Raw genomic sequence first — 115343 nt, 5'->3', positions numbered from 1 at the left:
GCAGCGCGTACAGCTCCGCCGCGGACTCCTGCACGGTCTGACGGTGCGACTCGATCCGCAGATCCGGCGACTCGGGCGCCTCGTAGGGGTCGTCGACCCCGGTGAGCCCGCTGATCTCGCCCGCCGCCTGCTTGGCGTAGAGGCCCTTCACATCACGTGCGGAGCACACCTCGACCGGGGTCGCGACATGCACCTCCAGGTACGCGGTCCCCTCGGCCCGGTGCCGCTTGCGGACCGCGTCCCGGCTGTCCGCGTACGGGGCGATGACCGGGACCAGCACCTTCACGCCGTTGGCCGCCAGCAGCTCGGCGACGAAGCCGATCCGCTGGACGTTGGTGTGGCGGTCCTCGCGGGAGAAGCCGAGACCCGCGGAGAGGAACTCGCGGATCTCGTCGCCGTCGAGCACCTCCACGCGATGGCCCTCGCCACGCAGCCGCCCGGCGAGTTCGTACGCGATGGTGGTCTTGCCCGCGCTCGGCAGACCGGTCAGCCAGATGGTGGCTCCCGTCTCCGTCACGCTCATCGAGGTCTCCTGATCAGTCGTCATCAGTCGTGCAGCCCGCACTCGGTCTTGCCCCGGCCGGCCCAGCGCCCGGCACGTGCGTCCTCGCCCTCCAGCACCCGGCGGGTGCAGGGCGCGCAGCCCACGGAGGCGTATCCGTCCATCAGCAGCGGGTTGGTGAGAACACCGTGCTCCGCCACGTACGCGTCGACGTCGTCCTGCGTCCAGCGGGCGATCGGCGAGATCTTGACCTTCTGCCGCTTCTCGTCCCAGCCGACGACCGGAGTGTTCGCGCGGGTGGGGGACTCGTCGCGGCGCAGCCCGGTCGCCCAGGCCGTGTACGAACTCAGGCCTTCCTCAAGGGGCTTGACCTTCCGCAGCTTGCAGCACAGGTCGGGGTCGCGGTCGTGCAGCCCCGGTCCGTGCTCGGCGTCCTGCTCGGCCACGGACTGCCGCGGGGTCAGGGTGATGACGTTGACGTCCATCACCGCCTCCACCGCGTCGCGGGTGCCGATCGTCTCGGGGAAGTGATAGCCGGTGTCGAGGAAGACCACGTCGACGCCCGGGAGGGCGCGCGAGGCGAGGTGCGCGACGACCGCGTCCTCCATGGAGGAGGTGACGCAGAACCGCTTGCCGAAGGTGTCGGCGGCCCACCGCAGGATCTCCGGAGCGGAGGCGTGCTCCAGCTCCCGGCCCGCCCGGCCCGCCAGCTCCTCGAGTTCCCCGGCGGTGCGCTCCTCGGTACGAGTGTCCGTCATATCCCGTCCCTCTTCCCCTCGTCGTGCCGCAGCCCGCGGGCCAGCAGGCCCAGGAACTTCAGCTGGAACGCGCGGTTGCAGGAGGCACATTCCCAGGCGCCGTGCCCGGTCTCGTGCGGGCGCAGGTCCTCGTCGCCGCAGTAGGGGCAGTGGAACGGCGCGGCACGTTCGCTCATGACAGCGACTCCGCACTGGCCCGCGCCGCCCAGGTGGCGAACCGCTCGCCGTCCTCGCGCTCCTCCTGGAAGCGGCCCAGGACCCGCTCGACGTAGTCGGGCAGCTCGGCCGAAGTGACCTTCAGGCCACGGACCTTACGGCCGAAGCCTGCCTCCAGGCCCAGGGCGCCGCCCAGGTGCACCTGATAGCCCTCGACCTGATTGCCGTCGGCGTCCAGGACGAGCTGGCCCTTGAGGCCGATGTCGGCGGTCTGGATGCGGGCGCAGGCGTTGGGGCAGCCGTTGATGTTGATGGTGAGCGGTTCGTCGAAGTCCGGCAGGCGCCGCTCCAGTTCGTCGATCAGCGAGGCGCCGCGCGCCTTCGTCTCGACGATCGCCAGTTTGCAGAACTCGATGCCGGTGCAGGCCATCGTGCCACGCCGGAACGGGGAGGGCTTCACCTGGAAGTCGAGCGCCTCCAGTCCGGCGACCAGGGAGTCCACCTGGTCCTGTGCCACGTCGAGGACGAGCATCTTCTGCTCGACGGTGGTCCGCAGCCGGTCCGAGCCGTGTGCCGCGGCGAGATCGGCGATCTTGGCGAGGGTGGATCCGTCCACGCGGCCGACCCGGGGTGCGAAGCCGACGTAGAAGCGGCCGTCCTGCTGCCGGTGCACCCCCACGTGGTCGCGCCAGCGGCTGCTGGGCTGCTCGGGCGCGGGTCCGTCGGTCAGCGGACGCTTCAGATATTCGTCCTCCAGCACCTGGCGGAACTTCGCGGGGCCCCAGTCGGCCATCAGGAACTTCAGACGGGCGCGGGTGCGCAGCCGCCGGTATCCGTAGTCGCGGAAGATGCCGACGACTCCGGCCCAGACGTCCGGAACCTCGTCGAGCGGCACCCAGGCGCCCAGCCGCTCGGCCAGCCTCGGGTTGGTGGAGAGCCCGCCACCGACCCAGACGTCGAAGCCCGGACCGTGTTCGGGGTGGACCACACCGACGAACGCGATGTCGTTGATCTCGTGCACCACGTCCTGCACGGGCGAACCGGAGATCGCGGTCTTGAACTTGCGCGGCAGGTTGGAGAACTCCTTGTTGCCGATGTAGCGGTCGTGGATCTCGTCGACGGCGGGTGTGCCGTCGATGATCTCGTCGGCGGCGATACCCGCCACGGGGGAGCCGATGATCACGCGGGGGCAGTCGCCGCACGCCTCGGTGGTGGAGAGACCGACGGCCTCCAGCTTCTCCCAGATGGCCGGGACGTCCTCGATGCGGATCCAGTGCAACTGGATGTTCTGCCGGTCGGTGATGTCCGCGGTGCCGCGCGCGTACTCCTGCGAGATCTCGCCGATGACCCGCAGCTGCGCGGTGGTCAGCCGGCCGCCGTCGATCCGTACCCGCAGCATGAAGTACGTGTCGTCCAGCTCCTCCGGCTCCAGGATCGCGGTCTTGCCGCCGTCGATCCCGGGCTTGCGCTGGGTGTACAGACCCCACCAGCGCATGCGCCCGCGGAGATCGTTGGGGTCGATCGAGTCGAATCCCCGCTTGGAGTAGATCGTCTCAATGCGTGTCCGCACATTGAGACCGTCGTCGTCCTTCTTGAACTGCTCATTGCCGTTGAGCGGAGTGTGGTGCCCCACGGCCCACTGGCCTTCGCCACGGTGGCGTCCGGCCTTGCGGCGGGGCGTGGTGGTCGCAGGCTGTTCCGGGGTAGCGGCCATGACGGTACGTCCTTCGGGACTGCAGGAGGGCGGCTCTGAACTGCACACTCGCGCTGAGGCGCGGCGGTGCGCAGGAGTTTGCGGAGAAAAGGGGATCGCGGCGGTGCTGGGACTCTCAGCTCGCCGGACAGATGGCGCTGGACACGCGGCCGAGGTCGACGTGGCGTCGACTCACCAAGGCAATTCCAGTTCCAGGCATGACGGAAGCGTGTCACGCGCATCTCCGAGCAGTCCACCACTATCCATGATGTGGACGAGAGTGTCCCGTCATGCGAGACGTGTGGTGTCTGTCACTGCATTCGTCCGGGTCGGGCCGCCCGTAATGGCCGTAATCACCCCGATCGGCGCCGGAGCCGTTCTCCTGGCACTACCGCCCCGACCCCGGCCACGGTCCCGGCGTCGCCACCTCGGGCTCCAGCTCCACCTTCGTGTCGAAGAGCCGGAAGCCGCGCCGCAGGTAGTTGTCCATGGCGTGCGGGCCGTCCTTGGAACAGGTGTGCAGCCAGACCCGCTTGGTCGGCGTCCGCTCCGGCCGGCGCTCGGCCAGGTCCCAGGCGCGGGCGACCCCGTACGAGAGCAGATGGCCGCCGATCCGGCGCCCCCGGAAGGCCGGTATCAGCCCGAAGTACATGATCTCGACCACGCCGTCGTCCTGCGGGTCCAGTTCGACGTATCCGGCCGGGGTGCCGTCGACGTACGCCACCCAGGTCTCCGCGCCGGGCCGGTCCAGGACCTCCTGCCACTGCGCGTACGTCATCGAGAGCCGGTCCGTCCACCGGATGTCGCCGCCGACCGCCGTGTAGAGGAACCGGCTGAACTCGGGGAGCGGTACCCGCGAGCGCACGATCCGCACGTCGCCCTCCGGGACCGCGGCGGGGCGCAGATCGTCGGGGGAGGTCTGTTCCAGGGACCAGATGGTCACCTCGGCGGTGGTGGCAGCGGTGCGCGCGGGGTTGTTCATGGCTGCCAGGGAACCATGCCGCGCGGCCCCGGCCCAAGCCGGTCCCGCCGCTCGGGACGGCCGGGCGCCTTCGGCACCGGGCCTAGCCGGCCGTACGCGCCCTGACCACCACCGGCGCGGTCGAGCGCGGCAGCAGATCGGCCGGGTGCTCCGGGTGGATCACCTCCACCTCGACCCCCTCGCCGAAGCGGTACGGGCGGTGCGCCAGCACCTCGGCCAGATGGCGCCTGATCCGTGAGATCTCCGCCCGCACCGTCACCGTCCGGGTCGCATCACCGAAGATGTCCTGCGCCAGCTCCGACGCCGTACGCCCCTCGCGGTGCAGCGCCAGGGCGTACAGCAGCTCCGCGTGGCGCGGCGAGAGCCGCTGTGTCCAGGTGCTGACCGCACTTGCCACCTTGACCGTGAGACCGCGCGGCCGGCTCAGATCCAGCACCACCCGGCGCCGCGACTCGTCCGAGGGCCCGTCCGTGACCTGCACCAACCAGCCGCCGGACAACGGCTCGACCCGGCACATGCCGAGCGACGGCAGCCACACCCGGCCCGGCCGCAACGACTTGGGCAGCGGCAGCCGGTCGACCGGCGGCATCCCGGTGACCCCGGCGAGCCAGCCGTGGGTGTCCACCGCCAGGGCCCGGCCGCCCAGCCTGCACAGCAGCGGCGCCGCCACCGAACGCAGCCGGTCGATCGCCTGCAGATGACGGTTCTTGATCTCGCTCTCGGCGAGCCGGGCGACCGAACCGACCAGGGCGAGCGAGGCCGGATGGAAGGTGGACGCCGGACCGCTGAGGTCGACGATGCCGATCAGCCGGTTGTCCCGCGGATCACGCACCGGGGACGCCGCACACGTCCAGTTGTGCAGATGCCGCACGAAGTGCTCCGACGAATGGACCTGGACCGGTGTGCGCGAGACGAGCGCCGTACCGATCGCGTTCGTCCCCATGCTCGCCTCGGCCCAGGCCGCGCCCTCCGCCAGACAGATGTCGTCCGCCCGGCGCAGCACCCCCGTATTGCCCTGGCGCCACAGCACCCGGCCCTCCACGTCGGTGATCACCACGATCTGCTGGGCGGCGTCCGCGAGGGAGACCAGGCTCTCGTTCAGCAGCGGCATCACCTCGCCCAGCGCCGACGTCCGGCGCCGGCGCTCGATCTCGTCCATCTCCAGCAGCACGCTGTCGGTGGACTGATCCGGATCGACACCGCTGCGCAGCACCCGGTCCCACGAGGCGACGATCTCCGCCCGCGGAGCGGCCGGAGAACGCCCGCCGGAGAGCCTGGCCTCCCTGGCCCGGTGGATCACGCGCAGGGCCTCGACGGACTGCGGTACGGCCGATCGCGCCACCACGGCAGGGCTTGTCTCCACGCTCGTTCCCCCAGATGCCAGGGCCGGCTCGACGGCCCGCGGGCCCATCCTGCCCGCTGTGAGGGGACCGATACTGCGCACTCCACACAATGGTTGCAACCCTTTGCAACTCTGGCGAGCGGGTGCGGGTCCGTACGAGAGTGGCGGAACACCGTACGGCGGGGCCTGCGCTCCCTGTTCGGTGTGCACAGCATGGAGGGTGGTGCCGTGTCGGCGCAGCACCACCCTCCGTTGCTGTACGTGCGCCTCAGGGACGCTCGTTCGACTCGCACCGGGCGCGCCCCGCCCCCGGGATCCGGCCCGAGCCGAACGGAAGGGCCTATCGCTCGACGGGCCGGGCCCGTTCCACGACCGAGGCCAGACCGAGGCTGTGCGGCAGCGTTCCGAACGCCGCGCCCCGGTCCCCGCCCAGCCGTGACGCGCAGAACGCGTCGGCCACCTCCGGCGGCGCCCAGCGCACCAGCAGCGAGCCCTGCAGTACGAGAGCCATCCGCTCGGCCAACCGACGGGCCCGCGCCTCGATCCCGTCCAGATCGGCCAGCTCCGTCAGCATGTCCTTGATCGCCCCGTCCAGCCGGTGATCGGCACCCCGTGCCCTGCCGACCTCCTGGAGGAACGCGTTCAGCGCCGACGGCTCGCGCTGCAGCGCCCGCAGCACGTCCAGGGCCTGCACGTTCCCCGAGCCCTCCCAGATCGAGTTGAGCGGCGCCTCGCGCAGCAGCCGGGGCATTCCGGACTCCTCGACGTAGCCGTTGCCGCCGAGACACTCCAGTGCCTCGGCCACCATCGGTGTGCACCGCTTCGTCACCCAGTACTTCGCGGCGGGCACGGCGATCCGCAGGAAGGCCCGCTCGCTCTCCGAGTCGGCGTCGTACGCGGCCGCCAGCCGCAGCGCCAGCACCGTCGCGGCCTCCGACTCCAGCGCCAGATCGGCCAGCACGTTGCGCATCAGCGGCTTGTCGATCAGCACCCCGCCGAAGACGCTGCGGTACGTGCAGTGGTGGATCGCCTGTGCCACCGCCTGCCGCATCAGCGCCGCCGAACCGACCACACAGTCCAGCCGGGTCGCCGCCACCATCTCGATGACGGTGCGCACCCCCCGCCCCTCGTCACCGACCCGGCGCGCCCACGTCCCGTCGAACTCGACCTCGCTCGACGCATTGGACCGGTTGCCCAGCTTGTCCTTCAGCCGCTGGATCGCGAACGTGTTGCGGGTGCCGTCGGGCAGCACCCGGGGCAGCAGGAAACACGTCAGGCCCTCCGGCGCCTGCGCGAGGACCAGGAAGCCGTCGGACATCGGGGCCGAACAGAACCACTTGTGGCCGGTGAGCAGGTACTCACCCGGGGCCGCCAGCGGCTCGGCCCGCGTCGTGTTGGACCGTACGTCCGTGCCGCCCTGCTTCTCCGTCATGCCCATCCCGAAGAGCACACCGGCCTTCTGCGCGGCGGGCCGCAGCTCCTGCTCGTACACCGTCGAGGTCAGCAGTGGTTCCCACTCGGCGGCCAGTGCCGGGTCGGTCCGCAGCGCGGGCACCGCCGCGTGCGTCATCGACAACGGACAGCCGTGTCCCGCCTCCGCCTGCGTCCACACCAGGAAGCCGGCCGCCCGCCGCACATGACCGGCGGGCCTGCCCCAGGCGTCGGTCAGACCCGCGGAGACCGCATGGCCCAGCAGCCGGTGCCAGGCCGGATGGAACTCCACCTCGTCGATGCGGTTGCCGTACCGGTCGTGGGAGCGCAGCACCGGCGGATTCCCGTTCGCCTGCGCCCCCCACTCCTGCGCCTGCGCGGAGCCGGCGGCCCTGCCCAGCTCGCCGAGCTCGACCCGCGCCGTGGCCAGAAGTTCGGGTGGCATGTGACGTTGCACGGCCTCGGTGAGCGCGAGGTCGGCGGCGAAGACGTCGTAGCCGTTCAGCGGCGGTACCTGGTTGGACACTGTGTGGGTGGTGGCTGCCATGCCGATACGGTAAGGACGTGCAGGCAGCAAATGAAACACCCGAGCGGCCACCGGGGCGGCTCCACCGCGCCCGAGTCCTCTACCGCAACGTATCCAAGCGGCAGATGATCTGGCAGTTGCTCAAGGACACCATCAACTCGTGCATGGAGTACCGCATTCTGGGACTCGCCGCCGAGGCGGCGTTCTTCACCCTGCTGTCCCTGCCGCCGCTGCTGCTCGGTCTGATCGGGCTGCTCGGTTATGTCGACGAGTGGACCAACACCACCACGGTCGCCTCCATCGAGCGGAACATCCTCAACGCCGCGCAGACGGTGCTCAGCGAGCGGGGCGTGAACGACTTCGCCAAACCGCTCCTGGCGGACGTCACCACCGGCGCGCGGCCCGACGTCATCTCCATCGGCTTCGCGATCGCGCTCTGGTCCGGCTCCCGCGCCGTCAACGTCTTCATCGACACGATCACGGTGATGTACGGCCTCGACGGCCAGCGCGGCATCGTCAAGACGCGGCTGCTCTCCTTCCTGTTGTACGTCGTCGCGCTGCTGCTCGGCGCCGTCGTGCTCCCGCTGCTCGTGGTCGGCCCGGACAGGGTCGTGGAGTTCATCCCCTGGGGCACCGAGCTCATAAGCGTGCTGTACTGGCCGCTGGTGATATTGCTGTCGATCGCGTTCCTGACGACGCTCTACCACGTGTCCGTGCCGGTCCGTTCGCCGTGGATCGAGGACGTGCCGGGGGCGCTGGTGGCGCTCGCGATGTGGGTGCTCGGCAGTTTCCTGCTGCGGATCTACCTCACCAGTACGGTCGAGGGGCCCACGATCTACGGTTCGTTGGCCGCGCCGATCGCCGTCCTGCTGTGGATCGGGATCTCCGCGTTCGCGGTGCTGGTGGGGGCGGCGGTCAATGCTGCCATCGACCGGGTGTGGCCCTCCCTGGCGACGGCCGCAGCGCGCGCGGCCAACGACCGGGTACGGGCGGCCCAGGCCGCGGAGTTCGTGGCCCGGACGCAGGCGGAGAACCAGGACGGCGACCTGGACGACGACGGGGAGGACGACGGCGGCGGCAGCCCCTACATGCCGTCCGAGTTCCCGGAACGCTGGTCGAGATTCCTGCCGCCGGACGACGTGAAGTCCCGGCTGCAGCCGAGCCGCGACAAGGAGCCGGACCGGCCGGACCGGCCGGACGGCTCGTCCGGCGGGTGAGGATGTCCGCCGACTGGTCGGCGGATGCGGGTGGCGCGGTCGGTGAGGGTGCTGCGGCCGGTGAGGGCGCTGTGGCCGGGATCATGGGCGCCGGAATCCCCGGGGGTGCAGGGGTGTTGTCGTCGCGCAGAGCGACGAGGTGCGCGCCGGGCGTACGGCGGTCGACCTCGACCGTGGCCGTCGCGCCGCTGTCGGCGATGAACTCCATCGGTGCCGTGATGACCGCGCCCGGGAAGCCGATCCCGTCCGCCGACGAGATGAGCGTGTGAGGCATGGGCGACAGGTACGAAGAGTGGGCGTCGAGGTTCGACGGCGCGACCCTGTGGACGCTGGGCGTGCCGGACGGATCGGCCCATGCGGTGCTGCCGGACGGCTGCATGGACCTGCTCTGGATCGACGGACGGCTGCTCGTCGCGGGACCCGACACCCGTGCGACGACGGCAGCCGTCGGGCCCGGCGGGCGGTACACCGGAATCCGCTTCGCACCCGGCACGGCCCCCGCGCTGCTGGGTGCGCCGGCGCACGAACTGCGCGACCGCCGGGTCGATCTCGCGGACCTGTGGCCGGGCGCGCTGGTCCGGGAACTCACCGAGCGTCTGGCACAGGCCCCCGACCCCGCTGCCGGGCTGGAGACCGTCGCGCTGCGTCGAGCGGTCGACACGGCCGCGCCGGACCCGCTGATGCGGTCCGTCGCCACGCAGCTCGGTGACGGCTGGTCCGTCGCCGACATCGCGCGGACGGTGGGCCTCGGCGCACGGCAGCTGCACCGTCGGTCACTCGCGGCCTTCGGCTACGGGCCCAAGACGCTTGGCCGGATCCTGCGGCTGCAGCGTGCGCTCGCCCTCGCCCGGTCCGGAACGCCCTACGCCGAGGCGGCGGTCGCGGCGGGCTGCACCGACCAGGCCCATCTCGCACGGGAGATGCGCGACCTGGCCGGGACCACCCTGACCGCCCACCTGGCGCCCTCGTGAGGCGCCCGGACGGGCACCGGGCTCAGCCGTTCGAGGCGAACAGCGACACCGCGCAGCCGTCCGGGTCGAGGACCGTCGCGTAGCGCTGCCCCCACACCGCGTCCCACGGCTTCAGATGCCCTCGGTACCCGGCGCCGGTCAGGTCGTCGTACACCGAGTCCACCTCCGCCGGGCTGTCGCAGAGGAAGGCGAGTGAGAGGCGTTCCCCGCCGTGCGGCGGGGACCATTCGGGATCGAACGAGCGGGTGACCTCCTCGGTGTCCCACAACAGACGCTGTCCGCCCGGGAGCGTCACTTCGACATGGGGTGCGGATTCCGCGTCGGCGGGGATGTCGAGTCCGAGCCGTCGGTAGAAGGTGAGCGATGCGGCCAGATCCGCGGTGATGATGCCGATCGCGTCCATGCGTGGAGTCATGCTCCGACCCTAGGGCGGCCACCGTCACGGGTCTTGTAGAAAACGGACATGGACGGTGGACCGTGGGACCGCAGGACGTTCGGGGACGCGGGAGCTGCGGGGCCTTCGTCGGCGTGGGCGGTCCGCGGGCGGGCCTGCCGGGACCATGATTCCCCGGCGGGCCCGCCCTGCCTCTCACCCCGCCCCGCCGTCGTGGCGGGCGGCACGGACCCGCGTCGTGGCGGGCGGCACCGCCCCGCCGTCACTGCGACGGGGTGCTCGCCGCGCAGTCGGCGGGCGATGCGCCCGGGTCGGTCAGCGCCAGACCGAGCTGGGCGCGTTCGGTCACCCAGCGGCTCGGGCGGTGACGCGGGTCGCCCGTCGTGCGGTGCAGTGCCCGGTGCAGCTCCAGCATCCGCCCGGCACCGATCCGGTCGCCCCAGGCCAGCGGGCCGACGGGGTAGCCGAGCCCGGCCGTCACGGCCAGGTCGATGTCGGCAGGGGTGGCGATGGAGCGCTCCGCGATCGATGCCGCGACCGAGACGATCGAGGCGAGCAGCCGCTGAGCGACCGAGCCCGCCGTGTCCCGCACCACCGAGACCGCGTACGCGGCGTCGCCGTCCGCGGCGCGGGACAGCACGGCGCGGGCGTCGCGCGCGGCGGACGGCTCCGCTGCCGGGGTCACGGCCAGCACCCGGCGCCGGCCGGCCGCGGGCAGCGGATCCACGCCGAAGGTGCGCCCCGCGGGCAGCCGGTGCGCGGCGACCGCGGAGGCCACCGTGGTGCCCCAGACCGGAACGAGTACGAGGGCGTCGGCGGACGGCTCCGTGCCCGTTTCGACGACGGCGCCCGCCGCGGTCAGCGCCGCGCGCAGCGCGGTCGCGTCCTGGTCCTGCGGTGCGGCGCCGTGGACGAACACCGGGCGGTAGGCGTTGCCCGTGACGGGCGGCTCCGGGGCCGGGCCGGGTGCCTCGGGGCCGTGCGCGTACCAGCCGCGCCCGGTCTTGCGGCCGTGCAGCCCGGCGGCCACCCGGTTCGGGGTGAGGTAGGAGGGGCGGAGCCGGTCCGCGTACCGGAACCCCGTCCAGATCGAATCGATCACCGTGGCCGTCACGTCCAGACCCGTGAGGTCCATCAGCTCGAACGGGCCCATCCGCAGCCCGAGCACCTCGCGGGCGATCCGGTCGATGCCCGCCGGGTCGGAGACGGTCTCCTCCAGGAGTGCGAGGGCCTCGGTCACCAGGCCGCGGCCCGCGTGATTGACCAGGAAGCCGGGGGTGTCGGCGACCGTGACCGCACGGTGTCCACAGCTCTCGACGAGGGCGGTGAGGGCGGGCGGGATCTCCGGGCGGGTGGCCGCGCCGGGCACCACCTCGACGATCCTCATCAGCGGCACCGGATTGAAGAAGTGCAGCCCGGCCAGGCGCGTCGGGTCCTTCAGCGCCGCGGCGATCCGGGTGACCGACAGGGAGGAGGTGTTGGTCGCGAAGACGGCCGTCGTGGGCAGGGCCCGCTCCAGCCGGCCGAAGACCTCCGTCTTGGTGTCGAGGTCCTCCCGCACGGCCTCGACGACCAGTTCCACGTCCGGGCCCGCCACCCACGGGTCGTCCAGCGGGATCAGCCGCTCCAGGGCGGCTGCGGAGGCCTCGGCGGACATCCGGCCCTTCTGTACGGCTCGTTCGAGCATGGACCGTACGAAGTCCACGGCGGCCGTCACCGCCTCCGTCCGTACGTCGCACAGCTCGACGGTGTGTCCGGCGGTCGCCGCCCACTGGGCGATGCCGCGGCCCATGGCCCCGGCGCCGACGATCCTGATACGCATGGCGGTTGCGGTCCTCTCGGGGTGTGACATGTGATCCGTCCCCAGCGAAGATAGACGCGGTCCGGGCCCATGTCCTCGCGCGGCAGCCGCAGTTCGGCCACGGTCGGCGGCGGCACCGTGTCAGCGGCCATTGATCGCCGTCCGATATCGAATTAGGGTCCGATCAAGACGTCTGATCAATGAAACCCATCGGTGGGGCCGGTGACCGAAGGGGCGGACATGGAATTGCGTCATCCGTCCGCGTTCGTCGCCGTGGCGGAGGAACTGCGCTTCGGGCGGGTCACCATCGGCTTCGCGGACGCCTCCAGCCACGAGACCCTGCCGCTCCTCACCCGGGCCGTACGCGCCGCCCACCCCGCCCTCGAACGGGTCATGAAGGGGCGGACAGACGCCGACGTCGCGCTCGACCGGGTCGCGGACGGCTCGCTCGACCTGGGGTTCGTCCGGCGGCCGGCGACCCGGCCGGGAGTGACGTACCGGATATCGGACCGACTCGGTCGCCGGGTGCGAGGGTCGGCGACATGCGCCACACGTCATCGAAAGGGCGAAGACGCCCCTCATCACCGAAAGGTCACGCCGTGCCCGACCAGCAGCTCGATGTCGTCATCTGTGAACCGCTGCGCACCCCCATCGGCCGTTTCGGCGGAGTGTTCGCCCAGCAGACCCCGGCCGCGCTCGCGGCTCGCGTCATCGCCGAGGTGGTCGCCCGCACCGGGATCGACCCGGCGGCGGTCGACGAGGTCGTCCTCGGGCACTCCTACCCGTCCGCCGAGGCCCCCGCCATCGGCCGGGTCGCGGCCCTCGACGCCGGGCTGCCCGAGACCGTCACCGGCTCCCAGGTCGACCGCCGTTGCGGCTCCGGCCTCCAGGCCGTCCTCGACGCCGCGATGCAGATCCGGGCGGGCTTCAGCGATGTCGTCATCGCGGGCGGTGTCGACGTGATGAGCGCCGCCCCGTACTACACGCACGAAGGACGCTGGGGCATCAAGGGCCCCGGCCTCCAGCTCCACGACGCGCTGGCCAGGGGCCGGGTGACCGCGGGCGGCGTCAACCACCCCGTGCCCGGCGGGATGATCGAGACCGCCGAGAACGTCCGCCGCGCCTACGGCATCAGCCGCGCCGACCAGGACGCGCTCGCGCTGCGCTCGCAACAGCGCGCCGGCCGGGCCGCCGCGGAGGGGTGGTACGACGCGGAGACCGTCCCCGTCACCGTACGGACCCGCAAGGGCGAGACGCTCGTGACCGCGGACGAGCATCCCCGCCCCGACACCACCGCCGAGCAACTCGCCGCGCTGCGCCCGATCATGGCGAAGTCCGACCCCGGGGCGACCGTCACCGCGGGCAACGCCAGCGGGCAGAACGACGCGGCCGCCGCCTGCCTGGTGACCAGCGCGGCCACCGCCGAACGGCTCGGCCTCGACCCGCTGGTCCGACTGGTCTCCTTCGCCCGCGCCGGGGTACCCGCCGCGACCATGGGCATCGGTCCCGTCCCGGCGGCCCGAGCCGCCCTCGACCGTGCCGGACTCACCCTCGCCGACCTCGACCTGATCGAGCTCAACGAGGCATTCGCCGCCCAAGTGATCGCCTGTACCCGTGAGTTGGGTCTCGGTGACATCGACCACGAGCAGCGCATCAACGTCAACGGCTCCGGCGTCTCCCTCGGCCATCCGGTCGGTGCCACCGGCGCCCGCATCCTCGCCACGCTCACCCGTGAACTGCATCGCCGCGAGGCCCGTTACGGCCTGGAGACCATGTGCATCGGCGGCGGGCAGGGCCTTGCCGCGGTCTTCGAACGCATCGCCGCCTGAGGTGGGCCGTCCGCAGAGGGACGCATGGCGTCCCACTGCGGCCGCGATTCAGTGTCCGCGAAGCCGCGGTGAGTGGTGGAGTCGTTGACGCACTTCCATGCCTGAGGGCTGCGGCGGGGGTGCGTCCGGCGTCCGCGGCGAGGGGCACGGTGTGCCTCGGCCGACGTCGGTCCGGGCGTACGCGCCCCGCTCTGCTTCCACCGGTGCCGCGAGGTGGTCCCTCTCCGCCTCCGGGTCGGTCAGCTGGTTGAGCCGGGCCGGCACATCGAACCCGACCAGCAGCACCACGATCACCGTGCCGGCGAACGTGAGCACGGCCAGCGCCTGTCCCGGATCCATCCCGGACGCCAGGTGCGCGCCCAGGACCGGGGCCACGGCACCACCCAGTGCTCCCACGTTGTAAGTGAAGCCGAGCGCGGCGCCCCGGCTCGCGGTCGGGAAGTGCCCGCCGATGTACCGGGGCAGCAGTCCGGAGATGCCGAAACTGGTCGCCTGGAGCAGGAAGAGCAGGATGCCGAGCAGCAGCAGATCGTCGTGAACGGCGAAGACCGGACAGACGAAGGCCAGCGAGGCCAGCAGCGTCAGCGCGTACGCCTTCTTCGCACCGATCCGGTCGCCCAGGAAGCCCGCGGTCCAGCAGCCGACCATGGTGCCGAAGCCCGCGAAGTACAGCACATCGGTGACCTGGCCGGTGGTGTAGCCGAGTTCGGTCTTCGGATACGTGGGCAGCAGCGCCTGGATCGGCCACGAGTACAGGAACGCGAAGAACAGCGTCACGATCATCGACAGATACAGCACCCAGCCCCGTTTGCCGCCGAGCTGTACGGCGAACGCGGCGAGCGCGAGTCCGGCGACCACCGAGAGCACCGGAATCATTCCGGCACCGCCACCGGGAGCCCGGTACGGTCCGCGAGGCCGGCGCCCAGCGCGGTGCCCGCCCAGCCGCGGATGGAATCGGTGGCGCTGGTGATCACGGCGGTACGGGGATCGACGACCCCGGCCGCCGCGATCCCGAGCGCCGTTGCCAGCCGCCCGGGATCGACGGTGGCGGCGGCCCCGGCGAGCGCGTCCAGTACGGCGGTCGCGCCCTCCAGGGCCGGGGTGGGCCTGGTGTGCCGGGCCAGCACCGCGCCGTCCGCGCCGAAGAGCGCGGCGGCGATCTTCGTGCCGCCCAGGTCGAGGCCGATCACGGGGGCGCCGGTGCCGCCGGGCGAGGTGGCGGAACTCATCGGACCGGCGGCAGACCGGCGGCGCGCAGGCGCTGGGCGACCAGGCCGACCGACTCGGCGCTCAGCCGGATCTGGGGGAAGGCGGTGTCGCCGCACTCGATGATGCCGAGCAGGTGGAGCGCCGCCTTGAACGAGCCGAGCGCCGAGGAACTGCGGCCCATGTCCGCCTCCGGCCCGACGTCGACCATGCCGAACAGCTCGACGAGCCGCTCCTGCTCCTTCGCGGCGAGTGCCCAGTTCCCGGCCCGTGCGGCGTCGTACAGCCGCACGTAGCCGGCCGGATCGACGTTGCCGATGCCCGGTACGACACCGTCGACCCCGGCCAGCAGGGCGGCGTCCACGGTGAGCTCGGAGCCGGTGAGCACACTGAATCGCGGCGCCGGGCCCTCCTTGCGCCCGCCCCGTCCGCCCAGTTCGACGAGCAGCCGGCGCAGTCCGCCCTCGTCGCCGCTGCTGTCCTTCAGGCCGGCCAGCGTGCCGTCCTCGGCGAGCTCGCGCACGAGCGCGGCGGAGAGCTTGCTGTGCACGGCGACCGGGATGTCGTACGCGAACAGCGGCAGATCGACCGCCGCGCGCAGCCGCCGGAAGTGCTGGGCGATCTCCTTGCCATAGGTGCGGGTGTAGAACGGTGCGGTCGCGACCAGGGCGTCCGCGCCCAGTTCCGCGGCGGACCTGGCGTGCTCGACGACGCGCGCGGTGGTGGTGTCGATGACACCGGCGAGCACCGGAACGCGGCCGTCGGCCACGTCGACCACGGTCTCCAGTGCCGTGGCGCGCTGCTCATCGGTGAGGTAGGCGACCTCGCTGGTGGAGCCGAGCGCGAACAGCCCGTGCACCCCACCGGCGACGAGATGCTCGACGAGCCGGGCGAGGGACGAGGTGTCGACCTCCCCCCGGGAGTCGAGCGGGGTGCAGACCGGCGGGACGACGCCGTGCAGCGGTGCGGTCAGAGGCATGTGAGGGCTCTCCAGCTCGGTGGAAACGCCGATCCGTGGCCCGGAGCGGCTACAGGATCGAGACATGAGACGTAAGATGTCCTATGTCTGGCCTCACCTTAAACAGATGCTCCCGCGACCGGTCAAGGGGCAATCGCACCTCAGGAGGACGTTGTGGTCCGCCCCACCATGGCTCAGGACATGGAGCGCCGGCTCAAGGAACTGATCCTGGAGCGCAGACTCGCCCCCGGCGACGCCCTGCCCACCGAGGCGGAGCTGATGGGACTCTTCGGCGTCGGGCGGGTGTCGGTGCGGGAAGCCCTCAAGGCGCTCCAGGCCGTCAACGTCGTGGAGATCCGCCGAGGCACCGGCACCTTCGTCGGCTCGCTCTCCCTGTCACCCTTCGCCGAGGGGCTCGCCTTCCGTGCGGCCGTGCGTCACCGGCAGGGCGAACCGGGCCTCCACGAGCTGATGAAGGTGCGGGAGGCCCTGGAGGCGGGCCTGATCGGGTCCGTCTCGGCCGGTGTCCCCGACGAGGACCTCGAAGTGCTGCGTGGCCTGGTCGCGCGGATGGAGGAGGAGGCGCGCGACGGCGGCCGGGTGGCGCGCGACACCGACCGCGCCTTCCATCTCGCGCTCTACGCCTCGCTCGACAACCATCTGCTCAGTGAGGTGCTGGACGCCTTCTGGGCGGCCATGGACCGGGTCCGCGAAGACCTCGACGACGGCCATCAGGACCCTGCCACCACCTGTGCGCAGCACCGGGAGATCGTCGCGGCGGTCGCGGCGGCCGACGGAGAACGCGCGGTGCGTGCCATGCGCACCCACTTCGACGGCATCCGCACCCGGCTGGAGCCGGTGGCCGACCGGTAACGGGTGACCCGGGGCCGGTCGCCCAGGACCCGCGGAAGTCCGGTGGCCGGACGTCGTCACGCCCTGGACCGCCCGGCCGTCGGGCGCCGGCCTCCTGGAACCGGCATCGGTCCGGTGGGGGTGGCCGGTGAGGGGGCGACCCGAGGTCGCCCCCGTCACCGCCGCGCGCCGGCCCCCGTGATCGCGGTGACCGCCATCCGTACCGCCCGCTCCGTCACCGCCGCATGGTCGTCGCCCGACTCGATCGCCGTCGTGGCGGCGTTGACGATCCCCTGCAGCAGCAGCGCCGTGCGCCGTGGATCCTCCTCGCCCAGGTCGGTGAGCGCGTCGATCAGCGGGGTGAGCAGCTCCCGGTGGGCCCGCACCGCGCTCTCCCGCACCACCGTCGCGTCCCGGACCCCGGCCAGCGCCTGGGCGATCCGGTGTTCACCGCTGCGCACCAGCTCCAGCTGGGACGACACATAGGCGGCGATCTTCTCCTCGGGCGTACCGGCCGCCGACATTCCGGCCCGGATGGCGTCCGTCCAGCGCGGCATCGCGTCCTCCACGACGGCCGCGAGCAGCTCGGGGCGGCCGGGGAAGTACTTGTACAGGCTGTTGCGGGCCAGGCCGGTGGCCCTGGCGACCGCCGTGAAGGTCACGTTCTCGGCGTCGCCGCCCTCCAGCAGTTCGCGCGCCGCCCGCACCAGGGCCAGCCGCTGCTGGGCGTGGTGCTCGACGACCGTGGCGGCTCTGATCCTGGGCACGGGCCCAGTCTAGAAGCCCCGGCGCCCTGTCGACCCCCACTTGGCGACGCCGCGTCCCCATCATCTATGTTGGCGACACATCGTCCCTGACGTCCATCGAAGGGAACCGCTGTGTTCCTCGCTCTGCTGGAGCTGCGCGCCGCCCGAGGGCGCTTTCTGCTCATGGGGTCCGTCGTGGTGCTGGTCGCCGCACTCGTGGGCATCGTCTCCGGCTTCACCACCGGCCTCGGCGACGACACCATCTCCGCGCTGCGCCGGCTTCCGGTCTCGCAGCTGGTGTTCTCCTCCGACGCCCGGTCCGACCAGTTCGCCCGCAGCCTCCTCGACGAAAGGACGGCCGCCGCCTGGCGCAAGGACGCGAACACCGACGCGACCCCGCTGGGCGTCTCCATCGCCCGCGGTACGACGAACCGGGGCACCGAGGTCGATCTCGCCGCCTTCGGAGTCGAGCCCGACTCCTTCCTCAGCCCCTCCGTCACCCGGGGCCAGGGCCTCGCGCACGCGGCGGCGGACAGCCTCGTGATGTCCGCCAAGCTCGCCGACGAGGGCGTACGCGTCGGAGACACCCTGGTCATCGACCGGCTCGGCATCAGGCTGCACGTCGTCGGAGCGACCGAACGCTCCAGCTACGGCCATGTGGCCGTCGCCTACGTGCCGTTGAAGACCTGGCAGCGCATCCGCTTCAGCACTCCGGGTGCGCCGGCCTCGTCCGCCGTCGCGATCCCCGACCAGTTCAGCGCCCTGGCCCTGCGTACTCCGGCCAAGGCCCCGACCGCCGAACTCGACGCGCGGCATTCCACCACCACGCTCACCAAGGAGAAGGCGTACGAGGCCGCGCCCGGCTACACCGGTGAACGCGTCACCATGAACTCGATCCAGGTCTTCCTCCACCTGATCGCACCCCTGGTGGTCGGCGCCTTCTTCGCCGTATGGACCGTGCAGCGCCAGCCCGAACTCGCCCTGCTGCGTGCGCTGGGCGCCTCGCGCCGACGGCTGCTCGCCCACACCGTGCTCCAGGCGGCCCTCGTCGTCGTCCTCGGCACCGCCGCGGGCGCCGTACTGGCCGGAGCGGTCGGGCTGCTGGTCGGTGAACAGGTGCCGTTCAGCCTGCCCGCCGCCACCCTCGCCGCCACCATGTGCACCGTCGCGGCCGTCGGCCTCGCGGGCACCGCCCTGACCCTGCGCCGGGTCACGAGAGCCGACCCGCTGACCATGCTGGGAGCCAACCGATGAGCCTCGAACTGAGCGGCGTCACCGTCGCGTTCGGCCGTGCCGATGCCCGTACGACCGTCTTCGACGGCCTCGACGCCACCTTCGAGCCGGGCCGCATGACCGCCCTCGTCGGCCCGTCGGGCTCCGGCAAGTCCACGCTGCTCGCCGTCGGGGGCGCCCTGCTGCGGCCCACCGCCGGGCAGGTCCTGCTGGACGGTGAGGACCTCGCCGTGCTCTCCGACGCCCAGCGTGCCAAGGTGCGCCGGGAGCGCGTCGGCTACATGTTCCAGAGCGGCAATCTGCTCTCCGGCCTGGCCGCCGTCGAACAGCTCCTGGCCGCCGCCCACATCAATGGCGAACGGCCCCGCGCACACCGCTCGCGCGCCGAAGAGGCGTTGACCGGGGTGGGCCTCGGCCATCGACTGCGCCACCGTCCCGAACAGCTCTCCGGCGGCGAACGCCAGCGCGTCGCACTGGCCCGTGCGCTCTTCCTCTCCCCGAAACTGCTGCTGGTCGACGAACCGACCGCGGCTGTCGACCGCTCGCAGGCCGGCGAGCTGGCCGAACTGCTCGCCGAACGCACCCGGCAGGATCACTGCGTCACGGTCGTGGCCACGCACGACCCGGCCGTGGCGGGCGCCGCCGACCGGGTCGTGGACATGGCCGAGCTGACCGCCGCCGCGGCGGCGTCCGCACGGTCCGTGCGCTGAACACCCGAAGGGCGCTTCGGGCCTTACGGCCTGGAGCACTCTCCATCGTGCACCAGGCCGTTACGGGGGCACGGTCGCCGTTGCGCCGGCTGACGCCTGGAGCCCGCCCGTGCGGTAGGTCGCGGTGAGGGCGGCGCTGCCCGAGGCTCCGGCCGCCACGGTGACCGGAACCTTGATGTTCGCGCCCTGGCCCGGGTTCAGGGCGGGCACGGTCGTCTGCTTCGCCGTCCAGCCGGACGGCACGGTCAGATCGACGGTGCCCGCCCCGCGCCGCACGTCCATCCGGTTGACGAGACGGACCGTCACCGTCGCGTCCGTGCCCGCCTTCAGGGGCGTGGGCCGGGTGATCGTGATGTCCGCGCAGGTGCCGCCCAGCCACTTCAGATCGAACGAGGCGTAGGTGATGTGCGTGTAGTCGGCGCGCTGCCGGAGGCCGCGGACATGCCCGCCCAGGCAGGGTTCTTGATCTGCTTGGTGATTCGGCGATGGGTCCACGTCAGCCCGTCGTCGTCGGAGTAGTTGTAGTCGGCCTGGATGATGTTCGGGTCGTTCTCGTCGTTGCCGGTGCCCGCGCCGAAGAAGCCCTGGTTCACCGAGGCCGCGTAGAAGAGGAAGATCCGGCCGGTGGTGCGGTCGACGAGCAGGCTCGGGTCGCCGTAGCCCTGGGGGGCGGCATCCTTGCGGACCACCTGCTGCGGCTGCCAGGTCGCACCGCCGTCGGTGCTGCGGCGCAGCACGACGGAGATGTTGCTCGGCAGGTCGCCGAGGGTGGGGCGGGCGTCGAAGGCCGCGAGGACCGTGCCCTTCGTCGAGGTGGTGAGCGCCGGGATGCGGTAGTGGGGCGAGCCCACCCGGTCGACGGTCAGGTCCTGGGAGGTCAGTGCACCGGGGGCGGGCACTGCGCCGTGGGCGGTGCCGGCCGCGGGGGCCACCAGCATGGCGGCGCTGAGCAGGGCGACGGAGACGTTCCGCTGCATGGACGATCTCGCTTCTCGGAAGGAGTGGTGCTTCTCGGAAGGGCGGAGACTCGGTGGAACGCCCCGCGAGGCGGGGAGGGGCCCGCCGGGCGGGGCGCGGGGAACAGCCGGTGCCGCGCTACGGGATGCGCAGCGAGCAGACCCGGCTGCCGACGTCGAAGACCCGCAGATCTTTGATCATTTTCAGGGCGAGACGGTGGTGGCCCCGCTCGTTGGGGTGGAGGCCGTCGTTGAGCGGGGAGAGCGGGACCTGCCCGCCGTTGTTGCTCAGCCAGTCGGTGTAGTGGTCGACGAACACGACGCTCTCCTGCGCCGCGACCTCGCCCATGACCTGCGCGTACTGCGGAAGTCCCACCCTGCCGGGCCACTTCGCCGGATCGACCGGGTTCGGCGGCTGGAGCACCGGAAAGGGTCCGCCGGGCAGTGTGCGCACCGAGCGCACCAGCGAGACGAGGTTCGCCCGGTAGACCTCCGGGCCGAGGCCGGCCGTCGCGATGTCATTCGTACCGATCATGATGGAGACGACCTTCGGGGAGAACGCGGTGACCTGTTCCCCGAGCCGGGCGACGAGTTCGGCACTGGTGCCGCCGCTCACGCCGGCCCGGAGGCATGGCCGAAGAAGGAGTGCCAGGACGTCTCGAACACCGTGCGCCCGCCGGCGTGGAGCCGGGTGCCCGAGGCGTCGACGGTGACGGCGACGGTGTGGCGCAGACCGTCGTCGTACCGTGTCCTGGTCATGACATTGATGAGTGCGGCGCCCTGGTCGCGCACGGAGAACTGCAGGGCACCGCCGGACAGGTTGAGCGTGATGTTGGAAGAGGGGGCGGTCGGGTCGGAGGCGCTGAGCAATGTCATCGCCTCGTTGTGGCTGGTGGTGCGGAAGGTGGCGACGATGGTTCCCGGTGGTGAGCGGGGCGAGTGCACCGAGCCGGTCCGACAGGTCGACGTACCCGCTGCCGTCCAGGTCCACCGGAGTGTCGTGGTCCAGGAGCGGGCCGCTGCGCGCGGCGGCGAAGGCGCTGCTGCCGAGCTGGGTGCCCAGGGCCGCCGCCCCGGTGGTGAGAAGCATGGATCGTCTGCGCACGGAAGAACCTCCGGTCAGGAATGACGGACCCGCCCCGACGGCGGGCCCGCGAACAGAGCGCGCACCCAGGCCGGTTGCTCCCGCTGGTGATGTGCCGCGCCGCCCTCGTGCCCGTTGAACTCGTAGACCCGGACGTCCTTCGGTCCCGCGTAGTGGTTGTAGGCGGTGAAGCAGGTGGAAGGCGGGCAGATCTCGTCCATCATCGCGATCGAGAACAGGGCGGGAGCGGTGGCACGGGTGGCGAGCAGTGCGGCATCGAAATGCGCCAGGGTGGTGAACACCGTCCCGGCGCGGTCGCGGTGGAGCTTCGGATACTCGGCGATCTCGGTGTACGGCGACCGGCCCGAAATCTCCGCGGCCCGCCGGAAGTCGCAGAGGAACGGCACATCCGGCATCACTCCGGCCAGCCCCGGCACAAGACCCGACACGGCCAGGGCGATGCCGCCGCCCTGGCTGACCCCGGTGACGACGATCCGGTCGGGATCGACCTCGGGGTGGGTGCGCATCGCCTCGACGCAACGCACCGCGTCGGTGAACACCCGCCGGTAGTAGTACGTTTCGGGGCTCTCGATGCCGCGGGTGACGAAGCCGGGTACGGTGCCTGCGGCGCCGGCGTCCGTGTCGGCGGTGGAGCCGGACGCGGCCGACCAGCCCTGACCGCGGGTGTCCATGATCAGATGCGCGTATCCGGCGGACACCCAGAGCAGATTCTCGTGGGCGAAGCCGCGTCCGCGACCGTAGCCGAGGAACTCGACGATGCAGCCGAGCGGCCCGGTGGATCCGGCGGGCAGGTGCAGCCAGCCATGGACCGGTCGCCCGGCGAAGCCGGGCAATGTCACATCGTACGTACGGATCCGGTCGAGCCCGGTGTCGACGGGTGAGAACACCGGCTTTCCCGCCGGACCGGTTCCGTCGACCGCGGGTGTCGCGCCCAGGGTGCTCGACCAGAAGGCGTCGAAACCGGCGGGAACAGGCAGTTCGGGCCGGTGATCGAGGCAGTCGGCGAGTGAGAGGTCCGTCAACGGCATGGAGGTGCCCTCCTGGGGTGCGACCGCGGTGCTGAACGCTGGACATCGAGACAGAAGACGTCAGATGTCCTATCGGCACACGGACCCTAGGCAGCCCTCGCGGCGGCCGTCAAGGGCCCCACCCCGCCCGGATCCGCCCCGGTGGGGCCCTGGAGCTGCATCGCTCCGGGAGGAGCGGCGGTCGGGTCAGCCGGAGGTGTTGTCGCGGGCGCGGGCTTCCGAGATCCGGCGTCTGACCGGGGCGTAGTGCTCGCCCAGCGCCTTGAGGAAGCCGCCGATGTCCCCGGCCCGCGCGGCGTCCACGATGTTCTGGTGCGCCGCGATCGTCGCCGTCTCGTCGGCGTGCGTGAATCCGTCGAGGTGGGGCGCGACGATCGTGTACACGTCCCAGAACGCCATCGAGAGCTGGCCGATGAGGTCATTGCCGAGCGGGGCGACGAGCAGGGCGTGGAAGGCCCGGTCCGCCGCCACGAAGCCGTGCCCGTCCTGCGCGCCGGTCTCGCGCATGGTGGCGACCAGTGCGTCCAGCGCGTCGAGCTGCTCCGGGCTGAGCAGCGAGACGATCCGGTCGGCCATCCCGCGCTCGAAGAGCTCGCGCACGTCGACGAGGTCGGCCATCACCTGGAAGTCGTCGTCGGGGGAGAGCAGGCCACGGAAGGTCAGGCTCTCCACCAGCGCGGACAGGCTCAGCCTGCCCACGTAGGTGCCGTGCCCGTGCCGTACCTCCACGATGTCCAGTGCGTTGAGGATCTTGACCGCTTCACGGACGCTGGAACGGCTCGCGCCGAGGGCCTCGCACAGGGCCGGCTCGGTAGGCAGCGGATCTCCGGGGCGGAGTCGCTTCTCAAGGATGTAGCGCTTGATGCCCTCGACGACTTCCTGCCGAAGCAGCTGCCGGCCGGTCCTCGTACCGGACATATGTGAACTCCCCACCTCTTGACCCCTCTCGATTGTCAAGCCACGTTCCCACGCTATCAAGGCATCAGACATCTGACGTCTGATGCCTTAGCTTCCTGGTCTTCGTGATCCCCGCGTTCCCACGCCTGTTCCCACCCCTACGTTCCACGTTCCTGGAGGACCCGTGCCCGAGCTGAGACCAGCCGGTGTCGAGCACCGCACCTTCCTGCGTTGCACCAGCGTCGTCGGTGCGGCAGCCGCCATCACGGCGAGCCTTTCCGCCTGTGGCGGACCGTCATCGACCGCCGACGGCACGGCGGGCCAGGGCAGTGGCAACGGCCTCATCGAGGCCGGTCTCTCGTACCCCCTGTCGACCGGCTTCGACCCGAAGATCACCTCGGGCGCGACTCCGTACGCCGCCAATATGCACATCTTCGAAGGCCTCGTGGATCTCGATCCCGCAACGCTCGTGGCCCGTCCCGCGCTCGCCACCGAGATGCCGAAGAAGATCAACGCCACCACCTACCGGGCCACACTCCGCAAGGGCGCGACCTTCCATGACGGGTCGGCCGTCACGGCCGACGACGTGGTGTTCAGCTTCGAACGCATCCTGGACCCGAAGAACGCCTCGCTGATGGCGCAGTTCGTGCCCTTCATCGACACGGTGAAGGCCGTCGACGCCGGTACCGTCGAGTTCAAGCTCAAGTACCCTTTCGCGCTCTTCCCGTCCCGCATAGCCGTGGCCCGGATCGTCCCGAAGAAGATCGTCGAGCCCGATCCCAAGGCCTTCGACGCCAAGCCGGTCGGTTCGGGGCCGTACAGGTTCGTCGAGGCGACCCGAGAGGACAAGATCGTCTTCGAGGCGTACGACAAGTACAACGGCCCCCACCAGGCCAAGGCCAAGAAGATGATCTGGCGCCTGATGTCGGACCAGTCGGCGCGGGTCAGCGCCATGGAGTCCGGACGGGTCCAGGCCATCGAGGACGTCCCCTACATCGACGTCAAGCGCCTCGCAGGCTCCTCGAAGACCGAGTCCGTGCAGTCCTTCGGCCTGCTCTTCCTGATGTTCAACACCGCCGACAAGCGGTTCGCCGACAAGCGCGTGCGCCAGGCGCTGCACCACGCCCTGGACACGGAGAAGATCATCTCCACCGCCATGGCCGGCAATGCCGCCCCGGCCACCGGATACGTCCCCGCCACCCATCCCGACCAGGACCGCTGGCCCGACCAGCTGTTCCGGGTGCTCTCCATGGCCGGGGTCGCCATCCCGTCGTTCTGGCTCGGTGTGCCGCTCATCCAGCAGTTCGCACTCAACACCCGGATCTTCCCGACCGGTGGATACACCAGCCCCGCCGACTCGGTCAGCGGCTGGCTCACCACCATGGCGCTGCCCGCGATCTCGCTCGCACTCCCGGTCTCCGCCTCCCTCGCCCGACTCGTACGGACCTCGATGGTCGCCGAACTCGACCGCGACTACGTCCGGACCGCCCGCGGCAACGGCCTCCCGCCGCTGCTGGTGATCCGCTCGGTGCTGCGCAACGCACTCGTCACCCCGCTGACCGTGCTCGGCATCAAGGTCGGATACATGCTCAGCGGCGCGGTCGTCATCGAAGCGATCTTCGACCTGCCCGGCATGGGCAAACTCATCCTCGAAGGTGTCACCGGAGGCGACGTCGCCCTGGTCCAGGGCACCGTACTGACCATCGCCATCGCCTTCCTGATGGTCAACGTCATCGTCGACCTGCTTTATCTGCTGGTCAACCCGCGCATCAGGACGGTGTGACATGTTCGCCACCGGCCGTCTGGCCAACAAACTGTCCCGACCGGGCATCGCGTTCCGCGCCCTCCCGGTCACCTCCCGCATCGCCCTCGGTGTACTGATCGTCGTCGTCCTCGGCGCCGTCCTCGCCCCGCTGTTCACCCAGGACCCACTGACCACCGGTACCCCGGTCCAGGCCCCCGACGCAGCCCACTGGTTCGGCACCGACCGGGCCGGCCGGGACGTCTTCGCCCGGGTCGTGCACGGCTCGCGCTACTCGCTGATCATGGGCCTCGGCGCGACCGCCTGCGCCCTGCTCGGCTCGATCGCCGCCACCTCGCGCAGACTCGGCGACGAGTCCGTGATGCGCACGTTCGACGTGGTGATGTCGTTCCCGCCGATCGCGCTGGCCGCCGTCCTCGTCGCGGTCTTCGGCACCAGCATCCCGGTGATCATCTTCACCATCGCCTTCGTCTGCACCTCCTCGTTGGCCCGCGTGGTCCGCGCCAACGTGCTGTCCCAGTACGGCGAGGACTACGTCGCCGCCGAGAAGGTCATCGGTGCCCGACGCGGCCACATCGTGCTCCGCCACGTCGCCGTCAACTGCATGGCCCCGGTCATGGTGTTCGCGACCGTCATGGTCGCCGAGGCGATCATCTTCGAGGCCGGCCTGTCTCCACGAGGCCGCGGTACGGGGCGACTGGGCCGCTGCCGCGGCGGAGCAGGACCGCCTCGTCGCGCTCTTCGGCGTCGTCCGCGCGGCCCGTCCCGGCACGGCCTCGGCCACCGCCGCAGGCCTCGGCGCGTTCAAGACGGCCCTCATGCTGCGCGGAATCATCGCCACCCACGTGATGAGCCCGCCGATGCGTCCACTGGACGTGGCCGAGACCGCCACGATCGCCGCCTGTCCGGACCGCGCGGGGCTCTCCCGGGCCTGACAGGTTCCGAAGAACGCACAAGGGTGCGTGGGTACAGCCCCGGCTGTACCCACGCACCTGTCTGTTCCCGCCCGCTACCCAGGGCCTCTCGGCCGGATCACGCCGGGCTCGTGTGCCTTAGTTCCGCGTGGCGCGGGCGCGGGTGCGACGGAGCAGCAGGGCTCCGCCGAGCACCATCGCGGCGCTCGCCCCGCCGGCCAGGCCCAGGTTGGTGTCGGCACCCGTGTGCGCCAGCTGCGCGGTGGTGACCCCGCCCCCGGAGGTCGCCGTGGGGTCATTGCCAGGCCGCGCTTCATCGGTGACGGGCGTGACCGGCGGCGTGACCACCGGGGGCGTCACGACCGGAGGCGTGACCGGGGGCGTCACGACCGGAGGCGTGACCGGAGGCGTCACGACCGGGGGAGTGACCGGAGGCGTGACCACGGGGGGAGTGACCGGAGGCGTGACCACGGGGGGAGTGACCGGGGGTGTCACGACCGGAGGTGTGACCGGGGGCGTGACCACCGGCGGCTCGGTGCCCGGCCCGCTCTCGTTCGTGCACTCGTTGCCGACGGCAGGGTTCAGCACTCCGACGACATCGACGGAGTTGCCGCACGCATTGACCGGCACGTCCACGGGAACCTGGGCGAGGTTGCCGGACAGCACACCGGGAGATTGGGTCGCGGCGCCTTCGGCGCTCGCCCCCTGGCCCTGACCGCCGTTCCCGCTACCGGACCCGTTCCCGCACTTGTTGCCGAACGCGGGGTTGAGCAGCCCGATCACATTCACCGTGTTGCCGCACACATTGACCGGAACGTGCACCGGCACCTGCACGGCGTTGCCCGAGCCGACGCCTGGCGAACCGACGGCGGCGCCATCGGCGGAGGCGTCCGCGAACGCGTATCCGCCGGCCGTGGTCAGAATGCCTGACGCCGCAGCCATCACCAGCACGCTCTTACTCAAGGCTTTTCGCATTGATTGCCCTTTCTTAGGGACACCTCGCGCGAGCGGATCGCTCGCGCTTCATTCACCGGACAATGGGGCTCATACCGGGGACATCACCCCGAGGGCTCCCAAGCCACACGCCTGATGACACCCATAACGAGGAGGTGGTGTCGAAGAAACGCGTAATTCGTGGAAGTCTTGTGATCACTCGGACGGATTACGCACAGGTGTTCACTCCGATTACGGGTCCCCGTATTTCAGGTGCCCGACTCGACATGCTTGAGCGAGTCGTTGACGCCATCACAATATTTCGGCACACGCATGCTCGGGCGGTAGCTGGGACACCCATTCGTACTGTTGTCCGTGCGATCTCGGCATTCGAGTGAAAGGAGAGAACCAAACATCCGGTCACGAGTTGGGCAGGGGGCTCCGGTGCTACGGGGTATCCAGTACGAGAAGGGTTAATCGTGATCAAGAAGGTTCTGGCTACGAGTGCGGTGGCCGCCTCCGTCCTCGGTCTGGGCGCGACGCAGGCCATGGCGATCGGTGACGACGGCGGTACGACCTCGGTCAATGGCAACGGAGCCTCGCAGTCCTTCGGCAACGCCGAGACGCACGGTGACGCAAGCCCGCAGTTCGGCCTGGTCCAGGGCAGCCTGAACAAGCCCTGCGTCGGCCTGCCGGCCAAGGTCAACGCCGGTTCGCTCGTCGGCCTGGTGCCGGTCGCGGTCCAGGACGCCAACGTGCTGGCCTCGCCGCAGAACCAGCAGTGCACGGAGAACTCCACCCAGGCCAAGGGTGACGAACCGTTCTCGCACATTCTGAGCGGCATCCCGGTGCTCTCCGGCAACGGTGTCGGCAACAGTTGATCCAGCCGCAGTGACAGGCCCGGGTCGCCGACGTTCCTCCTCTGCGCGGCCCGGGCCCGCTGCTGTCGTTTCCCGCTATGGACGTATCGGATTCTCCGATGAACTCATCCACGGCGGCGATCGATCGATGTTACGTCATTCGGGCGATTTTTCGAGAAATTTCTTCTCGGAGCGTTTCGCCTACGGTCTTAAATCGTTACGAATTGCAGCGGCGGAGCTACGAGTGATCAGGACCGCGCTCGTGCGGCACGAAAGACGTGGCCGCTCCGGACTCCGTCAAAGAAAGGGATCAAAGTGAAGTACACCAAGGTTGCCGCCATCGCCGCCGGAACCCTGATGGCGATGGGTGCCGCCGCGCCCGCATTCGCCGACTCCGGTGCCGATGGCAGTGCCACCAACTCCCCGGGCGTTCTGTCCGGAAACACCGTCCAGGTCCCGGTCCACATTCCGCTGAACGTCTGCGGGAACACGGTCGACGTCATCGGCCTGCTCAACCCCGCGTTCGGCAGCACCTGCGCCAACAGCTGATCTCTGGTCGGTCGCGCCGAACGCTCGACCGGAAGGCCCCGGCACGCATCCGATGCGATCCGGGGCCTTCCCCGTTTCCGGCGATCGTTCGAGTGGTGGCCGAGAAAATGCGATCCCGTCCAGTTGCCGTGTCGCAACCGCATCGTTACCCAAGATGAAAGCGGCAGAAGTCACAGCTAAAGAAGGCTGGTGCGGCGTGGAGAAGCGACCGAAACGAATGCCGCTGCAGAAGGGATCCTGAAAGTGAAGTACGCGAAGTCCGCTGCGTTCGTTGCCGGTTCCGTGGTCGCTCTCGGAACGGCTGTTCCCGCCTTCGCCGTTACCGCCGCCACGGCCCCCGGTTTCAGCCTCAACGGCGGCATCAACCAGGTGGTGGAAAGTGCGCCGCAGGCTGTCGACCCGGTCGTCGACCCGGTCGGCGGCGCCGCCGACGCGATGCAGGAGAACGGCGGCGTCACCAAGCTGACCGGCCAGGCCACCGCTGCGGCCAAGGGGGCGGCCCCGCTGATGGGCGGTCTGCCGCTCGGCGGTTGATCCGTCGCGCCACGGTGTTCCCGGCTCGTCCGGGGCATCGGTATTGCTCCGGCGCCGGACATTCGGCGAACCGTCCGCCGGCAGAAGAATCGTTCGAGTGAATTGGCACAACCGTTCCTCTCGCCGTGAGTTGATCAGTGCGCTCCGGACAGGCGAGCGAGAGAAGAACCAGAAGGGCTATTTCGTGATCAAGAAGATTATGGCCTCGGCAGTCGTCGCTGCTTCGGTCGTCGGTGTCTCCGCCGCGATCGCCCCGCAGGCCATGGCCGTCGGCAACGACGGTGGTACGACATCGGTCAACGGCAACGAAGCCGTCCAGTCGTACGGCAACTCCGCCACCCACGGTGACTGGAGCCCGCAGTTCGCCCTCATCCAGGGCTCGCTCAACAAGCCCTGCGTCGCCCTGCCGGCCAAGGCCAACGTCGGTTCGGTCCTCGGTGCCGTTCCGGTCTCGGTCCAGGACATCAACGTCCTGGCCTCGCCGCAGAACCAGCAGTGCACGGAGAACTCCACCCAGGCGAAGGGTGACGAGGCCCTGTCGCACATCCTGAGCGACATTCCGATCCTGTCCGGCAACGGCACCGGCAACAACTAGGGTCGTTCGTTCGGATCGAGTCCGGCATGATCCGAACGAGAGGCCCTGGGACCGTGAGGCTCCGGCCGCTCGGCGCTGATTGCTCGGACCTGCCGAGAACGGCGCGACGCGCGGCTTCGAGCCTGCCTGCCCGCGGGGCGTGATACACCCGTGGGGTCGGCACATCCACGAGGCAGCCGTTCTTCGGCGGCTCGGATGCGCCGGCCCCACGCCGTGCGTCCGGGATGCCGTCGGCCCCTCGAAGGGGCGGGCGGACTGGGCCGGTTGCCGTAGTGATGGCGGGCGTCACCCGTCACACCGGGTAGGGGCCCTGCATGGACGAGTACGACAGCCAGCGGCCCCGCGGCCGGCAACGGCCCGCACAGGACGCCACACCCATCTACGACCGACTGCTCGCCGAATGGCAGGCGGCCCACGGCGGCCCGGAGCAGAGCCCTTCAGCACGGTCGGACCTCCCCTGTGCGGGGAGCCGTGTCCCCGCCGCCCGTACCTCCGACGAAACCGTCGACGGGTGAGAAGGGGGTGCCGAACTCACGCCGGACCGAACCCATTTGGGTGGCACTGCGGCACTCGCGCTTCGGTGGTGGGTTGATCAGTACGTTCCACAACGGGACGCTCCGAAAGGTGAAGCGTGATGAAGAAGACGATGGCCGGGGCGGCGGTGGCCGTGTCCCTGGTGGGCCTGTCCGCCGCCGTGGCCCCCGCGGCCATGGCGGTCGGCAACGACGAGGGCACCACGTCGGTCAACGGCAACGACGCCGTGGACTCGTTCGGCAACAGTGTGACCCGCGGCGGCGGCAGCCCGCAGGTCCAGCTCGTCCAGGGCTCGCTGAACAAGGCCTGCGTCGGCGTTCCGCTCAAGGCCAACGCCGGTTCTCCGGTCGGTCTGCTCGTGCCGGTCGCGGTCCAGGACGTCAACGTCCTCCACTCGCCGCAGAACCAGCAGTGCGCCGACAACTCCACCCAGGCCAAGGGCGACGAGGCGCTGTCGCACCTCGTCGACGACATCCCGGTGCTCTCGGGCAACGGGACCGGCAACAACTGACATCCGGTCCAGTGCGGTGATCGCGGGCGGACGCCCTCCGTGATCACCGGCACGCCGGTGTGCGGCGGCACGGCCGCGTGGTGTCCGGGGCGCAGTGCCCGGGGCCCGCACACGGCGATGCCCACCGCTCCACGGGGGGCGGTGGGCATCGCCGTGTGCGGTGGCGGATCAGCCCAGGCTGCGCACCGGGAGGACGCAGTGCGCGGAGGTCATGACGACCTCTTCGTCGGCTGCGAACGACCGCAGCAGTTCCTCACTGACCGGCCGGCCGGGCGCGCCCTTTGGCCAGGGACGCGTGGCGAACATCGCGTTCACCTCGCCCCGTTCCTCGGCCGCGGCCAGCCATTCGGGCGGCACGGGGTACTGGGCGGTGAAGTGAGGCAGCGTCAGGACCGCCTGGCCGGCCTGGACGAGCAGCTTCACCGGAAGGCCGGGGGTCTCGGCCGCGTACACCGGACCGGCGCCGACCGGCAGTCCGCTGCGGTCCAGGGCCACGCGCATGGCAGCCTCACCGGCGGCCGGGCCGTCCGTCCCGTCGCCGAGCGAGTAGACGAGAAGGAAGGCGGCATCGGGGCCGCCGTCGGGGTGTCGGCCGCTCCACCCGATCAGTGCGATCGTGCCCAACCGGGCTTGTGTGAACGTGCCGGTGGCGGTCTGGGGTGAGGTCATGCTCGGCACCCTAACGGCCTGGGACCGGTCGTTGTGCATGTGTATCACCTGATCGAGGGAGATCTACGGATATCTCGGAGAAGTGCGGTCGAGGTGCTCTCCTCGTCGCAGCCTGAGAGCGCCGTGAATCAAATGTGTTGACGTCACCTGTGGGCCGGGGGCTAAGGTGTGACGCGTTCCGGACGGCGGACAGGAGCCGTCGGCCGGTGTCGACCCGCGCTTGAACCAGGAGGTGAGGACATTGATGACTGTCGTTGCGATGGGCGCTGCCCACAACCGGAAGAGCATCGTTCCCACCCCTGTGGCCGTCGGCTGACCTTCACTCAACTTCTCGCGCCCGAAGGCGCGTTGCCGGGGCCACCCTTTGAAGGGTTTCCCTTGTCTTTCCCGACCTCCTGGTCCTCTCCGTCCTTCTCCTCCTCTCTTCAGGGCCTCTCCGCGTCGCATTCGCTGTCCCCGTACGGCTGGGACGACGACTGGGCCGCCGCATTCGCTCCGTACGCCGAACAGGGGCTGCTGCCCGGACGCGTGGTGCGGGTGGACCGCGGCCAGTGCGATGTCGTCACCGCGCACGGCACGCTCCGCGCCGACACCGCGTTCGTCGTTCCGCGCGATCCGATGCGGATCGTGTGCACGGGCGACTGGGTCGCCGTCGATCCCGACGGTGATCCGCAGTTCGTACGGGCGCTGCTGCCGCGGCGTACGGCCTTCGTCCGCTCGACCTCGTCGCAGCGCTCCGAAGGGCAGGTGCTCGCCACCAATGTCGACCACATCGCCATCTGTGTCTCGCTCGCCGTGGAACTGGACCTGGGGCGGGTGGAGCGCTTCCTCGCGCTCGCCATGTCCAGTGCCGGCGGCGATGCGCTGCTGCGGGACGGGACGTCCGCCGCCGACGGCGCCGCCCAGCCGATCGTGGTGCTCACCAAGGCCGATCTGGTGCCGGACACCGCCACGCTGTCGTACCTCGTCCAGGACATCGAGGCCATCGCCCCCGGGGTGCAGGTGCTGCCCGTCAGTTCTGCCTCGGGGGAGGGTCTCGATGTGTTCGCCGCCATCGTCTCCGGCGGTACGAGCGTGCTGCTCGGGGCGTCCGGCGCGGGCAAGTCGACCCTCGCCAACACCCTGCTCGGCCGCGACGTGATGGAGGTGCAGGCCGCCCGTGATGTCGACGGCAAGGGCCGGCACACCACCACGACCCGTAATCTGCTGGTGCTGCCCTCCGGAGGCGTGCTGATCGACACCCCCGGCCTGCGCGGGGTCGGCCTCTGGGACGCGGAGACCGGCGTCGGCCAGGTCTTCTCCGAGATCGAGGAGCTGGCCGAGCAGTGCAGGTTCCACGACTGCGGCCACCGGTCGGAGCCCGGCTGCGCGGTGCTCGCCGCGATCGAGGACGGTTCGCTGCCCGAGCGGCGCCTCGACAGCTTCCGCAAGCTTCTCCGTGAGAACCAGCGCATCGTCGCCAAGACGGATGCCCGGGTGCGGTCCGAAATACTGCGTGAATGGAAGCGCAAGGGGGCCGAGGGCCGGGCTGCCATGGACGCGAAGCGGGGCCGGGTCCGGTAGGGCGCAGCCGCCCGGTCGATGTCCGAAAGCCGCCAGTGTGCTGTCCGGGGGTGCCGCACACTGGACGGTGTGATGGACGAACGGACCAGATACGAGGCGGTGAGCAGCCGCGACGCCCGTTTCGACGGGGAGTTCTTCTTCGCCGTCGAAACGACCGGCATCTACTGCCGGCCGAGCTGCCCCGCCGTCACTCCCAAGCGGAAGAACGTCCGCTTCTTCCCGACCGCGGCCGCCGCCCAGGGCAACGGCTTCCGGGCGTGCAGGCGCTGCCGACCGGATGCCGTGCCCGGCTCGGCCGACTGGAACGTGCGGGCCGATGTCGTCGGCCGCGCCATGCGGATGATCGGCGACGGCGTGGTCGACCGGGAGGGTGTGCCCGGTCTCGCCCACCGGCTCGGATACAGCTCACGCCAGGTGCAGCGGCAGCTCAACGCGGAGCTGGGCGCCGGACCCGTCGCGCTCGCCCGCGCCCAGCGGGCCCACACCGCGCGGGTCCTGCTCCAGACGACCGTGCTGCCCGTGACCGAGATCGCCTTCGCGTCCGGCTTCTCCAGCGTGCGCCAGTTCAACGACACGATCCGGCAGATCTACGCCCGTACGCCGAGTGCGCTGCGGACCGAGGGCGGAACGGGGCTGGGAGCCGGGGTACGGGAGGCCCGCACCACCGGGATCCCGCTACGGCTCGCGCACCGGCGGCCGTACGCCGTCCGCGAGGTCTTCGACCTCCTGGCCGGTGAGGTGCTCGCCCGGATCGAGGAGGTCAGCGGGGAGCCCGGGGCCCGAACCTACCGGCGCACTCTGCGACTGCCTTACGGCACCGGCATCGTGGCGGTGGACGAGCGGTCCGCCGGGTCCTGGCTGGAAGCCCGGATCCACCTCACGGACCTGCGGGATCTGACGACGGCCGTGCAGCGGCTGCGGCGGCTCTTCGACCTGGACGCCGACCCCTGCGCCGTCGACGAGCGGCTCGCCGCCGATCCGGCACTCGCACCGGGCGTCGCCGCCCGCCCCGGGCTGCGCTCACCGGGAGCCGCGGACCCCGAGGAGTTCGCCGTACGGACGCTGGTGGGCAGGGCCGGGGCGGAGCGGCTGGTCGAGACGTACGGAAAGGTCCTCGACATCCCCTGCGGCGGGCTCACGCATGTGTTCCCCGAGCCCGGGGCGCTGGCCGGCGCGGTGGACGAGCCGGTGCTGCGGGCACTGGCGGCCGCGCTCGCCGACGGGGACGTACGGCTCGACGCGGGCGCGGACCGGGAGGAGGCCGAGCAGGCCCTGCTGCGGCTGGGGATCGGTCCGGTCGCAGCAGCGCTCATCAGGATGCGGGCGCTCGGTGACCCCGACGTGGATCCGGACGGGAGGCCGGAGTCGGAGCGGTGGCGGCCCTGGCGCTCGTACGCCGTACGCCACCTGAGTCGCTGAGATCTGCCCACGGAGCCGGGAGCCAGGGAAGGTGCCGGGCTCCCGGGCCGGGCTCAGCCCGGCAGGCCCCAGCGTGGCGCGGGCGCGTTCGCCGTGACCGGGCGGATGGTCAGGTCCGGGCGGTCGCCCCGGGCCGTGATCAGCGCGGAGTCGCCCTTGCGGAGATGGATACGTACCGTTTCGTCGGCCGTCTCCTCGTGACGCAGCGGGCGTCCGTGCCGGTCCCGGATCTCGATCGGACCCTCGATGCCATGGCGCACGACGCAGGGCGCGCCCGCCTCGCTGGTCAGCCGCACCCAGCGGGTCCGGCCCTCTTCGCGTACCGCACTGAGCAGGAACGCGCCCTGGGTACGGAAGTCGTGGACGGTCATGTCCCGCCAGGCGGCGGGCAGGGCCGGGAAGACCCTGATCGTGCCGCCCCATGACTGGCAGACCATGTCGTGCAGCGACTGGGCCGCCGAGAGCGGGGTTTCGATGACCGGACCGGACTCCTTGTACATGGTGTTCGCCTGGATGAACCGGCTCATCAGCTGGCCGAGATACTTCAGCGCGTCCTCGCCCTTGCCGAGCAGTGCGGACATCGACGCGGCCCCGGTGAACGTGTAGCCCTGCAGGGCGCCTTCGAAGCCCACCCAGTGGGCGAGGGACTTCTCGATCAACACGCGTTCGTCGGGCGTCGCACCCGTCAGCTCGTACAGCGGGTACACCGCGAGCATGTGCGAGTAGTGGCGGTGCGACATGGCGAACGGAACCCCCGCGCCGATCATGAACCCGTTGGCGTCGACGGGATAGGGCGCGAGCCTGGCCAGCACCTCCTGCCAGCGGGCGGTCAACGGGTCGTGGACGCCCAGTTGCTCCGCCGAGTCGAGCAGGGTGCGGCAGCCCCAGCGCAGCAGCATCAGGTCGTAGTTGCAGTCGGGGGCGTTGACCCCGTACTCGGGGGAGAACGTGGCCGGGAGATGCAGTCTGCCGTCAGGTCCCGGGGTCAGGAAGTGCAGGTAGTAGTTGACGGCCTTGCGCAGCAGCGGGAAGAGCGTGTCGCGCAGGATCGACTCGTCCATGGTGTGGCGGTAGGAGAGCCACACGTTGTGCAGCGCCCAGGTCAGATTGCCGACCTCGGGGGTGGGCGGGTCCTGGCCGGGGATGCCGACGCCGTAGCCGCCGTCGGTGACCGACGCGCCGTTGACCAGGTGGGGGTCGGTGGTCCGGGGGATGCCGGCCGAGTCGGCCCGGTAGGGGGCGGCGACCTCGCGGGAGAGCTGGTCCCGGAACTCGCTGAGAGCGCGGGTGACGGCGTCCAGCTCCAGGTGGTTGGAGCCGTGGATCAGCCAGTACTCCAGCTGGACGTTGAGGTTCCACCAGGTGTTCGGCCAGGGCGTGGGCTCCAGCCAGGGGCCGGAGGTCGCCATCACGGGTGCGTCCTTGCGGGCCGCCGACGCCGTCTTGTACAGCTGGATCCAGTAGAAGCGCTGCAGCCGGGCATCGGGCAGGGACAGGAAGCTCTTCCGGTAGAACCGGTCCCACCAGGTGCGATGGGGCGCGGCCAGCTGACCGTACGGGTGCACCGAGGCGGTCTTGACGGTACGCAGCGCGCGGTCACGGGCCGTCGTCCTCGGGTGGGAGTGCGTGACCGTGACGTAGAGGGTACGGCTGGTGCCCCTGGTGCGTTCCCGCCATGCGGTGACGTGCTGACCGCCCGCGAGCAGCGGCTGGACGGCCGCGGTGATCGCGCCGTGCTGCTCGGTCTCCGCGGGCGGGTTGCCGGTGTAACCGTCCGGGAGGGGCTTGAAAGCGGCGCGCGGGCTGATCGCGTCGGCCGGGTGGAACACCCAGCGGAAGTCGCGCTCGCCCGTGCTCGGGGACACCTCCACGGCGAGCAGATCGCTGGTGGAGTGGACGAAGGCCCGGAGCTTCAGGGTGCCCGCGGTCGTGGTGATCGTGCCTTCGAGTTCGGCGGTGCGCAGCCGCATCCACCACTCGATGCCCGTGATCGTGCCGACCGGCTCCAGCGTGAAGTGGCCGATCGGGAGGCGGGCGAGGCCGAAGAGGGAGCCGAACTCGGGCCGGTGGTCCTGGACCTCGGAGTGCTGGACGTTGAAGCGGATGGCCGTGGTGGTGGCACCGGGCTCGGCGTAGATGCCGGAGCCGAGACGGCCGTTGCCCAGGTATGGGCCCTCGTACCAGGTCTTCGGCAGTTTCTGCCAGAGCAGGTCGGCATCGTCCAGGACCGTGCGCCAGGCGTCGTCGGGGGAGTGCACCGTGACGGGGGCCGGGGCGGTGCCGGTCGGCACGGCAGGGACGGCGGCCTGGGCGGGGGCGGCAGCCGCACCGCCCACCACGAGCGCGCCGCCGATCGCGGTGCCGGTGGCGAGAACACTTCTGCGGGAAGGGGCGGGGGCTGCGGGGACTTCGTTCCGGGACGGGCGGGAAGGGTCCGGTGCTGTGGGCAAGGCGTCTCCTGGCGACTCGTACGCAGGCACATCAATTCATCCGAGCTATTTCTCCAGGGAAAGTAGGCATGAGACATCCATGCGTCAATAGAGCGGAAGAGATCCGATGTGTTTCCTTCCATCTGGACAGTGTCCACTTGGATGTCCATGAGGGTGAGGAGGGTCAGCCCCAGACCACCGCGCCCAGCCACGCCCCCGTCACCAGCAGGCACGCGAAGAGCTCGACGAGCACGGACCAGCCGGTCGCCCGCATCACCGAGCGGACCGACGCCCATCCCGCCCCGCGGCTGCCGAGCCGCAGTCGCTCCGCCCCGTAGATCACGCCCACGTATCCGGCGATCCCGCCCACCACCGGCACCACGAAGAAGCCCACGATCGCGCCGATCCCGCCGAGCATCAGCGTCTTGCGCGGCGCCCCCGACTCATGGGGGCGCCGCGGCGGCAGCAAGGGCTTCAGCGCCTGGTTCAGCAGCAGCAGGGCGGTGGCGCCGATCAGCACGCCCCAGGCCACCGGAGTCACATCCGCCAGTGCCCACCACAGCACGGCGGCCCAGACGATCGCCTGCCCAGGCACCCCCGGGACCAGCACACCGACCAGGCCGAGGAACATGACCAGGCCGACGGCGAGGAGCTGCCACACACCCATCTCACCAGCCTGCCGGAGTCCGGCCGCTCCCGCCCGTCAGCGCGCTCCGGGTGACAAACGTCGGCGCAGCTCAGAGCCGTACCGGCGCGAGGTGAGCACCGCGCCGGGGCATCCGGTGCGACCCCCGCTCAGGCGCGCGGCGTCCGGGACACCCAGCCCCGTTCGTACGCGTGCCAGCCCAGTTGCAGCCGTGTCGACACCCCGGTCATTTCCATCAGACCTTTCACCCGCCGCTGTACGGTCCGCAGTCCGAGTTCCAGCTGCTTCGCCACGCTCGCGTCCGTCAGCCCGGCCAGCAGCAGCGACAGGATCTCCAGGTCCGTCGGATCGGGCCCGTTGGACTCCTCCTCCAGCCATCCGCTCTCACCGAGCCTGAGCGGCATGGCCTCGCGCCACACCGCCTCGAAGAGCCCCATCAGCGACTCCAGCAACCCGGAGGCGTGCACCACCAGTGCCGCGGGCTCGGCGCCCCGCCCGGTCAGCGGCACCATCGCCAGGGCGGTGTCGGCGATCACCAGCTTGGTCGGGACCCGGTCGACGACCCGGCACTGCTCGTCGCGGCTCAGCGCGGCCGACAACTCCAGGATCCCGGACGGGAGCGAGAGGACCTCGCGCTCGACCACCACCCGGAACGACACCCCGCGCGTGGCGGCCTGCTCCTCGGACTCGTTCTCCATCCCGCTCACCGCGATCGGCTTCCCGGTGACCAGGGCGCACACCTCGCTCGTCGCCCCCAACTGCAACTGGTGGAAGCGGTGCGCCACCGCGCTCGCGCCCGTGACCACCTCGACCAGATCGTGCACCGCCGAGTCGGTGGCCTCGGCCCGGTACTCCTCGGCGAGCAGCGCCGCCGCCAACTCCGCCTGCTCCAGCTCGTGACGCTGCTGGGTGAGCAGCGCCCCCAGCGCCACCCCCGGCGGCGCCGCCACCCAACGGCCCGTGCGGGACGAGGACTGGGCGGCCAGCCCGTGCTGTTCCAGTCGGCGCAACGCCCGTTCGGTGTCCGATTCGGGAAGGGTCAGCCGGTGCGCGAGATCGGAGACCTCCGCGGCTCCCACCGCCACGAGCGCGCGGTACGCCGACTCCTGCATCTCGTCGAGACCTATGGCTCCCAACATCCCGAACTCCTCCCGGACGCGTTGATTCCGCACGTGTCTCCGTCGTCGGGCGCCCGGACGTGGCGGAAAGCGGCCACGGCGTAAACCCGCCGTGTACATCATCCCTTTACTGCCCGTCGCTCTGCCAATGTGGCGCCACCGCAGTACCAACAACCTCCGGAAGATTGCGGTTTGCGCAACTTGGTTCCGGATTCACTTGGGGAGAGCGATGCGTCCGATATCGCGTACGGCACTGGGAGCGGCCACCGCCGCCGTCCTCGCCGTCACCGCGATCGCACCGTCCGCGGCAGCGCCGCAGGACGACACGACCGCGAAGAGACCACTGACCGGCAGTGCGGCCGCCGCCGCCAAGGCGACCAAACCGGTCACCGTCACTCTGGTCACCGGGGACAAGGTTCTGGTGAGCACGGACGGTTCGGGGGCCGCGTCGGTCACCGCACTGCCGCGCGAGGACGGCACCGTCCCCCTCGTACAGACCCGGCAGTCCGGCAAGGACCTCTACGTCTACCCCGACACCGCCGCCGCCGCGCTGGGCGCGGGCACGGTCGACGAAGAACTCTTCAACGTCACCGGGCTCATCCGCCAGGGCTACGACGACGCGAGCACCAAGTCGCTGCCGCTGATCGCGGTCTACGGCAAGGGCACAGCCCGCTCCGCGCCCGCCACCCCGCGCGGCGCCAAGCGCGGACTCGCACTCGACGCGATCGACGGCGTCGCGCTCAAGGCGGACAAGGAGAAGGCCGCCGACTTCTGGTCGGACGTCACCGACACCCGTTCCCGCTCGGCCTCCGGCCTGAAGAAGCTCTGGCTCGACCGCAAGGTTCAGGCCACTCTCGACAAGTCGACCAAGCAGATCGGCGCAGACCTCGCCTGGGCCGCCGGATACGACGGCAAGGGCACCAAGGTCGCCGTCCTCGACACCGGTGTCGACGCCGAACACCCCGACCTCAAGGGCCGGATCGCCGCCTCGGAGAACTTCACCGACTCCGACACCACCGACGACCGGCAGGGCCACGGCACCCACACCATCTCCACCGTGGGCGGCTCCGGCGCGGCCAGCGACGGCAAGAAGAAGGGCGTCGCCCCCGGCGCCGACCTGCTCGCGGGCAAGGTCCTCAACGACAGCGGCTCCGGCGCCGAGTCCTGGATCATCGCCGGTATGCAGTGGGCCGTCGACCAGAAGGCCGATGTCGTCTCCATGAGCCTCGGCAGCCCGGAGCCGACCGACTGCACCGATCCGATGAGCGTCGCCGCCGAGGAACTCGCGCAGAACAAGGGCACCCTGTTCGTGATCGCGGCCGGAAACTCGGGACCGACGCTGAACACCGTCTCCTCGCCGGGCTGCGCACCGAGCGTGCTGACCGTCGGCGCCGTCGACCGTGACGACTCCACGGCCCAGTTCTCCAGCCGTGGACCCGTGATCGGCTCGCACACCCTCAAGCCCGAGATCTCGGCGCCCGGCGTCAACATCTCGGCCGCCGCGGCCGGCGGGCGGGGGATCTACGCCTACCGCACCATGTCCGGTACGTCGATGGCCACCCCGCATGTCGCGGGCGCCGCGGCCATCGTGAAGCAGCGTCACCCCGACTGGACGGCCCAGCAGATCAAGGCGGCCCTCGTGTCGTCCGCGAAGAGCGACATCCCCGGCGACGTGCGCGAGACCGGCGGTGGCCGCCTCGACGTGAAGGCCGCCATCGACACCACCGTCGTCGGCGCTCCCGCCGTCCAGGCCGGCACCTTCAACTGGCCGCAGGACAAGAGCGACCGCACGACGGTCGACGTCCCGTACACCAATTCCGGCTCCAAGCCGGTGAAGCTGTCGCTGAAGGTCCAGGGCGTCACCGGCAACGACGGCTCGGCCGTCCGCTCCTCGGTCGCGAAACTCGACGCGAGCACCGTCACCGTCCCGGCCGGGGCCACCGTCGAGGTCCCGCTGCAGATCGACCCGACCGCGAAGCTGAAGGCCGCCCAGTACGGTGATGTCACCGGACGTGTGCTGGCCACGGGCGCCGACGGCGTCAAGGTCTCCACCCCGTTCTCGCTGTACGTCGGCGCCGAGACGGTCACCCTGCGCGTCAAGCTGATCGACCGCACCGGCAAGCCCGCCGCGGGCTCCTCCTCGCTGGACATCATCGGCACCGACACCGCCAGCGGTGAGCGCCGTTTCAACGACGGGGCCACCGATCAGGTCTACCAGGTGCGCCCCGGCGCGTACTTCGTCTCCAGCTTCATCATCTCGCCGGACACCGAGGACGCCACCGGCAGGATGGCCGAGTCCGTCGGCTACCTCGCCAGGCCGCAGCTGGACGTCACCAAGGACACCACCCTGGTGCTGGACGCCCGCAAGGCCCATCGCCTGCAGGTGAAGACGGAGGACCGCACGTCCGAGAACCGCTCCACGACGCTCTCCTTCGGCCGTAGCTGGGACGGTGTCTGGCTGCACTCCGGCTCCGTCACCGGCGGATCCATCGTCAAGAACTACCTGGCCGATGTGCAGGGCAGGGCCAGCGACGGCGACTTCGAGTTCGCCAGCTTCTGGCGCGCCTACGCCCCCCAGATCGAGAAGCTGTCGGTCGTCGGCGGCACCGAACTGCACCCGGTCGCGGCCGGCACCGGCTCCGTCGGCCTCGACGGCACGGGTGAGGCCGCGCTCGTCGACGCGGGCACCGGCACCCCCGACGAGCTGAAGGCCGCCGATGTCCAGGGCAAGATCGCCCTGGTCGCGGTCACCGACGACGGCTCGCTGCTGACCCCGGCACGGAACGCCAAGGCCGCCGGCGCAAAGGCGATCATCGCCCACCGTCCGTCCGCGGGTCCGTGGCAGCCGTCCGTCGGCTACGGCTCCGCGCCGCTGCCCACGCTCGGCATCGAGTCGGGCGAGGCCGATGCCCTGAAGGCCGCCCTGGCCCGGGGCACGGTGAAGCTGAGCTGGAAGGCCACCGCCGCCAGCCCGTTCGTCTACAACCTCGCCTTCCCCGAGACCGGCCCGGTCACCTCGGACCGCACCTACAAGGTCCGCGACAGCAAGCTCGCCAAGTCCACCGCCCATTACGAGGCGATGGGCGTCGCGGCCGACTACGTCGACACGATGATCATCACCCGGCCCTACGGCGGAAGCTACTCCGGCGGCTTCGACACCGTCGCCGTCCCCGGCAAGCGCACCGAGTACTACTCGGCCGGCGACACCGCCTGGCAGCGGTACCTCTCCTCCAGTTTCCCCTGGGGCGAGCTCATGGCGGACCAGCCCCGCACCTACACGGCAGGCTCCACGCGTACGGAGAACTGGTACCGGGGCATCCCGGCCCCGACCGCTCCGCGTGACGCCCAGGGCAAGGCCATGCTCGCCGGCGAACGCCAGGACAACCTGATCGGAGTCGCCCCCGGCTTCTGGAGCGACACCGAGCACGAGGGTCTCCAGGGCTCCTTCGGAGACGCCGGCAACATGCGGCTGACCAGCGGCGGCGTGGTGCTGGGCGAGTCCGGCTGGCCGTCCGGGGTGTTCACCGTCCCGGCCGCGGACGCTGCGTACGAACTCACCATGACGACCGCGAAGTTCGGCCAGCCCGCTGCCGTGTGGAAGAGGTCCACCCAGACCGAGACCACCTGGAAGTTCCGCTCGAAGCGGGACGAGAACGTCTACTCCCAGGGCATTCCCATGCTCTTCCCGGGCTACGACCTGGAGACCGACGGGCTCAAGTCCCTTGCGGCGAAGGACGGTCAGACGATCGGCCTGAGCGTCACCGGGCACGCCGGCTACACGCCCGGCAAGCTGGTCGCGGCCAAGGTCTCGTACTCGTACGACGGCGGCAAGACCTGGACCGGGGCCACCACCGCGCAGCACAACGGCCACTGGACCGCGACTGTGAACCACGCGGACGCGGCCGGCAAGCCGGTCACCCTGAAGACCGAACTGACGGACGCCAACGGCAACTCCGTCGTCCAGACCGTGACCGACGCCTACGCCGTGCGTTGATCACGTCCTGACCGGTCCGCCGGGCGTCCTTCCCGTGGGGGGTGGGGCCGCCCGGCGGACCTTTCGCATGGCCACTTTTCCGGATGCCCCGTTTTCGTACGGGCCGTGCGGTGGACAATAAGGGCATGAGTCAGCAGGGGGAGACGCCCGCCGCCCATGAGGACGACTGGTGGCGCAGGCTGTACGACGAGACCGCCCGGGACACCGGGGCGAGCGATGCGGGCGACAGCCTCGACGACCGCTTCGACTCGGCGTCGGGCACGGTGGGCTCGGGCGGGCACGGAGGGAACAGTTCCGCCACGGTGCATCCTCGGTCCGGCCGGCCGGTCGCCGAGGGCCCCGTCGCTCCCCGAACCGCGGACGTCCCTCAAGGCCCGGCCGTTCCTCGATCCTCCGCAGTCCCCCAAGGCCAGGCCGCTCCTCATGCCTCCGCAGTTCCTCAGGGCCGGACCGCTCCTCCCGCCTCCGACGCCACCGTCACCGCACCGGCCCAGGCGCAGGCACCTCTGCCGGCTCGCGGGCCCGAGCCCGACCACGAACCAGCGCCCGCCGCGCGCCCCGTGATCGGCCATGTGGGTGACCGGCCGCCGACCTACGACGCCGAGCCCACCACGCTGCCCGCCACCGTCCCCCAGGAGCTGGACGGGCTCGTCGCCGACACCGTGCTCGACGGCGCCCGCTACGGGACGTACACCCTGCGCGCCGCCTCCGTACGCGGGGACTCCGCACGGTTCCGGGGCGACCCCCGCCGCGACGCACTGCTCACCGTGCGCTTCGGCACCGAGAGGAACGCGCTCGTCCTGGTCGCCGTCGCCACCGGGGCTCGGGCCACCGGGCGGGCACATCTGGCGGCGGCCGATGCCTGTCGCTGGATCGGCGGTGCCGTGGGCCGTAGTCATTCGAGGCTCGCCGAGGACATAAGGGCGGGCCGCCGCGACGATCTCAAGTCCGGCCTGCACCGGCTCACCGACCGTGGTTACGGGAAATTGCGCGCCCGCGCGGCCGAACTCGGGCTCGAACCGCGCGAGTACACGGCGGACCTGCGCTGCCTCCTGCTCTCGGCCGATCCCGACTGTCGTACCAGGATCTTCTTCGGCGTCGGAGCCGGTGGGCTCTTCCGGCTGCGCGACGGTGTCTGGCAGGACCTCGAACCGGAGGTTCCGGACACCGGTGGTGCCGGGGGCGTCGTCGGCGAAGCCATGGCCGGATTCGGCGCCCCGCCCACCGGGAGCGGCCCCCGGAGAGGTTTCGGGAGTCGTTCCGAGAGCAGCCCCGGGGGCGTCCGCGGCAGTGAGTCCGGCAGTGAGGGCCTCACCACGGATCCGGGGACCACCGCACACCCGTCCTCGTACACGGAGAGCCTTTTGCCGACGCCCGTGGAACCGTTCCGGTTCCGGGCCTCGGTGGCCCGGCCGGGCGACACGCTGTTGCTGTGCAGCACCGGGCTCGCCGAGCCGCTGCGCGGCGAGCCCGCGCTGGCCCGGGAGCTCGCCGAACGCTGGAGCGACGACCTGGCACCCGGGCTCGCGACCTACCTCGCGGACACCCAGCTCAGAGTGAAGGGGTACTCCGACGACCGTACGAGTGTCGGCGTCTGGGAGGCGTAACCGCCCGCGTCATGGGTTGATGGATGCGGAATCCGGAAGCCGAAGCGCGGAAAGGGTACGCACCCATGGCCAAGCAGAACGTGTCGGAGCAGTTCGTCGACATCCTCGTCCGGGCGGGCGTCAAGCGTATGTACGGCGTCGTGGGCGACAGCCTCAACCCGGTCGTCGACGCCATCCGCCGCAACTCGGCCATCGACTGGATCCAGGTCAGGCACGAGGAGACCGCCGCGTTCGCCGCCGGGGCCGAGGCCCAGATCACCGGCTCTCTGGCGGCCTGCGCCGGATCCTGCGGCCCTGGAAATCTGCACCTCATCAACGGTCTCTACGACGCCCACCGCTCCATGGCACCGGTCCTCGCCCTCGCCTCGCACATCCCGTCGAGCGAGATCGGTCTCGGCTACTTCCAGGAGACCCATCCGGAGCTGCTCTTCCAGGAGTGCAGTCACTACAACGAGATGATCTCCAATCCGCAGCAGATGCCCCGGCTGCTCCAGACCGCCATTCAGCACGCGATCGGACGAGGCGGGGTCAGCGTCGTCACCATGCCGGGTGACATCGCATCGCAGCCTGCCCCGGAGAAGTCGATCGAGCACGCCCTGGTCACCTCGCGGCCGACGGTACGGCCCGGGGACGAGGAGATCGAGAAGCTCTGCAGGATGGTCGACGAGGCGAAACGTGTGACATTGTTCTGCGGCAGCGGCACCGCGGGCGCCCACGCCGAGGTGATGGAGTTCGCCGAGCGGGTGAAGGCTCCGGTCGGGCACGCACTGCGCGGCAAGGAGTGGATCCAGTACGACAACCCGTACGACGTCGGAATGAGCGGGCTGCTCGGCTACGGCGCCGCCTACGAGGCGACGAACGAGTGCGATCTCCTCATCCTGCTCGGCACCGACTTCCCCTACAACGCCTTCCTCCCCACCGATGTGAAGATCGTCCAGGTCGACGTGCGCCCCGAGCACCTCGGCCGCCGCTCCAAGCTGGATCTGGCGGTCTGGGGCGATGTCCGCGAGACTCTGCGCTGTCTGACCCCGCGGGTGCAGGCCAAGACCGACCGCAAATTCCTCGACCGGATGCTGAAGAAGCACGCCGACGCGCTGGAGGGCGTCGTCAAGGCGTATACCCGCAAGGTCGAGAAGCACATCCCGATCCATCCGGAGTACGTCGCCTCGGTGCTGGACGACCTGGCCGACGAGGACGCCGTGTTCACCGTCGACACCGGTATGTGCAATGTGTGGGCCGCGCGCTATCTCTCACCCAACGGCAAGCGCCGTGTCATCGGTTCGTTCAGTCATGGCTCGATGGCCAACGCGCTGCCGCAGGCCATCGGTGCCCAGTTCATCGACCGGAACCGGCAGGTGGTGTCGATGTCCGGCGACGGTGGATTCACCATGCTGATGGGGGACTTCCTCACCCTCGTGCAGTACGACCTCCCGGTGAAAGTCGTGCTGTTCAACAACTCCTCCCTGAGCATGGTCGAGCTGGAGATGCTGGTCGCCGGTCTGCCCTCGTTCGGTACGACCAACAAGAACCCGGACTTCGCGGCGATCGCCCGAGCCGCCGGGGCGTACGGCGTACGGGTGGAGAAGCCCAAGCAGCTCGAAAGCGCCCTCAAGGACGCCTTCAAGCACAAGGGCCCGGCACTCGTCGACGTCGTCACCGACCCCAACGCGCTCTCCATCCCGCCGAAGATCAGTGCGGAGATGGTGACCGGCTTCGCGCTCTCCGCCAGCAAGATCGTGCTGGACGGGGGAGTGGGCCGGATGGTCCAGATGGCCCGCTCCAACCTGCGGAACGTGCCCCGCCCCTGATGAACGAACCCGCGGGCCGGGAGGGGCACGAGGGGCGTGGGATGTCACACCTCACGCAGGGGTCAGCCGCACCGTCAGGATCTGGAACGGCCGCAGCGACAGTACGAGACCGTGCTCATCGGCGTCCGCCTCGTGCAGCGGCCGTTCCAGCAGGTCGGTGATCAGGGCCCGCACGACGGGGAACCCGACCCGCATCGTCGTGCGCGCGCGCCCGCCCGCCGACTCGTACAGCCGCACGACGACGTCGCCGCTGCGGTCCTCGGCGAGCTTCACCGACTCCACCGTGACCGCCGGATGCCCCGTGCTGATCAGTGACGGCAGGGCCGGTGCCACCGCCGCTCGCAAGGGCAGATTGAGTGCAAGCCCCTGCTGTACCGCATCCGTGACCTCGCTGCCCGGGGCCAGCGCGTATCCGAACCGGTGCCTGCCGAGGTCGGTCTCCGGGTCCGGACTGTGCGGGGCGCGGAGCAGCGTCAGCCGTACGGTTGTGCCCAGGCCTGCGGCGTGCGGGGTCCGGGTCACGTCGTGTCCGTACGTCGAGTCGTTGAGCAGGGCGATGCCGTAAGCCGGCTCGGCGACCCGGAGCCAACGATGGGCGCAGATCTCGAAGCGGGCCGCGTCCCAGCTGGTGTTGTCGTGCGTGGGCCGGTGGATGTGCCCGAACTGGATCTCGGCCGTGGACCGTTCGGCATGCACATCGAGCGGGAACGATGCCTTGAGGACCTTCTCCGACTCCTGCCAGTCCACCTCCGTGTCGATGTCGATCCGTCGGCTGTCCGCGGTCAGTCGGATCTCCTGCACGAGGCGCGACGCCCCGAACGACCGCGTCACGCGGACGGCGGCCCGCAACGGCCCCTCCTCGATGAGCTCGACGGAGTCGGCCTCGGTGAGATCGGTGTGGGTGCGGCGGTAGTGCCGGTCGATGTCCCACGCGTCCCAGTGATTGGGGTGATCCGGATGCAGCTGGAGGAGGTTGGCCCGATGGCCGGGGACGAGCACGTCCCGCCGCGCGCCGAGATCGCGCACGGCGGCGATCAGCCCGTCGCCGTCGACGACGACACGCAGCAGTCCGTTGTCGAGCACGAAGCCCCCGCCCGACAGGCCGTTCTTCGGCCTGTCCGCCGCCCCGTCGACCGACCGATCCGCCGGCCGGCCCGACGCCCCGTCGACCGGCCGATCCACCGGCCCGTTCGTCGGTTTCTGTGCCGTTTCCGTCGTCGGCCCGCTCCCGGGTCCGGATTTCGTGGGCTCGTCCGCACGCTCCGTCGCAGGCCCGTCCGTGTACCGGGTCGCCATGACCGCGTGCTCGGGGACCGCCGAGCCGTCCAGCCGGCCCGCGCCCAGGCCGGGGGCCTGCGCCAGCACTGCCGTGCGTCCGCCGCCCAGCGGCTGTGCGTACGCGCCCGAGGGCAGCACCGCACTTGCCTCCGCGTCCAGCTCCATCACCTGACTGCGCTGATACGGAGAGGAGTTGAGCGCTACCAGGTCTCTTGTCCCACCCAATGCCGCCACCGCTTCCGCCACCGCATCGGCCAGCTCCCTCCGCACCAATTCATAGGTCTCGCGCGCTTCGCGGTGCACCCAGGCGATCGACGAGCCGGGCAGGATGTCATGGAATTGATGGAGCAGTACCGACTTCCACAGCCGGTCCAGCGTCTCGTACGGGTAGCGGTGGCCGGGTGAACGCAGCGTCGCCGCCGTCGCCCACAACTCGGCCTCACGCAAGAGGTGTTCGCTGCGTCGATTGCCCTGTTTGGTCTCGGCCTGAGTGGTGTACGTGCCCCGGTGCAGCTCCAGATACAGCTCGCCCGACCAGACCGGCGCGTGCGCTCCGTACTCCGCCTCGGCCGTCGCGAAGAACGCCGACGGACTCTCGATCCGGACCCGGGGCGAACCCTCCAGATCTCTGAGCCTGCGCGCCTTCTCCAGCATCTCGCGCGTGGGACCGCCCCCGCCGTCGCCCCAGCCGAACGGCACGAGGGAGCGGGTCGCGAGGCCCTTCTCCGCGAAGTTCTTTTCTGCGTGGGCGAGTTCGTGGCCATGGAGCTGTGCGTTGTAGGTGTCCACGGGCGGGAAGTGGGTGAAGACCCTGGTCCCGTCGATGCCCTCCCACCAGAAGGTGTGATGTGGCATTTGATTGCTCTGGTTCCAGGACAGTTTCTGGGTCAGGAACCACTTCACCCCTGCCAGTCGTGCCAGCTGAGGGAACGCGCCGGTGTAGCCGAACGAGTCCGGCAGCCAGATCTCCTCGGTATCCACCCCCAGCTCCTGTTCGAAGAACCGTTTGCCGTGCACGAGCTGCCGGGCCAGCGCCTCGCCGCCCGGCATATTCGCGTCGGACTCCACCCACATCGATCCGACGGGTGTCCATCGGCCTGCTGCCACGGCCTGCTTGACGCGCTCCCAGATGTGCGGCTGATGCTCCTTCACCCATGCGTAGTGCTGAGCCTGCGACGCGGCGAAGACGAGCTCCGGATAGTCCTGGGTCAACGCGGTGACATTGGCGAAGGTGCGCGATGTCTTGCGCACCGTCTCGCGCAGCGGCCACAGCCAGGCCGAGTCGATGTGCGCATGACCGATGGCCGAGATCCGGTGCGCGCCGGCCGCCGCCGGACGGGACAGAGTCTCGGCCAGCTTCGCCCGGCCGGCCGGCGCCGTGCCCGTCACGTCGTGCAGATCCACTGCATCAAGCATGCGTTCGAGTGCCCGCAGGATCTCGTGCCGTCGGGAACGGTCCACGGGAAGCTCCCGCATCAGCTCGGTGAGCACCTCGATGTCCAGCACGAGATGCCAGACCTCCTCGTCGAGCACGGCGAGGTCCGCGGAGGTGAACCGGTACAGGGGTCGGTGCCCCGCCGTCGTCACGTCCCCGAGCGGCGTCGGCACGAAGCCGTGCTCCAGCACCGACGGGTTGGCCGCGGCCTCCAGCAGCAGTGAGACCGGTTCGCCGCCCATCGCTGGGGACGCGACCGTCAGATGCCGATTGCGCGGATGGACACCCTTGAGGGGGACCCCAGCCGCGTCGTACAGCATCCCCTCGGCCTGGAATCCGGGCCCTTGGCCGGAGAAGCCCGGGTCGACGACCACCTCGACCCGTCGCCCCGCCCATTCCCGGGGCACGCTTCCCTCCAACCGGAACCAACTGGTGGACCACGGCTCCCCCCACTCCGTGCCGGTCCTGAACGGTTCGAACGTTCCTGCCAGTGCCTGATCCACCGGTACGGGCTCACCGGGGATGTGCCGCACGGACAGCGCGAGCGGGGTCCGGTCCGGGTACTGGGCGGGGCGGATGAACTGGTGAAGGGCCCGTTCGAGCCGGTCCTCCACCTGGGGGCGGTCGTCATGCATCGCGGCTCCTCGGGATCGGTGCCTCGGGGTGTCCATGGCTCCACTTCCCCGGAGGCCGGGCCGGCACCCGTGCGAGCACGCCGACAGGGTGACGGCTGATCAACTGCCCCCGCACACACCCTTGGCGCCCCACAAGCAATGTGACATATTACTGCCGTGCTCATGAGACAGCCCCTGGATGTCGTCATCGTCGGGGCCGGAGTGGTCGGTGCCGCCTGCGCCTACTACGCCTCCCGGTCCGGACTGTCCGTAGCCGTCGTCGACCGCGGGCCGGTCGCCGGAGGCACCACCGGAGCCGGGGAGGGCAACCTCCTGGTCTCCGACAAAGTGCCCGGCCCCGAACTCGAACTCGCCCTGTTTTCCGCAGCACTATGGGGCCGACTGGCGCAGGACCTGCCGCCGCGCATCGAGTACGAACTCAAGGGCGGCCTGGTCGTGGCGGCGTCCGAGGATTCCCTGGCCACCCTGTCGGCGACGGCGGACGGACAACGGGGAGCGGGGGTCGAGGCGTACCACGTCACATCCGATCGACTCCGCGATGTCGAGCCCCACCTCGCACCGAGCCTTGCCGGAGGCTGTCACTACCCACAGGACGCTCAGGTCCAACCTGCCCTGGCGACGGCCGAGTTGCTGCGGGCGGCCGGTCGGGCCGGGGCGCGCCTGTGCCCGGGGCAGGAGGTCGTCGGGATACTCAGGGGCCGGGGCGGGGCGGTGCGGGGGGTGCGTACCGCACGGGGCGAACTGATCGCCTCCGTCGTCGTCAACGCGGCGGGCACCTGGGGCGGTGAGCTCGCCGCGCTGGCCGGGGTGGACCTACCGGTCCTGCCGCGCAGGGGGTTCGTGCTCGTCACCGAGCCGTTGCCCCGGCTGATCCGGCACAAGGTCTATGCGGCGGAGTACGTGGCCGATGTGTCGAGCGGGTCCGCCGCGCTGCAGACCTCGCCCGTGGTGGAGGGGACGCCCTCGGGGCCGGTCCTGATCGGCGCCAGCCGCGAGCGGGTCGGCTTCGACCGGACGTTGTCCGTGCCGGTGGTCGCCCGGCTGGCCGCGCAAGCCGCCGCCCTGTTCCCGGTACTGGAGGACGTTCGGGTGTTGCGCGCCTACCACGGGTTCCGCCCCTATCTGCCCGATCACCTGCCCGCGATCGGCCCGGATCCCAGAGTGCCGGGCCTCTTCCACGCCTGTGGTCACGAAGGAGCCGGGATAGGCCTGGCCCCCGCGACCGGTCGGCTGATCGCCGACGCGATCCACGGGCGGCGCTCCGTACTCGATCTCGGTCCGTTCGCGCCGGACCGGTTCGATACCGCATGCCATGTCACATGACGGCGGAGACGGCGCGGATGCTCCAGGAGGGGGCGCCGCGTCCGGCGCGAGCACCCGCGCGGCGCGGGGGAGGGCTCCTGGTGCACAGGGAACCCCCGCCGTGCCCCGAAGAAGCCCTGTGTGCCCGAGGAAGAGAAGGCGTTCTGCCCCAGGAGAGGACCCTGTGAGACGCACCCGAGCGCGTACCCCGGCCGAACTCGTCGGGGCCGAGCCCGAACCGGAATTCCAGCTGACCTTCGACGGACGCCCGATCCGGGGACTGCCGGGGCAGAGCATCGCCGCCACACTGTGGTCGGCGGGCATCCTGACCTGGCGCACCACCCGGGTCCATGGTCGGCCGAGAGGAGCCTTCTGCGGTATCGGTGCCTGCTACGACTGTCTGGCCACCGTCAACGGCAGACCCAACCAGCGTGCATGTCTGCTCCCCGCCCACCCCGGCGACGCCATCACCACGCAGGAGGGCGACGGCCATGCCTCGATCGACGGATGACCGCCGGCCACGGGACGCGTACCGTGCCGAACTCGCCGTGGTGGGTGCGGGTCCGGCCGGCCTGGCCGCAGCGGTCACGGCGGCCGACCACGGCTTGGACGTGCTTCTGCTGGACGCGGCCGACACACCGGGCGGACAGTACTACCGCAGCCCCGCCGACGGGCTCGGCGCCACTCGGCCCGATGCACTCCACCACGGCTGGTCCGTCTTCGCCGGACTCTCCGCGCGGCTCGCGGCGCACCGCGAATCGGGCGCGATCAGGCATCTCGCCGGCCACCAGGTGTGGTCGGTCGAACGAGCGCGTGACGGCGACTGGATCCTCCATGCGGTCACCGGAGCCGAGGGGGAGCGCCGGCATGCCGTCACGGGGCGCCGACTGCTGCTGGCGACGGGCGCCCATGAACGTCAACTTCCCTTTTCCCGTTGGACACTTCCTGGTGTCGTCGGTGCGGCCGGCGCCCAAGCCATGCTCAAGTCAGGCCTGACGCTGCCGGGCCGCCGGATCGTGGTCGCGGGGAGCGGGCCGCTCCTGCAGGCCGTCGCACTGTCGCTGACGCGTGCCGGTGCGAGCGTTCCGGCACTGATCGAGGCGTCCGGTTACGTGGCCTATGCGCGCGCTCCCCACGTGCTGGCAGCCAACCCCGGCAAGGCGGCGGAGGGAGTCCGGTACGGTACGGCGCTGGCCCGCGCCGGGGTCCGGGTCCTGACGCACCGGGCGGTCACCGAAGTGCACGGCGACACGCGGGTGGAGGCGGTGACCGTCAGCCGGGTGAACCGTCGTTGGAGTCCCGTGCCGGGGACCGGACGCGAGATCCCCTGCGACGTGCTCGCCGTGGGACACGGGCTCGTCCCTCAGCTGGAACTCGCCGTGGCACTGGGCTGCACCACGCGCGTCTGTGCCGACGGTACGCATGCGGTCGCTCTCGACGAACAGCTCCGGACCACCGTGTCGGGGGTCTGGGCAGCCGGCGAGACCGGCGGCATCGGTGGCGTGGAACTCGCCCTGTGCGAAGGAGAGCTGGCGGCGCTGTCGGTTGTTCGCGAGGTACGGGGTGGGGTGCGGAGGGGAGCGGCGCGCAGGGCGATCGCCCTGCGCCGGTCCCGGAGTCGTCTGCGCGCCTTCGCTGCATTGATGGGCGCCGTGCACCGGCCGGGGGAGGGGTGGAGCGAGTGGCCGGCCGACGACACGGAGGTCTGCCGTTGCGAAGAGGTCACGGCGGGCCGGATCCGAACCGCTTGCGAGGAGCTCGGGGCCGGTGACGCCAGGACCGTCAAGCTGCTCACCCGTGCCGGAATGGGGTGGTGCCAGGGCCGGACCTGCGGATTCGCCGTCCGAGAACTCTCCGCTGCGCACGGCACCGGACGCGGCGCCGGAGCAGAGCCGGACGGCCCGGACCGGCGCCCACTGGCCTGTCCCGTGAAACTGTCCGCACTCGCCGATCTGGCCGACCCCGGGTAGGCCCGCGGCACCCCGACTCCCCCGGTACCGCCGACACGCCCCTGCCACTCCACGGCACCGCGCCGCCGATCGCTGCCCACTCATTCATCACACCGTGACATGTCACACCCTTCAAGGAGCCACGATGCAGACGAACGCACACCCGCGCACCCGACCCTGGCACGGCGTCATGGTTGCCACCCCGCTCACCCTGCGCGACGACTGCACGATCGACTACGACGCCTATGCCGAGCACGTCCAACAGCTCATCGATGCGGGCTGCGACGGTGTGGTGCCCAACGGGTCACTGGGGGAGTACCAGACCCTGACCGAAGGCGAACGCGAGCAGGTGGTCCGGGTAGCCGTCGAAGCGGCGGGCGACGGCAGCCGCGTCATGCCGGGCGTCTCCGCCTACGGCAGCGTGGAGTCACGGCGCTGGGCGGAACAGGCCGCGGAGGCGGGCGCCGGTTCCGTGCTGCTTCTGCCACCCAACGGCTACCGCTGCGAGGACGCGGCGGTCCGCGCCCACTACTCGGAGGTCGCCCGTGTCGGGGTTCCGGTCGTGGCGTACAACAACCCTTACGACACCAAGGTGGATCTGACCCCCGGCCTGCTCGCCGCGCTCCACCAGGACGGCAGCGTCGTGGCGGTCAAGGAGTTCAGCGGTGACGTCCGACGGGCGTACGAGATCGCCGAACAGGCGCCCGGTCTCGATCTGCTCGTGGGTGCCGACGACGTGCTGCTGGAACTGGCACTCGCCGGGGCCGTCGGCTGGATCGCGGGCTGCCCGAACATGTTGCCGTCCTGCTGCGTCGAGCTGTACCGAGCCGCTGTGACAGGTGATATGGCAACAGCGCTCCCGCTGTACCGGGAACTGCACGCCCTGCTTCGGTGGGACTCGAAGCCGGAGTTCGTCCAGGCCATCAAGGCATCCATGGATGTCGCCGGACGGCACGGCGGGCGTACCCGTCCGCCGCGCCTTCCTCTGCCCGACGAGGACGCGGCCGCCGTACGTGCCGCGACGGAGAAGGCACTGGCCGCAGGTCTCGGGTGACCGCCTGACCGCCTGACCGCCGTTCCGTACGCATACGCCGGATCGCCACCTGACCCGGCCCCGTTGCGTACGCCGACCTCGGGTCGCGGCTCGCCCCGGCCGCGTTCTCTCCGCGTACTCCGCGTACTCCGCGTACTCCGCGTACTCCGCGTACTCCGCGTACTTCTCGTTCATCGTTTTCGTCGTGACGAACCAGGGGGAGCCTTGCAGACACGTCATATCTTCCATGCGGTCGACTCACACACCGAGGGCATGCCCACCCGCGTCATCACCGGCGGCATCGGCACCATTCCGGGCGCCACCATGGCCGAACGGCGCAGATACTTCCAGGAGCACCGGGACGCCGTGCGCACCCTGCTCATGTACGAACCGCGAGGCCACGCAGCCATGAGCGGCGCGATCCTTCAGCCGCCCACCAGGCCCGACGCGGACTTCGGCGTGCTCTACATAGAGGTCTCCGGCTTTCTGCCGATGTGCGGTCACGGAACCATAGGGGTCGCGACCGTTCTGGTGGAGACCGGCATGGTCGAGGTCACCGAACCCGTCACAACCGTGCGGCTGGACACCCCGGCCGGACTCGTCGGTGTCGACGTGCACGTGCGGGACGGCGCGGCGACGGCTGTCACCCTGACCAACGTGCCCGCGTTCAGCGTCGGTCTCGACCGGACGGTGGACGTACCCGGCCACGGAACGGTGCGGTACGACCTCGCCTACGGCGGCAACTTCTACGCGATGGTGCAACTCTCCGACCTCGGGCTGCCCTTCGACCGGGCGCGCAAGGACGACATCCTGTCGGCCGGACTCGCCCTGATGGACGCGGTCAACGCCGCTGATCGGCCCGTCCATCCGGAGGACCCCGGGATTCACGGCCTCAAGCACGTGCAGTTCATCGCACCCGGTTCCGACGCGCGCCACTCCCGGCATGCGATGGCGATCCACCCCGGCTGGTTCGACCGGTCGCCCTGCGGAACAGGTACCTCGGCACGCATGGCGCAGTTGCACGCCCGCGGTGAACTCCCGCTGGACCGCGACTTCGTGAACGAGTCGTTCATCGGCACCTCGTTCACCGGGCGACTGGTCGAGCAGACCACCGTGGGCGGTCTGCCGGCCGTCGTCCCGACTGTCACGGGCCGCGCCTGGATCACCGGTACCGCACAATTCTTCCTGAACCCGTCCGATCCGTTCCCAGAAGGATTCCTGCTGTGAAACTGCCCCTGCTCGGCGCCGACGACATCGAGGCTCTGGGACCGACCGGAGCCGTGAACGCCCTGGAGGCGGCGCTGAGCGGGGGACTCGATCCGGAGACGTCCCCGGCCCGGCACCATGTCACCGTGCCCGGCGGTGAACTGCTGATCATGTCTGCCACCACGCAGCGGATGACCGGGGTGAAGATCGCCGGAGTCGCTCCCGGCAATCCGGCACGTGGCCTGCCCCGGATCACCGGAAGCTATTTGCTGCTCGACGGTTCCACCCTGCTGCCGATCGCCCTGCTCGACGGTGCCGCGCTCACCACGCTGCGCACACCGGCCGTGTCCGCACTCGCGATCCGGCACCTCACGGAGCCCGTGCTGCGTCACGCGGTGCTCTTCGGAACCGGCCCCCAGGCGTACGGCCACCTTGCCGCGTTGCTCGCCGAACGGCAGGTCGAACGGGTCTCCGTGATCGGCCGTACCCCGCAACGCGTCGCCGCACTGGTCGAGCATGCCCGCCGACTCGGCGTGGACGCCCGTGCGGGCGGGCCGCACGGGGCGCAGGAGGTGCCCACGGCCGATCTGGTGCTCTGCTGCACCACGTCCGCCACCCCGCTCTTCGACGGCACCCTCGTGCCGGACGGGGGGACGGTCGTCGCGGTCGGTTCGCACACCCCGGACGGCAGGGAGGTCGACACCGCTCTGGTGTCACGTTCCGCCGTGTTCGTCGAATCGAGGGCGGCAGCCCTGGCGGAGGCGGGAGACCTGCTGATCCCGATGTCGGAGGGAGCCTTCAGCGCCGAGGACATCGCCGCCAACCTCGCCGAGCTGGTGACCGGGGGCGGCCTCGTCGGACGACCGGCCGGGTGCGTGGGCCCCCGGTTCTTCAAGAGCGTCGGCATGGGCTGGGAAGACCTTGCGGTCGCCGCTGCGGTGCACGGGAGGCCGGTGTTCTGACCGAGTTGTCCACAGGCCGGGAACGACAGGCCCGAGCGGAAACGTGACATTGTATTCTGAGGGCCCGTACGGCGCTGGAGGAACACATATGGCCCGCCTGACGACGCTCAACGCCATCTCGGCGCAAGAGCACTTGCGCGACAGAGTGGCGAACGCCCTCCGAGCGGCCCTGATCGCCGGCGACCTCCGTCCGGGCATGATCTACTCCGCTCCCGCACTCGCCGCCGAGTTCGGGGTGTCCGCCACCCCGGTGCGCGAGGCCATGCTCGACCTGGCGCGTGAGGGCCTGGTCGAAGCCGTCCGCAACAAGGGCTTTCGGATCACCGAGTTGACCGAGCAGGACCTGGACGACTTCACCGAACTCCGCGCCATGATCGAGGTACCCACCGTCGGCCGCATCGCCAGGATGGGCAAGACCAGGGAGCTGAAGGCGCTACGGCCGCTCGCCCTGGCGATCGTCGACGCGGCGGCCGACCACGACATCATCGGTTATCTGGAGGCGGACCGTCGCTTCCATCTCGAACTGCTCGGGCTGGCCGGCAACCGCCGGCTGGTGGAGGAGGTCAGCAGCCTGCGCAAGCGATCGCGTCTCTTCGGGCTCAACCGGCTGGCTGCGACGGGGCAGTTGACCGTATCGGCCGAGGAGCACGTCCAACTGCTCGACCTCGTGATCGCCGGCGAAGCCCAGCGCGCCGAGACCTGCATGCTGACCCATATGTCACATGTCAGATCGCTCTGGGCCGAGGAGGAGGACGGGGATCCCGGCGAGGGCGGCATCCGGATCAGCAGGGTGTCGATGCCGGTCGCCGAGGTCTGAACCGCCTGACCGGCTGCGGGACCCCTGGGTGGTCTCTCCGCCCCCTCGGCCGCCCCATGGCAGGGGCGGCCGTTGAAGCGAACCGTTGGGCTCAACCGTCGAGCAGGGAGCCCATCCACTCCTCGACTCCGTCGGCGGTGCGCGGCAGCGCGGACGACATGAGCCGGGCGCCGTCGGCCGTCATCACGAGGTCGTCTTCGATCCGCACCCCGATTCCGCGCAGTGACGGGGGCAGGGTCTCGTCGTCGGGCTGAAGATAGAGCCCGGGTTCCATGGTCAGTACCTGGCCGACTTCCAGGCGCCCGTCCAGATAGCTGCCGGCCCGTGCGTGGGCGCAGTCGTGAAGGTCCATACCGAGCATGTGTCCGCTGCTGCAGAGCGTGTACCGGCGGTAGAGGCCGTTGTCGGCGTCGAGTGCCTCATCGGCGGACATCGGCAGCACGCCCCACTCGTGCAGCCCTTCGGCGATGACTCGCATGGCGGCCAGATGGAAGTCGCGGAACCGTGCCCCGGGGCGCAGGGCCGCGATGCCGGCCTCCTGAGCGGCCAGCACCAGTTCGTAGACGCTGCGCTGCACGGGGGAGAAGCGGCCGGACAGCGGCAGGGTACGGGTGATGTCGGCCGTGTAGAGCGAATCGGTCTCCACTCCTGCGTCCAGAAGAAGCAGTCGGTCGCGGTCCAGCGGCCCGTCATTGCGGATCCAGTGCAGGACGCAGGCGTGCGCACCGGCCGCGGCGATCGTGGAGTAGCCCGGACCGTTCCCCTCCAGCCGGGCCCGCAGATCGAAGACCCCCTCGATCCAGCGTTCTCCTCTCGGGTGTCGCAGCGCCTGTGGAAGGCTCCGCACCACATCCTCGAAGCCGGTCACCGTCGCATCGACGGCATGCTGCAACTGATCGATCTCCCAAGGGTCCTTGACGAGGCGGAGCTCGCTGAGCACTGCCGCCAGTCCGGCCGGGGCCGACCGCCGGGGCGCAAACGAACCACGACTGCACAGCAGTTCGTCGACGGACGGGTCTACGCCGCCCAGCGCCCGTATCGGGGGCTGCCGCCCGGTCAGCAACTTCTCCCACGCGTCCAGGTGCGCGCAGCGGATGCCGGTCATCCGGGTCGCCTCCGCCAGGTCGGGCCTGCGCCCGACCCAGAACTCCCCGTATCGGCGGTCACGGTAGAACTCGTGGCCGGTGCGTGATGACCGGGGCCGCAGGTACAGCACCGCCTCGTGCCGCTCGTCACCGTCGGGTTCGAGGACGAGGACATGGCCGGCCTGGTCCTCGCCGGTGAGGCCGGTGAGCCAGGCGTAGCCGGTGTGCGGACGGAACCGGTGGTCGGTGTCGTTGGAGCGGACTGTGAGCGCACCCGCCGGGATGATCAGGCGCTCGCCCGGGAAGCGGGCGGCGAGCCGGGCGCGGCGGGCGGGTGTGAGGTCGTACGCGGGGACGCGGATGTCCGCCGGTAGCGGGGTGTCCGCCCATGCCGTGCTCATGAAGGCGTCCAGCGCAGGCGACACCGGCAGGTCATGACTGCTGGTACGGGGTGCGGAGAGGGAACGGGGCACGGGCATGACTCCTCGGTGCTCTGTCGGTAAGCCACTGAAGTCTGTTGCTGTGGCGACGAGTTGGCGCGGAGATGTATGTGCGTCAGAGGGCTTCCAGAGAACATGTGACATGTGCCATTGTACAGCGCGCAGCGAGGAAGAGGTTGTGTCCATGCCATGACCTATGGATGAACCCGGCCCGGCCTCACCCCCCGCGCGATCCCCCACATCCGCGCGCCATCGCGCGGTCATCACTCCGCTGGGAGGCGGCACGTGAAGAACCGAACGGTTCGACAAAGACTGACCGGACTGTCAACTGCGGTCCTGGCGGCATGCCTGGGCGTGGGCCTGCTCTCCGCACCGGGCCAGGCTGTCGAGCGACACCCCACCGCATCGACAGCGACCGGCCACACCCGGACCGGCGACACCGGTCCGGGCCGTACGGGCAGCGGGCCTGCCGCAGGGCCCGGCGGCCCCTCCGCCGAGGCGCCGACCGCACCCGCGGACGACGCCGACCACTTCGGCCGCAAAGCCCTCAAGGCCGCCGACCGCCCGCCGTTGTCCGCATCCAAGGACGCACTGCGGCGGGACTACGACGATCCGGGCGCCACGCTCCCGAGCCACCTGGCGCCTTCGATGAAGGCCGACTCCAAGGCGAAGGCCAAGGCCGGCTCCAAGGCCCGGACCGCGGCCGCGTGCAATGTCGGCGACTTCACCAGCCGCACCGGAAGCGACCTGGTCAAGCAGATCAAGTCATCGACGACCGACTGCGTCAACACGCTGTTCCGCGTCAAGGGCAACGACGGCAATCTGGCCTTCCGTGAGGCGCAGATGGTCACCGTCGCCAACGCCATGCGAGAGGGATCGGCCGCCTACCCCGGCGACAGCAGTACCGGCATGCCCCAGCTGGTCCTCTATCTCCGAGCCGGGTACTACGTGCAGTATTACGACCCCGACACGGTGGGCAGCTACGGGCCGGAGCTGCGTACGGCCATCCAGGGCGCGCTCGACGCGTTCTTCGCCTCCTCGCACGCCTTCGACGTCACCGACGCCAACGGGGAGACCCTGTCCGAGGCCGTCATATTGATCGACAGCGCGGTGGAGAACGCCCGCTACCTGTCTGTCGTCAAGCGGCTGCTGGCCGACTACGACTCCTCGTACAACAGCTCCTGGTACATGGTCAACGCCGTGAACAGCGTGTACACGGTGTTCTTCCGCGGTCACCAGGTGCCGGAGTTCATCGCCGCGGTGGAGGCCGACCCCAGCCCGCTGGATGCCCTCAGCGACTTCGCGTCGCGCCATCTCGACCTGCTGGGCACCAAGCAGTCGTTCCTCGCCTCCAACGCGGGACTTGAGCTCGGCCGCTTCCTTCAGGAAGACTCCCTGCGCCCCAAGGCGAGCCCGTTGGCCGCCGGACTGCTCGGCAAGAGCTCCATGACCGGCCCCACCGCCCCGCTCTGGGTCGGCGTGGCGCAGATGGTCGAGGCCTACGACAAGGCGAACTGCTCGTACTACGGCACCTGTGACCTCGCTCAGCGACTGAAGAGCGCGGTCCTCCCCGTCAGCCACACATGCAGCGACAGCATCCGCATCCTGGCGCAGCAGATGTCCGCCGAGGACCTCGACGCGAGCTGCACCAGTCTGCGCAACCAGGACGCCTACTTCCATGACGTCGCCCGGGACAAGGGACCGGTCGACGGCGACCGCAACACCACCATCGAAGTCGTGGTCTTCGACTCCAGCACCGACTACCAGACCTACGCCGGTGCGATCTACGGCATCAACACGAACAACGGTGGGATGTACCTGGAAGGCGACCCCGCCGCGGAAGGCAATCAGCCGCGTTTCATCGCGTACGAGGCCGAGTGGGTCCGCCCCGAGTTCCAGATCTGGAACCTGAACCACGAATACACGCACTACCTCGACGGCCGCTTCAACATGCACGGCGACTTCGAGGACGGACTGACCACGCCGACCGTCTGGTGGGTCGAGGGCTTTGCGGAGTACGTCTCCTACTCGTACCGCAAGGTCAACTACGACGCCGCCGCAGCCCAGGCCGCGAACCACACCTACACCCTGCGGACCCTGTTCGACACCACCTACGAGAACGCCGACCAGACCCGAGTCTACAACTGGGGTTACCTGGCGGTCCGTTACATGCTCGAGTCCCACCGCGGGGACATCGACACGCTCCTCGGCCTCTACCGCAAGGGTGACTGGGACGGTGCCCGCACCCTGCTCACATCGACCATCGGCGACCGTTACGAAACCGACTGGAACACCTGGCTGACCGCCTGTGCGAGCGGTGGCTGCGGCACCGGCACCAACCCGCCCACCGACCCCCCGGCCGAGTGCACCGGAAGCGACGCGAGGGAGCTGGGCAAGGACTGCAAGCGCAGCGGCCTGACGGCCACCAAGGGCAACTACGCCTATATGTACCTGTACGTACCGGCTGGTACCACCACGTTGGAGATCAGGGCAACGGGCGGCTCGGGCGACGCCGACCTCTACTACAGCGCGGACGGCTGGGCGATGACCGACCACTACACCAGCCGTGACAGCGGTGCCGGTAACGTGCACACGCTGACCATCGACCGCCCGGCGGCCGGACCCCACTTCATCAGCCTGTACGCCGTTGAGAACTTCGACGGCGTGACCGTCTCCACCAAGTACTGAGCACCTTCGGGCGCACGAACACGGCCGGCCTGCGGAGGGACCCTCCTCCGCAGGCCGGCCCTGTCGAACCTCACCGGCTCACAGAAGCCGCAGCGTGCCGGGTGCCGTTTCGTCCGTCAGGATCTCCACGAGCAGGTCGAACAGCGTCGGCCCCCGTCCGGCCAGGGCATCGTCCAGTCGCTTCTGGACCGATGGCCTGTTGGTGGGGTGCACGCGGCTCAGGCTGTGTCGCAGATAGCGCGCCGTCTCCTCGTGCGCCAAGGCCTGTGCGGAGAGGGCGTGCTCCCGCCACTCGAAGACGAAGTCGCCGTCGTCCGGAGTGCCCATCCCACCACCGAGGCAGTCGGCGAGGGCATCGAAGTTGCGGCCGAAGTATCCGCCGGGGCCGTTCACCGCCTCGCCGATCACTTTCCAGAACTGCTCCAGGCCGGTGACCCGGGAGCCGTCGATCACATAGGTCACGGTCATGGGTGGAGGGTACAAGCCCGGCTGCTTCGGCCGGTCCGTGATCCGCGCCGCAGGTGGGGGGGCTACGGCGCGGATCGGTCCGGAGGGTTGAGCCTTCAGCAGCTCTGGTTGATCAGGTCGAATGTGGCGTAGTGGTCGCTGGTGTAGTAGTCCTCCCGCACCCTTTCGCCCGTGACGATCCGACGGGCGCCGCGGGTCGGGGAGCCGGGGGTGATGACCGTGTACTCGTGGTAGTAGCCGGTGCCCTGACTGGGCAGGACACCTTCACGGTTCTGGAAGACGGCACCGTCCTGTGAGTACGGGAAAGGTCCGCCGGCGTCGATCAGGTCGAGGGTGTCGTGTGCCTGGGCCGGCAGCGCCGAGTAGCAGATGCTGCCGACCGAGGCGGTGGCGGCCGTGGCCGGGGAGGCGACCGGGCCGCCGACGAGGAGAACGGACAGAAGGGCGGCAGAGCCACCGAGCGTGGTGATCCGTGGGGGGATTCGCATAGCCACCATGATGACGCGCGTAGACATGGTGCCGTCAACGCCAACCGATGTGAATTTTTTGGGAGTTAACCGGAGAGGAGGAAATGTGACGCCGATGTGTCCGAAGGCTCGTGGGCCCCTCGGCCCAGCTGTTCATTTATTGATGAGTCGACAAGCGTGGCGGCCGGTCTGTGGGGCATGCATCCCCGTGGAGGCGTTCCGCGAAGCCGTTCGACGAGAAGGAGTCGGAAGGAACGAGAGGGAGCCGGAAGGAACGAGAAGGGGCGAGCGGAACACAAGAAGCCGCAGGACGACAACAAGGCGCGACAACGGGGCTCGACAACAAGGGTGCGTCGACAGGACACGACAAGGGCGCGGGAAGACGAGACGGCGAGCAGGGGGATTCACTGTGCGTACGGGGGAAACGATGGAGCGTCGGGGCGAGGCCGATTTCGTGATGGACGGCACGGCGCGCGCGCCGGGGGAGCAGGGACCGCAGCCGGTCCGGCTGCATCGCAGACTGGCCCACACCGATCTGGCGGGCGTGAGCGAAGTGCGTGGCGCGTTGCGGGAGTTCCTGCGCTACCGATGGCGGCCGGAGTCGGCCGAGGTGGCGGAACTGCTGCTCAGCGAGCTGGTGACCAATGCCCTGATCCATACGCGTCACGGCGCGGTCGTCACGGTGAGTGTGGCGCCCGCCAGACTGAGGGTGGAGGTGCGTGACTTCGTGTCCGGGCTGTCCTCGTCGTACGTACCGAACGCCGACGACGGTACGCACGGCCGAGGGCTGGTCCTGGTGCGGAATCTCGCGGATGCCTGGGGGGGCGGCGGGCAGGCGTTGGGCAAGGTCGTCTGGTTCGAACTGGACGGCGAAAGGCCCTGAGAGCCCGGGAGAACCGGGCCGTCAGGGCCTTGTGCGGCGGACGGATCAGCCGAACTGCTGCTCCAGGTCCTTCAGTTTCCGCTCCAGCGAATCGAGCCGGGGCAGTGCCTGGGTGTCGTCCTCGGCGGTGAGGTCGACGGTGATCGGCTCACCGGGGTTTCGGTCCGATGCCTCTCGGGCCGGACCCGTCACGGCCTGCAGGGAGGGCCGTGAACGCAAGGGCAGTTGTCCCGGCTCGGATAGGGCAGGCTCCACGGCGGACTGAGCGGAGGCCGTCGCCGGGGCGAGGGCCTGGACGTCCACCTGGGTCCCACCCCGACCGACCCGGCGCCAGGCCCGGTTCTGCCGGTTCAGTGCCTTGATGCGGGCCCGGTCCAGCTTGACCTGGTCCTTCCTGCGCAGACGGTTCTGCTCCTTCTCGCGCCGGTCCTCACGTACCTCCTCGACCGCCTCGTCCAGAGTGCGTACGCCCTCCAGCAGCATCAGCGACCAGGCGCCGAAGGTCTCCCGGGGGGCGCGCAGCCACCGTACGATCCGGATCTGCGGCAGCGGCCGGGGCACCAGGCCCTGCTCGCGCAGCGCGGCCCGGCGGGTCTGCTTCAGTGCCCGGTCGAAGAGCACGGCCGCCGAGAGCGACATCCCCGCGAAGAACTGCGGCGCGCCGGCGTGGTCGATGCCGCGCGGCGCGTGCACCCAGTTGAACCAGGCGGCCGCACCGGCGAACAGCCATACCAGCAGCCGGGAACCGAGCGCCGCGTCACCGTGACTGGCCTCGCGCACCGCGAGCACGGAGCAGAACATGGCGGCCCCGTCCAGGCCGAACGGAACGAGATACTCCCAGCCACCGGAGAGGCCGAGGTTCTGCTCGCCGAATCCGACGAGCCCGTGGAAGGAGAGCGCGGCGGCGACCGCCGCGCAGCAGAACAGCAGGACGTACGAGGCGGTGGCATACAGCGCCTCCTTGCGTCTGCGACGCTCCTCGCTGCGTTCCCAGCTGTCGTCGGCAGCGGAATTGTCAGCGGCACGCTTGCCGCGTGCGACCACCGCCACCGCCGCCAGGACCCCCACGAGCAGCACGGCGCCCGGAAGCAGCCAATTCAGCGATATGTCGGTCAGTCTCATGCGCGGTCCCTTGCGTCGCGTAGGGCATTTCGGGCGCCATGATTGCCGAAACCCCGTCATGCTCAGGGGGTTTCGGGGCAAGAGAACGCCATTGGGTTGGCAGGGCATACGGATATCCGAGATCTGATCGAATATTCGTACGCGGCCAGTGATCTGCGTTCGAATAGTACTACCCGTACGAGGGGTGTGGATCAGTGAGCGGGCGTCAGTTTCCGTACCCGGTCCGCATCGCAGGTGCGGGGGCAGGTGACGCAGGTGTCCTCGGGGCGCAGCGTGTAGAAGAGGCAGCAGCTCGTCCGGTCGCGGGTGGGCAGTGATTCGCCGTTCGGACCGGTCAGTTCACGGAAGCCCGCCGATCCGACGTACGGCTTGGTGGTGCCGGGCAGGAGCTCCTCCAGCTCGGTCATCGCCCGTCGCTCCTCCCCGAGCAGATGGGCGATGTACCACAGGCCCTCGACGACCTCGTCCGTCGCCATCCCCCACAAGGCCCTCCCGCCGCGCCGCATCCGCGGACCGAAGCCGTTCAGTACCGGGCCGATGTGCTCGGCCACCGACGCCAGCACCTCGGCCCGCAGCGCTGTCTCGTCGGGAACGACGCGGGCGCCCGGCAGTCCGGCCGCCGGATCGTCGGGAAGGCAGGCGAACTCCCTCAGGCGCACCGTGAGATGGCCCAGCGCCCGCTGGAACGCCACATCCTCGACGGGGATCCGGGGGACCCGCCGGTGCAGGAACCACGGCACCGTCACCAGCAGGCAGGCGGGCCAGGCGTACCGGTGCAGGCCGAAGCCGGCGACCACATCGGGGCGCGGCTGCTGCCCGTGGTCCCGCAGCACCTGCGCGTGGTCCCGGGCGAGGAAGGCGTCCAGTGCTGCGCCGCCCGCCGCGAGCTCGTGAGCACCCACCCAGCCGGCACCGCGGGGAGCGGCCTCGTCGTCCGTCAGCACCTCTGCGCGCAGGCCGGGGAACACCTCGCTCAGGCGCGCGTACGCGCCCGTCACGGCGGACGCGGTGGTGCCGGGAAGAAGGGTGGGGAGTGTCATGCAGGGACCACCGAATCGCGATCGTTTGCAGGTAAGCCTTACCTTACCCGAACGGATCGATGTTTGAACTGCGGCCTGCTCCGCCTATGGTGCACAAGGGGCATGGCGCACGCGAGCCGCGCCCACGGCAGGCCGGGGAGGTCCGAGTGGAGCAGGGCAGAGCGCGTGAACAGACACGGCCGTCGTACTCGTCCGCCGCGTCCGCGACCGCCCCTTCGTCCGTGCAGGTGCCCGATGTGCGGGTGCCCGAGCAGGCACGCGGCGAACACACGCACGGCGAGCCGTCCGCCCCGCGGCCGGTGGTGCAGCGGCACTCCGTACGCGGTCAGATCCTGGACGCCCTGCGCGCCGCACTGGTGGACGGTCAGCTGGTCCCGGGTCAGGTCTACTCCGCCCCGGCTCTGGGCGCCCGCTTCGGGGTCTCCGCGACGCCGGTGCGCGAGGCGATGCAGCAGCTGGCCATCGAGGGTGCCGTCGAGGTCGTACCGAACCGCGGCTTCCGTGTCTCCCGGCGGGGCCCGCGCGAGCTCGCGGAGCTGGCGGAGGTGCGGGCCCTGATCGAGGCCCCCGTCATGCTGCGGCTGGCCCGCACCGTGCCGCCGGCCCGTTGGTGCGCCCTGCGTCCGCTGGCCGAGGCCACCGTGGCGGCCGCCGCCGTCGGCGACCGGGCCGGCTACGCCGAGTCCGACCGCGCCTTCCACGGCGCCGTCCTCGCCCTCGGCGGCAACGAGCAGTTGGTGATGGTCGCCGACGACCTGCACCGCCGTTCCCAATGGCCACTGGGGCACAACCCGACCACCCGCCGCGCAGACCTGCTGGCCGACGCCGCCGAGCACACCGCGCTGCTCGACGCGCTCATCGCCCAGGACCTGGCCGTCGTGCAGTCGCTCGTACGCGAACACTTCACCGGCGCCGAGAACTGAACCGGACGGTGCCGCGGGCTCCGTCGGCCCCGCCGTGGGAACGGGTTACGCTACGCCTCTGATCACATGATCGTTCTTGGGGGCGGGAATGGCAGGAAGCCGGGCGTCGAGACCGGTGTCCGGGCTGCTGATGGCGGCGGTGGCGCTGGGCACGGCCGGCTGTTCGCAGGAGGCCGGCCGGGGTGCGACCGTCCCGGCGGGCGAGAGCCCGTCGGTCGCGTCCGCACAGCCGTCCGTGACACCGTCGCCGATGCCCACGGGCACCCCTGTCGCGACACCGGGACGCACGCCCGTCGCGAGTCCGCCCGAACCGGCCCCGGACGCCTCGCACACCGTCGCCGTCGTGGTACCACCGCCACGCGAGGCCGCGCCGCCCGAATCCCCGGTCCCGCCTCCGCGACGGGACAGCGGCGGATCACGGGACGATCCTCCCGCCGTACCGCAGAACCCCAACCGGGGTCCCCATCCGCCGCCCGCCCCGGACCGCCCGTCTCCGACTCCGGAGTGGAGCGACGCCGGCTGGAAGCCCGGTGATCCGGTCGTGGATCTCACGTGACGTGCGGCGGAGGGGCCGGGAACGCTCCGGTCCCTCGTCCGGGCGGTGCCGCGGATTCAGTTCGCCTCGGCCGTCTCCGGGGGCGGCGGGTCCAGGTGCGGCGCCAGCCAGGTCGGTACGCCGCCGAGCAGCCGGAAGAGCCGGCCCGCCTCGGCGCGCAGCCGGGTCGCCGCCTCGGGCTCGGGCTCGGAGTCCGCGAGGGCGATGAGGGCCGGAGCGGTCCCGATCAGATAGCCCAGCTCCTCCCTGATCCGCAGGCACTCGGCGAAGCCGTGACGCGCCTCCGCCAGTTCGCCCTCGCGCAGGGCGAGCAGGGCGAGATGGCGCCAGGTCGAGGAGAGCAGCAGCGCGTCCCCCTGGGCGGTGGCACCGGCGTGGGCCCTGCGGTAGGCGGCCCGCGCGGCCTGCGGCGAGTCGGCGATGTTCTGAGCGATCAGACCTCGGCGGAAGTCCAGCAGCGGGCGGCCCGGCGCGGACGGGGCGAGCAGCGCGGCGGCGCGGCTCAGGGCGACGCTGGCTTCGTCCGCCCGGTCCCGGACGCCCAGAAGTGTCGACGCGTACGCCAGATGGCCGCGTTCGCAGGCCGCCGCGCCGCGTTCGGCGTCGTCATGGGCCAGTGCCTCGGCGGTGCGCAGGGCGTCCTCGGCGTCGGTCCAGCCCTGTCCGGTGTACAGGCACCGTTCGGTGAGCAGCGCGGTCCGCTGGAGTGCCGCCGCCGGATCGGTGGCGGCGTCGTGTTCGAGCAGCGCGGCGGCGTCCGTCCAGCAGGCGCGTGACCGCAGGCGCCATACCGCTGTCCGGAGCGGCGGATCGTCATCGGCTGTCGTTCCGGAACCAGACATGGCGGTATGCGCCACATTGCCCTCCCCGAGCGCGCCATCGAGCTGTTGAGTCTGGCCGCATCTCAGCACGGAATGGCACGCCGGGCCAAGGGGTCGGGTCGATGTCAGGTGAAAGATTTCACAAACGAGCCGACGCGCCCGCAGGGGTGGTGGCGCCCGGAAGTCAGCTCATGCGCAGGGCGAGGAAGAAATCGAGCTTGTCCTCCAGGCGCGAGAGGTCACGCCCCGTCAACTGCTCGATTCGCCCGACCCGGTAGCGCAACGTGTTGACGTGCAGATGGAGCCGGGCGGCGCAGCGCGTCCAGGAACCGTCGCAGTCCAGGAACGTCTCCAGCGTCGGGATCAGCTCCGCGCGATGGCGCCGGTCGTAGTCGCGCAGCGGGTCGAGCAACCGTGCGGTGAACGCGCGGCGCACGTCGTCGGGGACGAACGGCAGCAGCAGCACGTGCGAGGCCAGTTCGTGGTGCCCGGCCGCGCAGACCCGGCCGGGCCGGGCCGCCGCGACCCGGCGGGCGTGCCGGGCCTCCTCCAGTGCGCCGCGCAGTCCTTCGGGCGAATGCACGGCCGCGCTGACACCCAGTGTCAGCCGCCCGTCGTCGGCGAGGCCCGCGGAGAGCGGCTCGCGGACGGCGGCGAGCAGCACACCGGCGTGCAGCGCGGGGTCGGGCTCGGCGGGCGGGCCGGACGGTGCCGCTCCCGGCTCGCCGCCCGGTGCGGGCACGGTGACGGCGGGCAGCGGTACGAGCGCCACGGCCTCGTCGCCGGTGTGGGCGACCGCGATCCGGTCCGCGGAGTCGGGGCCGGTGACCGCGGGGTCGACCAGGATCTCCTCCAGCAATGCCTGGGCCACCGGGCCGCCCGCGACGGCGGGACCGGAGCCGGCCCGGCCGCCCGTGGCGGTGGAGCCCGCCGCGTCGCCCCACTCGACGCGTGCCACCACGACCTGCCAGTGCGGCGCCGCCCCGAGCCCGGGGAGCAGTACCGGGGCGGCGACCCGCAGCCGGGCGGCGATCTCGGCCGGCGGCGCGCCCGTCTGGACCAGCTCCAGGACTTCCTGGGCCAGCCTGCGGCGTACCGTACGGGCCGCGTCGCGCCGGTCCCGTTCGACGGCGATCAGCTGGGTGACGCCCTGGAGCAGGTCCAGCCGGGCGGGCGGCCAGTCGCTCGCGTCCGCCTCGACCGCGAGGAGCCAGTCGGAGAGCACCGACTCGCGCACGTCCCGCGAGGCCGGCACCGCGCCCCGCCCGGTGTTCCGGATCGGGAAGAGCGAATACGTGACGCCGTCGACGGCGGTGCGGTGCGGGGCCCGGCGGCCGCCGCGGGTGGCGGCCAGATGGTGGCCGGCGAGCGCCGCGCCGACCGGCCCGGTCAGCGGCGCGTCTCCGGCGCCCGCGATCTGCCGCCCGGTGGGGGAGAGCACCCAGGCGTGCAGGTCGAGATCGGTGCCGAGCAGATCCAGCACCACCTCGGGACCGCCGCCCGCCGGGCCCGGGGTCATGAGCCTGCGGTGGCGGTCCACGACGGCGGCGAGATCGCCCGCACGCTCGCCCGACACCTGGCGCACCACATGTTCGGTGATCGTTGCGAAAGCGACGGTCTCATGGACGGCGAAGAGCGGCAGCCGGTGTCGTCCACAGGCCTCCACCAGATCGCCGGGGACGTCACCGAGCTCCGCCTCGCCGGCCGCGAGCCCGGCGACCCCGGCGGCTGCCAGGATGCGTACGAACGGCTCCGAATCCGTCGCGTCCCGGCGCCAGGCCAGACCTGTGAGGACCAGCTCGCCGCCCGACAGATAGCGGCTGGGATCCCGCAGGTCAGTGGTCATCACGCCACGGACGGAGCGGTCCAGCTCGTCCTCGCCGCCGAGCAGCCGCAGGCCCAGCGCGTCGGTCTCCAGCAGTGCGCGCAGCCGCATCTCGTCGCCGCCGATCTCTTTCGTTGGTGCGGGTGAAAACTGGGTATTGCGGTGAGGTCACTGATCCTCGCCATTCGTTCGAATCTACAAGACGGAGAGAGCGGCCAGCCAACTCCTTCATGGTTTCGGTGACTGCACCGGGTGGAGCACGGCTTGTGTACTTGGCCCCACACCGCGTTAACAACACATGAACGACCAGTCGAGGGCCGGCCGTCCCCAGCCCCAGCGAACGACCGATTGAGAAGAAGAGAGCCACTCATGGACTTCCTTCGCCCCGCCAGCTGGGAGGAGGCGCTCGCCGCCAAGGCCGAGCACCCCACGGCTGTGCCCATTGCGGGTGGCACCGATGTGATGGTCGAGATCAACTTCGACCACCGGCGGCCCGAGTACCTCCTGGATCTGAACCGCATCGGAGAGCTGTCCGAATGGGAGGTGGGCCAGGAGAGCGTACGGCTCGGCGCCTCCGTACCGTACAGCCAGATCATGGAGCACCTGCGCGCCGAGCTGCCCGGACTCGCGCTCGCCTCGCACACCGTCGCCTCGCCGCAGATCCGCAACCGCGGCGGTGTCGGCGGCAACCTGGGGACCGCCTCGCCCGCCGGTGACGCCCATCCGGCGCTGCTCGCGGCGGGCGCCGAGGTCGAGGCCGAGTCCGTACGCGGGACGAGGATGATCCCGATCGACGCCTTCTACACCGGCGTCAAGCGCAACGCCCTCGCCCCGGACGAGCTGATCCGGGCCGTGCACATCAAGAAGGCCGACGGGCCGCAGCAGTACTCCAAGGTCGGCACCCGCAACGCGATGGTCATCGCCGTCTGCGCCTTCGGCCTGGCCCTGCACCCCGAGACCCGCACGGTGCGCACCGGCATCGGCTCGGCCGCCCCCACGCCCGTACGGGCGAAGGAGGCCGAGGAATTCCTGAACGCCGCGCTCGAAGAGGGCGGTTTCTGGGACAGCCGCACGATCATCACCCCGTCGATCGCCTCGCAGTTCGCCGCGCTCGCCGCCGGTGCCTGCAACCCGATCGACGATGTGCGCGGCACCGCGAGCTATCGCAGACACGCGGTGGGGATCATGGCCCGCCGCACCCTCGGCTGGACCTGGGAGTCGTACCGCGGCAACGGCCGCAGCACCGAAGGAGCTGCCTGATCATGCGCGTCAATTTCACGGTCAACGGCCGCAGGCACGAGGCGGACGACGTCTGGGAGGGCGAGTCCCTCCTCTACGTGCTGCGTGAGCGGATGGGCCTGCCGGGCTCGAAGAACGCCTGCGAGCAGGGCGAGTGCGGATCGTGCACGGTCCGTCTGGACGGTGTCCCGGTCTGCTCCTGTCTGGTCGCCGCGGGGCAGGTGGAGGGCCGCGAGGTCGTCACCGTGGAGGGCCTCGCCGACTTCGCGGCCCACCGTTCCCAGGAACACCCCGGCAGTGGCTGCGCCTCCGGCGCCTGCGGCACCGCACTCGACAAGGCGCGGCGGTGGGAGGCCGCGCCGACCGGCGAGGAGAGCTGGGACACCGGCGAACTCTCACCGATCCAGCAGGCGTTCATCGACGCCGGAGCCGTCCAGTGCGGCTTCTGCACCCCCGGCCTGCTGATCGCCGCCGACGAGCTGCTCGAACGCAACCCCCAGCCGTCCGACGCGGACATCCGCGAGGCGCTCTCCGGCAACCTCTGCCGCTGCACCGGCTACGAGAAGATCCTCGACGCGGTCCGCCTCGCGGCCGCCCGCGCGGAAGAAACGGTCTGACGATGGGCGTTACCGGCAACCCCACCAGCATCAACCAGGGCACCCGCACCAAGGGCGGCATCGGCGAGTCCACGCTGCGCCCCGACGGCATCCTCAAGGTCACCGGAGAGTTCGCGTACTCCTCCGACATGTGGCACGAGGACATGCTCTGGGGCCACACGCTGCGCTCCACGGTCGCGCACGCGGAGATCGTCTCCATCGACACCTCGGAAGCGCTCGCCACGTCCGGCGTCTACGCCGTACTCACCTACGACGACCTGCCGGCCTCGGTGAAGAACTACGGGCTGGAGATCCAGGACACCCCGGTCCTCGCCCACGGCAAGGTCCGCCACCACGGCGAACCGGTGGCGCTCGTCGCCGCCGACCACCCCGAGACGGCCCGGCGCGCCGCGGCGAAGATCAGGATCGAGTACCGCGAGCTGCCCGTCGTCACGGACGAGGCCTCGGCCACCGCCCCCGACGCGCCCCTCGTCCACGAGGGTCGCGACGACCACCACGCGGGGCACGTACCGCACCCCAACATCGTCCACCGCCAGCCCATCGTCCGCGGCGACGCGGACGCGGCGGCGGCCCGTGCCGATGTCGTGGTCAGCGGCGAATACGTCTTCGGCATGCAGGACCAGGCCTTCCTCGGCCCCGAGTCCGGTCTGGCCGTGCCCGCCGAGGACGGTGGCGTCGACCTGTACGTCGCCACGCAGTGGCTCCACTCCGACCTGCGCCAGATCGCTCCCGTCCTCGGCCTGCCCGAGGACAAGGTCCGCATGACGCTCTCCGGAGTCGGCGGCGCCTTCGGCGGCCGCGAGGACCTGTCGATGCAGATCCACGCCTGTCTGCTGGCCCTGCGCACCGGCAAGCCGGTCAAGATCGTCTACAACCGGTTCGAGTCCTTCTTCGGCCATGTGCACCGGCACCCCGCCAAGCTCTGGTACGAGCACGGCGCGACCCGCGACGGCAAGCTGACCCATATGAAGTGCCGCATCGTGCTGGACGGCGGAGCATATGCTTCCGCCTCACCGGCCGTCGTCGGCAACGCCTCCTCGCTCAGCGTCGGCCCGTACGTCATCGACGACGTCGACATCGAGGCGATCGCGCTCTACACCAACAACCCGCCGTGCGGCGCCATGCGCGGCTTCGGCGCGGTCCAGGCATGCTTCGCCTACGAGGCCCAGATGGACAAGCTGGCCGCCGAACTCTCCATGGACCCCGTCGAGTTCAGACAGCTCAACGCCATGGAGCAGGGCACCCTCCTGCCGACCGGCCAGGTGGTCGACTCGCCGGCCCCGGTCGCCGAGCTGCTGCGCCGGGTGAAGGCCAGGCCGCTGCCGCCCGAGCGCCAGTGGGAGGTGGCCGGCGAGCAGGCCGACGTACGGGCCCTGCCCGGCGGGCTGTCCAACACCACCCACGGCGAAGGCGTCGTACGCGGCGTCGGCTACGCGGTCGGCCTGAAGAACGTCGGATTCTCCGAGGGTTTCGACGACTACTCCACCGCCCGCGTGCGCATGGAGGTCATCGGTGGCGAACCCGTCGCGACCGTGCACACCGCCATGGCCGAGGTCGGGCAGGGCGGCGTCACCGTCCACGCACAGATCGCCCGGACCGAACTCGGCGTCGCCCAGGTCACCATCCACCCGGCCGACACACAGGTCGGCTCGGCCGGCTCCACCTCCGCCTCCCGGCAGACGTATGTCACCGGCGGCGCGGTGAAGCACTCCTGCGAGGCCGTGCGCGAGAAGGTCCTGGAGATCGGCCGTCGCAAGTTCGGTACGTACCACCCCGCGTGGGCCACCGCCGAACTGCTCCTGGAAGACGGCAAGGTCGTCACCGACGGCGGCGAGGTGCTGGCCGACCTGGTCGACGTACTGGAGGACGAGGCGGTCGACATCGAGCTGGAGTGGCGCCACCGGCCCACCGAGGCGTTCGACCTCCGCACCGGACAGGGCAACGGCCACGTCCAGTACTCCTTCGCCGCCCACCGCGCGGTCGTCGAGGTCGACACCGAACTCGGTCTGGTCAAGGTCATCGAACTGGCCTGCGCCCAGGACGTCGGAAAGGCACTCAACCCGCTGTCGGTCGTGGGCCAGATCCAGGGGGGCACCATCCAGGGAATGGGCATCGCCGTCATGGAGGAGATCGTCGTCGACCCGAAGACCGCGAAGGTGCGCAACCCCTCCTTCACGGACTATCTGCTCCCCACCATCCTCGACACGCCGACCATCCCGGTCGATGTGCTCGAACTCGCCGACGACCACGCCCCGTACGGGCTGCGTGGCATCGGTGAGGCGCCCACCCTGTCGTCGACCCCGGCCGTCCTCGCGGCGATCCGGAACGCGACGGGCCTGGAGCTCAACAGGACACCGGTACGACCCGAACACCTCACGGGCACCTGAGTCACAGCCCCCCGAACCCTCCGGGCGGTGCGTGCCTCCCAGGAACGTCGCACTTCCGTCGCCCGCACCGCCCGGAGATCCCAAGTGCCGTACCGCTCACGGCCGTTGTTCCACCGAGCAGTACCGCAGTACCTGCACATTCCACTCTGCATGAACAGTTCGTCTCGGGCCGTCCCCCGGGTCGTGCCGCCAGCGCAGTCATCCCAAATCCCGCATATCGATTCTTCATCGCGGGTGCCCCTGTGAACCTTGGGAGTCAGGCATCATGACCCAGCAGTCAGTGGAGTCCGAGACCACCGCGGAGGAAGCGGGCCACGGCTCGCGCGTCCCCGCCGGAAGATCTTGGCTCGACCGGTACTTTCACATATCCGAACGAGGGTCCACCGTCGCGCGCGAAGTGCGCGGCGGCGTCACGACCTTCATGGCCATGGCGTACATCCTTCTGCTCAACCCGCTGATCCTGTCCGGCAAGGACGCCGCGGGCGACACACTGGGCCAGAAGGCCCTGATCACCGCCACCGCGTTCGCCGCCGCGCTCACCACGCTCCTGATGGGCTTCGTGGGCAAGGTGCCGCTGGCCCTCGCCGCGGGCCTGTCGGTCTCCGGTGTGATCTCCTCGCAGGTCGCCCCGGCGATGACATGGCCCCAGGCCATGGGCATGTGCGTGATGTACGGCGTGGTGATCATGCTTCTGGTCGTCACGGGTCTCCGTGAGATGATCATGAACGCGATCCCGCTCGCGCTCAAGCACGGCATCACGATGGGCATCGGCCTCTTCATCGCCCTGATCGGTCTCTACAAGTCCGGCTTCGTGCACACCGGCAAGGCCACCCCGCTCGCCCTGGGCCCCACCGGTGAACTCGCCGGCTGGCCGGTCCTGCTCTTCGCGGGCACCCTGCTCCTGATCTTCATGCTGCAGGCGCGCAACATCCCCGGCGCGATCCTGGTCGGCATCATCACCGGCACGATCGTCGCGGTGATCCTCAACGCGCTCGACGTGATCAACCCCGGGCAGTGGGCCAACGGTGCCCCCGAACTGCACGGTGGCGCGGTCTCGACGCCCGACTTCTCGCTCTTCGGGCACGTCGAGTTCGGCGGCTGGGGTTCCGTCGGCGCCATGACGGTCGGGATGATCGTCTTCACGCTGGTCCTCGCCGGGTTCTTCGACGCGATGGCCACCATCATCGGCGTCGGCACCGAGGCCGAGCTCGCCGACGACAAGGGCCGCATGCCGGGTCTGTCCAAGGCCCTGTTCATCGACGGCGCCGGCGGAGCCATCGGCGGCATCGCGGGCGGCTCCGGCCAGACCGTGTTCGTCGAGTCGGCCACCGGCGTCGGCGAGGGCGCCCGCACCGGCCTCGCCTCGGCCGTCACGGGGCTGTTCTTCGCGGCCTGCCTGTTCTTCACGCCGGTCACCGCGATCGTCCCGCAGGAGGTCGCGTCCGCCGCGCTCGTCGTCATCGGGGCCATGATGATGATGAACGCCCGGCACGTCGACTGGGCCGACCGCGCCACCGCGATCCCGGTCTTCCTGACCGTGGTCCTGATGCCCTTCACGTACACCATCACCACCGGTGTCGCCGCGGGCGTCATCTCCTGGGTCGCCATCAAGATCGCCCAGGGCAGGGTCCGGGAGATCGGGGCCTTCATGTGGGGCCTGACGGTGATCTTCCTCGTGTACTTCGCACTGCATCCGATCGAGGGGTGGCTGGGCGTCCACTGACGCGCCCGAACAGCCCTTCACACAACCGCTGAGGAGACCGACAGATGCTGGACATCGCCGCAGAGCTCAACCGGTGGGTCGAGCAGGGACGGGACTTCGCCGTGGCCACCGTCGTGGCGGTCGGCGGGAGCGCGCCCCGGCAGCCGGGAGCCGCCCTCGCCGTCGACCGCGACGGCACGGCGATCGGATCGGTCTCCGGCGGGTGTGTGGAGGGCGCGGTGTACGAACTGTGCGAGCAGGCCCTCGACGACGGCGAAACCGTGCGGGAGCAGTTCGGCTACAGCGACGAGGACGCCTTCGCGGTCGGTCTGACCTGCGGCGGCATCATCGACATCCTGGTGACACCGGTCCGTGCGGACGACCCCGCACGGGCCGCGTTCGCCGCGGCTCTCGCCGCCGCGGCACGGGGGGAGGCGGCGGCGGTGGCCAGGGTCATCGAGGGGCCCGCGGAACTCCTCGGCCGCCCCCTGCTCGTCCGCCCCGACGGATCGTACGAGGGAGGGCTCGGCGGGCATCCGGAGCTGGACCGCACCGCGGCGGCCGATGCCCGCGCGATGCTGGACGCCGGCCGCACCGGTTCCGTCACCATCGGTGCCGACGGTTCGCGCTGCGGACAGCCGCTCACCCTGCTCGTCGAATCGAGCGTCCCACCGCCCCGGATGATCGTCTTCGGGGCCATCGACTTCGCCTCGGCGCTGGTCCGGGCGGGAAAGTTCCTCGGGTACCACGTCACACTGTGCGACGCCCGCCCCGTCTTCGCCACGAAGGCCCGCTTTCCCGAGGCCGACGAACTGGTCGTCGACTGGCCGCACCGCTATCTCGCGGCCACCGATGTCGACGCGCGCACGGTCCTGTGCGTCCTCACCCATGACGCCAAGTTCGATGTCCCGCTGCTGGAAATGGCGTTGAGGCTGCCGGTGGCGTACGTCGGCGCGATGGGCTCGCGCCGCACCCACCTGGAGCGCAACGACCGGCTGCGCGACATCGGCGTCACGGAGCTGGAACTGGCCAGGCTGCACTCGCCGATCGGCCTCGACCTCGGCGCCCGTACCCCCGAGGAGACCGCGCTGTCGATCGCCGCCGAAATCGTCGCCGACCGGCGTGGCGGCAGCGGCGTGCCGCTCAAGGGCGCGCACACCCCGATCCACCACGAGGGCGGCCGGTCGCCGAACGGAGTGATCACGTCCGTGGCCTGAACCGCGCCCTGAACCACGACTGATCGTGGGCGGGTTGCCGCCACGGCGGCTTCACGCCAGGTGTGAACTCATCCGTAGCCGTGCTTTTGCCGGTAGATCAGCTGCATGACATTCACACCCTCCTCCGCTTCCGGTCGGGCGAGACCCGCTCGTGCGGGTCGCCGGGCTCTGCTCATAGCGACTTCGGTCGCTCTGGTGAGCGGCGCGCTGCTTCCCGCGGCGGGCTCCGCCTCCGCCTCGGTCCCCGCCTCCTCCGCGGACCGGCCCGGGTCCCTCGGACGTCAGGCCGCCGCACCCCTCAAGGACCCCGTCAAGGAGTACGACATCACCCTGCTCACGGGCGATGTCGTGCACTACACGGACGGCGTCGGCAAGCAGGACACCGTCACCGTGGACCGCCCCGACGGCGCGGTCGGCGGCGTGCACGTCCAGCAGGCCGGTGACGATCTCTACGTCCTGCCCGACGAGGCCGGTTCCCTGCTCGCGGCGGGGAAGCTGGACCGCCGGCTGTTCAACGTCTCGGCTCTCGCCCGGATGGGGTACGACGACAGGAGATCGGGCGGCATCCCGGTGATCGCCACCTACCCGGCGAGCCGGGGCCGTTCACTGCCCGCCGCCCCGCGCGGCGCCGAGAAGATCCGCACCCTGGACAGCATTCACGGTGCCGCGCTGAAGGCCGGCAAGGACACCGTCCGGGCCTTCTGGAACGACATCGCTCGCACCTCCACGGCCCGTTCGCTGGACAACGGCATCGACAGGCTCTGGCTCGACGGCCGGGTGGAAGCAGCGCTCAAGGACTCCGTTCCGCAGGTCAACGCGCCCCAGGCGTGGGCCGAGGGATACGACGGCAAGGGTTCCAAGGTCGCCGTGCTGGACACCGGTATCGACGCCACCCACCCGGACGTCAAGGACCGCATCCTCGAAACCAAGAGCTTCGTGCCGGGCGAGGAGGTCGTCGACAAGAACGGCCACGGCACGCACGTCGCCTCCACGATCGCGGGCTCGGGCGCCGCGTCGGAGGGGGTCAACAAGGGCGTGGCGCCGGGCGCCGGGCTGATCATCGGCAAGGTGCTGGGCGACTCCGGATCCGGTGAGGACTCCGGCATCATCGAGGCCATGGAGTGGGCGAAGGCCGAAGGCGCCGACGTCGTCTCCATGAGCCTCGGTTCCAGCATCCCGGACGACGGCTCGGACCCGATGTCCCAAGCCGTCGACGCACTCTCCGCCGACGGCGGGCCGCTCTTCGTGATCGCCGCGGGCAACTCCTACGGCGCGGGCACCATCGGCTCGCCCGGCTCGGCGCAGAAGGCCCTGACCGTCGCCGCCGTCGACAAGAAGGACAAGCGCGCGGACTTCTCCTCGATGGGCCCGCTCGTCAGGTCCTACGGTCTGAAGCCCGACCTGTCCGCACCGGGTGTGGACATCAACGCCGCGGCCTCGCAGTCGGTCCCGGGCATGAACGGGATGTACCAGTCGATGTCCGGTACGTCGATGGCGACCCCGCACGTCGCGGGCGCCGCGGCGCTTCTGAAGCAGCGTCACCCCGACTGGTCCGGCCAGCGGCTCAAGGACGCGCTGATGAGCTCGTCGAAGAGGCTCGACGCCTACACCCCGTACGAGCAGGGGACCGGCCGGCTCGACGTGAAGGCGGCGGTCGACACCACGATCGAGGCCACCGGATCCGTCGAGGTCGCTTCCTACCAGTGGCCGCACTCCGCGTCCGACCCGATCGCCCGGCGGACCATCACCTACCGCAACACCGGGGCGAAGGACGTCACGCTCGACCTGGCCATGGACACGGACGTCGAGGCCTACACCCTGTCGACGAAGCGGCTGACCGTCCCGGCCGGTTCCACCGCCGAGGCCGTGCTCTCGCTGGACCCGTCGAAGGTCGCGAACGACACCCGGTTCTCCGGCCAGGTCATCGCCACGGACGCGGCGGGCATCACCGTCGCGCACACCGGATTCGCCCTGTACAAGGAGCAGGAGCTGTACGACCTGACGCTCCGGCTCCGCGACCGCGCGGGCAAGCCGATGGACGGGCTGGTCGTCATTGGCGCGCTCGGCGACCGGGACCTGGGCCTGGTCCAGGTGTCCGGAGAGACCACGCTGCGGCTGCCGCCGGGCAACTACACCGCCTGGAGTTCTGTCGACATCGCCGGCGACCGCGCCGACTCGAAGGCCGTGGCCTTCCTCGCAGCCCCGGAGACCATCCTCGACAAGGCGACCACGGTCACCCTCGACGCGTCCAAGGCCCACAAGGTCAGTGTGCGGACCCCGAAGGAGACCGAGACCCGGCAGCTGCGATATGACATGGCACGCACCGCACCGGACGGCACCGTCCAGCGCGACGCGTACCAGATCCCGTTGATCTACGACCAGCTGTGGGCGAGCCCCACCAAGAAGGTCACGCAGGGCCGCTTCTCCTTCCTGACCCGCTGGCGGCAGGGCGAGAAGCAGCTGGATGTGTCGGCCGACGGCCGTGACGTGCCGGTCTTCCCGCAGGGTGGTGCGGCCATCGCCGAGGGCGGTGAGAAGAAGCTGGCAGGCGTCTTCGCGGGCAACGGCGCCGCGGCCGATTACAAGGGCCTGAACGTCAAGGGCAAGGCCGTCGTGATCCGCCACAGCGACGCCGTCGCTCCCGCCGACCGGCTCGCCAACGCGGTGGCCGCGGGTGCCGAGGCGCTGTTCGTCGTCAACGACGGCGATGGCGTCCTGATGGAGAGCTACACCCCCTGGGGAACCAAGGGCACCATCCCCGTCGCCTCGGTCCAGCGCCTGGCGGGCGAGAACCTGATCAAGTCTGTACAGAACAGCAAGAAGCTGACCATCGACCAGCGCAGGTACGCCCGCTACATGTACGACCTGGTCGACCGCCACGACGGTACGGTCCCGGACCGTTCCCTGGAGTTCGCCCCGTCGGTCCGTCAGCTGGCGAAGGTGGAGAACACCTTCTACGGCCACAAGGACATGCTCGGCGGAGGCTACCGCTACGACATCCCGGACTACGGCCCGGGGATCGGTTTCGAGGAGTACGAGAAGTTCCCCGGCACCCGCGACGAGTGGGTCACCCCGCTCCCGGGCGCCTCCTTCTGGTACGAGAACCACTCGATCCTCGACGCCACCGAATCGGGCAGCGCGCAGGAGATGCGCAGTGGTGAGCTGGACTACGCGGCGGGCCGCACCTACCCCGCGCAATGGTTCGCGCCGATCACCCGTCCGCGTCTGGGCACCGGCTACTGGGGCCCGTTCCGTTCCGTCTACAACGACATCCAGTTCAACTTCACCCCGTGGACGGACTCGGGTGCGGGGCACTCGGGCTCCATGCCGGAGGACGAGTACGACACCACCACCACCGCCTTCTACCAGGGCGACACCCTGATCAAGAAGGTCAAGGGCCGGGCCGGATTCGCCTGGGACGTCTCGCCCGAGAAGCTGCCGTACCGCTTCGTGCTCGACTCCACCCGGGACGGTGACATGTGGAAGACCTCCACGCGCACGCACACCGAGTGGAACTTCGTCTCGGGCGCCATGGACGAGAACGGCCCGTACCAGGCCGACATCCCGATGCTGCAGCTGGACTACAAGGTCGACACCGACCTCGCCGGTGACGTCGGGGCCGGCAAGTGGACCGAGATCGGTCTCACCTCCGGTACGCAGGAGTGGCTGGAGGGTGCGGTGAAGGCCACCGAGGCCTCGCTGTCGGTCAGCTACGACGACGGCAAGACCTGGGAGGCGGTTCAGCTGCGCAAGGACGCGGCCGGTTCCTGGACCGCCAGGTTCAGGACGCCGAAGGCGGGCAGCTCCTTCGTTTCGCTGAAGGCGCACGCCGAGGCGGCCGACGGGCTGGGCGTCGACCAGGAGATCACGAGGGCGTTCGGCCTGAAGTGATCTGCCGAGGTTCGCCCTTGGGGCGTGGGGGCGCCCCCCCCCCCCCCGGGGGGGGGGGCCGCGGTCCAGGGCGGCGCACTGTGCGAAAATAATTGTGTTGTGGGGTGCCGGGGCGGGGGGGAGGGGGTCATAGGGGAGTTGGCGGGGGGGGGGGGCCTCCCGGTTTTCCTGGGGGGGGGGGGGGTTGGTTGTGGGGGGGGGGGGGGGGGGGGGGGGGCCCCCCCCCCCCCCCGGGGGGGGGCGCCCCACGCCTCTTTCCATGCTCCTTCCATGACCAAAATTTGTCTGCTTTGCCCGTACATGGCGGTCGATAAGGATAGAAAGGGACTTATCGCGGTGCGATGCAAGTTGCCACGGCGGCATCGAGAGGCTTATAAGAGGAGCGTGAGCGAAGCGATTCCGGGAATTCCGGGGATTCCGGGGACTGCCGCCACGGAGGTTTCCCATGTTTCTGACTCCGTCCGACACGGAGAAATTGCTGCTGAGCGTAGCTGGAATGGTGGCTCGTGACCGACGAGAACGCGGGGTGCGGCTCAACTACCCCGAGGCCGTCGCGCTGCTGGCCTGCTGGGCCGTGGAACGCGCCCGCGAGGGTGCCCGTGTCAGTGACCTGATGACTGCCGGGCGGGCAGTCCTCACCCGCGCCGACGTGCTGGAAGGCGTCCCCGAGATGCTTCATGACGTGCAGGTGGAGGCGACCTTCCCGGACGGGCGCAAGCTCGTCACGATCACCTCGCCGATTCCGTGATCCCCGGTGAGATCCGGACCGCGTCCGGCGTACTCAAAATCAATGACACCCGCACTCAATTGAATGTGACCGTGGTGAATGACGGCGATCGCCCCATTCAGATCGGATCGCATCTGCATTTCTCCGACGCGAATCCCGCGCTTTCTTTCGACCGGAATCTGGCCGAGGGATTCCGTCTCGACATTCCCTCCGGTACGTCCCTGCGCTTCGAGCCCGGAGTCGGTGCCGAGGTCGCCCTCGTCGAACTCGGAGGCCGTCGGAAGGTGCCCGGCATCGTCGCGCCCGGCACCCGGACCGGACGAACGGACGACATGTGACATGGCACAACTGACCCGCGCCGCCTACGCGGCGCTCTACGGCCCCACCACCGGCGACCGCGTCCGCCTCGCCGACACCGATCTCTGGATCGAGGTCGAGGAGGACCGCTGCTTCGGCGGCGACGAATCCGTGTTCGGCGGCGGCAAGTCCATCCGCGAATCCATGGGACAGGCCACCACCTCGCGCGCCGACGGTGCCCTCGACCTCGTCATCACCAATGTCGTCGTTCTCGACCACTGGGGCATCGTCAAGACCGATGTCGGCGTCCGGGCCGGGACGATCGTCGCCCTCGGCCGCTCCGGCAACCCCGACATCGGCGACGGTGTCCACCCGGACCTGGTGATCGGCCCCGGCACCGACGTGGTCTCCGGCGAGGGGCGCATCCTCACCGCCGGAGCCGTCGACACCCATGTCCACTTCCTGATGCCGCAGACCCTGCACGAGGCCCTCGCCACCGGCACCACCACCGTCATCGGCGGCGGTACCGGCGCCACCGAGGGATCCAAGGCCACCACGGTCACCCCCGGCGCCTGGAACCTCGCGATGATGCACCGGTCCCTGGACGGCATCCCGCTCAACATCATGCTGTTCGGCAAGGGGTCGACCGTGGGCGAGGACGCCCTGCGCGAGGCGGCCCTCGGCGGCGCCGGCGGCTACAAGGTCCACGAGGACTGGGGCGCCACCCCGCCGCCATCGACGCCTCGCTGAAGGCGGCCGACGCGTACGGTCTCCAGGTCGCCCTGCACGCAGACAGCCTCAACGAGGTCGGCTATGTCGAGGGAACCCTCGGCGCCATCGCCGGACGAGGCATCCACGTCTTCCACGCGGAAGGCGCGGGCGGCGGTCACGCCCCCGACATCATCACCGTCGCCTCCCACCCCAACATCCTTCCGGCGTCCACCAATCCGACGCTCCCGCACACCGTCAACACCGTCGCCGAACACCTCGACATGCTGATGGTCTGTCACCACCTCAACCCGCGCGTCCCCGAGGACCTCGCCTTCGCGGAGTCCCGCATCCGCGCCACCACGATCGCCGCCGAAGACGTGCTGCACGACATCGGCGCCCTGTCCATCACCTCCTCCGACGCCCAGGCCATGGGCCGCATCGGCGAGGTCGTCTGCCGCACCTGGCAGGTCGCCCACACCATGAAGCAGCGCTTCGGCGACCGCGGAAGCGCACTGCCCGCCGACAACGAGCGCGGCCGCCGCTATGTCGCCAAGTACACGATCTGCCCCGCCGTCGCCCATGGCATCGACCATGTCGTCGGCTCCGTGGAACCCGGCAAGCTCGCCGACCTGGTGCTGTGGGACCCCGTCTTCTTCGGTATCCGCCCCGCCGCCGTGATCAAGGGGGGCATGGTGGTGTACGCGCCTCTCGGCGACGCCAACGCCGCGATCCCCACCACCCAGCCCGTCCTGCTGCGCCCCACCGCCGCGGCCGGCGCGGCCCCGCATCTCTCGGTGAGCTTCGTCGCCCAGGCGGCCCTGGAGGACGGACTCGCCGAACGGCTCGGTCTCGTACGGGAGCTGGTCGCCGTCCGGCCCACCCGCCATCTCACCAAGGCCGATCTGCCGAACAACACGGCGCTCCCGGACATCGACGTCGACCCGGAGACCTTCGCCATCCGCATCGACGGAGAGCTCGTCGAAGCCGCCCCCGCCACCGAACTGCCGCTGGCCCAGCGGTACTCCCTGTTCTGATGGCGGGCCTCGCACCCCTTCTGCTCGGTGACGGCCGGCTCCCGGTCGGCGCGTACACCTACAGTGCGGGACTCGAACCGGCCGTCGCGGCGGGCCTCACCCGCGACGGCGTCCCCGTACTGCTGCGTGCCCGGCTGCGCACCGCGGCCGTCACCGAGGCGGCGGCCGCGGTACTCGCCCTGCGGGCAGCCCGGCAGGACCCGGTGGACTACGGCCCCGTACAACAGGCCCTCGCCGCCCGCACCCCGGTCGCGCCCCTGCGAGAGGCATCGGCGACGCTCGGCCGCGGCGTGCACCGGCTGGCGAGACGGCTGGCGCCGGACCATCCCGCGGTCACCGCGCTGTCCGCCGTCCGCCCGCGCCCGCTGCGGCCCGTCACGCTCGGCGCGCTCGGGGCCGTCATGAAGGTGTCGGAGGAGGAGTTGGCGTACGGCGTCGTCTACGACGAACTGCAGACCATCGCCTCCGCCGCGCTCAAACTGCTGCCCGGCGACCCCCTCGACACCGTCGCCTGGATCCTCGCCGCGGAAACGGACGCCACCGCCGCGGTGACCGCGGCCCTCGCCGTACGCACCCCGGCCGCACTGCCCGCCCGTACACCCCTGCTCACCGAGCAGTGGGCACTCGAACACGCACCACGAGAACGGAGACTCTTCCTTGCCTGACCAGCACCCGGACGCACGCCCCGCCCTGAACCCCCACCAGCACCACGACCGGCCGCGCGCCCTGCGCCTCGGTGTCGCGGGCCCGGTCGGGACCGGCAAGAGCTCGATCCTCGCCACCCTCTGCCGCGAACTGGCCGGTGAGCTCGCCATGGCCGTCGTCACCAACGACATCTACACCGACGAGGACGCCCGCCTCCTGCGCTCGGCCGGAGTCCTGCCCACCGAGCGCATCCGTGCTGTCGAGACAGGCGCCTGCCCGCACACCGCGATCCGTGACGACGTCAGTGCCAACCTCGACGCGGTGGAGGACCTGGAGGAGGCGTACGGACCGCTCGACCTGGTGCTCATCGAGAGCGGCGGCGACAACCTCACCGCCACCTTCAGCCCGGCCCTCGCCGACGCCCAGCTCTTCTGCATCGACGTGGCGGGCGGCGGCGACGTCGCCCGCAAGGGCGGGCCCGGCATCACCGGCGCCGACCTCCTGATCATCAACAAGACCGATCTGGCACCCCATGTCGAGGTCGACGTGGAGGCGATGGTCGCCGACGCCCGCGGCGCCCGCGACGGTCTGCCGGTCCTCGCGCTGTCCAAGCACGACCCGGCGTCGATCACCGAACTCGGCGACTGGGTACGGTCGGTGCTCGCACGTCACCGCGACGGCACCCATGTCCCCACCGATCCGGGACCGATGGCACCGCACAGCCACAGTCACCACTCGTGACCGGTGCCACGGCGGCCCCCGCCGAACCGGCCGACCCCACGGTCGTCGCCGTGAAGCGCGATGCCACGGGCCGCCATGTCGTCCGCGACCTGTGCCCCGGCGCCTTCCTCGCGCCCCGCCCGCTGCTGCCCGCCCCCGACCGGGTGCGGATCGCCCTGGTCGGCACCCGGGCCGGGCTGCTCGCGGGCGACGACCTGCGGCTGCGCGTCTCGGTCGGCCCCGGGGCCCGCCTGGAACTGGTCGAGCCTTCCGGCCTGGTCGCGTACGACCACCGCGGCGGCACATCGACGTGGCGGGCCCGGGTCGACATCGCCGAGGGCGGTGAACTGCACTGGAACGCGAAGCCGTTCGTGGTCTGCGACGGCGCCCGCGTGGCGCGCTCGATGGAGGTCGCGCTGGCGGCCGGGGCACGCATGCTGTGGCGGGACACCCTGGTCCTGGGGCGCTCCGGGGAGCGCGGCGGCAGCGTGCGGGCCACCACTCGGGTCACGTACGACGGTCAGGACCTGCTGGTCGAGGACCTGGACCTGACCGAGCCGGAAATCCGTGAACTCCCCGGCATCCTGGGCCCCCATCGCATCATCGGTTCGGTCACCTCGCTCGGCGCCGGGCCGGCGGGCCCGCCCCACCCGTACCGCACGGAGCTGGCGGGACCGGGGGCACAGGTGCGGCTGCTGGACACGGTGGCGCCGGCGATCGAGGCGGAACTGGCGCTCGTCCGGGACGACTGGCTCGTCGCCTGAGTCGAGCGAACTCGGTCACGGGGGCCGAGTAGTGGAACCGACCTCCCGGGCGAGGATCGCGTAGACGTACTCACTGCCCCAGCCCCGGTCGTCGCGGTCGTTCTCGATCAAGTGCGCCTCACGACGCATCGACAGCCGCTCGCAGATCCGCTCGGAGGCCGTGTTGTCCGCATCGATGCGGGCGAACAGGCGGTGCACGGAAAGCTGTTGAAAGGCCAGGTCACGCAGAGCGAGTGCGGCCTCGGTGGCATAGCCCCGGCCCCCGTGGTCAGGGTGGAAGACCCACCCGATCTCGGCCTGCCGCGCGTGCGCGCTCGACAGCGAGACCATCACCTCGCCGATCACCCCGGGAGAGTCGCGACGGCAGACCGCCAGCGTGAGGCTGTCGCCGTCCTTCTTCCAATAGGTGCCCTGCCCGATACGTTCGATGACCTCCGCGCAGCGCGCGCGGTCACGCGGCGGCCGGTAGAGGAACCTGGCCACCTCGGGCAGCCCTTGATACGCGTACATGTCGTCGAGGTCATTCCCCGTGAACAGACGGAGGACCAGCCGATCCGTTGTCAACGGCTGTGCGAAGGCAGTCGCATTCATGCTCATCCGGTTCCCCGTAGTGGATTATCGGCAGGTGCACGTTCAGGCGAGTCCTGCCATGAGTTCGGCGAAGGCGAGGGAGGAGGCACGGGAGCGGCAGAGCCGATCCAGCCGTGCCAGCGCCAGCTTGCGGCGGAAGGGGCCGGTGCGGGAGTCGTCGCCGGCGTCGTGGAGCATCTCGGTCATCCAGCGTGAGAACTCCTGATAGTTCCATGTGCGGTGCAGGCAGGTGCGGGAGTAGGAATTCAGTCCGGACTCGTCTCCGTCGGCGATGAAGTCGCGTACGGCGCGGGCGAACACCTCGGCGTCGTACAGGGCGAGGTTCATTCCCTTGCCGCCCACGGGGGACACCACATGGGCCGCGTCGCCGGCCAGGTACAGCCTGCCGTAACGCATCGGCTCGTGGACGACGCTCCGCAGCGGAAAGACAACCTTCTCAGTGATCGGGCCTGCCACCAGGCCGTCCTCGCCGAGCCGGGTCCGCAGGTGCTGCCATACCCGGTCGTCCGGCCAGTCGTCCGCCTGGTCGGTGGGCGCGCACTGCAGGTAGAAGCGGCTGGCGAGGGGACCGCGCGCGAAGTGTCCGGCGTAGCCATGGCGGCTTATCGCCATCAGAGGGTGAGGCGGGGGCGGTGCCTCGGCGAGTACGGTCAGCCAGGAGATTCCGTGATCGAACGGGTAGGCCGTCAGTTCCCCCTCGGGCACGGCGGCTCGGCTGGCCCCGTGGTCGCCGTCGCACCCGGCTAAGAAATCGCATGCGATCTCGTGCATGGTCCCGTCCGGACTGCGGTAACGGACAGTCGGACGCTGACCGGTGAGCCCGTCCAAGGCCACTTCGGACGATTCGAAGCGCAGGTCGCCACCGCCGTCGAGGAAGGTCGCGATCAAATTGGCAACGAGTACCTGCTGGGGGCACAGCAGCGCCTGAGGGCCGTCGTCGTCGGTGCCGAACCGCAGCAGGCGGTGCCGGCCGTCCACCCGGACCTCCAGGACGTCGTCGGACGGGGCACCGCCGAGGACACGGGCATCCAGTCCCCAGTCCTGGAACATGCGCACGGCGCGTGTCTCGACGATGCCGGCGCGCTGCCGCTGCTCCGCGTATGCACGGCTCTGCCGTTCCAGCACCACGCATGGAATTCCGGCGCCGTGGAGCATGTTGGCCACGGTCAGACCGGCCGGCCCCGCCCCCACCACCACTACGCAGGTCTCCTCCTGCACCGGCTGCGTCACGTCGGCTCCCTCTGCCTGGACAGCCCATGAAAGACCCACCAACTTACGGCATTGGTAAGCCCGTTGTCAGGGCGGCCGCCGTGCAGCGAACCGCCCCGGCCGTCAACCGGATGGACGCACACGCAGCCGTTGTACCTCGCACCCCAGGGCGACCTGGCGACCTCCACCGCAGAAGACGTACGCTCGACCGCCGCCCACGGCGACTCCGGCCCACTCGTCGCGGCCCACCGGGACCGGCATCCGGCCGCCGGGTACGGCGAGGTGCGCTCAGCGATCCTCGGCGACGCACTGTTCGGTGCCGGCAGCCGGAGACTGGCCGAGGCTCACGGCCGCGCCCACGTCTACGGGTTCGCCTGGTGCTCACTCGCCATCGACGGCCGACTCGGCGCCGCACACACGGCGGAGCTGCCTTTCGTGTTCGACCGGCGCGGCCTTCCGGCGCTGCGGGGGCAACGAGGACTGCTGGGGCCGGCCGAACCGCCCGCCGCGCCGGCCGAGGAGATGCATGCGACGTGGGTCGCGTTCGCCCGGACCGGCGACCCCGGCTGGCCACCGTTCACCCGGGAACGGCGGATCCGCCGATTCGACGGGGTGGGAACAACTGACCGGGGCACGTGAAGCGGAGACCCTCGCCAACCGAGAACGTCGCGCGGCAGACGTCGATCCGACGGAACCGGCAACAGTTGCCTCGCGCTTTCACGAGGCGAGCCGTCCGGCCGCTGATCAGGAAAGCAGAAAGCGCCTCTGACCGGCGAGGGCCGAATCCGGGCCGCCCGGACCCACCGGCCTGGGGCCGGTTCAGGGGCAATGAGCGCCTACCGGGTCGACGACGCGGCGGCGCTCTCCCGATGGACCCGTCCGTGGCTGCGCCGATCGGCCACGGACGGGTCTCCCGGCCCCACTGCCGACCCCGTTCGCCGGGGTGGCCCCGCAGCCCCCGAATGCCGACGGCCCTCAGCCGGACGGCGATCACCATGGGACGGACTCGAACAGTGCCTTCTCGTACGGACGTTGCCGGTTCGTCACGTCCCCGGTCGTGGCGGCCTCCTCATCGTCGCGACCGGCCGACCGCGCCGCGCGCCACCACCGCCGCACACAGCAGCGCGGGCAGCGCGGCGACCGCGAAACAGGCGGCCGGCGGCAGCCGGTCCACCAGCAGCCCCACCAGCGCGGTGCCCACCGAGGACCCCGCGTTGACCGCGGTGTTGACCCACGCACCCGCCTGCGTGCGACTGCCCTCGCCCACGGACTCGTCGGCGACGAGATACGCCGTGGTCAGGGCCGGTGCGACGAACGCCCCGGCCGCGGCGACCACCGCGACCAGCACATACACATCGGGCGACAGGCCGGCCACCGCCATCGCCAGCCCGAGGCCGGCGGCCGGTACGGGCAGCCGTACCCGGTTCGACGCACGCCAGGAGACGGCACCGTGGACGAGTCCGCCGACCGCGCTGCCGGCGGAGAGCGCGGCCATCACCCACGCCACCGCCGCGCCTCGGTGGTGCTGCTCGGTGAACGCCACCACCAGCAGATCCAGGGACCCCAGACAGAGCCCCACGGCGGCCGCCACCACCGCGGCGTGCCGCAGCCCGACGACGCCGAGCAGCCGCTGCGCGCGGGGCGCGCCCCGCGGTGCGACGGCCTTCGCGGCCGACGGCCTCGTGCCGACGTCGCGCACCACGGGCGAGGACACCAGCGCCAGGGTGCCCACCAGCACGAGTGCGGCACTGATCGCGACGCCCGCCGCGGGCGCGGCGAACCCGATCACCACTCCCACCATCAACGGCCCCGTCACGAAGAGCAGTTCCTCCGCGACGCCGTCCAGGCTGTAGGCGCGCTGCAACAGTTCCCGCTCCGGTACGAGAGTGCTCCACAGGGTCCGCATCACCGGGCCCAGCGGCGGAGTGCAGGCACCCGCCGTCACGGCGAGCGCCCCCAGCAGCAGCGAGGAGGTGCCCGGCCGCCAGGTGGCGTACGCCAGGGCGGCGAGCAGTGCCGCGTAGACACCGGCCATCGGAGGCAGGGCCCGGCGCGGCCCGTACCGGTCGATCAGCCCGGCGCGGGCGGGGGACAGGAAGACACTGGTCGCCCCGAACAGGGCCATGACCGTGCCCGCGACGGAGAAGGAGCTGGTGGTGTCCTTCACCGCGAGCATCAGGGAGAGGGAGACCATCCCGTAAGAGAGCCGCCCCAGCAGTGCGGAACCGAAGGTGCGGGAGGCATGACGGGTACGCAGGACGGCGGCGTACGAAGGGGCGCGCGAGGGCGCGGGCGAGGGTGAAAGCACGAGGACGTTCCTCAGTCGGGCAGCGCTGTGCACGGCACTGCGGGCATGCGGGGACACCGAAGGGCCGCACCCGGTGGGACAGGGTGCGGTGAGGGCGGAGTCCTACGCACGGGAGAGGAACATGCCGGTCAACGTACCAGGGCGAGTCGAGCGCCAGGAAGGGTGCTACAGGGGAGGGGCGAAGGTCGAAATCCGCTGTGAGGTGTGACGTGGCGTCGGGTAGCGTCGGGGCCCATGTCACCCTTCCCTTCCCGTCGTCTTCCTGCCTACGACGCGGACGAGCGGATCCAGCTCGTCGGCTGGCTCGACATGCAGCGCGCGGTCGCCCGCTGGAAGTGCGAAGGGCTGACGGAGGCGGACGCCCATCGGCCCGTCCTGCCGTCCTCGCCGCTCATGACGGTGGCGGGTGTCATGTCACACCTCCGTTGGGCGGAGCACCTCTGGTACGAGGTCGTCCTGCTGGGTCGCCCGGCCGTGGGGCCCGTGTTCGACGGGCCCGAGGACGCCGACATGATGGTCGAGGGCGTCCCGCTCGCAGAGCTCCTCGACGACTACGACCGGCAGATCGCGTTGTCGAACGAGATCATCGCGGCACGTTCGCTCGACGACGTGGGCCGGCACCCGGACTTCGACGCCTCGGCCGCGAGCCTGCGGTGGATCACGTTCCACATGATCGAGGAAACTGCCCGGCACGCGGGTCACCTGGATGCCATCAGAGAGATCCTGGACGGCGAGACGGGTCACTACTGACCGTGCTCGGCCGCTCCGGCCCGTACCGCTCGACGAGATGCCGGATCTCGCCGATGGCGGTCGGCCGCGCCTCGGTGGCGAGGTACTGGAACGGCCGGTCCGTCACCTGCTCGTGGCACGGTGCCGAAGCATCGAACGCGGCGAGGCGACCCGGGAACGGCGCTCCGAGCCCCGGCGCGAGCGGTGGCCCCGGCGCGGCTCGCAGGGCCGACCGCCCGGAATGCGGGTCTGATGGAATCGCGGCATGACAAAGCCGCCGAACCGGGTCCTCCAGGCACTGGATCGCTTCCACGCCGCCCACCCCTGGGACCACAATGCTCACTACCACCGGTGGATTCTGCGGCAGTTGCCCGGGGGGTGCGACAGGGCCCTCGACGTCGGCTCGGGCAGCGGAGATCTGGCCCGGCTCCTGGCGAAGCGCGCGAAGGCGGTGCACGGTATCGACTCCGACCCGGGCATCGTGGCACGGGCGCGTGAACTGACCGCCCCGCGCGCCCCGGTGGCCTTCACCGTCGCGGACGCGCCGAGCGGGATACCACCTGGCCCGTACGACGTCATCACCTGCGTCGCCACGGTCCACCATCTGCCGTTCACCGAGGCGCTCACCCGCTTCCGGGGGCATCTGGCTCCCGGCGGAACCCTGGTGGTGGTCGGCCTGTCCCGGGAGTCGACCCCCGGTGACCGCCTGCTGGCTCTCGCTTCCGTTCCACTGAATGCCGCCATGGCCCTGATCAAGAACAAGGGGCGCAAGGCGTCCCGCCCCGACTCGATGACCGCCGCGACCCGGCCGGCGGAGATGACCTTCGCCGACATCGTTCACGAGGCGCGTCGGGTGTTGCCCGGTGCCCGGCTGAGGCGCAGGCTGTTCTGGCGCTACACACTCGTATGGCGCGAAGGCTTCGGCGAGCGCTGACCGCAACGAGAGCCGGAAGCCGGGCGCACCGTGACGAGGAGAGGGAACGGACTGCGATGAGGAAGATCGTTCTGATGATGTCGATGTCCCTCGACGGCTTCATCGAGGGGCCGGAGCGTGAGATCGACTGGCACCTGGTCGACGACGAACTGCACCGCCACTTCAACCAGCAGCTCAAGACGATGGGCGGCTTCCTGGACGGCCGGGTGACCTATGAGCTGATGGCGGAGTTCTGGCCGACCGCCGACGCCGATCCCGCGCATGCCGGACCTGTCGCGGAGTTCGCCGGCATCTGGCGGGACATGCCCAAGATCGTGTTCTCCCGGACGCTGGAGCGGGCCGACTGGAACACCACCATCATGCGTGCCGTCGACGTGGACGAGATCACGGCTCTCAAGGCACAGCCGGGTGGAGACCTGGTCGTCGGAGGTGCCGGTCTTGCCGCGTCGTTCATGCGGCACGACCTGATCGACGAGTACCGCCTCTACGTCCATCCCGTTCGCATCGGGCGGGGCAAGCCCCTCTTCCCGGCTGAGGATGCCCGGACCCACCTCCGCCTGACCGGGAGCCGGACCTTCGGCAACGGGGTCGTGCTCCTGCGCTACGAGCGCCCCGCGGCTGCTCCACCGGAATGAACTCCGCGGGTCGCGACGGCGTCCCCGCCGTTCCGCCGGGCCTTGAGGGGAGTTCTCACCGTATAACTGCCGCACCGTCGAGAGAGCCGACGAACCGAAGAACCGAAGAAGCGGCGAAAGGACTGGCGATGACACTGGGCGTCGAGGACCGCATGGCCATCACGGAACTGATCGGCCTGCACGGGCACCTGGTCGATGACGGTGAACTCGACCGGTTGGAAGAGCTGTTCACCGCCGATGTCGTCTACGACGCCACCGATCTGGGGCACGGGGCGTTGCATGGTCCGGCGGCCGTCCGGGATGCGGCACGAGCGATGAGGGAGCACGGCACCGTGGGGCACCACGTCACGAACATCATCCTCACCGAGGTGAGCGAGGATCAGGTGCGCGCCCGGTCCAAGGGGATCGGGACCAGGGCGGACGGCACGTGCGGAAGCGTGACGTACGAGGACCTGATCGTGCGCGGTGCGAAGGGGTGGCGCATCAGCCGCCGCAAGGTCGCCGCACGACGCAAGCCGTCCGACCGGGACCAGCCGCCAGCATGACATGTCACATGTGCTCGAACACCGCGGGCCGACATCGGGTGTGAGCAGTTGAGGTACAGGAAATCCCGGTGGGATTGATCACGGTCGACCGGCACACCGGGCGCGGGCGCCGCCGGGGGCCACGCCGGCCACCTCGCGGCCCCGAACGGCGAAGGCGCCGACCCGGCCATGCCGTCCTCGCTGTTCCTGCTCGTCCTCGCGCTCGGCATCTGCCCTGCCCCTGCTGATCGCATCGTCCGGCGCCGTACAAGGACGACAGCTGCGAAAACTGACACTCGCTTTCGAACCTGCAAAATCAGTTCAGAAGCTGTCAATCTGGACATTCGGGAGCGTATTTCAGTCAGGGGTCGTGAAGATGGTGGTCATGTGCGGCAGCTTTACAGGATCGTCGTTCCGTAAAGCCGAGGCGAAACGATGCAATGGCCGTACTGGGGGCCGTCGAAATGTTTTTCAGTGCAACGCCACCTAGGTGATTGCGGAGTGACCTCCCGGTTCGACACGCGAATCAAGGAGAACTTGTGATCTCGAAAACGAAGAAGGTTGCGCGCTCCGTGGCCGTGGCGTTCGCCGCGGCCACCACGTTCACCATGACCATGCCGACCGGAAACGCCTTCGCCATCGACCATGTCGCCTGCCGCGGCGGGGAGAGTTTCCTGAAGATCTGGTCGCACAACGGCGGAAGTCAGAGTGTGGACTGCTACGCGAACGCTGGGAGGACCGACTTCGGCGGGTGGTGGATCGACAAGATCTCCACCGGGAACAACGACTTGATCTACTACGACGCCAATGGTGATTCCGTGAAGATCGAGAGGTGGCACGAGATTTCCTTCCCGAACCGTCAGCCGAAGGTGACCGCCATCGAAATCTTGTGACGAGTCGACAATTCGACAATTCGACAATTCGACGAGTCGATGATTCGGTGCGTCGATTGCAAGAGATGGTCATTTCTGCGAATGGACCATTCCTGGACATCGCCGCTTCCGGGGCGCGCATCGGTTTTCCATAGCGGGTGAAGCGGCCTCTGCTGGGGCCGCACTGCCAAGGCCGGTCCATTTTCCTGAACCGGTCTTGCGGGGACACGTGTTCGTGCGCACCGGCCGCGTGTCCTCGCGCCGGTCCAAGGGCTCTCCCGTAATTCCCGGTGGATCGGTGCGCCCCTCCCGGACCCGGCTGACGGCGTCCCTCCCGCGGCAGGGAGGGACGCCGTCCGGCCGGGATCGGGCACCGGGTCGCGGGCCGCGCGGACCCCGGGTCGCGTCAGGCGTTCAGCATCCCCGACGTGTCGATGACCTGACGTATCGCCCGGCCGGAGGCCAGCTCCTCCATCGCCGCGTTGATACCGGTCAGCGGCAGCGTGCCCGTGTGCATCTGCTCGACCGGCATCAGGCCCGCGCGCCACAGGTCCAGGAACCTCGGGATGTCACGGCGCGGGACTGCGTCGCCCATGTACGAGCCCAGCAGGGACTTGCCCTCGCCCGCGAACGCCAGGGCCGGGACCTCCAGTACCCGGTCGGGGGCGGGAAGGCCCACCGACACCACCTTGCCGCCCCGGGCCACGGCAGTCAGGCACGCGGCCATCACCTTGGGGCTGCCCACCGCCTCCACCGCCAACTCCGCACCGCCGCCGGTGAGTTCGTGGACCGCCTCGATCGCCTCGTCGGGGGCGTACGCATGCGTCGCCCCGAGCCGGACGGCCAGCTCGCGCTTCTCCTGGACCGGGTCGACCGCGATGATCGGATACGCCCCCGCGGCACGGGCGCCCAGGACCGCGGACAGGCCCACGCCGCCCAGGCCGTGGACGACCGTCGACTGCCCGGGGCGCAGGGCCGCCGTGTTGATCACGGCACCCGCGCCCGTCAGGACCGCGCAGCCGAACATGGACGCCACCGTGAACGGGATGTCCTTGGGGATCACCACCACCGATTCCTGGGCCAGCACCGCGTGTTCGGAGAACGCGGAGACGCCCAACTGGTGGTGGACCGGGGCGCCGGAGGCATCGGTCAGGAGCGAAGGGCCGTGCAGCAGCGCACCGGATCCGTTCGCCGCCGCCGCCTGGGCGCACAGGGCCGGCCGCCCCGCCGCGCAGTCGGCGCAGAAGCCGCAGCTGGGCACGAAGACCAGGGCCACATGGTCACCGGGGGAGACCCGGCCGACGCCCGGTCCGATCTCCTGGACGACGCCCACCGCCTCGTGGCCCAGGGCCATCGGCACCGGGCGGACCCGGTCGCCGTTGACCACCGACAGGTCCGAGTGGCAGAGCGAGGCGGCCGCGACACGGACCAGCACCTCGCCCTCGCGCGGGGCGCCCAGCTCCAGTTCCTCCACCTCGACCGGGCGGGTCTCGGAGTAGGGGCGGGCCGTCGATGTTCCGCGCAGCACCACCGCACGGGTCTTCATGCGCGCACCTCCGGACGCGGGGCGCAGCGCAGCACGTCGCGGCTCTCCAGCAGCGGGACGACCTTGCCGAGCACGATCTCGTGGAAGTGCGGGGTGGCGCAGTGCGTGGTGAAGTCGGCCTCGGAGGCGTACTCCTCGTACAGCACGATCGCCCGCGGGTCCTCGGTGCCCTGGTGGACCCGGTAGGCGAGGTTGCCCGGCTCCTGGCGGGAGGCGCTGGCCATGGTGTCGAGCAGGGGGAGGACGGTGTTCTCCTCGCCCTCCCTGGTGCGGTAGCGGGCGACGACGACGTATGTCATGGGGGCTTACTCCTGGGGTGGTGCGGCGGGCCTCTTCAGGGCGGTGGGCGGGACCGGCGGCAGCTGGTCCCGGCGCAGATGCCAGAGGCGGGGGTCGGACGTGGCGGCGGCGGCCGACCCGAGGGCCAGCGCGAGCGCCACGTCCGCGGGGGTCTCCACGAAACCCGCGGCGATGGACGGGGACATCGCGCGCTGTGCCTGCGCGCTCATCCGGGCGATGATCGGGGCGGGCATGATCTCGACCAGGTCCGGCGCCCCGCGCGAGATCGCGTCCGTGGAGCGGCGCAGATTGGACCGGTCGGTGACGAACACCTTCATCATCGTCAGCAGGCCGAGCGGGCGGCCCTTCTCTATCAGGGAGAGCCGGGTGCTGACCACGCCGTGCGCGCCCATGTTCTTGATGAACTCCAGCGCGCCCCGGTCCTGAGCCAGACCGGGGCTGCTGTCCACGTTCACGAACACGGTCTTCCCTGCCCGGCCCAGCGCCGGCACGACCTGGGGCAGCTGCCCCACCGCGAGCGAGGCGACGATGCACACCTTCGCCGGTGCGGTCAGGAACTGCCGCAGCGGCTGCGTGCCGACGACCGACGCGACGACCGGCACCTCGGCGAAGGCCGAGGCGAGCCGGGGGTCGAGCACGGCACCGGACCGGGAAGGGGAGGGGGTCATGGCAAGTACCTGCCTGAGGAAGGAGGGTTCGCGGCTGCTGAGATCAGTTCAGCGGAGACGTACCGAATCGGCTGGGAAGGCCCAGCTTGCCAGGGTTGAGAATGCCCTCCGGGTCCAGGGCCTTCTTCACCGCGACGAAGGTCGCGAAGCCCGCCCCGAGGGATTCCTCCAGGTAGGGGCCGCGCAGCAGACCGCAGCCGTGGTGGTGGCTGAGCGCCGCCGCGTGCTTGATGAGCACGGCGTTGGCCGCGTCCCACACCGCGCGGTACCAGTCGCGGCGCGACTCGGGGGCGACGTTTCCGCGGAGCGAGAAGTAGACGCAGGCGCCGTCGGTGTACGCGTGGGACTGGTGGGCCGAAGCGGCCAGGGTGCCGTCCACGGACTGGATCGCGGCGACCACCTCGTCGTAGATCACCGGGAGGTCGGTCCAGGACCCGGCCATCTCCAGGGTGTCGGCGACGAAGCCCGGACCGGGCTCGAAGCCGTCGGCGGACTTGCCGACCAGCATCCGCTCGTCCAGCCAGCGCTCGAAGACGGCCTGGCTGTCCAGCTCGGGGCCGTACTCCTCGCAGACCTTCTTCGCGACCTCGATCGAGGCGTCGACGATGACCGGGTCGCCCTCGTCGGCGATCAGCAGCAGGTTGGTCTCCGGGTGGCCGAAGTGGGTGCCGGACTCCAGGGCGTCGTACAGCCGCAGCACGGCCGGGGTCGCACCGCGCTGCATGATCCGACGGCAGGCGTCCAGGCCCTCGGCGAAGGTCTTGAAGCCGAACGCGACGGCGTTCGCGTACTTCGGCAGCGGGTGGACGCGCAGCCGCGCCGAGACGATCACACCGAGCGTGCCCTCGGAGCCGACGAACAGCTGGCGCAGGTCCGGACCGACCGCGGCTCGGGCGTAGTCGCCGTACGTGGCACGCGTGCCGTCCGCGTGCACGACGTCGACGCCGACGACCATGTCCTCGATCTTGCCGTAACGCGTGGAGAGCTGGCCGGCGCCGCGGCAGGCGATCCAGCCGCCGACCGTGGACACGGCGAAGGCGGACGGCCAGTGGCCCGTGGTGACGCCGTACTCCTCCTGGAGCTGCTTCTCGAAGAGGTCGCCGAACATGCCGGCCTGGACGTCCACGATGTTGGACTCGGTGTCGAAGCCGGTGATGCGGTTCAGTCCGCAGACGTCCAGGACGACGCCGCCGAAGACGGGGAGCGCGGCGCCCGTGACGTTGGAACGTCCCGCGGACGGGGTGACCGGGATGCCGGCCTCGTGGCAGATCCGCAGCACGGCCGCGACCTGGTCGGCGTCGGCCGCCTCGACGATCACGGCGTCCGGCGTCGCCGGACGGCCCTCGGTCTCGCCGATCATCGAGCCGGCCCACCAGTCGCGGGTCCGGGTGACGACCTCCTCGCGCGAGGTGTGCACGGCGTGCGCGGCCTCGCGCAGCGCCTCGATCACGGTCCCGGGGACCTCGACCGGGTCGACCTGGAGGGCGGCCTCGCCGTCCCCGATCGGGGTGTTCTGCGCCCACTTGGCGAAGCTGGGAGCGCCGATCGTGTAGTTGCCCCGGTTGAACGGGTGGGTGATGGTCTGACGGCTGATCATGCTGCTGCCCCTTCGAGGAGTACGGACTTTTCGTGACGGACGGCTGCGAGGTACTCGGAGACCGAACGCTCCACCTCGGCCTCCGAGAGGTTCAGTTCCCGGCCGAGGATCGCGCCGACGGCCTCGGCGGCGTCGCCGGACGCGTCCCGGGCGAACAGCCGGGCCCGCGTCCGGCGGGAGAGCACGTCGTCGACGGAACGGGCCAGTTCGGCGCGGGCCGCGTAGACGACCTCGGCCTTGGTGTAGGGGAGTCCCGCGACGACCGGTTCGGCCAGTGCCGGGTCGTCCTGGATGAGGTCGCCGACGAAGCGGGCCTCCGTGCCGAAGCGCTCGCCGAGATGCGCGGCGATGCCACCGGACGCGGCGACGGCCTCGGCGTCGTAACCGGCGCCGCCGAGCAGCGGAAGGTCGGTGGTACGGCTCTTCCCCTTGCGGCCGAGGACCGTCATCACCTTGTCGATGACGAGCTCGCCCATGTGCCGGCTGGTGGTGAGCTTGCCACCGGTCACCGTCACCATGCCGGTGCGGCCGACGGTGATGTGGTGGTCGCGGCGCATGTCGAGCGTGGCGCCCTCCTTGCCGCCGACCAGCGGTCGCAGGCCGCCGATGGAGCCGACCACGTCGTCCGGGGTGAGCTTCCCCTCGAAGGCGGTGTTGGCGCCCTCCAGCAGGAAGTCCATCTCCTCGCGGGTGCAGTGCACATCGTCGGGGGAGCCCTGGTAGTCCTCGTCGGTGGTGCCCAGCACGACGCTGTTGCCCCAGCGGGTGCAGGTCGCGCGGCGGGCCCGGCCGGGGATCGGCACGGTGACCGTGCAGTTGATCCGGACCTTGTCCCAGGGCACCACGATGTGGACGCCCTTGGCGGGCCTGACCTGCGGCTTGTGGCCGTCGTCCGCCTTCGCGTCGAGCTCGTCGGTCCACACCCCGGTGGCGTTGACGACGGCCCGCGCGCGGATGTCGAGGGTGTCGCCGTCCGCCGTGACCCGGGCGCCGGACACCTTGCCCATCTGCATCAGCAGGCCTTCGGCCCTGGCGCCGTTGAGCACCGTCGCGCCGAGCGCGGCGGCGGTGCGGACGATGGTGAGGACGAGCCGGGCGTCATCGGTACGGGCGTCGAAGTACATCAGCCCGCCCTTGAGGTTCTCCGCGCGCAGCGTCGGCGCCTGCGCGAGGACCTCCGGCACGGTGAGCCGCTGGTGGAGCTTGCCGATCCGCCAGCCGCCGACCAGGTCGTACGTCCACAGCAGGCCCTCGAAACCCTTGGCGAGGCGGGCGTCGAAGATGCCCTCCTTCTCCAGGATCGGGAAGAGGAACGGCAGCCGGTGCACCAGATGCGGGGCGTTCTTGCGGAAGCGGTGGCGTTCCAGGAGCGAGTGGCGGACCAGGTTGACGTTGCCCTGCTCGATGTAGCGCAGGCCGCCGTGCACCATCTTCGAGGACTTCGACGACGTGCCGGAGGCGAAGTCGTCCTTCTCGATCAGCGCCGCGCGCAGACCGCGCGAGGCCGCGTCGAGCACGGCGTACGCCCCGGTGATGCCGCCGCCGATGACGAGCACGTCGTACGTGTCGTCGGCCAGCCGGCGCTTGAGGGCCGCCCGGTCGAGCAACAGGGGCGTTCGGCGGGTCGCCGCGGCGCTGCGCCGCGGTTTCCGGGCGGGCATGGTGATCACAACATCAACTCCTGGTGTTTCGGTGCGGTGGCCGCGTGGTCGGGTACGGGCCACCGGTGCGACGGTCGGGGGGGGGCCGTCAGTGGGGGGTGTGAGGTTCGGGGTCCTCCAGGGGGAGGAGCGCGGGGTCGTCCAGGTGGGCGATCAGCACGTCGCGCCAGGCGGCGCGCTGTCCGGCGCGTTCGGCCGCCGTGATCGAGGGCTCGAAGATCCGGCCGTGCGGCTGGGCCTCGACCACCTCTTCGAGCGAGGACCACAGCCCCTGGGCGACGCCCGCCAGATAGGCGGTGCCGCGCAGGCTCGCGGTGGCGGAGTCGGAGACCCGCTCCAGCGGCAGACCGGTCAGATCGGCCTGGATCCGCATGAGGGGGTCGCTTCCGGAGACCCCGCCGCCGACCCGGAGCCGGGTGAACGGTGTGCTCATGGTGTCGGCGACGCCGTCGATCAGGTCGCACACGGAGTGCGCGATGCCCTCCAGCACGGCGCGCGCGACATCGCCGCGGGTGGTGGCGAGGGTGAGCCCGGTGAGGGAGGCGGTGGCCTCCGGGTGCCAGACCGGCGTACGGACCCCGGCGAGCGCCGGGACGAAACGCGGGGTGCGGCCCGGCCGGGTGGGGACCCGGCCCGCCTCCTCACCGAGTTCCTTCGGCGATGCGAACAGCCCCAGGTCGTCACAGAGCCAGCGCAGCGCCGAACCCGCCGTGGAGGTGTAGGCCTCCAGGCTGTAGTGGCTGATGTCGCCCTGCCGCCGGCCGGGCTGGGCGAGCACCCCGGAGATGTCCGGCCGGGGCAGGGCGGGCGTGGTGCCGGTCGCCGCGTCGACGAAGGCGCCGGTCCCGTACACGCACATGCCCTGCCCGGCGGCGAGGCCGCCGAGCGCGACGAGTGCGGCGTGCTGGTCGCCCATGGAGGCGGCCAGCGGGACGGCGATGCCGAGGGCCGCCGGGTCGGTCGTACCGAATCCGGCGTCGTCGGAGCGGAGTTCCGGCAGCAGGTCGAGGGGGAAGCCGAGATGGTCGATCCACTCCTCGTCCCAGGCGTGCCGCTCCAGCAGATAGCCGCCGGTGGAAGCGGCGTTGGTCGGGGTGGTGGCGTGCACGGCGCCGCCGGTGAGGCGCCAGATCAGCCAGGTGTCGACGGTGCCGAAGAGCAGCCGGCCGTCGCGGTGCGCGGCGGCCACCTCGGGGTGTCCGGCGATCTGCCGGGCGGCCCAGAGGAACGGGGCGCGGGCGCCGACCGGCCGGCCCTGGCGGGCCAGCAACGCGGCGTCCCACTCCGCCTCGTACGAGGTGAGCTCGTGTGCGTACCGCCGGTCCTGCCAGACCACCGCGGGCAGCAGCGGCTGCCCGGTGACCCGGTCCCACAGCATCGTGGTGGCCCGCTGGGTGGAGAGCGCGACCGCGGTGATCCCGATGCCCTCCTCGCGGGCCCGGCCGACGGCCCGGCGCGCCACCTCGACGGTGGCGGTCCAGATCTCCATCGGGTCCTGCTCGACCGAGAGGTCGTCCGGATGGCTGACCTTGATCGACCGGTAGAACACCTCGTGCGCGGCGCCCGAGTCGAGAACGACTCCGGCCCTGGTGCCCGTGGTGCCCTCGTCGATGGACAGCACGCCGCGCCGTGGGGCGGCGCCGGGGAACGTCTGCATCATTGCAGCCCTTTCATCGCGAGCATCGCGAGCTGTGCGGAGGGATACGACAGGGGGAGGGGACCATCGTGTGGTGCGACAGGTCCGGCGGCGGGTCAGCGCGCGGTCGCGGAACGGGCGGTTCGCTCCTCGGCGGTGTCACGGTCCTGACCGACGGCCTCGTCGGGGGACACGGCCTTCGTCGGGTCCCACTTGATCGCCAGACAGGTGATCAGTCCGAGCAGTGGTACGACGGAGAGCACCAGGAAGGTGTCGGCGAGTCCCAGCGAGTCCTTGATCTGCGGGAAGACGTACAGCCCGACGACACTGCCGAAGCTGCCGACCATCCCGGTGACCCCGGTGCCGAGCGCGCGGACGTCACTGCTGTACGAGAGTGCGGCGATGGACTTGCCGTTGGCGCCGGGGCCCGACGAGTGGCAGAGGATGAACAGCACCGGCAGCAGGAACGCCACGGCCGTGGGCACCTTCTCGAAGGTCAGCCCCATCGCGAGCAGCGCGACGAAGACGCCGGCGAAACCGGCGGCGGAGCTGAGCCGGAGCCCGAGCCGACGGCCGAAATACGCGGACAGCAGGCCGCCCGCGATACCGAAGGCGTTGAAGACCATCGAGCCGATGGTGGCCTTCTCGAAGCTCTCGCCGAAGATCGTCAGGCTGATCAGCGGGAGGTACCAGCCGACTGCGAAGTACTGCATCGACTGTCCGAGCGAGATCACGGAGGAGAGGATCGTGCGCGGCAGGTACGCGCCCTTGAAGAGCAGCCCGGCCTGGCGGAAGCCGATGGCGGGTGCCTCGGTGGCGGCGCGGGTCGCCTCGTCGGGCCTGCCGGCGACGGCCTCGATCCGGTAGATCTTGTCCAGGTTGACGACGGCCTCGTCCAGCCGGCCCTTGCTCGCCAGCCAGGTGGGGCTCTCCTTGAGCATCAGCCACTGGCCCACGAGCAGCGCGGCGGCGACGACCGCGGCCGAGCCGACCGACCAGCGCCAGATGTCCGCGCCGACGTCCAGGTTGAAGAAGAGCAGGGCGAGGGCGAGGTTGCTGGTGGTGGCGACGTACCAGACGGCCTGCCACAGATTCAGCCGGCCGCCCAGCTTCGCGGGCGTGTACTCGGCGAGCAGCGCCATCGCGACCGCGAAGTCGATGCCGTATGCGACACCCACCAGTACCCGGCCGAGCCAGACGACGGTGAAGTCACCGGCGAAGGCGGCGAGCAGGGCGCCCGCGATGGCGAACACCTTCGCGATGAGCAGCGGGGGAACGCGGCCGATCCGGGTGGCGAGCCAGCCGCCGAACGGATTGAAGACGATCGCCAGGGCCGGAGCGGTGGCCGTGAGGATCGAGACCTGGGTGCTGGTCAGCTCCATCTGGGACGTCATCGGTCCCAGACCGGCGCTCAGCGCGGCATTTGAATAGGCGTCGAGGAACAGCCCGCCGAACACGAGAAACCAGATGACTTGCGCCCGGCCGGTGATCTTTCCCAGCCCATCGATGAGCGCAACGACGTCGGCGACGCCTTTGACGCTCGGACGTTGTGCCATGAATCCGCCTTCGAGGAAGACCCATCGGCGGCACGGGGAGCACAAAAAAACAGGCATGACGAAACCACCGACAGGTGGTCTATGTCTGTGCCTGTCAAAACACTGCGGAAAGCGCCGCAGCACGTGAACTGCAAAGAATGCGAACTACGCAGTGAGGTTAAGAACGAGTCAGGAGAAACGTCAAGGGTTTCCGGCAGGTTACCTAAACGTGACGCGGGGCTGAGGGCTGTCCCGTAACCCCTGGTGGGCGCGCGACGGGAGGCGGGCGCCGGCACGCGGCACGCGGGGTGGCGCGTGGTCCGCACCACCCCGCCGTGGCGATGTCCGTCAGCGGCCGGCCTGCAGCGTCGCCCAGGTGGCCGGCCCCGCGATGCCGTCGGCCGTGAGTCCCCGGCTCGTCTGGTAGCCGCGCAGCGCCGTCGCTGTCGCCGGGCCGAAGCTCCCGTCGATGTCCACGGTCGAGCTGAGCGCCGCGGTCAGTGAGCGCTGGAGCCTCTTCACCGCCTCGCCCGATTCGCCCTGCTGGAGTGTCGTCGCCGCCCCGGCCGACAGCAGCGCGGTCCAGGTCCTGGCTCCGACGACACCGTCGGCGTCCAGCCCGTGGGCGACCTGATATGCCGTCACCGCGCTCTGCGTGGCGGGGCCGAAGCTGCCGTCCACCGCGCCCGCCGGGTGTCCCTGCTCGCCCAGCAGCCGCTGAACGGCCTCGACCTGGGCACCCGTCGAGCCGTTGCGCTGGGTCGCGTACGCGGTGAAGCTCAGTCCGTCCCTGCTGTCGCCACCACCGGTGGACCCGCCGACCAGCTCCATGTAGCGCGTCCAGTCCCAGTACGGCCCGGGGTCGGTGTGGTCGTTGCCCGGTGCCTCGCTGTGCCCGATGATGTGCGCCCGGTCCTTCGGGATCCCGTACCGGTCGCACAGGTACTTGGTCAGGGCCGCCGACGAGCGGTACATCGTGTCCGTGAACCAGGACGGGTCGTCGATGAACCCCTCGTGCTCGATGCCGAGCGCCGAGGCGTTCGCGCTCCGCGCGTGGTACGCGGTGTCGCTGTCACGCACCATCTGGGTGATCTGACCGTCGGAGGAGCGCACCACGTAGTGCGCGCTCACCTCCGCCACCGGGTCCTGGAACCAGTTGATCGAGCCCGCGTACGAGCCCTGCGTGACATGGATGATCACCTTGTCGATCTTCGCCGAGCGGCCGACGGCGAAGTTGTTCGCGTTCGCCGGCACCCACAGCGCCGACGGATAGTCGGGGCTCTGGGTGCGCGCCTCGGTGGCGGTGAGCGAACCCTTCTGGGGCGAGACGGGGCGGCCCGTCACCGAGATCCGCTCGCCGCCGGGGACGACGGCGTCGAGCCCGTCGGCCAGGAGGGTGTAGACGGTGTCCGCGTAGAGGGCCGCGGCGGGCCCCTGTGTGCCGCTGTACCGGGCGACGGCCGGGTACCAGGCGTTGATGTCGTCGCGCTCCCGGGCGTCGAGGCCCAGAGTGTCCGCGTAGCCCCGCAGCACCGCGGCGCCGCCCAGGATGTTGGCCGCGGTGTCGCCGCGGAGGGCGGCCGGCGGCTCGCCGGTGAGAGCGGCGGCCCGTTCCAGCGTCCGGTTCAGGGGGTTGCTCACCAGATGCATCACTCCGTAGCCGTTCGCCTGGCTGGGGCGCCCGGAGTGGCCGTCGAGACGGGTCTCGCCGTATCCGACGGCGGCGAGCAGATCACGCGGTACGTCGTACTTCGCGGCCGCGCGTGCGAACGCCCGGTTCATGGGATGGTCGTCGGGCTGAGCGGCGAAGGCCGGGGTGCCTGCCGCGGTCAGCGCCGTGACGGTGAGGGCCGCTAGCACGGATGCGCGTGCCCTTGTGTGGACGGCTGCTCGTCTGGGCATACCTGCTCCTGCTCTGTGGGGGGAGAAGAACGGCCCCCGGGCCCGAGTGGGGTGGGCCGAGGGGCCGAAGCCCGCACAGCGTATCGATGTGTCCAGGGCATGACAATCATCTGCCGGTGTGTCGAACTTCCTTTCACCCGGACGGGGTTGGACCGCATGCCGGGCCCCCGCCCGGCGACCGCTTCGGCGGCCACCGGGCGGGGCTGGAGCGTCCGGCGTCAGGTGCTCGGAGTCGTTCACCACCGGGCAGACAAACGGACCGGCAGCGGGGGTCGGGCCCACGGCCTGGATTCCGGCCTCGCGGTGGCGCGGCGCGTCGGCGCCCACTGGCCCGGCCCCCGCCGAACCGCCGGGGGCCGGGCCGGTGCGCTGTCCTACCAGTGATCGCGGTGGATGACGTCCGCCACCGGACGGCGGCTGACCGGACCGAAATTGCCCTGCGGCCACCCGACCGGAACGGCGGCGAAGGTGTGCATGTCCTCGGGAATGCCGAGGGCCGCCTTCCACTCCTGCTCCAGCATCAGGTGCCAGATGGTGATGTTCGCCGCGAGCCCCAGCGCGCGGGCGGCGAGCAGGATGTTCTGCACACCCGGATAGACGCAGGAGCCCTCGGCGAGCGCCTGGAAGCGGGTCCCGGTGTTCGCCATGTGCGCGGTACCGGCCGGACCGAGCGCCTGCGCGGAGGCCAGGAGGCCCTCCTCGTCCGGACGCGGCTCCGGGAACCGGTAGCAGGGCACGATCAGCGCGGGTGTATCGGCGAAGTGGTCTCGCTGGTACTCGATCGCGGCGACCATCCGGCCGTACGCCGCGTCGTCCATGCCTTCGGGCGCGTACTTCCCGGTCGTCGCCAGATAGGCGTCCACGCACCGCTTCCACAGCGGCGCGAGACGCGCCATCACCTCGCGGTCGGTCACGACCACGTACTCGTAGCACTGCATGTTGCCGCCGCTGGGACCCCAGACGGCGGCCTGTACGAGCTGCTCCAGCATCTCCTCGGGCACCGGCTCCGGCTTGAGACGGCGCATGGCCCGCATGGTGGACATCGTTGCGAAGAGCGCGGGTTCATCGGTTCCGGCCCCGGCTATCGGCATGTCTGTCGTCATGATCGCGGAGTCTACGGGCGAGGCCTCGCGGTGGGGAGCCGTGCCGGCCGGCCCTCGGGACGGGCTCGCCGGGCCCGCGCCCGCCGTCGCGTCGGCACGGCACGGACCGGCAGATTCGTACTGAGGGCCTGAGGGCCTGAGGGCCTGAGAGCCGGACCGGGTACCGGCGTGGGCGGTGGTCCGTCCGGGAACGACGCGGGGGGTGGGGCCGACCGGCGGCCGGTCGACCTCACCCCGCGGCCCGCGGCGTTCGCGCGGGCCCGGCGGTCAGTGCCCGTTGTTGTTCGGGGCGTTGACGTCCACCCGCACGACCTGCGGGTCGTGGTCGCTCGCCTGGTCGGCGAACTCCGCGTTGATGTGCACCACGTCGTAGTCGAAGCGACGGACGCCGGGGCTGGTCAGGATGTGGTCCAGCGTCTGCGAGTTGCCCTCGTAGACATAGCTGTACTGCTCGCTCGCGGGCAGCGTGGTGATCAGCGGCTTGAGCACCTTGCCGCTGGTCAGCGCGTCCATCGTCGAGGAGAAGGCGAAGTCGTTGAGGTCGCCGAGCGTGATGATCCGGGCCGAATCGTCGGCGGCCAGCAACGACTTGACGAAGGTGTTCACCTCCGTCGCCTGCTTCACACGCTTCGTCTCGGAGCTGCGCTTCGGCTCCTGGTAGCGGCCGTGCAGGGGCTGGTCGCCGCCCTTGGACGTGAAGTGGTTGCCGATGACGAAGACCGGCTTCCCGTGGAAGCGGAACTCTCCGACGAGCGGCTTGCGGCTGTCCGCCCACGCGTCGCTGGTCGGGGTGATCCGGCCGGGCGACGCCGAGAGGGCCACTCCCTTCTTCGTCTTCACCGCGGTCACGGCGGTGGTCGCGTCGCCGCCCGCGCGGTCCACGAAGTCGACCCTCTTGGGATTGAAGAGGAAGACGTTGCGGATGTTGCCGCCGGGTTCGCCGCCGTCCTTGTTGTTCTCGGGGGCGATGTACCGCCACGCGTACCGGGGACCGCCCGCGGCGACGATCGCGTCGGTGAACCGCTTCAGCGTCGCCTCGGAGCCGACCGTGCCGTCGTTCACCGCACCGTTGTCGTCCTGGATCTCCTCCAGCGACACGATGTCGGGGGAGGAGAGGTTGACCGCGACGCCCTTGGCGAGTGTGTCGAACTTGGCCTGCTCGTCCAGCGCGTCCAGGTTCTCCACGTTGTACGTGGCGACGGCGAGCTCGTTGCCCTTCTGCTTCCTGGTGACCTCGCGCTGCAGGTGGTTGTCGGTGAGCGTGCCGAGTTCGGTGGCCTGGAGGTTGTAACCGCCGAACGACGCGTAGTCCATGACACCGGTGGTCGCGCCGGACAGCACGTCGCCGACGTCGGCGACGGGGACCGGCTTGGCCGGGTCGAGCGACATCACCTTGATACGGCCGGTGTTCTGGTCGTTGTACGAGGAGTACAGCGTGCCGCCCCGCCCGGTCCGGTTCTCGTCCGGCTTGACGGTCACCCAGATCTCGTCGTACGCGGTCGTCGCACCCGTCACCCGCGTGTCGGAGATCTGGACGCGGGTGCCTTCGAGCGACTCGTAGAGGTCGAGGGCGTACGCCGAGGGGTCGAGGGCCAGCGGATCGATCGAACCACCGTCCGCCGAAGGGGCGTAGGTGTCCGGTACCGAGGCCGCGTCGAGCACGACCGGGGCCGGCAGCGCGTTGCCCGAGGACAGGACCGTCGTCTTCGGGGCGGTGATCTCGGTGATCGACTGGGTGGTCGTCGACGGGTAGTACTCGTCCACCTTTCCGCTGACCAGCACCGAGTCGCCCACGGCGACCTCCGGAGCGGTGGAGCCGGTGAAGACGAACACGCCCTCGCTGGTGCGGGGGTCCGCGTCCGGCTCGGTGTCCTGGATCCAGAAGCCGCGCGAACCCGTGGTCCGTACGCCGGTGACGATGCCGGGGACACCGGTCACCTGCCGACCCTTCAGTGGCGACACCCGGGTGGTGCCCTGGATGTCGTGGATCCGGACGGTGCCGGGTTCGGTCGGGCCGCCGGGGTCCACCGGGCCGGAGCCGCCGGATGTCTCGCCGGCCGAGTTGACCGGCGTCGGGTCACCGGCGGTGAAGTCGGCGGCGTTGTCATCGGTGTCGGCGAGGGACGCACCGCGGGCCACCGAGAAGGTGTTGGACGCTCCCGCGGCCGGACCGCTGCCCTCCCGTACGACCGCGGAGCCGTAGCCGACGAGGTCCACGATCCGGGTGTCGGCCGCGCAGTCGGCAGCCGTCTTGCAGGTCAGCGGGGTCGTGCCGGAGACGAGCGCGACGGTTCCGCCGCCGGCCGCCATGGCGACCGTGCCGGTGGCGTCCGGCGTCGGCAGCGCGACGGTGCCGCCGGTGCCCGCGGCCTGGGAGACGAGATAGCGGCCACCGGGGGCGATGGAACCTGTCAGTGCGGAGACCTGCCACAGCGATCCGGCGGAAGGGGCGGCGGGCAGGTACTGGACGCTGAAACCGGACAGGTCGTAACCGGCGGAGCCGGCGTTGGCCAGCTCGATGAAGTCGCGGCTGAGCGTGGCGCCCGAATTGCCCCCACCGCCGTACACCTCGGAGATCACGGCGGTCGAGGACGGAGCCGCGAATGCGGCGGGCAGCGCGGTGGCCGAGAGCGTGACGGCGACAGCGCCGGCCAGCAGGACGGAACGGGGTCTGGATATGTGCACGGTGAGTTGCTCCCGAAGTGTGGTGAGGGCAAAAGCTATGCGCGTAGAACCGGCCGTGACAAGACATCAGAAGTTAATTCCAGAAATCGCTCCGACGGCCGGGAAGCGTTGCGGGGGAGCGGCGAGGGGTGGGGGCGCTGAGGCGCGGGGCGTCTTCCGGCCACCCTCGGCAGATGGTGGCCGCCCACCGGGGGTCCGGCTCGTGGCGGGTCTGGTGGCTCCGACTCGCCGTGCAACCGAAGGGTTGCCTAGGGTGGAGAGGAAGGCAGGGGAGCGAGCGGGTGAGGATGGTCCCGATGGTGGCGATGGACCCGGTATTCAGGGCGCTCGCCGATCCGAGCCGCCGGGAGCTCCTCGACCGGCTCGATGCGCGGGGCGGCCAGACCCTGCGCGAGTTGGGCGAGGGCCTGGGCATGAGCCGGCAGGCGGTGAGCAAACATCTGGCGGTGCTGGAATCGGCGCTGCTGGTCACCGTCGTGCGTCGGGGGCGGGAGAAGCTGCACTACCTCGACCCGGTGCCCATCCAGGAGGTTGCCGGCCGCTGGACCGGCCGGTACGCACGCCACCGTCCGGCCGCACTGTCGCGCCTTGAGCAGAGCCTGGAAGGAACGGTCATGGGCAAGCCCGAGTTCGTCTACGCCATCTACATCCAGACCACCGCCGAGCATCTCTATCAGGCGCTGACCGACCCCGAGTCCATCAAGATCTACATGGGTGGATACGGCCCCGAGTCGACCTGGGAGGTCGGCGCGCCGGTGCGGTGGAAGATGGATCCGGACGGTGAGTTCGAGGAGGTCGGCCAGCGCGTCCTGGAGGCGGAGCCCGGTAGGCGGCTCTCGTACACCTGGCACACCTTGCAGCCCATGCACCGTCAGATGTTCGACTTCGCCTCGGACGAGGAGTGGGAGAAGGCCGTCCGGGAGCGGTCGAAGGTGACGTTCGACATCGAGCCCGCCGACGAGCCCGAGCTGGGTATCAGGCTGACGGTCACCCACGACGGGTTCGACAGCCCGGACAGCAGGATGCTGGAGGGTGTCAGCGACGGCTGGATCGCGATCCTCTCCTCGCTCAAGACCCTTCTGGAGGGCGGGCGGTTCCTCGACGAGCCGGCCTGAGGCCGAAGCACGAGGAGCGCCCCCGACGGGCCCGGCCTCGACGCGGAACCGCCCGAAGGCGTCCTTGCCGAGGACGGGACCGAGGGGGGCGAGGAGCCGCCGCGCCCGCGTCGCGGGAGTCGCCCGGCGCGGGCGGCTGAGGAGCTGTCCATGGAACGGACGGCCGTCGGACGGCCGGTGCGTTCGGCACCGGCCGGCGTCTCCTGTCGGAGGATCAGGCTCCGGGCACGCGGTCGAGGAAGCCGCTGACCGAGGTGATGCGTCCGTCCTCGGCGAGGGTCAGCACGTCCGACCCGGCGACGGGCGCCGAGCCGTCGGCGGTGGAGACCAGTTCCCAGCTGAAGCGCACGATGTCGTGGTGCCCGTCCGGGGTGCCGGTCGGGCGGAACTCGAAGCCGGGGAACTGCTGGTGGGCTCCGTTGATCGTGGCCGTGAGCTGCTCGTGGCCGCGCACGTCCGCCAGCGGGTCGGTGTAGGTGGCGCTCTCCGTGAAGGCGGCCGCCACGGCCTTCTCCAGGTCCTCGGGGGTGGCCGCGTTCCAGGCGACGAAGTAGCGCTGAACGGCGTCCTCGTATGCGGTCATCGTGCTGTCCTCTCCTCGCGTCCCGACCCCTGGGGCCGGGCTCCCGTGTGCAGGTGAGGAACACGATGTCCGATGGCGCGGAAGGCGTCGATTACCTCCGAGGTCATGGTCCTGGGCTCGGAGGTGAGGTGTCACATCGCGGCAGAGCGGACGCGAGGAACTGCAGGTGTGGTGCGCAAGGGGGCCGCTGCACGAGGGCTCCGGTACGCAGAAGTGCCGACGTGAAAAAGGGGCGGTGCACAACTCCCCCGGCGCGAGGGTGCGTCGGCGCGGCGCGGCGCGGCGCGGCACACGGCGGGGCGAGGAGGAGGCGGGGCGAGGAGGAGGCGGAGCGGGCGGAGGCGGAGCGGACTGAGGGGCGGGCGGAGGTGAGCCTCCTCAGACCTGGCTGTCCGGGACCACGTGCATGGCCGCTTCCTCGGCCGATGCCGCCGCTCCGTCGATCCCGACGTCCTCGGCCGTCAGGGTGTCCGGCTCGTTGATGTCCAGCTGCCGGGTGAGCCGGCCGGCACGTGCCGTACCGACCTCCCCGTCCCACAGTTCGCCGTCACCGTCGGAGAGATCGCCCAGGCCGTCGCCGGTGATCTCGGACACCTCGGGCAGCTCCCGGGCCAGGCGGCTCTCCAGCGGCTCGCCGCTGTGCTGCTCGGCGGCTGTGGTGCCCTGGTCCTCCACCGCCCATGGCCGCTCGGGCGGGGAGTAGCCCTCGTCCAGCAGATCGGTCAGGCCCCGGTTGTCCAGGGTGTCCTCGATGTCGAGCTGCTCGGCGAGGTCGGAGGCCTCGGGCTGCTGGGGCTGGTAGACATCGTCTCCCATGTCGGCATCCTTCATGGTGTGTCCCTTCCCGGCTCCTGGGTCCCGGTCACGCATGTCGCGCACGCGAACCGGGGGAAAGGGGGCGTATCTGTACTGTGTGCCCGATCGCCGTCGAACCGCCCGTATGGCTTCAGGATAAGTGGACCGGGCATGAGCCCGCAGCCGTGGCCCGTCGGCCGGGCACGACGGGCCGGTCCGAGGGACGATGGAAGGTGCAGGAGAACGAGGGAAGGCGCGGGCGGGGCCTTGTCCCGCGCCCGCGCCGTCCGTATCGGGAGAACCGCGATGGATTACCCGGAGAGCTACCAGTTGGTATTTCAGGCGTCGGCCGTCGAGGACGACACGGTGACCGTCCGGCGTACGGAACAGTCGGGCGCGGGCGGGTATCCGATCTACGAGGACGAGACCGGAATCGTGCGCGCGGAGATCAGCGACCGCGGGGAGGTGCGCATGATCGCCAGCGGTGGACACCAGGTGCTGGGCACCCCGCTGGTGGTGCGGGAGCCGACCACCTGAACGCTCGTGCGGGGGTGTGCCGTCAGCCCTCGGTCCAGCCGTGGTTCTTGGCGAACTGCAGCAAACCGCCCCGGATCTGCAGAATCTGAGCACTCGTCAGCGAAGGGGCCGACTCCAGCAGGACCTCGGTGACCGCCCTGGTGTACTCGGCGGCGCTGAGCACGTCGCACAGCGTGTCGTCGTCCGCGGATCCGGCGATGCCGACCGCGGTGGGCCGCGGGGGAGTCAGCGGCTTTCCGTCGGGTCCCTCGGCGAGCCGGACGGACGACGCCTTCAGCCCCCGGTCACCGTCTTCGATCTCGAACTCGACCGCCGTGCCCGTGTGCACATAGGACTCGGGGATCAGCATGTCGTTGACATGGAGGAACACATCCTCACCGCCGTGATCGGGTGCGATGAAGCCATATCCCCGTGCGCTGTCGAACCGCACCACGCGACCGGAAACCACACCAACCCCCAAGGAAGAACCGGGCCCCATGCCCCTCGCCACACATGGCTCGACCGGAGAATAGCCCCGCGCGGTCGGGCCGCGCGACCGGATCCCGGTAATCGCGGCGGACTCACCTGAGCCTGCGGTCGGGCGGCGGCGCGGTCCCGGACGCCAGTGGGGAGCGGGCCAGTTCGACGCAGCCCACCGTGATCAGGGCGATCGCGACGAGTTCGGGCAGCACCCACCACCCGGTGCGCAGCTCCTCGCCGAAGAGCGTCACCCCGTAGAGGACGCTGATCAGCGCGTCGCCGAGGGTCAGCGGCGGCTGGACGGCGACCAGCATGCCGGCCTGGAGGGCGTTCTGGAGGAGGAACAGCGAGCCCACTCCGGCCACCGCGGTGGCGTACAGCTGCCAGGACGTGAAGAGCGCCGCCGCTCCGCCGCCCCCTTCGAGCCGCGCCATGGCGTCCTTCATGAGCGCGGCCGTGAGCGCGTACCCGCAGGCCGCGGCGAGGCCGAGCAGCGCGCCCCGGGGGTTGCCGCGCGTACTCAGGGCCGCACCGATCAGCACGGCCTCGAAGATGCCGGTCAGGATGAGTGCGGGCACCCAGATGGCGCCGTGCACGGACGTGACGCCGCCACCCGGTGCCGCCGAGGCCATGCCCAGGGCCAGTCCCAGGGTCACCGCCGCCACCGCGTACCAGAGCGACCGGGGCAGCCGGACCCGCATGACGAACCCGGCCATCAGCAGCGTGGCCGGCAGTTCGATCACAAAGATCGGCTGGACCACGGCGATCGGACCGGTGGCCAGCGCCACGGCCTGGCAGACGGCCGCGACGATCACCAGGCCGATCCCGGCGAGCCACACCCGCCGTCGCAGCAGATGCCCGATCAGCGCCAGACGCATCGCCTCGCTGTCGGGGACGGTGCGGGCCGCGCGGCGCTGGAGGACGGAGGCCGCGCCGTTGCTGAAAGCGGTCAGGACGGCGAACAGGACACTGATCACCCACTCATGATGCGGGCGGCGGGCCCGCGATCCCGGGTCCTGTGGTCCGGCGGCATGGCGGGACGCAGGACCCGGGTCCCGGGCAACATGCGGACCGAAGTCGTCCGCGATTCCACGTAGCGTGCCGTGCATGTCGCCGAAGAAGAACCCCGTCGCGCCCGCCGTGCTCTCCCCGCGCGCGCTGGGCCGTGCCACGCTGGAGCGCCAGCTGCTGCTGCGCCGGGCCACGATGTCCGCGAAGGGCGCCGTCGAGCATCTCGTCGGTCTCCAGGCGCAGAACACCAAGCCGCCCTACTACCAGCTCTTCGCCCGCCTCGACGGATTCGACCCGGCCGAGCTCGCCGGACTGATGGAGTCCCGCGAGGCGGTGCGCATCGTCACCCTGCGCTCCACCATCCACCTGCACACCGCAGCCGACGCGCTCACCCTGCGCCCGCTGGTCCAGTCGGCGCGCGACCGGGAACTCAGGACGTTCCGCAAGGGGCTCGTCGGAGTGGACCCGGACCGGCTCGGCGCGATCGCCAGGAAGGTCGTCGAGGAGCGGCCCCGCACCCCTCGGGAGATCCGCGAGGTACTGCTCGCCGAGTGGCCCGACGCCGACCCGCGGTCCCTGGGCGTGGCCGCCCGCTGTCTGCTGCCGCTGGTCCAGGTCACCCCGCGCGGGGTGTGGGGCAGGAGCGGAGACGTCGCGCTGACCACCGTCGAACACTGGCTCGGCAGGCCGTCCGGGCCGGTGCCCGCACCCGATGCCACCGTGCTTCGCTACCTCGGCGCCTTCGGGCCCGCCTCCGTCCGGGACATGCAGGCATGGGCCGGACTGACCCGGATGCGCGAGGTCTTCGAACGGCTGCGGCCACGGCTCATCACCTTCCGGGACGAGAACGGCGTCGAGCTCTTCGACCTGCCGGAGGCCCCGCGCCCCGACGAGGACACCCCCGCCCCGCCGCGCTTCCTGCCCGAGTTCGACAATGTGCTGCTGGGCCACGCGGACCGTTCGCGCGTGATCCCGCCGCGGTACCGGGGGCGCAACGGGAACGGCAACCAGGCGTACGGCACCGTGCTGGTCGACGGATTCCTCGCCGCGATCTGGCGGTTCGGCGACGGTTCCGGGGCCCGGTCCGGTTCCGGGACACGTTCCGATTCCGGCCCGGCGGCGGCCCTGACCGTGCAGCCGCTCGGCCGACTGAGCCCGGCCGAGTGCGACGCCGTCACCGACGAGGCCGTACGGATGCTCTCCACCATGAGGAGGGCCGGGACGAACGCGGTCATCGACGCGAGCGGATACGACATCCGGTTCGCGACGTTCGTCGACTTCGGGCCCTGAGCGGCGAACGGTGCGCGACAGCCGCGGTCCGGCCCCGCGCACCCGCCCCCTACGGCAGCAGCCCCGCGCGCCGCGCCGCCACCACCGCCTCCAGACGGGTGTGCGCCCCCAGTTTGCGCATCGCCGAACGCAGATACCCCTTCACGGTCTCCGGCCGCAGCCCCAGCCGCTCCGCCGCCACCGCGTTCGTCGTCCCCGCGGCCACACACGCCAGCACGTCCACTTCGCGCGGTGCCAGGTGCACATCGCAGGGTTTCGGCGCGCGGGCCCCGGCCGCCGAGGCGAGCCGCCCGCACACCGCGAGCAACTCGTCGCGCAATGCCGGGTCGATGACCTTCGGGACCAGCGCGCGCAGTTCGCGATGGGCCTCGCGGACGTCCTCCCAGGCCCCCGGCGCGGCCCTCGGGTCCGTGACCTGCTCCCGCGTCACGGCCAGCAGCTGCTGCACCTCGTCGCGTACGACCAGGGCCTGCTCCACATCACGGGCGGCGGCGACCGCCGCGTCGAACGTACGGTCCCCGAGCGTGACCGGCTCGCGCAGCGCCCCGTACAGCACACCGCGCACCCTGCGCCGCACGACGACGGGCACCGCGACCACCGAGCGCAGCCCCTCCGCGGCGACCGCCATGTCGTACTCGTGGCTGATGTGGCGCGAGGAGCGGTAGTCGGTCACCGCGCACGGCCGGGACAGGGCGATCGACTTGCCGCCCAGCCCACTGCCCGCCGAGATGACGAGCCCGCGCAGGGCGCCGGTCTGCGCCCCGTTCAGCTCGGCGATCCGGGCATGGCGGGCATCCGAGAGCAGCCCGCCGAAGGCCACGGGCACCCCGCTGGTCCGGCGCAGCCGCAGCAGCGCCGCTTGCATCTCCACCGCATCGACGGATTCCGGCACGCTGACGCCCTTCTGCCCGGCTCCCGGCAGCCCCCGGACAGGCACTGAAGACCTCGGCCGGGCCAGGATCCTCAGCAACCTTCCGGCTGCACCCCCGTTCGGGGGTGGTGAGACCTCGGTCACTGTTTACATGATGTTAAACGACCGGTCCGGTCCGCAAAGAGGAGGGCACATGTCGGCAACCAGCGCGACGGAGAAGTTCCGGGCCGCCCGGGACTTTCTGCTGCGGCACCGCGAGGACTACCACGCCGCCTACGAGGGCTTCCGCTGGCCGCGGACGGAACACTTCAACTGGGCGCTCGACTGGTTCGACGCCATCGCCGAGAACAACGACCGCACCGCGCTGCACATCGTGGAGGAGGACGGCGGCCGTACCGAGGTGTCCTTCGCGCGGATGTCCGCCCGCTCCAACCGGGCCGCGAACTGGCTGCGTGCCCAGGGGGTACGGGCCGGGGACCGGATCCTCGTCATGCTCGGCAACCAGGTCGAGCTGTGGGAGACCGCCCTCGCCGCGATGAAGCTGCGCGCCGTCGTCATCCCCGCCACCCCCCTCCTCGGCCCGGTCGATCTGCGCGACCGGGTGGAACGCGGCCGGGTCCGGCACGTTCTGGTACGGGACACCGACACCGCCAAGTTCACGGAAGTGCCCGGCGACTACACCCGGATCGCCGTCGGCGCGGACGTGCCCGGCTGGCTGTCGTACACCGGTGCCGACGAGCAGCCGGAGACCTTCGAGGCGGACCGGGAGACGGACGCCGACGAGCCGCTGATGCTGTACTTCACCTCCGGCACGACCGCCAGCCCCAAGCTCGTCGAGCACACCCACGTCTCCTACCCCGTGGGTCATTTGTCGACGATGTACTGGATCGGCCTCAAGCCCGGGGACGTCCACCTCAACATCTCCTCGCCCGGCTGGGCCAAGCACGCCTGGTCCAACCTCTTCGCGCCCTGGAGCGCCGAGGCGACCGTCTTCATCTTCAACTACACCCGCTTCGACGCGGGCCGGCTGATGGCCGAGATGGACCGCTCGGGCGTCACCAGCTTCTGCGCCCCGCCCACCGTCTGGCGGATGCTGATCCAGGCCGACCTCTCCCAGCTGAAGACCCCGCCGCGCGAGGTCGTCGCGGCCGGTGAGCCGCTGAACCCGGAGGTCATCGAGACGGTGCGACGCACGTGGGGCGTCACCATCCGGGACGGCTTCGGCCAGACCGAGACCGCCGTCCAGGTCGCCAACACCCCCGGTCAGCTGCTGAAGGCCGGCTCGATGGGACGGCCCAGCCCCGGTTTCAGGGTCGAGCTCCTCGACCCGGTCACCGGCGAGCCGGGCGCGGTCGAGGGCGAGATCTCCCTCGATCTGTCCGCGCGTCCGGTGGGTCTGATGACCGGGTACCACGGCGACCCGGACCGGACCGCCGAGGCCATGGCGGGCGGCTACTACCGCACCGGTGACATCGGCTCCCGCGACGAGGACGGCTACATCACCTACGTCGGCCGGGCCGACGACGTCTTGAAACCCTCAAGATCACGTGCCATTCCTTTCCTAATGAAACTGGCCGCCTGACCTGCAAGAACGCGAAGAGCCCCACCAGTTGGTGGGGCTCT

97 protein-coding genes and 7 pseudogenes (1 of these 104 running past the window's edge) are annotated in these 115343 nt (G+C 70.6%); 53 read left to right on the top strand and 51 right to left on the bottom strand.

The window, feature by feature from the left end; genetic code table 11:
* From cysC to ACIOHC_RS30380, 8 genes are all read right to left on the bottom strand, one after another.
* Window positions 1-523, bottom strand: partial view of an adenylyl-sulfate kinase gene (cysC, locus tag ACIOHC_RS30415; protein ID WP_351073823.1) — the 5' portion only. 23 nt of this gene lie to the left of the window's left edge; only the first 523 of its 546 coding nucleotides appear in the window; its start codon is at window positions 521-523; its stop codon lies off the left edge, out of view.
* A gap of 23 nt (window positions 524-546) precedes the next feature.
* A complete protein-coding gene (locus ACIOHC_RS30410) occupies window positions 547-1260 on the bottom strand; it encodes a phosphoadenylyl-sulfate reductase (protein ID WP_351073821.1) in 714 nt (237 codons plus the stop codon).
* Window positions 1257-1436 carry a hypothetical protein gene (locus ACIOHC_RS30405; RefSeq protein WP_351073819.1) on the bottom strand — a complete coding sequence of 60 codons (180 nt, stop codon included), beginning with the start codon at window positions 1434-1436 and terminating at the stop codon, window positions 1257-1259. The genes ACIOHC_RS30410 and ACIOHC_RS30405 overlap by 4 nt, the downstream gene beginning before the upstream one ends.
* Window positions 1433-3130 carry a nitrite/sulfite reductase gene (locus tag ACIOHC_RS30400; RefSeq protein WP_351073817.1) on the bottom strand — a complete coding sequence of 566 codons (1698 nt, stop codon included), beginning with the start codon at window positions 3128-3130 and terminating at the stop codon, window positions 1433-1435. The genes ACIOHC_RS30405 and ACIOHC_RS30400 overlap by 4 nt, the downstream gene beginning before the upstream one ends.
* Before the next feature lie 115 nt (window positions 3131-3245).
* The gene (locus ACIOHC_RS30395) at window positions 3246-3329 is read right to left on the bottom strand and encodes a putative leader peptide (RefSeq protein ID WP_317864749.1); all 84 of its coding nucleotides are present in this window, start codon (window positions 3327-3329) and stop codon (window positions 3246-3248) included.
* Window positions 3330-3497: 168 nt separating this feature from the next.
* Complete coding sequence (locus ACIOHC_RS30390) at window positions 3498-4091, bottom strand: GNAT family N-acetyltransferase (protein WP_365691812.1); 594 nt, start codon at window positions 4089-4091, stop codon at window positions 3498-3500.
* Window positions 4092-4173: 82 nt separating this feature from the next.
* Window positions 4174-5454: a GAF domain-containing protein gene (locus ACIOHC_RS30385; protein ID WP_351073813.1), complete on the bottom strand. Its 1281-nt coding sequence runs from the start codon at window positions 5452-5454 to the stop codon at window positions 4174-4176.
* 319 nt (window positions 5455-5773) lie between these two features.
* Window positions 5774-7411, bottom strand: a complete 1638-nt coding sequence (locus ACIOHC_RS30380) for an acyl-CoA dehydrogenase family protein (RefSeq protein ID WP_351073811.1) — start codon at window positions 7409-7411, stop codon at window positions 5774-5776.
* A gap of 17 nt (window positions 7412-7428) precedes the next feature.
* On the opposite strand from ACIOHC_RS30380, the gene ACIOHC_RS30375 reads away from it, so the two are divergent.
* A complete protein-coding gene (locus tag ACIOHC_RS30375) occupies window positions 7429-8607 on the top strand; it encodes a YihY/virulence factor BrkB family protein (protein ID WP_365691815.1) in 1179 nt (392 codons plus the stop codon).
* A gap of 272 nt (window positions 8608-8879) precedes the next feature.
* The gene (locus ACIOHC_RS30370) at window positions 8880-9578 is read left to right on the top strand and encodes a DUF6597 domain-containing transcriptional factor (protein WP_401844781.1); all 699 of its coding nucleotides are present in this window, start codon (window positions 8880-8882) and stop codon (window positions 9576-9578) included.
* A gap of 22 nt (window positions 9579-9600) precedes the next feature.
* Here ACIOHC_RS30370 and ACIOHC_RS30365 read toward each other — a convergent pair whose 3' ends face one another.
* Window positions 9601-9993, bottom strand: a complete 393-nt coding sequence (locus tag ACIOHC_RS30365; RefSeq protein ID WP_389636366.1) for a VOC family protein — start codon at window positions 9991-9993, stop codon at window positions 9601-9603.
* 241 nt (window positions 9994-10234) lie between these two features.
* Entirely contained in the window at window positions 10235-11794 is a 1560-nt protein-coding gene (locus ACIOHC_RS30360) for a 3-hydroxyacyl-CoA dehydrogenase (protein ID WP_401844779.1), read from the bottom strand.
* A 270-nt stretch (window positions 11795-12064) separates the two neighbouring features.
* Between ACIOHC_RS30360 and ACIOHC_RS30355 the strand changes: the two are divergent.
* Window positions 12065-12283, top strand: a pseudogene (locus tag ACIOHC_RS30355) (LysR substrate-binding domain-containing protein); the annotation flags it as partial.
* An 89-nt stretch (window positions 12284-12372) separates the two neighbouring features.
* Window positions 12373-13602, top strand: coding sequence for an acetyl-CoA C-acetyltransferase (locus tag ACIOHC_RS30350; protein ID WP_351073801.1), 1230 nt, complete (start codon window positions 12373-12375; stop codon window positions 13600-13602).
* Window positions 13603-13773: 171 nt separating this feature from the next.
* Here the strand turns inward: ACIOHC_RS30350 and ACIOHC_RS30345 are convergent.
* The 3 genes and pseudogenes from ACIOHC_RS30345 to ACIOHC_RS30335 all read right to left on the bottom strand — a co-directional run.
* Window positions 13774-14490: pseudogene (locus tag ACIOHC_RS30345) on the bottom strand (MFS transporter); the annotation flags it as partial.
* On the bottom strand, window positions 14475-14831 hold the full coding sequence (locus ACIOHC_RS30340) for an ROK family protein (RefSeq protein ID WP_401844776.1): 357 nt from the start codon (window positions 14829-14831) through the stop codon (window positions 14475-14477). The pseudogene ACIOHC_RS30345 and the gene ACIOHC_RS30340, both read right to left, overlap by 16 nt.
* The gene (locus ACIOHC_RS30335) at window positions 14828-15787 is read right to left on the bottom strand and encodes a dihydrodipicolinate synthase family protein (RefSeq protein WP_401844774.1); all 960 of its coding nucleotides are present in this window, start codon (window positions 15785-15787) and stop codon (window positions 14828-14830) included. The genes ACIOHC_RS30340 and ACIOHC_RS30335 overlap by 4 nt, the downstream gene beginning before the upstream one ends.
* A 153-nt stretch (window positions 15788-15940) precedes the next feature.
* On the opposite strand from ACIOHC_RS30335, the gene ACIOHC_RS30330 reads away from it, so the two are divergent.
* Window positions 15941-16639 (top strand): FadR/GntR family transcriptional regulator, encoded by a 699-nt coding sequence (locus ACIOHC_RS30330; protein WP_351073797.1) that lies wholly within the window; start codon window positions 15941-15943, stop codon window positions 16637-16639.
* Window positions 16640-16794: 155 nt separating this feature from the next.
* Here the strand turns inward: ACIOHC_RS30330 and ACIOHC_RS30325 are convergent, their stop codons facing one another.
* Window positions 16795-17385 carry a helix-turn-helix domain-containing protein gene (locus ACIOHC_RS30325; protein WP_365691826.1) on the bottom strand — a complete coding sequence of 197 codons (591 nt, stop codon included), beginning with the start codon at window positions 17383-17385 and terminating at the stop codon, window positions 16795-16797.
* 111 nt (window positions 17386-17496) lie between these two features.
* Here ACIOHC_RS30325 and ACIOHC_RS30320 point away from each other — a divergent pair, with 111 nt between their 5' ends.
* Window positions 17497-18618, top strand: coding sequence for an ABC transporter permease (locus tag ACIOHC_RS30320; RefSeq protein ID WP_401844771.1), 1122 nt, complete (start codon window positions 17497-17499; stop codon window positions 18616-18618).
* Window positions 18615-19307: an ABC transporter ATP-binding protein gene (locus ACIOHC_RS30315; protein ID WP_351073791.1), complete on the top strand. Its 693-nt coding sequence runs from the start codon at window positions 18615-18617 to the stop codon at window positions 19305-19307. Before ACIOHC_RS30320 ends, ACIOHC_RS30315 begins: the two co-directional genes overlap by 4 nt.
* Before the next feature lie 60 nt (window positions 19308-19367).
* Here the strand turns inward: ACIOHC_RS30315 and ACIOHC_RS30310 are convergent.
* The 5 genes and pseudogenes from ACIOHC_RS30310 to ACIOHC_RS30290 all read right to left on the bottom strand — a co-directional run bounded on the left by ACIOHC_RS30310 (window position 19368) and on the right by ACIOHC_RS30290 (window position 23314).
* Window positions 19368-20284, bottom strand: a pseudogene (locus ACIOHC_RS30310) (NEW3 domain-containing protein).
* A 118-nt stretch (window positions 20285-20402) separates the two neighbouring features.
* Window positions 20403-20879: an SGNH/GDSL hydrolase family protein gene (locus tag ACIOHC_RS30305; protein WP_365691830.1), complete on the bottom strand. Its 477-nt coding sequence runs from the start codon at window positions 20877-20879 to the stop codon at window positions 20403-20405.
* Window positions 20876-21208 carry a LamG domain-containing protein gene (locus ACIOHC_RS30300; RefSeq protein ID WP_365691833.1) on the bottom strand — a complete coding sequence of 111 codons (333 nt, stop codon included), beginning with the start codon at window positions 21206-21208 and terminating at the stop codon, window positions 20876-20878. Before ACIOHC_RS30300 ends, ACIOHC_RS30305 begins: the two co-directional genes overlap by 4 nt.
* 174 nt (window positions 21209-21382) lie before the next feature.
* Window positions 21383-22396 carry an acetylxylan esterase gene (locus tag ACIOHC_RS30295; RefSeq protein ID WP_389636368.1) on the bottom strand — a complete coding sequence of 338 codons (1014 nt, stop codon included), beginning with the start codon at window positions 22394-22396 and terminating at the stop codon, window positions 21383-21385.
* A 186-nt stretch (window positions 22397-22582) separates the two neighbouring features.
* Window positions 22583-23314 (bottom strand): FadR/GntR family transcriptional regulator, encoded by a 732-nt coding sequence (locus ACIOHC_RS30290; protein ID WP_351073785.1) that lies wholly within the window; start codon window positions 23312-23314, stop codon window positions 22583-22585.
* A gap of 403 nt (window positions 23315-23717) precedes the next feature.
* On the opposite strand from ACIOHC_RS30290, the gene ACIOHC_RS30285 reads away from it, so the two are divergent.
* From ACIOHC_RS30285 to ACIOHC_RS30275, 3 genes and pseudogenes are all read left to right on the top strand, one after another.
* Window positions 23718-25076, top strand: a complete 1359-nt coding sequence (locus ACIOHC_RS30285; RefSeq protein ID WP_351073893.1) for an ABC transporter substrate-binding protein — start codon at window positions 23718-23720, stop codon at window positions 25074-25076.
* A gap of 1 nt (window position 25077) precedes the next feature.
* Window positions 25078-25743: pseudogene (locus ACIOHC_RS30280) on the top strand (ABC transporter permease); the annotation flags it as partial.
* Window positions 25727-25990: pseudogene (locus tag ACIOHC_RS30275) on the top strand (dihydrodipicolinate synthase family protein); the annotation flags it as partial. The pseudogenes ACIOHC_RS30280 and ACIOHC_RS30275, both read left to right, overlap by 17 nt.
* Window positions 25991-26107: 117 nt before the next feature.
* On the opposite strand, the gene ACIOHC_RS30270 reads toward ACIOHC_RS30275, so the two are convergent.
* Window positions 26108-26944, bottom strand: coding sequence for a chaplin (locus tag ACIOHC_RS30270; RefSeq protein WP_389636370.1), 837 nt, complete (start codon window positions 26942-26944; stop codon window positions 26108-26110).
* Window positions 26945-27381: 437 nt separating this feature from the next.
* Between ACIOHC_RS30270 and ACIOHC_RS30265 the strand changes: the two genes are divergently transcribed.
* The 6 genes from ACIOHC_RS30265 (at window position 27382) to ACIOHC_RS30240 (ending at window position 30485) form a co-directional block, all read left to right on the top strand.
* On the top strand, window positions 27382-27783 hold the full coding sequence (locus ACIOHC_RS30265; RefSeq protein WP_351073781.1) for a rodlin: 402 nt from the start codon (window positions 27382-27384) through the stop codon (window positions 27781-27783).
* Between the two features lie 294 nt (window positions 27784-28077).
* Window positions 28078-28311, top strand: a complete 234-nt coding sequence (locus tag ACIOHC_RS30260; protein ID WP_351073779.1) for a chaplin — start codon at window positions 28078-28080, stop codon at window positions 28309-28311.
* Window positions 28312-28554: 243 nt separating this feature from the next.
* Window positions 28555-28845: a hypothetical protein gene (locus ACIOHC_RS30255; RefSeq protein ID WP_351073777.1), complete on the top strand. Its 291-nt coding sequence runs from the start codon at window positions 28555-28557 to the stop codon at window positions 28843-28845.
* Window positions 28846-29029: 184 nt separating this feature from the next.
* Window positions 29030-29440, top strand: a complete 411-nt coding sequence (locus ACIOHC_RS30250; RefSeq protein WP_351073776.1) for a rodlin — start codon at window positions 29030-29032, stop codon at window positions 29438-29440.
* Between the two features lie 314 nt (window positions 29441-29754).
* On the top strand, window positions 29755-29955 hold the full coding sequence (locus ACIOHC_RS30245) for a hypothetical protein (RefSeq protein ID WP_351073775.1): 201 nt from the start codon (window positions 29755-29757) through the stop codon (window positions 29953-29955).
* A 119-nt stretch (window positions 29956-30074) separates the two neighbouring features.
* Window positions 30075-30485 carry a rodlin gene (locus tag ACIOHC_RS30240; protein ID WP_401844765.1) on the top strand — a complete coding sequence of 137 codons (411 nt, stop codon included), beginning with the start codon at window positions 30075-30077 and terminating at the stop codon, window positions 30483-30485.
* Window positions 30486-30653: 168 nt separating this feature from the next.
* On the opposite strand, the gene ACIOHC_RS30235 is transcribed toward ACIOHC_RS30240, so the two are convergent.
* Window positions 30654-31154 (bottom strand): DUF5949 family protein, encoded by a 501-nt coding sequence (locus tag ACIOHC_RS30235; protein WP_351073772.1) that lies wholly within the window; start codon window positions 31152-31154, stop codon window positions 30654-30656.
* A 378-nt stretch (window positions 31155-31532) separates the two neighbouring features.
* Between ACIOHC_RS30235 and rsgA the strand changes: the two genes are divergently transcribed.
* Window positions 31533-32717 carry a ribosome small subunit-dependent GTPase A gene (rsgA, locus tag ACIOHC_RS30230; protein ID WP_389636371.1) on the top strand — a complete coding sequence of 395 codons (1185 nt, stop codon included), beginning with the start codon at window positions 31533-31535 and terminating at the stop codon, window positions 32715-32717.
* Window positions 32718-32789: 72 nt separating this feature from the next.
* Window positions 32790-34136 carry an AlkA N-terminal domain-containing protein gene (locus tag ACIOHC_RS30225; RefSeq protein ID WP_351073892.1) on the top strand — a complete coding sequence of 449 codons (1347 nt, stop codon included), beginning with the start codon at window positions 32790-32792 and terminating at the stop codon, window positions 34134-34136.
* Between the two features lie 53 nt (window positions 34137-34189).
* Here the strand turns inward: ACIOHC_RS30225 and ACIOHC_RS30220 are convergent, their stop codons facing one another.
* The 3 genes from ACIOHC_RS30220 to ACIOHC_RS30210 form a co-directional block, all read right to left on the bottom strand.
* Window positions 34190-36427 (bottom strand): glycosyl hydrolase family 95 catalytic domain-containing protein, encoded by a 2238-nt coding sequence (locus ACIOHC_RS30220; protein WP_401844869.1) that lies wholly within the window; start codon window positions 36425-36427, stop codon window positions 34190-34192.
* A 322-nt stretch (window positions 36428-36749) separates the two neighbouring features.
* Window positions 36750-37232: a DUF456 domain-containing protein gene (locus ACIOHC_RS30215; RefSeq protein WP_351073766.1), complete on the bottom strand. Its 483-nt coding sequence runs from the start codon at window positions 37230-37232 to the stop codon at window positions 36750-36752.
* Between the two features lie 128 nt (window positions 37233-37360).
* Window positions 37361-38350, bottom strand: coding sequence for a helix-turn-helix domain-containing protein (locus tag ACIOHC_RS30210; protein WP_351073764.1), 990 nt, complete (start codon window positions 38348-38350; stop codon window positions 37361-37363).
* Window positions 38351-38558: 208 nt separating this feature from the next.
* Between ACIOHC_RS30210 and ACIOHC_RS30205 the strand changes: the two genes are divergently transcribed.
* From ACIOHC_RS30205 to ACIOHC_RS30195, 3 genes are all read left to right on the top strand, one after another.
* Window positions 38559-42323, top strand: a complete 3765-nt coding sequence (locus tag ACIOHC_RS30205; protein WP_351073762.1) for a S8 family serine peptidase — start codon at window positions 38559-38561, stop codon at window positions 42321-42323.
* Between the two features lie 125 nt (window positions 42324-42448).
* Complete coding sequence (locus tag ACIOHC_RS30200) at window positions 42449-43930, top strand: protein phosphatase 2C domain-containing protein (protein ID WP_351073760.1); 1482 nt, start codon at window positions 42449-42451, stop codon at window positions 43928-43930.
* A gap of 65 nt (window positions 43931-43995) precedes the next feature.
* Complete coding sequence (locus ACIOHC_RS30195; RefSeq protein ID WP_351073758.1) at window positions 43996-45738, top strand: pyruvate dehydrogenase; 1743 nt, start codon at window positions 43996-43998, stop codon at window positions 45736-45738.
* 51 nt (window positions 45739-45789) lie between these two features.
* On the opposite strand, the gene ACIOHC_RS30190 is transcribed toward ACIOHC_RS30195, so the two are convergent.
* A complete protein-coding gene (locus ACIOHC_RS30190) occupies window positions 45790-49086 on the bottom strand; it encodes a glycoside hydrolase family 38 C-terminal domain-containing protein (RefSeq protein WP_351073757.1) in 3297 nt (1098 codons plus the stop codon).
* 156 nt (window positions 49087-49242) lie between these two features.
* On the opposite strand from ACIOHC_RS30190, the gene ACIOHC_RS30185 reads away from it, so the two are divergent.
* From ACIOHC_RS30185 to ACIOHC_RS30155, 7 genes are all read left to right on the top strand, one after another.
* A complete protein-coding gene (locus ACIOHC_RS30185; protein WP_389636375.1) occupies window positions 49243-50409 on the top strand; it encodes an NAD(P)/FAD-dependent oxidoreductase in 1167 nt (388 codons plus the stop codon).
* A gap of 163 nt (window positions 50410-50572) precedes the next feature.
* Window positions 50573-50899: a (2Fe-2S)-binding protein gene (locus ACIOHC_RS30180; protein ID WP_351073753.1), complete on the top strand. Its 327-nt coding sequence runs from the start codon at window positions 50573-50575 to the stop codon at window positions 50897-50899.
* On the top strand, window positions 50880-52358 hold the full coding sequence (locus ACIOHC_RS30175; RefSeq protein WP_351073751.1) for an NAD(P)/FAD-dependent oxidoreductase: 1479 nt from the start codon (window positions 50880-50882) through the stop codon (window positions 52356-52358). Before ACIOHC_RS30180 ends, ACIOHC_RS30175 begins: the two co-directional genes overlap by 20 nt.
* 124 nt (window positions 52359-52482) lie before the next feature.
* A complete protein-coding gene (locus ACIOHC_RS30170; protein ID WP_365691858.1) occupies window positions 52483-53391 on the top strand; it encodes a dihydrodipicolinate synthase family protein in 909 nt (302 codons plus the stop codon).
* Between the two features lie 204 nt (window positions 53392-53595).
* Window positions 53596-54597: a proline racemase family protein gene (locus tag ACIOHC_RS30165; protein WP_351073747.1), complete on the top strand. Its 1002-nt coding sequence runs from the start codon at window positions 53596-53598 to the stop codon at window positions 54595-54597.
* On the top strand, window positions 54594-55538 hold the full coding sequence (locus ACIOHC_RS30160; RefSeq protein ID WP_351073745.1) for an ornithine cyclodeaminase family protein: 945 nt from the start codon (window positions 54594-54596) through the stop codon (window positions 55536-55538). The genes ACIOHC_RS30165 and ACIOHC_RS30160 overlap by 4 nt, the downstream gene beginning before the upstream one ends.
* 88 nt (window positions 55539-55626) lie before the next feature.
* The gene (locus ACIOHC_RS30155) at window positions 55627-56355 is read left to right on the top strand and encodes a GntR family transcriptional regulator (RefSeq protein ID WP_401844755.1); all 729 of its coding nucleotides are present in this window, start codon (window positions 55627-55629) and stop codon (window positions 56353-56355) included.
* 91 nt (window positions 56356-56446) lie between these two features.
* Here the strand turns inward: ACIOHC_RS30155 and ACIOHC_RS30150 are convergent, their stop codons facing one another.
* Window positions 56447-57919, bottom strand: coding sequence for an aminopeptidase P family protein (locus ACIOHC_RS30150; RefSeq protein WP_351073741.1), 1473 nt, complete (start codon window positions 57917-57919; stop codon window positions 56447-56449).
* 246 nt (window positions 57920-58165) lie between these two features.
* Between ACIOHC_RS30150 and ACIOHC_RS30145 the strand changes: the two genes are divergently transcribed.
* The gene (locus ACIOHC_RS30145; protein ID WP_401844752.1) at window positions 58166-60568 is read left to right on the top strand and encodes a M9 family metallopeptidase; all 2403 of its coding nucleotides are present in this window, start codon (window positions 58166-58168) and stop codon (window positions 60566-60568) included.
* Between the two features lie 78 nt (window positions 60569-60646).
* Here ACIOHC_RS30145 and ACIOHC_RS30140 read toward each other — a convergent pair whose 3' ends face one another.
* Both ACIOHC_RS30140 and ACIOHC_RS30135 read right to left on the bottom strand, forming a co-directional pair.
* A complete protein-coding gene (locus ACIOHC_RS30140; protein ID WP_351073737.1) occupies window positions 60647-61036 on the bottom strand; it encodes a barstar family protein in 390 nt (129 codons plus the stop codon).
* Between the two features lie 95 nt (window positions 61037-61131).
* Complete coding sequence (locus ACIOHC_RS30135) at window positions 61132-61524, bottom strand: ribonuclease domain-containing protein (protein ID WP_351073736.1); 393 nt, start codon at window positions 61522-61524, stop codon at window positions 61132-61134.
* A gap of 499 nt (window positions 61525-62023) precedes the next feature.
* Here ACIOHC_RS30135 and ACIOHC_RS30130 point away from each other — a divergent pair, with 499 nt between their 5' ends.
* Entirely contained in the window at window positions 62024-62386 is a 363-nt protein-coding gene (locus tag ACIOHC_RS30130) for an ATP-binding protein (RefSeq protein WP_401844866.1), read from the top strand.
* A 45-nt stretch (window positions 62387-62431) separates the two neighbouring features.
* Here the strand turns inward: ACIOHC_RS30130 and ACIOHC_RS30125 are convergent, their stop codons facing one another.
* Together ACIOHC_RS30125 and ACIOHC_RS30120 are read right to left on the bottom strand one after the other, a co-directional pair.
* On the bottom strand, window positions 62432-63508 hold the full coding sequence (locus ACIOHC_RS30125; RefSeq protein ID WP_351073734.1) for a DUF2637 domain-containing protein: 1077 nt from the start codon (window positions 63506-63508) through the stop codon (window positions 62432-62434).
* Window positions 63509-63699: 191 nt separating this feature from the next.
* Window positions 63700-64548, bottom strand: a complete 849-nt coding sequence (locus tag ACIOHC_RS30120; protein ID WP_401844749.1) for a (2Fe-2S)-binding protein — start codon at window positions 64546-64548, stop codon at window positions 63700-63702.
* A gap of 146 nt (window positions 64549-64694) precedes the next feature.
* Between ACIOHC_RS30120 and ACIOHC_RS30115 the strand changes: the two genes are divergently transcribed.
* Entirely contained in the window at window positions 64695-65471 is a 777-nt protein-coding gene (locus tag ACIOHC_RS30115; protein WP_401844746.1) for a GntR family transcriptional regulator, read from the top strand.
* 45 nt (window positions 65472-65516) lie between these two features.
* Here ACIOHC_RS30115 and ACIOHC_RS30110 read toward each other — a convergent pair whose 3' ends face one another.
* The 3 genes from ACIOHC_RS30110 to ACIOHC_RS30100 form a co-directional block, all read right to left on the bottom strand.
* On the bottom strand, window positions 65517-65804 hold the full coding sequence (locus ACIOHC_RS30110) for a hypothetical protein (RefSeq protein ID WP_351073728.1): 288 nt from the start codon (window positions 65802-65804) through the stop codon (window positions 65517-65519).
* Window positions 65805-66083: 279 nt separating this feature from the next.
* Window positions 66084-66869 carry a hypothetical protein gene (locus ACIOHC_RS30105; protein ID WP_351073726.1) on the bottom strand — a complete coding sequence of 262 codons (786 nt, stop codon included), beginning with the start codon at window positions 66867-66869 and terminating at the stop codon, window positions 66084-66086.
* Between the two features lie 163 nt (window positions 66870-67032).
* Entirely contained in the window at window positions 67033-68784 is a 1752-nt protein-coding gene (locus ACIOHC_RS30100; protein WP_351073724.1) for a PucR family transcriptional regulator ligand-binding domain-containing protein, read from the bottom strand.
* A 258-nt stretch (window positions 68785-69042) separates the two neighbouring features.
* Between ACIOHC_RS30100 and ACIOHC_RS30095 the strand changes: the two genes are divergently transcribed.
* From ACIOHC_RS30095 to ACIOHC_RS30040, 12 genes and pseudogenes are all read left to right on the top strand, one after another.
* Entirely contained in the window at window positions 69043-69933 is an 891-nt protein-coding gene (locus ACIOHC_RS30095; protein WP_351073722.1) for a xanthine dehydrogenase family protein subunit M, read from the top strand.
* A gap of 2 nt (window positions 69934-69935) precedes the next feature.
* Window positions 69936-70529, top strand: coding sequence for a (2Fe-2S)-binding protein (locus ACIOHC_RS30090; protein ID WP_401844744.1), 594 nt, complete (start codon window positions 69936-69938; stop codon window positions 70527-70529).
* A 2-nt stretch (window positions 70530-70531) separates the two neighbouring features.
* Window positions 70532-72916: a molybdopterin cofactor-binding domain-containing protein gene (locus ACIOHC_RS30085; RefSeq protein WP_351073719.1), complete on the top strand. Its 2385-nt coding sequence runs from the start codon at window positions 70532-70534 to the stop codon at window positions 72914-72916.
* Between the two features lie 265 nt (window positions 72917-73181).
* Window positions 73182-74639: an NCS2 family permease gene (locus ACIOHC_RS30080; protein WP_351073717.1), complete on the top strand. Its 1458-nt coding sequence runs from the start codon at window positions 73182-73184 to the stop codon at window positions 74637-74639.
* Window positions 74640-74683: 44 nt separating this feature from the next.
* Window positions 74684-75835 carry an XdhC/CoxI family protein gene (locus ACIOHC_RS30075; protein ID WP_351073715.1) on the top strand — a complete coding sequence of 384 codons (1152 nt, stop codon included), beginning with the start codon at window positions 74684-74686 and terminating at the stop codon, window positions 75833-75835.
* Between the two features lie 105 nt (window positions 75836-75940).
* Complete coding sequence (locus ACIOHC_RS30070) at window positions 75941-79726, top strand: S8 family serine peptidase (protein ID WP_365691866.1); 3786 nt, start codon at window positions 75941-75943, stop codon at window positions 79724-79726.
* A gap of 445 nt (window positions 79727-80171) precedes the next feature.
* A complete protein-coding gene (locus ACIOHC_RS30065) occupies window positions 80172-80474 on the top strand; it encodes an urease subunit gamma (RefSeq protein WP_351073711.1) in 303 nt (100 codons plus the stop codon).
* Window positions 80471-80791 (top strand): urease subunit beta, encoded by a 321-nt coding sequence (locus ACIOHC_RS30060; protein ID WP_351073709.1) that lies wholly within the window; start codon window positions 80471-80473, stop codon window positions 80789-80791. The genes ACIOHC_RS30065 and ACIOHC_RS30060 overlap by 4 nt, the downstream gene beginning before the upstream one ends.
* Before the next feature lies 1 nt (window position 80792).
* Window positions 80793-82495: pseudogene (locus ACIOHC_RS30055) on the top strand (urease subunit alpha).
* Window positions 82495-83160: an urease accessory UreF family protein gene (locus ACIOHC_RS30050; RefSeq protein ID WP_351073705.1), complete on the top strand. Its 666-nt coding sequence runs from the start codon at window positions 82495-82497 to the stop codon at window positions 83158-83160. The pseudogene ACIOHC_RS30055 and the gene ACIOHC_RS30050 overlap by 1 nt, the downstream one beginning before the upstream one ends.
* Window positions 83153-83881, top strand: coding sequence for an urease accessory protein UreG (gene ureG / locus ACIOHC_RS30045; protein ID WP_389636378.1), 729 nt, complete (start codon window positions 83153-83155; stop codon window positions 83879-83881). The genes ACIOHC_RS30050 and ureG overlap by 8 nt, the downstream gene beginning before the upstream one ends.
* A complete protein-coding gene (locus ACIOHC_RS30040; RefSeq protein ID WP_401844739.1) occupies window positions 83878-84624 on the top strand; it encodes an urease accessory protein UreD in 747 nt (248 codons plus the stop codon). Before ureG ends, ACIOHC_RS30040 begins: the two co-directional genes overlap by 4 nt.
* A 15-nt stretch (window positions 84625-84639) precedes the next feature.
* On the opposite strand, the gene ACIOHC_RS30035 is transcribed toward ACIOHC_RS30040, so the two are convergent.
* Window positions 84640-85215 (bottom strand): GNAT family N-acetyltransferase, encoded by a 576-nt coding sequence (locus tag ACIOHC_RS30035; RefSeq protein ID WP_351073701.1) that lies wholly within the window; start codon window positions 85213-85215, stop codon window positions 84640-84642.
* Between the two features lie 42 nt (window positions 85216-85257).
* A complete protein-coding gene (locus tag ACIOHC_RS30030; protein WP_401844735.1) occupies window positions 85258-86445 on the bottom strand; it encodes a 4-hydroxybenzoate 3-monooxygenase in 1188 nt (395 codons plus the stop codon).
* Between the two features lie 129 nt (window positions 86446-86574).
* Between ACIOHC_RS30030 and ACIOHC_RS30025 the strand changes: the two genes are divergently transcribed.
* Window positions 86575-87063 (top strand): hypothetical protein, encoded by a 489-nt coding sequence (locus ACIOHC_RS30025; RefSeq protein ID WP_351073699.1) that lies wholly within the window; start codon window positions 86575-86577, stop codon window positions 87061-87063.
* A 430-nt stretch (window positions 87064-87493) separates the two neighbouring features.
* On the opposite strand, the gene ACIOHC_RS30020 is transcribed toward ACIOHC_RS30025, so the two are convergent.
* Window positions 87494-88732, bottom strand: coding sequence for an MFS transporter (locus tag ACIOHC_RS30020; protein ID WP_365691096.1), 1239 nt, complete (start codon window positions 88730-88732; stop codon window positions 87494-87496).
* 234 nt (window positions 88733-88966) lie between these two features.
* Here ACIOHC_RS30020 and ACIOHC_RS30015 point away from each other — a divergent pair, with 234 nt between their 5' ends.
* The 5 genes from ACIOHC_RS30015 to ACIOHC_RS29995 all read left to right on the top strand — a co-directional run bounded on the left by ACIOHC_RS30015 (window position 88967) and on the right by ACIOHC_RS29995 (window position 92447).
* Window positions 88967-89482, top strand: a complete 516-nt coding sequence (locus ACIOHC_RS30015; protein ID WP_365691094.1) for a DinB family protein — start codon at window positions 88967-88969, stop codon at window positions 89480-89482.
* A gap of 244 nt (window positions 89483-89726) precedes the next feature.
* Window positions 89727-90395 (top strand): class I SAM-dependent methyltransferase, encoded by a 669-nt coding sequence (locus ACIOHC_RS30010; RefSeq protein WP_365691092.1) that lies wholly within the window; start codon window positions 89727-89729, stop codon window positions 90393-90395.
* 56 nt (window positions 90396-90451) lie between these two features.
* Window positions 90452-91030, top strand: coding sequence for a dihydrofolate reductase family protein (locus ACIOHC_RS30005; protein ID WP_365691090.1), 579 nt, complete (start codon window positions 90452-90454; stop codon window positions 91028-91030).
* A 128-nt stretch (window positions 91031-91158) separates the two neighbouring features.
* Window positions 91159-91575, top strand: coding sequence for a nuclear transport factor 2 family protein (locus ACIOHC_RS30000; RefSeq protein ID WP_351073691.1), 417 nt, complete (start codon window positions 91159-91161; stop codon window positions 91573-91575).
* A gap of 518 nt (window positions 91576-92093) precedes the next feature.
* Complete coding sequence (locus tag ACIOHC_RS29995; protein ID WP_365691089.1) at window positions 92094-92447, top strand: beta/gamma crystallin domain-containing protein; 354 nt, start codon at window positions 92094-92096, stop codon at window positions 92445-92447.
* A gap of 385 nt (window positions 92448-92832) precedes the next feature.
* Here the strand turns inward: ACIOHC_RS29995 and ACIOHC_RS29990 are convergent, their stop codons facing one another.
* The 10 genes from ACIOHC_RS29990 to ACIOHC_RS29945 form a co-directional block, all read right to left on the bottom strand.
* Window positions 92833-93972 (bottom strand): zinc-binding dehydrogenase, encoded by a 1140-nt coding sequence (locus tag ACIOHC_RS29990; RefSeq protein WP_351073687.1) that lies wholly within the window; start codon window positions 93970-93972, stop codon window positions 92833-92835.
* Window positions 93969-94271 carry a putative quinol monooxygenase gene (locus ACIOHC_RS29985; protein WP_351073685.1) on the bottom strand — a complete coding sequence of 101 codons (303 nt, stop codon included), beginning with the start codon at window positions 94269-94271 and terminating at the stop codon, window positions 93969-93971. Before ACIOHC_RS29985 ends, ACIOHC_RS29990 begins: the two co-directional genes overlap by 4 nt.
* A gap of 6 nt (window positions 94272-94277) precedes the next feature.
* Window positions 94278-94940 carry a glycerol-3-phosphate responsive antiterminator gene (locus tag ACIOHC_RS29980; protein WP_351073683.1) on the bottom strand — a complete coding sequence of 221 codons (663 nt, stop codon included), beginning with the start codon at window positions 94938-94940 and terminating at the stop codon, window positions 94278-94280.
* Between the two features lie 43 nt (window positions 94941-94983).
* The gene (locus tag ACIOHC_RS29975) at window positions 94984-96537 is read right to left on the bottom strand and encodes an FAD-binding oxidoreductase (protein ID WP_365691087.1); all 1554 of its coding nucleotides are present in this window, start codon (window positions 96535-96537) and stop codon (window positions 94984-94986) included.
* Entirely contained in the window at window positions 96534-98207 is a 1674-nt protein-coding gene (locus ACIOHC_RS29970) for a glycerol-3-phosphate dehydrogenase/oxidase (RefSeq protein ID WP_365691086.1), read from the bottom strand. The genes ACIOHC_RS29975 and ACIOHC_RS29970 overlap by 4 nt, the downstream gene beginning before the upstream one ends.
* Before the next feature lie 79 nt (window positions 98208-98286).
* Complete coding sequence (locus ACIOHC_RS29965; protein ID WP_401844863.1) at window positions 98287-99855, bottom strand: FGGY family carbohydrate kinase; 1569 nt, start codon at window positions 99853-99855, stop codon at window positions 98287-98289.
* Window positions 99856-99950: 95 nt separating this feature from the next.
* The gene (locus ACIOHC_RS29960; RefSeq protein ID WP_365691082.1) at window positions 99951-101390 is read right to left on the bottom strand and encodes an MFS transporter; all 1440 of its coding nucleotides are present in this window, start codon (window positions 101388-101390) and stop codon (window positions 99951-99953) included.
* 327 nt (window positions 101391-101717) lie between these two features.
* Window positions 101718-103271, bottom strand: a complete 1554-nt coding sequence (locus tag ACIOHC_RS29955; protein ID WP_365691080.1) for an N-acetylmuramoyl-L-alanine amidase — start codon at window positions 103269-103271, stop codon at window positions 101718-101720.
* 374 nt (window positions 103272-103645) lie between these two features.
* Window positions 103646-104374 carry a nitroreductase family protein gene (locus tag ACIOHC_RS29950; protein ID WP_351073673.1) on the bottom strand — a complete coding sequence of 243 codons (729 nt, stop codon included), beginning with the start codon at window positions 104372-104374 and terminating at the stop codon, window positions 103646-103648.
* 267 nt (window positions 104375-104641) lie between these two features.
* Window positions 104642-107059: an endonuclease/exonuclease/phosphatase family protein gene (locus tag ACIOHC_RS29945; protein WP_351073671.1), complete on the bottom strand. Its 2418-nt coding sequence runs from the start codon at window positions 107057-107059 to the stop codon at window positions 104642-104644.
* 305 nt (window positions 107060-107364) lie between these two features.
* On the opposite strand from ACIOHC_RS29945, the gene ACIOHC_RS29940 reads away from it, so the two are divergent.
* Window positions 107365-108174: a metalloregulator ArsR/SmtB family transcription factor gene (locus ACIOHC_RS29940; RefSeq protein WP_351073889.1), complete on the top strand. Its 810-nt coding sequence runs from the start codon at window positions 107365-107367 to the stop codon at window positions 108172-108174.
* Window positions 108175-108388: 214 nt separating this feature from the next.
* On the opposite strand, the gene ACIOHC_RS29935 is transcribed toward ACIOHC_RS29940, so the two are convergent.
* Both ACIOHC_RS29935 and ACIOHC_RS29930 read right to left on the bottom strand, forming a co-directional pair.
* Entirely contained in the window at window positions 108389-108757 is a 369-nt protein-coding gene (locus ACIOHC_RS29935) for a nuclear transport factor 2 family protein (protein ID WP_351073669.1), read from the bottom strand.
* 378 nt (window positions 108758-109135) lie between these two features.
* Complete coding sequence (locus tag ACIOHC_RS29930; protein WP_351073667.1) at window positions 109136-109588, bottom strand: DUF5709 domain-containing protein; 453 nt, start codon at window positions 109586-109588, stop codon at window positions 109136-109138.
* A 270-nt stretch (window positions 109589-109858) separates the two neighbouring features.
* Between ACIOHC_RS29930 and ACIOHC_RS29925 the strand changes: the two genes are divergently transcribed.
* Window positions 109859-110089, top strand: coding sequence for a DUF6296 family protein (locus tag ACIOHC_RS29925; RefSeq protein WP_351073665.1), 231 nt, complete (start codon window positions 109859-109861; stop codon window positions 110087-110089).
* A gap of 22 nt (window positions 110090-110111) precedes the next feature.
* Here the strand turns inward: ACIOHC_RS29925 and ACIOHC_RS29920 are convergent, their stop codons facing one another.
* A complete protein-coding gene (locus tag ACIOHC_RS29920) occupies window positions 110112-110537 on the bottom strand; it encodes a cold shock domain-containing protein (protein ID WP_351073663.1) in 426 nt (141 codons plus the stop codon).
* A 112-nt stretch (window positions 110538-110649) separates the two neighbouring features.
* Entirely contained in the window at window positions 110650-111525 is an 876-nt protein-coding gene (locus ACIOHC_RS29915; RefSeq protein WP_365691078.1) for a DMT family transporter, read from the bottom strand.
* 130 nt (window positions 111526-111655) lie between these two features.
* On the opposite strand from ACIOHC_RS29915, the gene ACIOHC_RS29910 reads away from it, so the two are divergent.
* The gene (locus ACIOHC_RS29910) at window positions 111656-112849 is read left to right on the top strand and encodes a winged helix DNA-binding domain-containing protein (protein WP_365691076.1); all 1194 of its coding nucleotides are present in this window, start codon (window positions 111656-111658) and stop codon (window positions 112847-112849) included.
* 49 nt (window positions 112850-112898) lie between these two features.
* On the opposite strand, the gene ACIOHC_RS29905 is transcribed toward ACIOHC_RS29910, so the two are convergent.
* Entirely contained in the window at window positions 112899-113741 is an 843-nt protein-coding gene (locus ACIOHC_RS29905; protein ID WP_351073657.1) for a LuxR C-terminal-related transcriptional regulator, read from the bottom strand.
* Between the two features lie 172 nt (window positions 113742-113913).
* Here ACIOHC_RS29905 and ACIOHC_RS29900 point away from each other — a divergent pair.
* Window positions 113914-115296 (top strand): annotated as a pseudogene (locus ACIOHC_RS29900) (AMP-binding protein); the annotation flags it as partial.
* Window positions 115297-115343: the final 47 nt, after the last annotated feature.

Source organism: Streptomyces sp. NPDC088252, assembly GCF_044740965.1.
Lineage (GTDB): Bacteria > Actinomycetota > Actinomycetes > Streptomycetales > Streptomycetaceae > Streptomyces.
The sequence above is the reverse complement of the archived record's forward strand: the minus strand, read 5'-3'. Positions and strand labels throughout refer to the sequence as shown.

Coding starts and splice junctions, on each gene's coding strand:
- ACIOHC_RS30410 (WP_351073821.1), bottom strand. CDS start 1,260: ATGACGGACACTCGTACCGAGGAGCGCACCGCCGGGGAACTCGAGGAG.
- ACIOHC_RS30405 (WP_351073819.1), bottom strand. CDS start 1,436: ATGAGCGAACGTGCCGCGCCGTTCCACTGCCCCTACTGCGGCGACGAG.
- ACIOHC_RS30400 (WP_351073817.1), bottom strand. CDS start 3,130: ATGGCCGCTACCCCGGAACAGCCTGCGACCACCACGCCCCGCCGCAAG.
- ACIOHC_RS30395 (WP_317864749.1), bottom strand. CDS start 3,329: ATGCCTGGAACTGGAATTGCCTTGGTGAGTCGACGCCACGTCGACCTC.
- ACIOHC_RS30390 (WP_365691812.1), bottom strand. CDS start 4,091: ATGAACAACCCCGCGCGCACCGCTGCCACCACCGCCGAGGTGACCATC.
- ACIOHC_RS30380 (WP_351073811.1), bottom strand. CDS start 7,411: ATGGCAGCCACCACCCACACAGTGTCCAACCAGGTACCGCCGCTGAAC.
- ACIOHC_RS30370 (WP_401844781.1), top strand. CDS start 8,880: ATGGGCGACAGGTACGAAGAGTGGGCGTCGAGGTTCGACGGCGCGACC.
- ACIOHC_RS30365 (WP_389636366.1), bottom strand. CDS start 9,993: ATGACTCCACGCATGGACGCGATCGGCATCATCACCGCGGATCTGGCC.
- ACIOHC_RS30360 (WP_401844779.1), bottom strand. CDS start 11,794: ATGCGTATCAGGATCGTCGGCGCCGGGGCCATGGGCCGCGGCATCGCC.
- ACIOHC_RS30340 (WP_401844776.1), bottom strand. CDS start 14,831: ATGAGTTCCGCCACCTCGCCCGGCGGCACCGGCGCCCCCGTGATCGGC.
- ACIOHC_RS30335 (WP_401844774.1), bottom strand. CDS start 15,787: ATGCCTCTGACCGCACCGCTGCACGGCGTCGTCCCGCCGGTCTGCACC.
- ACIOHC_RS30315 (WP_351073791.1), top strand. CDS start 18,615: ATGAGCCTCGAACTGAGCGGCGTCACCGTCGCGTTCGGCCGTGCCGAT.
- ACIOHC_RS30295 (WP_389636368.1), bottom strand. CDS start 22,396: ATGCCGTTGACGGACCTCTCACTCGCCGACTGCCTCGATCACCGGCCC.
- ACIOHC_RS30290 (WP_351073785.1), bottom strand. CDS start 23,314: ATGTCCGGTACGAGGACCGGCCGGCAGCTGCTTCGGCAGGAAGTCGTC.
- ACIOHC_RS30285 (WP_351073893.1), top strand. CDS start 23,718: ATGCACATCTTCGAAGGCCTCGTGGATCTCGATCCCGCAACGCTCGTG.
- ACIOHC_RS30270 (WP_389636370.1), bottom strand. CDS start 26,944: ATGCGAAAAGCCTTGAGTAAGAGCGTGCTGGTGATGGCTGCGGCGTCA.
- ACIOHC_RS30245 (WP_351073775.1), top strand. CDS start 29,755: ATGGACGAGTACGACAGCCAGCGGCCCCGCGGCCGGCAACGGCCCGCA.
- ACIOHC_RS30240 (WP_401844765.1), top strand. CDS start 30,075: ATGAAGAAGACGATGGCCGGGGCGGCGGTGGCCGTGTCCCTGGTGGGC.
- ACIOHC_RS30235 (WP_351073772.1), bottom strand. CDS start 31,154: ATGACCTCACCCCAGACCGCCACCGGCACGTTCACACAAGCCCGGTTG.
- ACIOHC_RS30225 (WP_351073892.1), top strand. CDS start 32,790: ATGGACGAACGGACCAGATACGAGGCGGTGAGCAGCCGCGACGCCCGT.
- ACIOHC_RS30215 (WP_351073766.1), bottom strand. CDS start 37,232: ATGGGTGTGTGGCAGCTCCTCGCCGTCGGCCTGGTCATGTTCCTCGGC.
- ACIOHC_RS30210 (WP_351073764.1), bottom strand. CDS start 38,350: ATGTTGGGAGCCATAGGTCTCGACGAGATGCAGGAGTCGGCGTACCGC.
- ACIOHC_RS30205 (WP_351073762.1), top strand. CDS start 38,559: ATGCGTCCGATATCGCGTACGGCACTGGGAGCGGCCACCGCCGCCGTC.
- ACIOHC_RS30200 (WP_351073760.1), top strand. CDS start 42,449: ATGAGTCAGCAGGGGGAGACGCCCGCCGCCCATGAGGACGACTGGTGG.
- ACIOHC_RS30195 (WP_351073758.1), top strand. CDS start 43,996: ATGGCCAAGCAGAACGTGTCGGAGCAGTTCGTCGACATCCTCGTCCGG.
- ACIOHC_RS30190 (WP_351073757.1), bottom strand. CDS start 49,086: ATGCATGACGACCGCCCCCAGGTGGAGGACCGGCTCGAACGGGCCCTT.
- ACIOHC_RS30175 (WP_351073751.1), top strand. CDS start 50,880: ATGCCTCGATCGACGGATGACCGCCGGCCACGGGACGCGTACCGTGCC.
- ACIOHC_RS30170 (WP_365691858.1), top strand. CDS start 52,483: ATGCAGACGAACGCACACCCGCGCACCCGACCCTGGCACGGCGTCATG.
- ACIOHC_RS30155 (WP_401844755.1), top strand. CDS start 55,627: ATGGCCCGCCTGACGACGCTCAACGCCATCTCGGCGCAAGAGCACTTG.
- ACIOHC_RS30150 (WP_351073741.1), bottom strand. CDS start 57,919: ATGCCCGTGCCCCGTTCCCTCTCCGCACCCCGTACCAGCAGTCATGAC.
- ACIOHC_RS30140 (WP_351073737.1), bottom strand. CDS start 61,036: ATGACCGTGACCTATGTGATCGACGGCTCCCGGGTCACCGGCCTGGAG.
- ACIOHC_RS30135 (WP_351073736.1), bottom strand. CDS start 61,524: ATGCGAATCCCCCCACGGATCACCACGCTCGGTGGCTCTGCCGCCCTT.
- ACIOHC_RS30125 (WP_351073734.1), bottom strand. CDS start 63,508: ATGAGACTGACCGACATATCGCTGAATTGGCTGCTTCCGGGCGCCGTG.
- ACIOHC_RS30120 (WP_401844749.1), bottom strand. CDS start 64,548: ATGACACTCCCCACCCTTCTTCCCGGCACCACCGCGTCCGCCGTGACG.
- ACIOHC_RS30105 (WP_351073726.1), bottom strand. CDS start 66,869: ATGTCTGGTTCCGGAACGACAGCCGATGACGATCCGCCGCTCCGGACA.
- ACIOHC_RS30100 (WP_351073724.1), bottom strand. CDS start 68,784: ATGCGGCTGCGCGCACTGCTGGAGACCGACGCGCTGGGCCTGCGGCTG.
- ACIOHC_RS30095 (WP_351073722.1), top strand. CDS start 69,043: ATGGACTTCCTTCGCCCCGCCAGCTGGGAGGAGGCGCTCGCCGCCAAG.
- ACIOHC_RS30090 (WP_401844744.1), top strand. CDS start 69,936: ATGCGCGTCAATTTCACGGTCAACGGCCGCAGGCACGAGGCGGACGAC.
- ACIOHC_RS30085 (WP_351073719.1), top strand. CDS start 70,532: ATGGGCGTTACCGGCAACCCCACCAGCATCAACCAGGGCACCCGCACC.
- ACIOHC_RS30080 (WP_351073717.1), top strand. CDS start 73,182: ATGACCCAGCAGTCAGTGGAGTCCGAGACCACCGCGGAGGAAGCGGGC.
- ACIOHC_RS30075 (WP_351073715.1), top strand. CDS start 74,684: ATGCTGGACATCGCCGCAGAGCTCAACCGGTGGGTCGAGCAGGGACGG.
- ACIOHC_RS30070 (WP_365691866.1), top strand. CDS start 75,941: ATGACATTCACACCCTCCTCCGCTTCCGGTCGGGCGAGACCCGCTCGT.
- ACIOHC_RS30065 (WP_351073711.1), top strand. CDS start 80,172: ATGTTTCTGACTCCGTCCGACACGGAGAAATTGCTGCTGAGCGTAGCT.
- ACIOHC_RS30050 (WP_351073705.1), top strand. CDS start 82,495: ATGGCGGGCCTCGCACCCCTTCTGCTCGGTGACGGCCGGCTCCCGGTC.
- ACIOHC_RS30035 (WP_351073701.1), bottom strand. CDS start 85,215: ATGAATGCGACTGCCTTCGCACAGCCGTTGACAACGGATCGGCTGGTC.
- ACIOHC_RS30015 (WP_365691094.1), top strand. CDS start 88,967: ATGTCACCCTTCCCTTCCCGTCGTCTTCCTGCCTACGACGCGGACGAG.
- ACIOHC_RS30010 (WP_365691092.1), top strand. CDS start 89,727: ATGACAAAGCCGCCGAACCGGGTCCTCCAGGCACTGGATCGCTTCCAC.
- ACIOHC_RS30005 (WP_365691090.1), top strand. CDS start 90,452: ATGAGGAAGATCGTTCTGATGATGTCGATGTCCCTCGACGGCTTCATC.
- ACIOHC_RS30000 (WP_351073691.1), top strand. CDS start 91,159: ATGACACTGGGCGTCGAGGACCGCATGGCCATCACGGAACTGATCGGC.
- ACIOHC_RS29990 (WP_351073687.1), bottom strand. CDS start 93,972: ATGAAGACCCGTGCGGTGGTGCTGCGCGGAACATCGACGGCCCGCCCC.
- ACIOHC_RS29985 (WP_351073685.1), bottom strand. CDS start 94,271: ATGACATACGTCGTCGTCGCCCGCTACCGCACCAGGGAGGGCGAGGAG.
- ACIOHC_RS29980 (WP_351073683.1), bottom strand. CDS start 94,940: ATGACCCCCTCCCCTTCCCGGTCCGGTGCCGTGCTCGACCCCCGGCTC.
- ACIOHC_RS29975 (WP_365691087.1), bottom strand. CDS start 96,537: ATGATCAGCCGTCAGACCATCACCCACCCGTTCAACCGGGGCAACTAC.
- ACIOHC_RS29965 (WP_401844863.1), bottom strand. CDS start 99,855: ATGCAGACGTTCCCCGGCGCCGCCCCACGGCGCGGCGTGCTGTCCATC.
- ACIOHC_RS29960 (WP_365691082.1), bottom strand. CDS start 101,390: ATGGCACAACGTCCGAGCGTCAAAGGCGTCGCCGACGTCGTTGCGCTC.
- ACIOHC_RS29955 (WP_365691080.1), bottom strand. CDS start 103,271: ATGCCCAGACGAGCAGCCGTCCACACAAGGGCACGCGCATCCGTGCTA.
- ACIOHC_RS29950 (WP_351073673.1), bottom strand. CDS start 104,374: ATGACGACAGACATGCCGATAGCCGGGGCCGGAACCGATGAACCCGCG.
- ACIOHC_RS29940 (WP_351073889.1), top strand. CDS start 107,365: ATGGACCCGGTATTCAGGGCGCTCGCCGATCCGAGCCGCCGGGAGCTC.
- ACIOHC_RS29935 (WP_351073669.1), bottom strand. CDS start 108,757: ATGACCGCATACGAGGACGCCGTTCAGCGCTACTTCGTCGCCTGGAAC.
- ACIOHC_RS29930 (WP_351073667.1), bottom strand. CDS start 109,588: ATGAAGGATGCCGACATGGGAGACGATGTCTACCAGCCCCAGCAGCCC.
- ACIOHC_RS29925 (WP_351073665.1), top strand. CDS start 109,859: ATGGATTACCCGGAGAGCTACCAGTTGGTATTTCAGGCGTCGGCCGTC.
- ACIOHC_RS29910 (WP_365691076.1), top strand. CDS start 111,656: ATGTCGCCGAAGAAGAACCCCGTCGCGCCCGCCGTGCTCTCCCCGCGC.